The organism is Xanthomonas hydrangeae (assembly GCF_032697525.1).
Taxonomy (GTDB): domain Bacteria; phylum Pseudomonadota; class Gammaproteobacteria; order Xanthomonadales; family Xanthomonadaceae; genus Xanthomonas; species Xanthomonas hydrangeae.
Map to the genome: position 1 here is coordinate 3,107,413 of NZ_CP103836.1, position 114,677 is coordinate 3,222,089.

99 protein-coding genes, 1 other RNA gene, 3 pseudogenes and 1 riboswitch (2 of these 104 only partly in view) are annotated in these 114,677 nt (G+C 65.1%); of the genes and pseudogenes, 57 read left to right on the top strand and 46 right to left on the bottom strand.

Translation table 11 applies throughout. The annotated features are described in order from the left end of the window. The 4 genes in view from NYR97_RS13110 to NYR97_RS13125 are tightly spaced (at most 16 nt apart) and all read right to left on the bottom strand, a layout consistent with a single transcriptional unit that may run on beyond the window. Positions 1-590, bottom strand: partial view of an FAD-binding oxidoreductase gene (locus tag NYR97_RS13110; protein WP_316693697.1) — the beginning only. It extends 796 nt beyond the left edge of the window; the window shows 590 of its 1,386 coding nt (coding positions 1-590); the start codon lies at positions 588-590; its stop codon lies beyond the left edge, outside the window. Next, positions 587-1,126, bottom strand: a complete 540-nt coding sequence (locus tag NYR97_RS13115; protein ID WP_316693700.1) for a metal-dependent hydrolase — start codon at positions 1,124-1,126, stop codon at positions 587-589. The genes NYR97_RS13110 and NYR97_RS13115 overlap by 4 nt, the downstream gene beginning before the upstream one ends. Positions 1,127-1,142: 16 nt before the next feature. Further along, positions 1,143-1,511, bottom strand: a complete 369-nt coding sequence (locus NYR97_RS13120) for a YraN family protein (protein ID WP_006451851.1) — start codon at positions 1,509-1,511, stop codon at positions 1,143-1,145. 4 nt (positions 1,512-1,515) lie between these two features. Then, a complete protein-coding gene (locus NYR97_RS13125; protein ID WP_316693703.1) occupies positions 1,516-3,246 on the bottom strand; it encodes a penicillin-binding protein activator in 1,731 nt (576 codons plus the stop codon). 82 nt (positions 3,247-3,328) lie between these two features. Between NYR97_RS13125 and rsmI the strand changes: the two genes are divergently transcribed. Together rsmI and rnpB are read left to right on the top strand one after the other, a co-directional pair. Further along, positions 3,329-4,150, top strand: a complete 822-nt coding sequence (gene rsmI, locus NYR97_RS13130; RefSeq protein WP_176339640.1) for a 16S rRNA (cytidine(1402)-2'-O)-methyltransferase — start codon at positions 3,329-3,331, stop codon at positions 4,148-4,150. A gap of 501 nt (positions 4,151-4,651) precedes the next feature. Beyond that, positions 4,652-5,001: RNase P RNA component class A (gene rnpB / locus NYR97_RS13135), an RNA gene on the top strand. Positions 5,002-5,269: 268 nt separating this feature from the next. Here rnpB and NYR97_RS13140 read toward each other — a convergent pair. From NYR97_RS13140 to NYR97_RS13150, 3 genes are read right to left on the bottom strand one after another with little or no spacing between them, the layout of a single operon-like run. Then, complete coding sequence (locus NYR97_RS13140; protein WP_316693705.1) at positions 5,270-5,587, bottom strand: CcdB family protein; 318 nt, start codon at positions 5,585-5,587, stop codon at positions 5,270-5,272. Beyond that, positions 5,584-5,835 carry a type II toxin-antitoxin system CcdA family antitoxin gene (locus NYR97_RS13145; protein WP_205392414.1) on the bottom strand — a complete coding sequence of 84 codons (252 nt, stop codon included), beginning with the start codon at positions 5,833-5,835 and terminating at the stop codon, positions 5,584-5,586. The genes NYR97_RS13140 and NYR97_RS13145 overlap by 4 nt, the downstream gene beginning before the upstream one ends. A 50-nt stretch (positions 5,836-5,885) precedes the next feature. Then, positions 5,886-6,653 carry an NRDE family protein gene (locus tag NYR97_RS13150; RefSeq protein WP_316693707.1) on the bottom strand — a complete coding sequence of 256 codons (768 nt, stop codon included), beginning with the start codon at positions 6,651-6,653 and terminating at the stop codon, positions 5,886-5,888. Positions 6,654-6,967: 314 nt separating this feature from the next. Between NYR97_RS13150 and mraZ the strand changes: the two genes are divergently transcribed. From mraZ to lpxC, 15 genes are all read left to right on the top strand, one after another. Further along, complete coding sequence (gene mraZ / locus NYR97_RS13155) at positions 6,968-7,423, top strand: division/cell wall cluster transcriptional repressor MraZ (RefSeq protein WP_316693709.1); 456 nt, start codon at positions 6,968-6,970, stop codon at positions 7,421-7,423. A gap of 14 nt (positions 7,424-7,437) precedes the next feature. Further along, the gene (rsmH, locus tag NYR97_RS13160; RefSeq protein ID WP_316698218.1) at positions 7,438-8,496 is read left to right on the top strand and encodes a 16S rRNA (cytosine(1402)-N(4))-methyltransferase RsmH; all 1,059 of its coding nucleotides are present in this window, start codon (positions 7,438-7,440) and stop codon (positions 8,494-8,496) included. Next, positions 8,493-8,756 (top strand): cell division protein FtsL, encoded by a 264-nt coding sequence (gene ftsL / locus NYR97_RS13165; protein ID WP_005991913.1) that lies wholly within the window; start codon positions 8,493-8,495, stop codon positions 8,754-8,756. The genes rsmH and ftsL overlap by 4 nt, the downstream gene beginning before the upstream one ends. Before the next feature lie 136 nt (positions 8,757-8,892). Continuing rightward, the gene (locus NYR97_RS13170; RefSeq protein WP_316693712.1) at positions 8,893-10,761 is read left to right on the top strand and encodes a peptidoglycan D,D-transpeptidase FtsI family protein; all 1,869 of its coding nucleotides are present in this window, start codon (positions 8,893-8,895) and stop codon (positions 10,759-10,761) included. Between the two features lie 8 nt (positions 10,762-10,769). Continuing rightward, the gene (locus tag NYR97_RS13175; protein WP_316698220.1) at positions 10,770-12,245 is read left to right on the top strand and encodes a UDP-N-acetylmuramoyl-L-alanyl-D-glutamate--2,6-diaminopimelate ligase; all 1,476 of its coding nucleotides are present in this window, start codon (positions 10,770-10,772) and stop codon (positions 12,243-12,245) included. Beyond that, positions 12,242-13,735 (top strand): UDP-N-acetylmuramoyl-tripeptide--D-alanyl-D-alanine ligase, encoded by a 1,494-nt coding sequence (locus tag NYR97_RS13180; protein ID WP_316693714.1) that lies wholly within the window; start codon positions 12,242-12,244, stop codon positions 13,733-13,735. The genes NYR97_RS13175 and NYR97_RS13180 overlap by 4 nt, the downstream gene beginning before the upstream one ends. After that, the gene (gene mraY / locus NYR97_RS13185) at positions 13,725-14,810 is read left to right on the top strand and encodes a phospho-N-acetylmuramoyl-pentapeptide-transferase (RefSeq protein ID WP_316693716.1); all 1,086 of its coding nucleotides are present in this window, start codon (positions 13,725-13,727) and stop codon (positions 14,808-14,810) included. The genes NYR97_RS13180 and mraY overlap by 11 nt, the downstream gene beginning before the upstream one ends. Beyond that, the gene (gene ftsW / locus NYR97_RS13190) at positions 14,810-16,201 is read left to right on the top strand and encodes a putative lipid II flippase FtsW (protein ID WP_316693718.1); all 1,392 of its coding nucleotides are present in this window, start codon (positions 14,810-14,812) and stop codon (positions 16,199-16,201) included. Before mraY ends, ftsW begins: the two co-directional genes overlap by 1 nt. A gap of 59 nt (positions 16,202-16,260) precedes the next feature. Next, on the top strand, positions 16,261-17,478 hold the full coding sequence (gene murG, locus NYR97_RS13195; RefSeq protein WP_425613076.1) for an undecaprenyldiphospho-muramoylpentapeptide beta-N-acetylglucosaminyltransferase: 1,218 nt from the start codon (positions 16,261-16,263) through the stop codon (positions 17,476-17,478). Beyond that, complete coding sequence (murC, locus tag NYR97_RS13200) at positions 17,475-18,908, top strand: UDP-N-acetylmuramate--L-alanine ligase (RefSeq protein WP_023902728.1); 1,434 nt, start codon at positions 17,475-17,477, stop codon at positions 18,906-18,908. Before murG ends, murC begins: the two co-directional genes overlap by 4 nt. Next, positions 18,905-19,861, top strand: coding sequence for a D-alanine--D-alanine ligase (locus NYR97_RS13205; RefSeq protein WP_316693722.1), 957 nt, complete (start codon positions 18,905-18,907; stop codon positions 19,859-19,861). Before murC ends, NYR97_RS13205 begins: the two co-directional genes overlap by 4 nt. Before the next feature lie 112 nt (positions 19,862-19,973). Continuing rightward, positions 19,974-20,810, top strand: coding sequence for a cell division protein FtsQ/DivIB (locus NYR97_RS13210; protein ID WP_316693723.1), 837 nt, complete (start codon positions 19,974-19,976; stop codon positions 20,808-20,810). Further along, positions 20,807-22,042 (top strand): cell division protein FtsA, encoded by a 1,236-nt coding sequence (ftsA, locus tag NYR97_RS13215; protein ID WP_003485272.1) that lies wholly within the window; start codon positions 20,807-20,809, stop codon positions 22,040-22,042. The genes NYR97_RS13210 and ftsA overlap by 4 nt, the downstream gene beginning before the upstream one ends. A 290-nt stretch (positions 22,043-22,332) precedes the next feature. Then, complete coding sequence (gene ftsZ / locus NYR97_RS13220; RefSeq protein ID WP_316693726.1) at positions 22,333-23,568, top strand: cell division protein FtsZ; 1,236 nt, start codon at positions 22,333-22,335, stop codon at positions 23,566-23,568. A 235-nt stretch (positions 23,569-23,803) separates the two neighbouring features. Further along, entirely contained in the window at positions 23,804-24,715 is a 912-nt protein-coding gene (gene lpxC / locus NYR97_RS13225) for a UDP-3-O-acyl-N-acetylglucosamine deacetylase (RefSeq protein ID WP_006448956.1), read from the top strand. Positions 24,716-24,901: 186 nt separating this feature from the next. On the opposite strand, the gene NYR97_RS13230 is transcribed toward lpxC, so the two are convergent. Further along, positions 24,902-25,348 (bottom strand): DciA family protein, encoded by a 447-nt coding sequence (locus tag NYR97_RS13230; RefSeq protein ID WP_316693729.1) that lies wholly within the window; start codon positions 25,346-25,348, stop codon positions 24,902-24,904. Between NYR97_RS13230 and NYR97_RS13235 the strand changes: the two genes are divergently transcribed. The 5 genes from NYR97_RS13235 to NYR97_RS13255 all read left to right on the top strand — a co-directional run bounded on the left by NYR97_RS13235 (position 25,349) and on the right by NYR97_RS13255 (position 31,654). Continuing rightward, positions 25,349-26,293 carry a M23 family metallopeptidase gene (locus NYR97_RS13235; RefSeq protein ID WP_006448958.1) on the top strand — a complete coding sequence of 315 codons (945 nt, stop codon included), beginning with the start codon at positions 25,349-25,351 and terminating at the stop codon, positions 26,291-26,293. Between the two features lie 155 nt (positions 26,294-26,448). After that, positions 26,449-29,187 (top strand): preprotein translocase subunit SecA, encoded by a 2,739-nt coding sequence (gene secA / locus NYR97_RS13240; RefSeq protein WP_205392402.1) that lies wholly within the window; start codon positions 26,449-26,451, stop codon positions 29,185-29,187. Between the two features lie 498 nt (positions 29,188-29,685). Further along, positions 29,686-30,054, top strand: coding sequence for a VOC family protein (locus NYR97_RS13245; protein WP_205392401.1), 369 nt, complete (start codon positions 29,686-29,688; stop codon positions 30,052-30,054). Positions 30,055-30,191: 137 nt separating this feature from the next. Further along, positions 30,192-31,139, top strand: coding sequence for a Nudix family hydrolase (locus NYR97_RS13250; protein ID WP_316693730.1), 948 nt, complete (start codon positions 30,192-30,194; stop codon positions 31,137-31,139). 2 nt (positions 31,140-31,141) lie between these two features. Next, complete coding sequence (locus NYR97_RS13255; protein WP_316693731.1) at positions 31,142-31,654, top strand: P-loop nucleotide/nucleoside kinase family protein; 513 nt, start codon at positions 31,142-31,144, stop codon at positions 31,652-31,654. 231 nt (positions 31,655-31,885) lie between these two features. Here NYR97_RS13255 and NYR97_RS13260 read toward each other — a convergent pair whose 3' ends face one another. Further along, on the bottom strand, positions 31,886-32,485 hold the full coding sequence (locus NYR97_RS13260; protein ID WP_316693733.1) for a hypothetical protein: 600 nt from the start codon (positions 32,483-32,485) through the stop codon (positions 31,886-31,888). A 201-nt stretch (positions 32,486-32,686) separates the two neighbouring features. Continuing rightward, positions 32,687-33,514 (bottom strand): methylenetetrahydrofolate reductase [NAD(P)H], encoded by an 828-nt coding sequence (gene metF / locus NYR97_RS13265; protein ID WP_023903044.1) that lies wholly within the window; start codon positions 33,512-33,514, stop codon positions 32,687-32,689. Positions 33,515-33,728: 214 nt separating this feature from the next. Between metF and NYR97_RS13270 the strand changes: the two genes are divergently transcribed. From NYR97_RS13270 to NYR97_RS13280, 3 genes and pseudogenes are all read left to right on the top strand, one after another. Next, entirely contained in the window at positions 33,729-33,965 is a 237-nt protein-coding gene (locus NYR97_RS13270) for a hypothetical protein (protein ID WP_023903043.1), read from the top strand. A 141-nt stretch (positions 33,966-34,106) separates the two neighbouring features. Next, positions 34,107-35,084, top strand: coding sequence for an NAD(P)H-quinone oxidoreductase (locus tag NYR97_RS13275; RefSeq protein ID WP_316693736.1), 978 nt, complete (start codon positions 34,107-34,109; stop codon positions 35,082-35,084). A 159-nt stretch (positions 35,085-35,243) separates the two neighbouring features. After that, positions 35,244-37,013, top strand: a pseudogene (locus tag NYR97_RS13280) (S53 family peptidase). 68 nt (positions 37,014-37,081) lie between these two features. Here NYR97_RS13280 and NYR97_RS13285 read toward each other — a convergent pair. Next, positions 37,082-37,480 carry a VOC family protein gene (locus NYR97_RS13285; protein ID WP_316693738.1) on the bottom strand — a complete coding sequence of 133 codons (399 nt, stop codon included), beginning with the start codon at positions 37,478-37,480 and terminating at the stop codon, positions 37,082-37,084. A 415-nt stretch (positions 37,481-37,895) separates the two neighbouring features. Here NYR97_RS13285 and NYR97_RS13290 point away from each other — a divergent pair, with 415 nt between their 5' ends. Further along, positions 37,896-38,831, top strand: a complete 936-nt coding sequence (locus tag NYR97_RS13290) for a Gfo/Idh/MocA family protein (RefSeq protein ID WP_205392396.1) — start codon at positions 37,896-37,898, stop codon at positions 38,829-38,831. A 148-nt stretch (positions 38,832-38,979) separates the two neighbouring features. On the opposite strand, the gene NYR97_RS13295 is transcribed toward NYR97_RS13290, so the two are convergent. After that, on the bottom strand, positions 38,980-40,650 hold the full coding sequence (locus tag NYR97_RS13295) for a histidine phosphatase family protein (protein ID WP_316693743.1): 1,671 nt from the start codon (positions 40,648-40,650) through the stop codon (positions 38,980-38,982). A 630-nt stretch (positions 40,651-41,280) separates the two neighbouring features. On the opposite strand from NYR97_RS13295, the gene NYR97_RS13300 reads away from it, so the two are divergent. After that, on the top strand, positions 41,281-41,826 hold the full coding sequence (locus tag NYR97_RS13300) for a DUF2058 domain-containing protein (RefSeq protein ID WP_316693744.1): 546 nt from the start codon (positions 41,281-41,283) through the stop codon (positions 41,824-41,826). 58 nt (positions 41,827-41,884) lie between these two features. Continuing rightward, a complete protein-coding gene (locus NYR97_RS13305; protein WP_316693745.1) occupies positions 41,885-42,442 on the top strand; it encodes a DUF3228 family protein in 558 nt (185 codons plus the stop codon). Positions 42,443-42,653: 211 nt separating this feature from the next. Here the strand turns inward: NYR97_RS13305 and NYR97_RS13310 are convergent, their stop codons facing one another. From NYR97_RS13310 to ahcY, 4 genes are all read right to left on the bottom strand, one after another. After that, positions 42,654-43,247 (bottom strand): porin family protein, encoded by a 594-nt coding sequence (locus NYR97_RS13310; protein ID WP_316693747.1) that lies wholly within the window; start codon positions 43,245-43,247, stop codon positions 42,654-42,656. Positions 43,248-43,452: 205 nt separating this feature from the next. After that, positions 43,453-43,758, bottom strand: a complete 306-nt coding sequence (locus NYR97_RS13315) for a hypothetical protein (RefSeq protein WP_316693749.1) — start codon at positions 43,756-43,758, stop codon at positions 43,453-43,455. Between the two features lie 16 nt (positions 43,759-43,774). Continuing rightward, complete coding sequence (locus NYR97_RS13320) at positions 43,775-44,023, bottom strand: hypothetical protein (protein WP_316693750.1); 249 nt, start codon at positions 44,021-44,023, stop codon at positions 43,775-43,777. A gap of 334 nt (positions 44,024-44,357) precedes the next feature. Next, positions 44,358-45,800 (bottom strand): adenosylhomocysteinase, encoded by a 1,443-nt coding sequence (gene ahcY / locus NYR97_RS13325; RefSeq protein ID WP_316693752.1) that lies wholly within the window; start codon positions 45,798-45,800, stop codon positions 44,358-44,360. A gap of 31 nt (positions 45,801-45,831) precedes the next feature. Next, positions 45,832-45,944, bottom strand: a riboswitch (S-adenosyl-L-homocysteine riboswitch). 138 nt (positions 45,945-46,082) lie between these two features. On the opposite strand from ahcY, the gene NYR97_RS13330 reads away from it, so the two are divergent. The 5 genes from NYR97_RS13330 (at position 46,083) to NYR97_RS13350 (ending at position 55,528) form a co-directional block, all read left to right on the top strand. Further along, positions 46,083-48,617, top strand: coding sequence for a S9 family peptidase (locus NYR97_RS13330; RefSeq protein WP_316693754.1), 2,535 nt, complete (start codon positions 46,083-46,085; stop codon positions 48,615-48,617). Positions 48,618-49,008: 391 nt separating this feature from the next. Continuing rightward, entirely contained in the window at positions 49,009-51,723 is a 2,715-nt protein-coding gene (ppc, locus tag NYR97_RS13335) for a phosphoenolpyruvate carboxylase (RefSeq protein ID WP_316693756.1), read from the top strand. Positions 51,724-51,891: 168 nt separating this feature from the next. Continuing rightward, entirely contained in the window at positions 51,892-52,464 is a 573-nt protein-coding gene (locus NYR97_RS13340; RefSeq protein WP_316693758.1) for a TetR/AcrR family transcriptional regulator, read from the top strand. After that, positions 52,461-53,498 (top strand): DUF4105 domain-containing protein, encoded by a 1,038-nt coding sequence (locus NYR97_RS13345; RefSeq protein ID WP_316693760.1) that lies wholly within the window; start codon positions 52,461-52,463, stop codon positions 53,496-53,498. Before NYR97_RS13340 ends, NYR97_RS13345 begins: the two co-directional genes overlap by 4 nt. A 77-nt stretch (positions 53,499-53,575) precedes the next feature. Next, positions 53,576-55,528: an esterase/lipase family protein gene (locus NYR97_RS13350; protein WP_316698223.1), complete on the top strand. Its 1,953-nt coding sequence runs from the start codon at positions 53,576-53,578 to the stop codon at positions 55,526-55,528. A 468-nt stretch (positions 55,529-55,996) separates the two neighbouring features. Here NYR97_RS13350 and NYR97_RS13355 read toward each other — a convergent pair. Beyond that, positions 55,997-57,336, bottom strand: a protein-coding gene (locus NYR97_RS13355; RefSeq protein WP_205394725.1) for an IS3 family transposase whose coding sequence is annotated in 2 segments (ribosomal slippage) — positions 55,997-56,901 and positions 56,901-57,336 — 1,341 coding nt in all. Because the reading frame shifts where the segments join, the coding sequence is not laid out codon by codon here. Between the two features lie 619 nt (positions 57,337-57,955). On the opposite strand from NYR97_RS13355, the gene NYR97_RS13360 reads away from it, so the two are divergent. Further along, entirely contained in the window at positions 57,956-59,158 is a 1,203-nt protein-coding gene (locus tag NYR97_RS13360; RefSeq protein ID WP_316693762.1) for an OmpA family protein, read from the top strand. A gap of 467 nt (positions 59,159-59,625) precedes the next feature. Further along, the gene (locus NYR97_RS13365) at positions 59,626-60,945 is read left to right on the top strand and encodes a histidine-type phosphatase (RefSeq protein ID WP_425613077.1); all 1,320 of its coding nucleotides are present in this window, start codon (positions 59,626-59,628) and stop codon (positions 60,943-60,945) included. A 641-nt stretch (positions 60,946-61,586) separates the two neighbouring features. On the opposite strand, the gene metK is transcribed toward NYR97_RS13365, so the two are convergent. Further along, positions 61,587-62,798: a methionine adenosyltransferase gene (gene metK, locus NYR97_RS13370; RefSeq protein ID WP_316693764.1), complete on the bottom strand. Its 1,212-nt coding sequence runs from the start codon at positions 62,796-62,798 to the stop codon at positions 61,587-61,589. Between the two features lie 234 nt (positions 62,799-63,032). On the opposite strand from metK, the gene NYR97_RS13375 reads away from it, so the two are divergent. Beyond that, entirely contained in the window at positions 63,033-64,124 is a 1,092-nt protein-coding gene (locus tag NYR97_RS13375; RefSeq protein WP_316693766.1) for a metal-dependent hydrolase, read from the top strand. Between the two features lie 71 nt (positions 64,125-64,195). Here the strand turns inward: NYR97_RS13375 and NYR97_RS13380 are convergent. The 4 genes and pseudogenes from NYR97_RS13380 to NYR97_RS13395 form a co-directional block, all read right to left on the bottom strand. Then, positions 64,196-65,023, bottom strand: a pseudogene (locus NYR97_RS13380) (methyltransferase domain-containing protein). A 42-nt stretch (positions 65,024-65,065) separates the two neighbouring features. Further along, complete coding sequence (dusB, locus tag NYR97_RS13385) at positions 65,066-66,064, bottom strand: tRNA dihydrouridine synthase DusB (protein WP_316693767.1); 999 nt, start codon at positions 66,062-66,064, stop codon at positions 65,066-65,068. 609 nt (positions 66,065-66,673) lie between these two features. Next, positions 66,674-67,630 (bottom strand): ribokinase, encoded by a 957-nt coding sequence (locus NYR97_RS13390; protein ID WP_316693769.1) that lies wholly within the window; start codon positions 67,628-67,630, stop codon positions 66,674-66,676. Between the two features lie 78 nt (positions 67,631-67,708). Next, positions 67,709-69,007, bottom strand: coding sequence for a NupC/NupG family nucleoside CNT transporter (locus tag NYR97_RS13395; RefSeq protein ID WP_316693771.1), 1,299 nt, complete (start codon positions 69,005-69,007; stop codon positions 67,709-67,711). Between the two features lie 696 nt (positions 69,008-69,703). Here NYR97_RS13395 and NYR97_RS13400 point away from each other — a divergent pair. The 5 genes from NYR97_RS13400 to NYR97_RS13420 all read left to right on the top strand — a co-directional run bounded on the left by NYR97_RS13400 (position 69,704) and on the right by NYR97_RS13420 (position 75,204). Continuing rightward, positions 69,704-70,672 (top strand): potassium channel beta subunit family protein, encoded by a 969-nt coding sequence (locus NYR97_RS13400; RefSeq protein ID WP_316693773.1) that lies wholly within the window; start codon positions 69,704-69,706, stop codon positions 70,670-70,672. Between the two features lie 192 nt (positions 70,673-70,864). Beyond that, positions 70,865-71,104, top strand: a complete 240-nt coding sequence (gene hemP / locus NYR97_RS13405) for a hemin uptake protein HemP (RefSeq protein WP_023902748.1) — start codon at positions 70,865-70,867, stop codon at positions 71,102-71,104. Between the two features lie 277 nt (positions 71,105-71,381). Continuing rightward, positions 71,382-73,613, top strand: coding sequence for a TonB-dependent hemoglobin/transferrin/lactoferrin family receptor (locus tag NYR97_RS13410; protein WP_316693775.1), 2,232 nt, complete (start codon positions 71,382-71,384; stop codon positions 73,611-73,613). Between the two features lie 5 nt (positions 73,614-73,618). Further along, a complete protein-coding gene (locus tag NYR97_RS13415) occupies positions 73,619-74,251 on the top strand; it encodes a Hemin transport protein (protein ID WP_316693777.1) in 633 nt (210 codons plus the stop codon). A gap of 29 nt (positions 74,252-74,280) precedes the next feature. Continuing rightward, positions 74,281-75,204, top strand: coding sequence for a DUF6607 family protein (locus NYR97_RS13420; RefSeq protein WP_316693779.1), 924 nt, complete (start codon positions 74,281-74,283; stop codon positions 75,202-75,204). A gap of 94 nt (positions 75,205-75,298) precedes the next feature. On the opposite strand, the gene NYR97_RS13425 is transcribed toward NYR97_RS13420, so the two are convergent. The 7 genes and pseudogenes from NYR97_RS13425 to NYR97_RS13455 all read right to left on the bottom strand — a co-directional run bounded on the left by NYR97_RS13425 (position 75,299) and on the right by NYR97_RS13455 (position 82,936). Continuing rightward, a complete protein-coding gene (locus tag NYR97_RS13425) occupies positions 75,299-75,652 on the bottom strand; it encodes a DMT family protein (RefSeq protein WP_064630977.1) in 354 nt (117 codons plus the stop codon). A 177-nt stretch (positions 75,653-75,829) separates the two neighbouring features. Then, positions 75,830-76,710, bottom strand: a pseudogene (locus tag NYR97_RS13430) (ABC transporter permease). Then, positions 76,707-77,546, bottom strand: a complete 840-nt coding sequence (locus tag NYR97_RS13435) for an ABC transporter ATP-binding protein (RefSeq protein ID WP_316693782.1) — start codon at positions 77,544-77,546, stop codon at positions 76,707-76,709. The pseudogene NYR97_RS13430 and the gene NYR97_RS13435 overlap by 4 nt, the downstream one beginning before the upstream one ends. A 3-nt stretch (positions 77,547-77,549) precedes the next feature. Beyond that, complete coding sequence (locus NYR97_RS13440; RefSeq protein WP_316693784.1) at positions 77,550-78,596, bottom strand: ABC transporter substrate-binding protein; 1,047 nt, start codon at positions 78,594-78,596, stop codon at positions 77,550-77,552. Positions 78,597-78,681: 85 nt separating this feature from the next. Next, complete coding sequence (locus NYR97_RS13445; protein WP_316693787.1) at positions 78,682-79,599, bottom strand: TauD/TfdA dioxygenase family protein; 918 nt, start codon at positions 79,597-79,599, stop codon at positions 78,682-78,684. Positions 79,600-79,850: 251 nt separating this feature from the next. Continuing rightward, positions 79,851-82,334, bottom strand: coding sequence for an ABC transporter permease (locus NYR97_RS13450; RefSeq protein ID WP_316693789.1), 2,484 nt, complete (start codon positions 82,332-82,334; stop codon positions 79,851-79,853). Then, positions 82,331-82,936, bottom strand: coding sequence for an ABC transporter ATP-binding protein (locus NYR97_RS13455; RefSeq protein ID WP_023902758.1), 606 nt, complete (start codon positions 82,934-82,936; stop codon positions 82,331-82,333). The genes NYR97_RS13450 and NYR97_RS13455 overlap by 4 nt, the downstream gene beginning before the upstream one ends. 103 nt (positions 82,937-83,039) lie before the next feature. Here NYR97_RS13455 and NYR97_RS13460 point away from each other — a divergent pair, with 103 nt between their 5' ends. The 3 genes from NYR97_RS13460 (at position 83,040) to NYR97_RS13470 (ending at position 85,926) form a co-directional block, all read left to right on the top strand. Then, on the top strand, positions 83,040-83,708 hold the full coding sequence (locus NYR97_RS13460) for an arylesterase (protein WP_316698230.1): 669 nt from the start codon (positions 83,040-83,042) through the stop codon (positions 83,706-83,708). A 91-nt stretch (positions 83,709-83,799) separates the two neighbouring features. Beyond that, entirely contained in the window at positions 83,800-84,513 is a 714-nt protein-coding gene (locus NYR97_RS13465) for a response regulator transcription factor (protein ID WP_002811889.1), read from the top strand. Between the two features lie 141 nt (positions 84,514-84,654). After that, a complete protein-coding gene (locus NYR97_RS13470; protein ID WP_205392370.1) occupies positions 84,655-85,926 on the top strand; it encodes a sensor histidine kinase in 1,272 nt (423 codons plus the stop codon). Positions 85,927-85,957: 31 nt separating this feature from the next. On the opposite strand, the gene NYR97_RS13475 is transcribed toward NYR97_RS13470, so the two are convergent. Beyond that, positions 85,958-86,659, bottom strand: a complete 702-nt coding sequence (locus NYR97_RS13475) for an SGNH/GDSL hydrolase family protein (protein WP_316693796.1) — start codon at positions 86,657-86,659, stop codon at positions 85,958-85,960. A 319-nt stretch (positions 86,660-86,978) separates the two neighbouring features. On the opposite strand from NYR97_RS13475, the gene NYR97_RS13480 reads away from it, so the two are divergent. The 7 genes from NYR97_RS13480 (at position 86,979) to NYR97_RS13510 (ending at position 92,312) form a co-directional block, all read left to right on the top strand. After that, entirely contained in the window at positions 86,979-87,359 is a 381-nt protein-coding gene (locus NYR97_RS13480; RefSeq protein WP_316693799.1) for a diacylglycerol kinase, read from the top strand. A gap of 344 nt (positions 87,360-87,703) precedes the next feature. Beyond that, positions 87,704-88,342: a LemA family protein gene (locus tag NYR97_RS13485; RefSeq protein ID WP_316693801.1), complete on the top strand. Its 639-nt coding sequence runs from the start codon at positions 87,704-87,706 to the stop codon at positions 88,340-88,342. Positions 88,343-88,652: 310 nt separating this feature from the next. Beyond that, positions 88,653-89,546, top strand: a complete 894-nt coding sequence (locus NYR97_RS13490) for a TPM domain-containing protein (protein WP_316693802.1) — start codon at positions 88,653-88,655, stop codon at positions 89,544-89,546. Beyond that, positions 89,546-90,037, top strand: coding sequence for a TPM domain-containing protein (locus NYR97_RS13495; protein WP_316693804.1), 492 nt, complete (start codon positions 89,546-89,548; stop codon positions 90,035-90,037). Before NYR97_RS13490 ends, NYR97_RS13495 begins: the two co-directional genes overlap by 1 nt. Positions 90,038-90,091: 54 nt before the next feature. After that, on the top strand, positions 90,092-90,982 hold the full coding sequence (gene lgt, locus NYR97_RS13500; protein ID WP_205392366.1) for a prolipoprotein diacylglyceryl transferase: 891 nt from the start codon (positions 90,092-90,094) through the stop codon (positions 90,980-90,982). After that, complete coding sequence (locus NYR97_RS13505) at positions 90,979-91,773, top strand: thymidylate synthase (protein ID WP_316693808.1); 795 nt, start codon at positions 90,979-90,981, stop codon at positions 91,771-91,773. The genes lgt and NYR97_RS13505 overlap by 4 nt, the downstream gene beginning before the upstream one ends. Positions 91,774-91,817: 44 nt before the next feature. Beyond that, positions 91,818-92,312, top strand: a complete 495-nt coding sequence (locus tag NYR97_RS13510) for a dihydrofolate reductase (protein WP_316693809.1) — start codon at positions 91,818-91,820, stop codon at positions 92,310-92,312. 154 nt (positions 92,313-92,466) lie between these two features. On the opposite strand, the gene NYR97_RS13515 is transcribed toward NYR97_RS13510, so the two are convergent. From NYR97_RS13515 to NYR97_RS13585, 15 genes are all read right to left on the bottom strand, one after another. Beyond that, positions 92,467-93,654, bottom strand: coding sequence for an acyl-CoA dehydrogenase family protein (locus NYR97_RS13515; protein ID WP_316693811.1), 1,188 nt, complete (start codon positions 93,652-93,654; stop codon positions 92,467-92,469). A gap of 269 nt (positions 93,655-93,923) precedes the next feature. Next, positions 93,924-94,682 carry an ABC transporter ATP-binding protein gene (locus NYR97_RS13520; RefSeq protein ID WP_316693813.1) on the bottom strand — a complete coding sequence of 253 codons (759 nt, stop codon included), beginning with the start codon at positions 94,680-94,682 and terminating at the stop codon, positions 93,924-93,926. After that, entirely contained in the window at positions 94,679-95,533 is an 855-nt protein-coding gene (locus NYR97_RS13525; protein ID WP_316693815.1) for an ABC transporter permease, read from the bottom strand. Before NYR97_RS13525 ends, NYR97_RS13520 begins: the two co-directional genes overlap by 4 nt. Before the next feature lie 8 nt (positions 95,534-95,541). Continuing rightward, positions 95,542-96,546 (bottom strand): aliphatic sulfonate ABC transporter substrate-binding protein, encoded by a 1,005-nt coding sequence (locus NYR97_RS13530; protein ID WP_316693817.1) that lies wholly within the window; start codon positions 96,544-96,546, stop codon positions 95,542-95,544. Positions 96,547-96,557: 11 nt separating this feature from the next. Further along, on the bottom strand, positions 96,558-97,721 hold the full coding sequence (ssuD, locus tag NYR97_RS13535; protein ID WP_316693818.1) for an FMNH2-dependent alkanesulfonate monooxygenase: 1,164 nt from the start codon (positions 97,719-97,721) through the stop codon (positions 96,558-96,560). 311 nt (positions 97,722-98,032) lie between these two features. Further along, positions 98,033-98,596, bottom strand: coding sequence for an FMN reductase (msuE, locus tag NYR97_RS13540; RefSeq protein WP_316693821.1), 564 nt, complete (start codon positions 98,594-98,596; stop codon positions 98,033-98,035). A gap of 596 nt (positions 98,597-99,192) precedes the next feature. Next, positions 99,193-100,149, bottom strand: a complete 957-nt coding sequence (locus NYR97_RS13545) for a symmetrical bis(5'-nucleosyl)-tetraphosphatase (RefSeq protein WP_316693823.1) — start codon at positions 100,147-100,149, stop codon at positions 99,193-99,195. Positions 100,150-100,177: 28 nt separating this feature from the next. Next, positions 100,178-100,561 carry a Co2+/Mg2+ efflux protein ApaG gene (gene apaG / locus NYR97_RS13550; protein ID WP_104550670.1) on the bottom strand — a complete coding sequence of 128 codons (384 nt, stop codon included), beginning with the start codon at positions 100,559-100,561 and terminating at the stop codon, positions 100,178-100,180. A gap of 36 nt (positions 100,562-100,597) precedes the next feature. Beyond that, on the bottom strand, positions 100,598-101,386 hold the full coding sequence (rsmA, locus tag NYR97_RS13555; RefSeq protein ID WP_316693827.1) for a 16S rRNA (adenine(1518)-N(6)/adenine(1519)-N(6))-dimethyltransferase RsmA: 789 nt from the start codon (positions 101,384-101,386) through the stop codon (positions 100,598-100,600). A 105-nt stretch (positions 101,387-101,491) separates the two neighbouring features. Next, positions 101,492-102,460 carry a 4-hydroxythreonine-4-phosphate dehydrogenase PdxA gene (gene pdxA / locus NYR97_RS13560; RefSeq protein WP_316693829.1) on the bottom strand — a complete coding sequence of 323 codons (969 nt, stop codon included), beginning with the start codon at positions 102,458-102,460 and terminating at the stop codon, positions 101,492-101,494. Positions 102,461-102,464: 4 nt separating this feature from the next. Beyond that, positions 102,465-103,865: a peptidylprolyl isomerase gene (locus NYR97_RS13565; protein ID WP_316693831.1), complete on the bottom strand. Its 1,401-nt coding sequence runs from the start codon at positions 103,863-103,865 to the stop codon at positions 102,465-102,467. Next, positions 103,862-106,282 (bottom strand): LPS-assembly protein LptD, encoded by a 2,421-nt coding sequence (gene lptD / locus NYR97_RS13570; RefSeq protein ID WP_425612993.1) that lies wholly within the window; start codon positions 106,280-106,282, stop codon positions 103,862-103,864. Before lptD ends, NYR97_RS13565 begins: the two co-directional genes overlap by 4 nt. 127 nt (positions 106,283-106,409) lie before the next feature. Then, positions 106,410-107,318: a histone deacetylase family protein gene (locus NYR97_RS13575; RefSeq protein ID WP_316693835.1), complete on the bottom strand. Its 909-nt coding sequence runs from the start codon at positions 107,316-107,318 to the stop codon at positions 106,410-106,412. 38 nt (positions 107,319-107,356) lie between these two features. Then, positions 107,357-107,914: a cob(I)yrinic acid a,c-diamide adenosyltransferase gene (locus tag NYR97_RS13580; RefSeq protein WP_316693837.1), complete on the bottom strand. Its 558-nt coding sequence runs from the start codon at positions 107,912-107,914 to the stop codon at positions 107,357-107,359. 1 nt (position 107,915) lies between these two features. Beyond that, positions 107,916-108,494, bottom strand: coding sequence for a hypothetical protein (locus NYR97_RS13585; RefSeq protein ID WP_316693838.1), 579 nt, complete (start codon positions 108,492-108,494; stop codon positions 107,916-107,918). A 129-nt stretch (positions 108,495-108,623) separates the two neighbouring features. Between NYR97_RS13585 and ubiH the strand changes: the two genes are divergently transcribed. From ubiH to NYR97_RS13610, 5 genes are all read left to right on the top strand, one after another. After that, entirely contained in the window at positions 108,624-109,832 is a 1,209-nt protein-coding gene (gene ubiH, locus NYR97_RS13590; protein ID WP_316693841.1) for a 2-octaprenyl-6-methoxyphenyl hydroxylase, read from the top strand. Beyond that, positions 109,829-111,010, top strand: a complete 1,182-nt coding sequence (locus tag NYR97_RS13595; RefSeq protein ID WP_316693842.1) for a UbiH/UbiF family hydroxylase — start codon at positions 109,829-109,831, stop codon at positions 111,008-111,010. Before ubiH ends, NYR97_RS13595 begins: the two co-directional genes overlap by 4 nt. A gap of 102 nt (positions 111,011-111,112) precedes the next feature. Further along, entirely contained in the window at positions 111,113-111,832 is a 720-nt protein-coding gene (locus NYR97_RS13600) for an alpha/beta fold hydrolase (RefSeq protein WP_205392346.1), read from the top strand. 114 nt (positions 111,833-111,946) lie between these two features. Beyond that, the gene (locus NYR97_RS13605; RefSeq protein ID WP_205392345.1) at positions 111,947-112,378 is read left to right on the top strand and encodes a nuclear transport factor 2 family protein; all 432 of its coding nucleotides are present in this window, start codon (positions 111,947-111,949) and stop codon (positions 112,376-112,378) included. A gap of 114 nt (positions 112,379-112,492) precedes the next feature. After that, positions 112,493-113,521 (top strand): SphA family protein, encoded by a 1,029-nt coding sequence (locus NYR97_RS13610; protein ID WP_425612994.1) that lies wholly within the window; start codon positions 112,493-112,495, stop codon positions 113,519-113,521. 175 nt (positions 113,522-113,696) lie between these two features. Here NYR97_RS13610 and NYR97_RS13615 read toward each other — a convergent pair whose 3' ends face one another. Next, positions 113,697-114,371 (bottom strand): FCD domain-containing protein, encoded by a 675-nt coding sequence (locus NYR97_RS13615; RefSeq protein WP_205392344.1) that lies wholly within the window; start codon positions 114,369-114,371, stop codon positions 113,697-113,699. A gap of 235 nt (positions 114,372-114,606) precedes the next feature. On the opposite strand from NYR97_RS13615, the gene NYR97_RS13620 reads away from it, so the two are divergent. Further along, positions 114,607-114,677: the 5' end (the start) of a gallate dioxygenase gene (locus NYR97_RS13620; protein WP_316693850.1), read on the top strand. It continues 826 nt past the right edge of the window; the window shows 71 of its 897 coding nt (coding positions 1-71); the start codon lies at positions 114,607-114,609; its stop codon lies off the right edge, out of view.

Below are 114,677 nucleotides of genomic sequence, written 5' to 3' on the forward strand. Positions count from 1 at the left end.
AGATGCGTCAGGTCGTAGCCGGTGGAATTTTTGGTATACGCGCCGCCGCAACGGATCACCTCGCCGGTGCCGGTCACTGCGACCAGGCCGAGCACGTTGTCGCGGGTGGCGCCGTATTTCACTGCGCGCGGGCCGCCGGCATTGGTGGCGAGATTACCGCCAACGCTGCAGATCTCTGCGCTGGACGGATCCGGCGGCCAGAACAATCCATGCGGCTGCAAGGCCTGCTGCAATTCGCCGTTGAGCACGCCGGGTTGCACCACCGCGCAGCGATCCGCCGGACGCAGCGCAAGGATGCGGTTCATGCGCGCCATCGACACCACCACGCCGCCGGCAAACGGCACTGCCGCACCGGTGGTGCCGGTGCCCGCGCCACGCGCCACGATCGGCACGCCATGCGCGCGACACGCCTGCACGATTGCCACCACATCCTCGGTATCGCCCGGCAAGGCGACGGCGGCGGGCAATGCCCAGCGGCGCGAATCGTCCTCGCCGTAGCGGCGCCGTGCGTCGTCGCCGGTCAACCAGCCATCGGGGCCAAGCCGCGCGGCCAGCAAGTCGGCCAGGGCAGTGGGAAGCACATCGGTCATGAAAGGTGATCCTGTGGTGCCGCGCGCTGGATGCATCTCCATCCCAGCACTGCGACGGTGAGTGGCAACCAGACCCAGCGCAGCTCGGAGAGCAGGACGCTGAGGCCGCGCGCATTGAAGAAACCGTTGGCGAAGGGCGACACGCGGATCGGCCGCCACGGCGCGAACCAGCGCGCATCGCTCCATGGCCAGGTCAACGCAACGCCGAGGCCGCCGGACGTCATCGCATCCAGTACCGGATGCGATGCGGTGCAGACAAACAAAAAAACTGCGGCCTTCAACGCTTCAGCACGCAAGACGCGATGCGCAACGCCACCGAGCAATGCGATCAACCCGGCGAACAGCAACGAGTGGCTGGCGCCGCGATGGCCGAATGCATCGGCGTACGGAACATGCAGCGCGAACGCCAGTACATCGGCATCGGGCAACATCCCTGCAAAGATGCCGGCACCGAGCAAACGTGGCGAGAGGCGGCCGCGTTCGCTGGCGCACCAGAGCGCCAACGGCACCGCGGCGTGGGTGAGGATGGTGGGCATCGCGCGTGGGTCGTTGTCAGCAATCGTCGGCGCGGAACGCGTCGCGGATCCAGTTCAGCACCGGCGGCTCGCCGCTGGCTTCGACCACATCGAAGCGGCAGGGCAAGCTCGCCAGTGCCGGGTGATAGGCGAGGAACACTTGCGCGGCCAGCACAAGTTTGCGGCGCTTGCGCCGGTCCACCGATGCAGCGCCGCCGCCGAAGCGGTTGTCGCGCCGATAACGCACTTCCACGAACACCAGCGCTTGCCCGTCGCGCATCACCAGATCGAGTTCGCCGCCGCGGTAGTTGGCATTGGCCACGACCAGCCGCAGGCCGGCCTGCTCCAGCAGCGCGCGTGCCAACGCTTCCACCGCCGCACCACGCTGCTGACGCGCTGCCGGCATGGCGTCAGCGTCCGTCGGCGATCGGCACCGGGCGTCCACCGTTGAAGGTGGACCACGCCGGTGTACGCAACACGTTGCCGAAGCCATCCAGATGCAGGGTGCCGGTGGCGCCGCGCAGGCCGCCGTCGGCGCCGGTGGCCAGCTTTTCCAGATACGCGCTGATCTTCCAGGCGTCGTAGCCGAACGCGAACAGGCGTGCGCCCGGCCCGCGTGCGCTGGGCAGCGTGCTGGCGACCTGGGTGGAGGCCGGTAGGCCGGACACGCCCAGGGCGGTCCAGGTTTCGCTCGGGTAGACGATGCCGTCCAGCGCCAAATCGTCTTCGACCTTGCCGGTGCCGGCCACCAGCTGCGAGGTGCCCACACGCGATTTGCCGGCGAATCCGCTCAACGCCAACTGCGGCGCCAGCGCCCGCGCCGTATTGCCGCGCATCGCCAGGAACACCGCATCGGCAGTGCCGTAATTGCGCAGCTGCGCGCCGATATCGCCCGGCACTTCGGCCACGCTGATGCTGCCGGCCACGCTGCCGCCACGTTCGGTGAAGCGGTCGCGGAAGGCCTTGATGGTGCGCTTGCCGTTGTCGTCGCTGGTGCCGACGATCAGCACGTTGCGGCGCTCGCGCGAAAGCAGGTATTCGGCGGCCATGATGCCGTCGTCTTCCGGCGCCAGCGAGAACCCGGCACTGCCGCTGGGCGGTGCCTTGTTGTCGGTGGGGCGGTTGAGCGCCAGCACCGGCACCGCCAGTTGGCCGCGTGCGAACACCGCGCTGACTTCGTCGCGCCCCAACGGGCCGACCACGTAGTCTACACCGGCGCTCACGGCCTTGTCATAGGCGGCATTGGCGCCGGCGGCGGTGCCGGCGGTATCGAAGAAGCGCAGTTCCGGGCGGCGGCGGGTTTCGGCGTAGTAACCGGCCAGCAGGCCGTCGCGCACCGGCGCCGAGGCGGTCGCCAGATTGCCGCTGAGCGGCAACAGCACGCCCAGCTTGATTGGCGGACGGTAGCCATCGCGCTCGGCCGGCGGGCGCTTGCTGGTGTCAAAGCCCCATTGCGCGTCGCGATCGAACGCACGCGGCAGCGCCAGGCCGCGGCTGATCAGGGCGCGGCCAGCGAAGTTGTACAGCGGGTCGCCGGCCGGTAGTGCGGCGGTGCGGCCTTTGAGCGTGGCGTCGTCGAGCGCGGCGAGCAGGCGCACGATCGCGCGCTGGTTTTCGCTGCGCGCAGTGCCGGTCAGGCTGGCATCGGCGCGTGCACGGTCGGCGGCGCCGCCGAACAGGTCGCCGGTGCCTTCCAGGGCGGCGGCGCGTGCCAGCAGCCAGCGGGTCTGCAACGGCTGCGGCAGGCCTTGCGGACTGTCGCCCAGCGCCTGCAGCGCTTGCGCGGCCTGCTTGTCGATCACCGCCAGCTCGCCGGTCAACAGCGCGAAGCGGGCGCGGTCTTCGCCAGTGAGATGGCGTGGGGTCACCTGCGCCAGCAACGTGCGCGCACGTGCGTCATCGCCGGCGTCGTGCCAGCCGAACGCCGAGGCGGCCAGCAAGCGGCTGCGCTGCGCACCGCTGGCGCTGGCCGCTTCGGCTTCCAACTGCTGCGCGGCTTCGCGCGGCTTGCCCTGGTCCAGCAACGCCAGCGCCGCGCTCTGCGTGGGCGAAGCGGTCTGGGTGACGCTGCTGGTGGCGCAACCGGCGGCCAGCATGACCAGCAGCGACAGGGCGGAGATCCTTGCAACACGCTTGTTCATTTCAGATCCATTGGACGGGGCCCGCCGGGGCGGACCGTTAAAAACGCTACGATTCTACCCTTTGCCCCCGGAAATACCGCTGATGACGTCCCCCGGAACCCTGCATGTGGTCGCCACGCCGATCGGCAACCTGGCCGACCTGTCGCCGCGTGCGCAGGAGGTGCTGCGTGGCGTGGCCGCGATCTGCGCCGAAGACACCCGCCACACCCGCCAGTTGCTCGGCCATTTCGGCATCGACCGCCCGCTGCTGGCCCTGCACGACCACAACGAAGAAGCCATGTCCGAGCGCATCGTCGCGCGCCTGCGCGAGGGCGAGTCGCTGGCCATCGTCAGCGACGCCGGCACCCCGCTGGTCAGCGACCCCGGTTTCAAGCTGGTGCGCGCCGCGCGCGCGGCCGGGATTCGGGTCAGTCCGGTGCCGGGCGCCTGCGCCGCCATCGCTGCGCTCAGCGTGGCCGGCCTGCCCAGCGACCGCTTCAGCTTCGAAGGATTTCTGCCCGCCAAAAGCGCTGCCCGCCGCGAGCGCCTGGCGCACCTGGCCGGCGAAACCCGCACCCTGGTGTTCTACGAATCCTCGCACCGCATCGTCGACTCGCTGGCCGACCTGCGCGGCGCCTTCGGCGACGAGCGCGCGGCGGTGATCGCCCGCGAGCTGACCAAGCTGTTCGAAACCGTGCTCGACGGCACCCTGGCCGAGCTGCAGGCCAAGGTCGAAGCCGACGACAACCAGCGCAAGGGTGAGTTCGTGGTGATGGTGCAGGGCGCCGCCGACGCCGCCGAAGGGCAACTGGCCGAAGGCCGCCGCGTCTACGCCAAGCTTGCCGAGCACCTGTCCCCGTCCACCGCCGCCAAGCTGGCCGCCGAGCTGACCGGTGCGCCGCGCAAGGCGTTGTATGGCGGGTAGTGCATCAGAGCGGCCAACCAAACTTCTCGCACGCGATAGCGCTGGTGGCAACGTGTTGGCCGCTCGGCTTGGTGGACGAATGGAGTGATCTCGGGAATGGCAGCGACATTGATCGGACCGAAGGGAGCTGATCAGACCGCTGCGCTGCATGCACTGCTAGCAACCATGCACACCGACCATCTTGATTGGTCCTTGCCCGCCCACCGTCGCGGGACCTTACGCGGCATGGATGCCGCGTAAGAGCCTACACGGACGTACTTGCGGCGTGTCCTGCGATGGTGGGCGGGCAAGGACCCTGCAGCCAAGCCGCAGATCATCCGCTCCACAACCGACGCATTCGCACCGTTCGATCAACCTCTCAAAGCGACCGATCAGGGCAACCGAGCGCTGGGGCCTCAGCGTTGGCCGGATGTTCCCAAGCAGAGTGGGTCGAGGGCGCGATGCCCTCATCGCCCGCGGACCGGCGGGATGGTCTTGCGATAGCGTATAGTGCGCCCCGGCGGAGTCGGCCAGACAGTCGCGTCACTCGCAAGAGTGCCGAGGAAAGTCCGGGCTCCATAGGGCAAGGTGCCAGGTAACGCCTGGGCGGCGCAAGCCGACGGAAAGTGCAACAGAAAGATACCGCCTACGTCCCTTTCGAGGGGCCGGTAAGGGTGAAATGGTGCGGTAAGAGCGCACCGCGAGTCCGGTAACGGACCGGCACGGCAAACCCCACCTGGAGCAAGACCAAATAGGGATCCATTGGCGTGGCCCGCGCTGGATCCGGGTAGGTTGCTTGAGCGCTGCGGTGACGTAGCGCCTAGACGAATGACTGTCCACGACAGAACCCGGCTTATCGGCCGGCTCCGCCGCCTTTTTGGGCGTAGGCCCAAAAAGGCGCCCACGCTTCGTACCGCCGGTGGCGGTACAAAACGCGGGTCCCGCTCCGGGCATTCCAAATCCCTGCGGCTGTCGCCGCGCCCCCTTGACTCAAGGGGGCTTGCACTCGGTGAGTCATCCGGTGCGTTCAGCTGTTTGCGATTAATGCGATTAATGCGATTGGGCGCTTCGATCTTTGTTGCTTGGCTTGGGCTTTGCCCTCGCGGCTGACATTCGCTTCGCCTGCGTTGACGTTGGCGCTTAACCGAATGAGCGGGTGAGCAGTTCGTCCAGGGCGTCGATGATGGTTTGGCCCTGGTCTTTCAGGGAGCCTGCAGGTTTGCTGAGCACTGCCAGCGGCACCGAGGTCATTTCCAGGGGTTGCAGGATGACGCTGTGGCCGGCCACCGTGAGTTCCGGGGTGAAGCGGGACGGGGTCGGGGAGTGGGTGGACTTTCGGACCAGGGGTACGACGACGCGGCGGGGGGAGGCGTCGAAGATCTTCGACTGGACGACGACGACATAAGGGATGTTCTTGTTCTGGCCGACGTTTGCGTAGACAGCGAACTGCTCGGTCATAGCGTGGAGAACTCGTCGGCGAATGAGCCGTGCGCGTCGGTGAAGGTCTTCCATTCGCTTGCGGCGCGCTGTAGCTCCATCGCTCTGGCGCTGTGGCTGTCGCGCTCTTTGGTGACGTAGTCGGCCAGCAGTTCTTCGACCTTTGCCGACAGGTTGCCGGTCATCGCTCGTGCCTGCGCGGCCAAGTCCGAGTTGATGGTCAGGTTCAGCGGTTTCTTTTGCGCGGAAGTGTCGTAGTAGCGGCGCATGATTGGCCTCCCGTCGTTCATGCGCACGCTATGCGCATGATTGCGCATTGTCAATGCGTGCCGGCGACGTCCAGCCGTGTTTCGCCCTGGAAGATCCCGTCTGGTCCAAAGCGGCGTTCGTGGATGAAGCCGCAGCCTTGCTGGTCCACCGCCACGATGGTGCTGGCGCGCGTGCCGTAGCTGGCGCCGGTGATGAAGGCGGCAGAGAGCAGGCGTTCGGTGGCCAAGTCCACCCCGGTGTGGGGAAGCGCGGCGTCGGGTGCGATGGCAGGGTTGCCCAGGGCGGTCCACAAGGGTTGCAGGTCGTCGCTGTCGGTGGCGCACCAGTGGTGCAAAGCATCAGTCAGTGCCGCGGTCTTGGGCCACTGCGCGTCCAGCGGGCCGTTGGACATGCCATGGATGCCGGGCGCCAGCGTGCGGGCCAATGGCGGGTGGTTGCTGAGGTGCTCGCAACGCCCGGCATCGCACAGCAATAAGTTGAAGGGCGGGAACTCGTGCGCGGCCGCTGCCAGATCGCTGGCGTAGGCGGCTGCATCCAGGCTGCCGGCCAGGTAATCGGCAATCAGATGACCGCGCGAGCGTCCCGATGCGGTGGCGAGCGGGTCGCGCACGTTGGTCACCACCGCAACGCGACCGTGATCGCCCAGCCCTACCCAACTGCCGCCCGAGCGCAGGTCGCGGCCCGCCAGCACGCCGTCGGCCGGCGCTGTCCAACGTGCCAGCGGCGCGGTTGGGCGCTCGTGGAATTCATCGCGGTTGCCCGCCAGCAGCAAACGCCAGCGGGGGTGGGCTTTCCAGGCGAGAGCGACCAGACACATGGCGCCGATTGTCGCCGGTTTGCGCAGTCGCGATGTGTAGTCGGCTCAGTGTGAAGTGAGACCACGGTCGAGTTTACATGGCCTTCACACCCCTGAACTTTTGTTCAATCTCAAAATCTGAGACGAAACAGCAACTTGTGGATAACCTTTGAACAAGTCTCTAAAGAGTGCTGCAACTCATTGATGCGACTGGCGATTTGCGGTCTCCAAAGTTGTTGACAACCTTCGGCGCACTGCTAAGGTGGGCAACGGAGGGAAAACCAGGTGTTTTGTGGTTTTTCGTGGTTCAATGATCCCCCAGCGGGTATTCGAGGTTGTATTCGGTGTTTCAGGGCGAGACTGCCATCACGGTGGACGACAAGGGGCGTATGGCGGTGCCAACCGCGTACCGCGACCTGGTTGCGCGCGTGAGCGGCAATCGCCTGGTGCTCACCTACAACCCGTTCGAAGCCGGATGCCTGTGGCTGTATGCGGAAAAGGAGTGGGAGCGGGTGCGCGACGATGTGATGTCCAAGCCCAACACCCAGCGCGTGGTCCGCACGCTGCAGCAGAAACTGGTGGGTTCTTCGGCAATGCTGGAGCTGGACGCCAACGGCCGTCTGAGCATCCCGGCCAGCCACCGCAATGCGGTCGGCATCGAGAAAAAGGCCGTGCTGCTGGGCATGGGCGACAAATTCGAACTCTGGAGCGAGCAGGCACATCGCGCACTGATCCAGCAGACATTGTCTGACGGGGATCTGGGCGATGAATTGCTCGATCTCAGGTTGTGAGCCGGGGTGCCCGGATGCGCGGTGAAGCGCAGCCCGGTCACCCGGTGTCGCAGCCGCCGGCGGCCCATGTGCCGGTGCTGTACACGCAGGTTCTGGACGGCCTGCAGGTGATCGAAAACGGAACCTATCTCGATGGCACGTTCGGACGTGGCGGACACGCCCGTGGCGTGCTGCAACATCTTGGCCCGGGAGGTCGATTGCTGGTGATGGACAAGGACCCCGACGCGATTGCCGTGGCCGAACAGGCGTTCGGTGACGATGCGCGCGTGTCCATCCATCGCGGCAGCTTCGCCGGGCTGGGCCAGGTGGTGGCTGCGGCAACCGTCGACGGCATCCTGCTGGATCTGGGCGTGTCCTCGCCGCAGCTGGACGTGGCCGGGCGAGGTTTCAGTTTCGGCAAGGACGGCCCACTGGACATGCGCATGGACCCCGATGCCGGTCAGAGCGCGGCCGAGTGGCTGGCGCAGGCCAGCGACCGCGACATCGCCGACGTGCTGTGGACCTATGGCGAAGAGCGCCAAAGCCGTCGCATCGCGCGCGCCATCGTGGCCCGCCGCGCCGAACAGCCGCTGCTGCGCACCGCGCAGCTGGCGGACCTGATTGCCTCGGTGATGCCGCGTGGCGACAGCAAGACCCATCCGGCCACGCGCAGCTTCCAGGCGATCCGCATCTACATCAACCGCGAGCTGGACGATCTGGAAGCCGGCCTGGATGCCGCCCTGGGCGCGCTCAAGCCCGGCGGCCGTCTGGCGGTGATCAGCTTCCACTCGCTGGAAGACCGCATCGTCAAACAATTCATGGCGCGCTACGCAAAGGCCCCGCCGAGCAATCGCCGCCTGCCAGAAGCGCAGCCGTTCGTTCCGACGTTGCAACTGGTGACCGGCGCAGTCAAAGCCGACTTCGACGAGTTGAGCGTCAACCCGCGCGCGCGTAGTGCGGTGTTGCGGGTGGCCGAGAAGCTGGGAATGGGGAATGGGGAATCGGGAATGGGCAAAGGCAACAGCGCCGCTGCTTCCCGATTCCCGAATCCCGAATCCCGATTCCCGGCGTCTCCGAACGGAGACGCTGCATGAGCCGCCTGCTGCTCATCGTGCTGCTCGCCTGCAGCATCGCCTCGGCGATCGGTGTGGTGTACATGCGCCACATGCATCGCAAGCTGTTCGTGCAGTTGTCCAAGCTTGAGCACACGCGCGATGAATTGAATATCGAATTCGGCCGGCTGCAGCTGGAGCAGGCCACCTGGGCGGAAAGCAACCGGGTCGATCAGGTCGCGCGCGCGCGCATCGGGATGAAGTTCCCGGAGACCAACGACATTGTGGTGGTGCGCCCATGACAGAACGGCAGGACAGCCGTTTTGCACGGCGCAGCCGCCCGCAGGGTGGCGCACACGGAGTGTCCATGACAAAACGGCAGGACAGCCGTTTTGCACGGCGCAGCCGCCCGCAGGGTGGCGCACACGGAGGTGCGCCATGAAAGCCGGCCGCAACCGCGCGCGCAGCAACTTCAACCTGCGTGGCCGCCTGACGCTGGTCGGCATCGCGCTGGGCCTGTGCTCGGTGACGTTGATCGGCCGCGCGGCGTTCGTGCAGCTGGTCAACCGCGACTTCTATCAGCGCCAGGGCGAAGCGCGTTACCTGCGTGAGCTGCCGATCGCCACCTCGCGCGGCATGATCACCGACCGCAACGGCGAGCCGCTGGCCGTGTCCACGCCGGTGGAATCGATCTGGGTCAATCCGCAGGAACTGTTGCGCAACCCGGACCGCATCCCGGAGCTGGCCAAGGCGCTCGGCCAGCCGCTGGACGAGTTGAACGCCAAGCTGGCGCAGAAGGCCGGCAAGGAATTCATGTACCTGCAGCGCCGGATCAACCCGGACAAGGCGCATGCCATTGTCGATCTGAAGATTCCCGGCGTGTTCTCGCAGCGCGAGTTCCGGCGCTTCTATCCGCAAGGCGAGGCGATGGCCCACGTGCTGGGCTTCACCAATATCGACGACCGCGGCCAGGAAGGCCTGGAGCTGGCCTTCGACGAATGGCTGCGCGGCAAGCCGGGCTCCAAGAAAGTGGTGCGCGATGCGCGCGGCGCGATCGTGGAGAGTGTGGATCTGGTGCGTCCGGCGCAGCCGGGCAAGGACCTGACGCTGAGCATCGACCGCCGCATCCAGTTCCTGGCCTACAAGGAGTTGCGCAACGCGTTGGTCGAAAACAATGCTGCCGGCGGTTCGATGGTGGTGATGGACGTGGCCACCGGCGAAGTGTTGGCGATGGTCAACCTGCCCACCTACAACCCCAATTCGGTGACCGGCATCAATCCGTCGGCGCGCCGCAACCGCGCGGTCACCGATCTGGTCGAGCCGGGTTCGACGATGAAGCCGCTCACCGTGGCCACCGCATTGACTGCCGGCGTGGTGACCAAGGACACCATCATCGACACCAACCCCGGCTACATGGCCGTGGGGCGCTTCACCATCCGCGATGTGCCGCGCAACAACGGCGTGCTCAACGTCACCGGCGTGATCACCCGCAGCTCCAACATCGGCGCGGCCAAGATTGCCGCCAAGGTGCCGGATCAGACGTTCTATCAGTCGATCCGCAACTTCGGTTACGGCAGCGCGCCGCATAGCGGTTTTCCCGGCGAATCGTCGGGCGTGGTGCTGCAGCCGGCGCGCTGGAGCGGCCCGTCCAAGACCACGATGTCGTACGGCTATGGCCTGTCGGTGACGCCGCTGCAGATCGCGCAGGCCTACGCCACGCTGGGCAACGGCGGCAAGCTGACCCCGCCGACTTTCGTACGCGGCCAGCACAACGAAACCCGCCAGGTGGTCACGCCGGAAGTGGCGCGCCAGGTCATCGACATGATGGAAACCGTGGTCACCCAGGGCGGCGCCAAGGGCGCGGCCATCCTGGGCTATCACGTGGCCGGCAAGACCGGTACCGCGCGCAAGAACGGCGCCAACGGTTACGAGCGCGGGCATTACAACGCGTTGTTCGCCGGCCTGGTGCCGGCCACGCGCCCGCGCTTTGCCACCGTCATCGTGATCAACGATCCGCAGGGCAAGGTGTATTACGGCGGCCTGGTGTCGGCACCGGTGTTCCACAAGGTGATGGAAGGCGCGCTGCGTCTGATGGACGTGCCGCCGGACGACATCCAGTCTTGGCTGGCCGCGCAGGCGGCCGGCAAGACCGGGCAGCCGATCGCCAAGCCGCAGCCGCCCGAGCTGGACCCGGCGTTGATGCCGGATCCGGTGGATGAAGTGTCTGCCGGCATTCCCACCGCACTTGCACCTGCCGCACTACCCACGCCGGCCCAGCCCGCACCGTTGCAGGAGAGCCGCCAGTGAGCCGCTCCATGACGCTGTCGCAGCTGTTGCCGGATGTGCCGCTTGCGCACGACGTGCAGGTCTCCGGCCTGGTGATGGACAGCCGTGCGGTGCGTGCGGGCGATGCCTTCGTGGCGATCGCCGGTTTCGGTGCGCATGGACTGGGCTTTGTCGAACAGGCGCGTGCCAATGGTGCGGCGGCGGTGCTGTTCGAGCCGCCGGCGCCGGCCGAGCTGCCGGTGCCGGCCGATGCGATCGCCGTGCCTGGTTTGCGCGCGCGTCTGGGCGCGATGGCCGATCGGTTCCACGGCCAGCCCTCGCAGGCGCTGCGCATGGTCGGCGTCACCGGCACCAACGGCAAGACCTCCACCGTGCAGTTGCTGGCGCAAGCGCTGACGTTGCTCGGCATGCCCACCGGCACCCTCGGCACCCTGGGCGTTGGCCTGTACGGCAGCGCCGTGCCGACCGGTTTCACCACCCCGCTGGTATTGCCCACGCACGCGTTGCTGGCGCAGTTGCGCGATGAAGGCGCGCAGGCCGTGGCGATGGAGGTGAGCTCGCACGCGCTCGATCAGGGCCGCGTGGATGCAGTGCATTTCGATGTGGCGGTGTTCACCAATCTCACGCGCGACCATCTCGATTACCACGGCGACATGGCGCAGTACGGCGCGGCCAAGGCCAAGCTGTTCACGCGCGCTGGATTGAAAGCGGCTGTGGTGAATCTGGACGATGACTTCGGCCGCACGCTGCTGGCCGCGCTCGACCCGGCGCTGCGCGCGATCGGTGTGAGCTCGCGCGCGCAAGCCCAGGCAGTGGTGCGGGCGCAGGCGCTGCAGCTGGACCACAATGGCATCAATTTCGCGCTCAACATCCATGGCGAAGTGCATCCGGTGCACTCGCCGCTGCTGGGCCGCTTCAACGTCGATAACCTGCTCGCGGTCGCCGGCGCGTTGTATGCGTTGGATATCGCGCCGGCACAGATTGCTGAAGTGCTTGGTCAGCTGCAGCCGATCCACGGCCGCATGAATCGTCTCGGCGGCGCGCATGGCGCCCCGCTGGTGGTGGTGGACTATGCACACACGCCCGACGCGCTGGAACAGGCATTGGCCAGCCTGCGCTCGCATGCGCAGGACCGGCTGATCTGCGTGTTCGGTTGTGGCGGCGAGCGCGATACCGGCAAGCGCCCGCAGATGGCGGCCATTGCCGAGATCAACGCCGACGTGGCGATCGTCACCGACGACAACCCACGTGGCGAAGATGGCGATGCGATCGTGGCCGACATCCTGCGTGGCTTTGCGCGCCCGGATGCGGCGATCGTGCAGCGCGACCGCGCCGCGGCGATCCATCAGGCCATCGGCATGGCCGGTGCCTCCGACATCGTGCTGATCGCCGGCAAGGGCCACGAGCCGTATCAGGAAGTCGCCGGCGTGCGGCATGCCTTCGACGACGCCATCGTGGCGGCGCAGGCCTTGCTGCCGCGCACCGTGCTGGGAGTGCGCGCATGAAGCTCACTCCGTTGTCGTTGATCGCCCACTGGGCCGGCGGCGAGTTGCACGGCGACGACGCCATGATCGATGCGGTCGGCAACGACACCCGCACGCTCGCCAACGGCAGCCTGTATGTGGCGCTGCGCGGCGAGCGTTTCGACGGACACGACTTTGCCGCAGACGCAGTGGCGCAGGGCGCCAGCGGGTTGCTGGTGGATCGCCTGCTGCCTGCGCTGAGCGTGCCGCAGGTGCTGGTGGAAAATACCGAACTCGCGCTGGCGCGTATCGCCGCCGGCATGCAGCGCGACCGCGCCACGCGCGTGATCGCGTTGACCGGCTCCAACGGCAAGACCAGCGTCAAGGCCTTGCTGCTGTCGATCCTGGAAGAGGCTGGGCGTGTCGATGGCACCACCGTCTACGCCAATCCGGGCAACCGCAATAACGAGATCGGCCTGCCGCTGGCGGTGATCGCCGCGCCGGACGATGCGGACTTTGCGATCTACGAAATGGGCGCCGGCAAGCCGGGCGATATCGCCTATCTCACCGATATCGCGCAGCCGCACGTGGCCCTGGTCAACAACATCGCACCCGCCCATCTGGAACGTCTGGGCAGCCTGCTCGGCGTCGCGCGCACCAAGGGTGCCATCTACGCGGCATTGCCGGCCGATGGTGTGGCGGTGATCAATGCCGACGACGCCTTCGGCGCCTGGTTCGAGCAGCAATTGCATGCGCAGCCGGTGCACGGGCGCCGCGTGTTGCGTTATGGCTTGCAGGCCAGCGCCGACATCACTGCACGTGGGCTACGGCTGCAGGAAGGTGGTGCGCAGTTCACGCTGGTGACGCCGCAAGGCGAGGCGCAGATCGCACTGCCGTTGCCGGGCCGCCACAACGTGTTCAACACGCTGGCTGCGGCCGGGCTGGCGTTGGGCGCGGGTATCGCATTGCCGATCATCGCCGCCGGCCTGGCGCAGGCGCGCCCGGTGGCCGGTCGTCAGATCGCACACACGCTGCCCAGCGGCGCGGTGCTGATCGACGACAGCTACAACGCCAATCCAGGTTCGCTGGATGCGGCCATCGACACGCTGGCTGCAGCGCCGGGCGCTGGTTGGCTGGTGCTCGGCGACATGCGCGAACTCGGCCCGGAAGGCAAGGCATTGCATGCCGCTGCCGGGCGTCGCGCACGCGCGGCCAAACTGCAGCGCCTGTACGCGTTGGGCGAGCTCAGTGCCGCCGCCGCGCAGGCGTTCGGCGATGGCGGCCGCGTGTTCGCCACTCATGCCGCGCTGGTCGCGGCGTTGCAGGCGGATCTGGCGCAGGTCGCCGTTTCGCCGACTCAAACGCAGGAATCTTCTTCGATGCACGAACACACCGGTGCGGCGGCGCAGACTGCCGCCACCACGGCGCAGGTCCCGCCCACGTTATTGGTGAAAGGCTCGCGTGGCAGTGCGATGGACCGCATCGTCGCCGCGTTGCTCGCAGCGGCGGAGGACACCTCCCATGCTGCTTGAGTTGGCCCGTTGGCTACAGCAACTGGAGAGCCTGTTCGGGCTGTTCAACTATCTGACCTTCCGCGGCATCCTGGCGGCGCTGACCGCGTTGTTCCTGTCGTTGTGGATGGGCCCGGCGGTGATCCGCAAGCTGGGCCAGTTCAAGGGTGGCCAGCCGATCCGTCAGGATGGCCCGCAGACGCATTTTTCCAAGGCCGGTACGCCCACCATGGGCGGCTCGCTGATCCTGCTGACGGTGACTTTGTCGGTGCTGTTGTGGGGCGACCTGCGCAACCGTTATGTGTGGTTGGTGCTGGCAGTGATGCTCTGTTTTGGCGCGATCGGCTGGTACGACGACTGGATCAAGATCGTGCGCCGCGACCCCAACGGCCTGAAGTCGCGCTGGAAGTATCTGCTGCAGTCGATCTTCGGTCTGGCTACCGGTCTGTTCCTGTACTACACCGCCGATGTGCCGGCCGCGATCACCTTCTACATTCCGATGTTCAAGGCGGTGGCGCTGCCGTTGGCCGGCGTGAGCTTTGTGGTCATTGCCTACTTCTGGATCGTCGGCTTCTCCAACGCGGTGAACCTGACCGACGGCCTGGATGGTCTGGCGATCATGCCGACCGTGCTGGTGGCCTGCGCGCTGGGTGTGTTCGCGTATGCCTCGGGCAACGTGGTGTTTGCCGAATACCTGAAAATCCCGCTGATTCCCGGGGCCGGCGAGCTGATCATCATCTGCTCGGCAATTGCCGGGGCAGGGTTAGGGTTTCTGTGGTTCAACACCTATCCGGCCATGGTGTTCATGGGCGATATCGGCGCGCTGTCGCTGGGCGCGGTGCTCGGCACCATCGCGGTGATCGTGCGTCAGGAACTGGTGCTGGTGATCATGGGCGGCGTGTTCGTGGTCGAAACGCTGTCGGTGATCATCCAGGTGGCCAGTTTCAAGCTGACCGGCAAGCGCGTGTTCCGCATGGCGCCGATCCATCACCATTTCGAACTCAAGGGCTGGCCGGAGCCGCGCGTGATCGTGCGCTTCTGGATCATCTCGGTGGTGCTGGTGCTGATCGGCCTTGCCACGTTGAAGGTGCGCTGATGAACGACACCGCGCGTCAAGCCACTCGACTCGAGGCCATCGGCGGCCGCTACGACCCGTGGCTGCTCGGCGCCGCGGCCACGCTCGCCTCGTTGGGCGTGGTGATGGTGGCGTCCAGCTCGATCGAACTGTCCGACAACCCGTTCTATTACCTCACTCGCCATCTGCTGTTTCTGGGCATCGGCGTTGGCCTGGCGTTCTGGGCGATGCGGACCGAGCTCAAGACCATCGAGCAGTACAACCAGGTGCTGCTGCTGGCCTGCTTCGGCCTGCTGATGGTGGTGTTCGTGCCCGGCCTGGGCAGCAGCGTCAACGGCGCCAAGCGCTGGATCAATCTGGGCGTGTCGAAGTTCCAGACGGTCGAAGCGGTCAAGGTGCTCTACATCGTGTGGCTGTCCAGCTACCTGGTGCGCTTCCGCGATGAGGTCAATGCGACCTGGCCGGCGATGCTCAAGCCCTTGGGCGTGGCGATCGCATTGGTGGGGCTGTTGCTGATGCAGCCGGACTTCGGCTCGTCCACGCTGTTGCTGGCGATCACCGCCGGCATGCTGGTGCTGGGCGGGGTGAACCTGCCGCGCATGTCGATGCCGATCGTGTTCGGCCTGCCGGTGTTCGCCTTCATCGCGATCCTGGAGCCGTACCGCCTGCGCCGCATCACCTCGTTCCTGGATCCGTGGGCAGATCAGCTCGGCTCCGGGTATCAGCTGTCGAACGCCTTGATGGCGGTCGGCCGCGGTCAGTGGACCGGCGTTGGTCTGGGCGCCTCGGTGCAAAAGCTCAACTACCTGCCCGAAGCGCATACCGATTTCATCTTTTCGGTGATTGCCGAAGAGCTCGGGTTTGTCGGCGTGTGCGGGGTGATCTCGCTGTACGCGCTACTGGTCGGCCGTGCGTTCTGGCTGGGCATGCGCTGCGTGGAAATGAAGCGTCATTTCTCCGGCTACATCGCCTTCGGCATCGGTCTGTGGATCAGCCTGCAGAGCTTCGTCTCGGTGGGCGTGAATCTGGGCATCCTGCCGACCAAGGGCCTGACCTTGCCGCTGATTTCCTCCGGTGGCTCGTCGGTGCTGATGACCTGCGTGGCGATGGGCCTGCTGCTGCGCGTGTCCTACGAAATGGATCGCGCCGAGCGCCTGCGCAGCAAGTTGTCGCCGCAGGGTGCAGGCGCGCCGTCGGCCGAGCCTGCCGAGCCTGCCGAGCCGGTGGTGGACTCGGTGCCGCCGGCGTATGCGCCAGCGCGCAAACCGCAGCGCGATACCGTGGCTGCCGCTGCACCCGCACCCGCACCCGCACCGGTTGCTGCAGCATCGGTGGCGCCGGCATCGGCCATCCTGCGCGGCACCAGTCGCATGCAGCCGCGTGTGGAACCGACGTTCGGGAGGATCGCATGAATGCTCATGCGAATCCCTTGCAAAAGCCCGCACATCCATGTGCGGAGATTCGACCGGTGATGATTCTTGCTGGCGGCACCGGTGGACATATCTTCCCTGGCCTGGCCGTGGCCAAGGTGCTGCGCGCGCGTGGCGTGCCGGTGACCTGGCTCGGTGCCGATGGCGCGATGGAAACCCGCCTGGTGCCGCAGCACGATATCCAGCTCGACACGCTGGCCATTACCGGCCTGCGCGGAAAGGGCATCGTGAAACTTCTCGGCGCGCCGGTGCGGGTGATGCGCGCGGTGCGCGCCGCCGGCTTCGTGCTGCGCAAGCGCCAGCCGCGCGCGGTGATCAGCTTCGGCGGATTTGCGGCCGGCCCGGGCGGCCTGGCTGCTCGTCTGCTCGGCGTGCCGTTGCTGGTGCACGAACAAAATCGCGCACCCGGCATGACCAACAAGGTGTTGTCGCGTTTCGCGCGTCGCGTGTTGACCGGCTTTCCTGGCAGCTTCGCTGACGAAGAAGCGGTGGGCAATCCGGTGCGTGCGGAAATCGCCGCGCTTCCTGCGCCCGCTTTGCGCCTGGTCGGTCGTGGTGGCCCCGTGCGTGTGCTGGTGCTCGGCGGCAGCCAGGGTGCGCGCGCATTGAATCAAGCCGTGCCGGCGGCGCTGGCGGCACTCGGTCACCCGGATGTCGATGTGCGCCACCAATGCGGCGAAAAGCTGCGCGCCGAAGCCGAAGCGGCGTACGCGCAGGCCGGCGTCAACGCCAGTGTCGAGCCCTTTATCGCCGACATGGCCGCTGCCTACGCCTGGGCCGATCTGGTCGTGTGCCGCGCCGGTGCCTCCACGCTGGCCGAACTGTGCGCCGCCGGTATCGGCAGCGTGCTGGTGCCCTTCGCCGCCGCCGTCGACGATCACCAGACCCGCAATGCCGAATACCTGGTCGGCGCCGACGCCGCCGTGCTGCTCAAGCAGGACGACACCCTGGCAGTGCGTCTGCAGCAGGTCTTGCAGACCCTGCTCGCCGACCCCGCACGCCGCCTGTCGATGGCACAGGCCGCCCGCACCCTGGCCAAACCAGATGCCGCCGAACGCATCGCCGACATCATTCTGCAGGAAGCAGGTAGTGGTGAATCGGGAATGGGGAATGGGCAGAGCTCAGAACAATTGCAGGAACAGACAGTGATGCAAGAAAACAAGCGCACCGGTCAGGCGCTCAACGCCGCCGGTGCCTCGCTTTACACGATTCCCGATTCCCAATTCCCGATTCGCACCTCCGCCGGAGGTGCCGCGTGATCCGCCGCCTGCAGGACAGCGGCGATCTGGTGCGTGCGTTTCCGCGCGTGCATTTCGTCGGGATCGGCGGCACCGGCATGAGCGGCATTGCCGAAGTGATGCTGACGCTGGGCTATGAAGTCTCCGGCTCCGACAACTCCGATAACGCGGCCACACGTCGGCTGGCCAAGCTGGGTGCGCGGGTGATGCGCGGGCATTCGGCGGCCAATGTGCTCGGCACCGATTGCGTGGTGGTGTCCAGCGCGATCCGCGAAGACAACCCCGAGCTGATGGAAGCGCGCAGCCAGCGCATTCCGATCATGCCGCGTGCGGCGATGCTGGCCGAGCTGATGCGCTTCCGTCGCGGCATCGCGGTGGCCGGCACGCACGGCAAGACCACCACCACCAGCCTGGCGGCGGCCGTGCTGAGCGAAGGCGGTTTGGATCCGACCTTCGTCATCGGCGGGCAGTTGCTGGCTGCCGGTGCCAACGCCAAACTCGGTGGCGGCCAGTGGCTGGTGGCCGAAGCCGACGAGAGCGATGGCAGCTTTCTGCGTCTGAACCCGTTGATGGCGGTGATCACCAATATCGATTCGGATCACCTGGAAAACTACGGCAACGATTTCTCGCGCATCCAGGCGGCATTCGCCGAATTCCTGCAGCGCCTGCCGTTCTACGGTCTGGCGCTGCTGTGCATCGACGACCCGGAAGTGGCTGCACTGGCCAGCAAGACGCCGCGCCACGTGATGAGCTACGGCATGAGCGAAAACGCCGACGTGCGCGCCGAAGACGTGGTGCAGGACGGCCCGCGCATGCGCTTCACGCTGCGCCTGCCCGAAGGCACTACCACACCGGTGACGCTGGCACTGCCGGGCCGTCACAACGTGCTCAATGCACTGGCAGCAGCGGCGATCGGTTGGCAATTGGGCGTGGCGCCGGAAACCATTGCGCGTGCGCTGGAAAACTTCGCTGGCATCGGCCGTCGCTTCAACGATCTGGGTGAAGTCACCACCAGCACCGGTGCACGCGTGCGCGTGGTCGACGATTACGGCCACCATCCGCGCGAGCTGGAAGCGGTGTTCGCCGCAGCCCGCGGTGGCTGGCCGGACAAGCGTCTGGTGGTTGCCTTCCAGCCGCATCGTTACAGCCGTACCCGCGATCAGTTCGACGCCTTCGCTGCGGTGTTGAGCACCGTCGATGCGCTGGTGTTGAGCGAGGTCTACCCGGCCGGCGAAGCGCCGATTCCCGGCGCCGATTCGCGTGCGTTGGCGCGTGCCATCCGTGCGCGTGGCCGCAGCGAGCCGGTGGTGGTCGGCCAGATTTCGGGCCTGGCCGAAGTGTTGCCGGACGTGCTGCAGGACGGCGATCTGTTGCTGATGATGGGTGCCGGCGATATCGGTTACGTGGCCCAGCACATCATCAACAACGGCTTCACCGGAGCGGCTGCATGAGCGCGACGGTCGCCAACGTGCGCGGCACCGATCCGGCTGCGTTCGGCCGTGTCGCCGTGCTGCTCGGCGGTACCTCGTCCGAGCGCGAGGTGTCGCTGAACTCCGGCAGCAACGTGCTCGATGCATTGCGCGCGCGCGGCGTCGATGCACAGCCGGTCGATGGCATTCCGGCACTGGCGCAGGCACTGGTCGAAAAACGTTTCGACCGCGTCTTCAACGTGCTGCACGGCCATAACGGCGGCGGCGAAGACGGCATCGTGCAAGGCCTGATGGAAGCCTTCAAGGTGCCGTACACCGGCTCCAACGTGCTCGGCTCGGCGCTGAGCATGGACAAGATCCGCACCAAGCAGGTGTGGCTGTCGCTGGGCCTGTCCACACCGCGCTATGCGCGCTTGGCCGCCGGCGCCAGCGCCGATCAAATTCAGGCTGCCGCACAGCAGATCGGCCTGCCCGTCATCGTCAAGCCGGCCAACGAAGGCTCCAGCGTCGGCATCAGCCGCGTGTTCGACCAGGCCCAGCTCGAAGAAGCCGTGGTGCTGGCGGCGCGTTACGACGGCGCGCTGCTGATGGAGCAGCTGATCGAAGGCGACGAACTCACCGTGGCCGTGCTCGGCGAGGTCGCGCTGCCGTCGATCCGCATCGTGCCCAATGGCCAGTGGTACGACTACAACGCCAAGTACGTGGCCAACGACACCCAGTACCTGTGCCCGGGCCTGGAAGGCGATGCCGAAACGCAGATCCGCCAGCTCGCACTCGACGCCTTCCGCGCTGCTGGCGCGCGTGGCTGGGGCCGCGTGGACGTGATGCGCGACCGCGTCAGCGGCCAGCTGTATCTGCTTGAAGTGAACACCGCTCCGGGGATGACCAGCCACTCGCTGGTGCCCAAGGCCGCGCGCCAGCTCGGTATCGATTTCGAAGAACTGGTCTGGCGCGTGCTGGAGCAGACGCTATGACGCGGGGAATGGGGAATCGGGAATCGGGAATCGCAAAAGCGACAGCCGGCAGTGCGCCGCTGTTGACGATTCCCTATTCCCGATTCCCCATTCCCGCGCGCGGAGCGCGCGCATGAACGCCACCCTGCGCATCCTGGCGTGGTTGATCGCGGTGGCGCTGGTCGCGTTGCCGGTGGTGGCAGTGCTCAATGGCTGGGTCGGTGCCGAGCGTTGGCCGTTGGCGCGGTTGCGGGTGTCCGGCGACTTCAAGCGGGTGCCGGCCGAAGAGCTGCGTGCGGTGGTGCTGCCGTATGCGCGCTCGGGTTTTTTCGCAGTGAAGTTGCAGAACGCGCAGGACGCCATCGCACGTTTGCCGTGGGTGGAAAGTGCGCAGGTGCGCAAGCGTTGGCCGGACGTGCTGGAAGTGCGCGTGACCGAGCACAAGCCGTTCGCGCGCTGGGGCACCGACCGCATGTTGTCCGAGCAGGGCCGGTTGTTCCGCACCCCGCCGTTGTTGAAGGACTTCAAGCTGCCGCAACTCGGTGGCCCGGACAGCAAAACGCAGGACGTGGTGGCGCTGTACAACGAATCGCGCGCGCTGTTCGCACCGACCGGGCTGGATGTGGAGCGTCTGGAAATGGACGCGCGCGGCAGCTGGTCGCTGGGCCTGAGCAACGGCGTGCAGATCGTGATCGGCCGCGACGATGCGCGCGCACGCCTGCAGCGCTTCGCCCGCGTGTTGCCGCAGCTGGCCGACCCGCAACGCCCGATCGCCCGCGCCGACCTGCGCTACACCAACGGCTTCACGGTCGAACGGCGAATGGAGAATGGGGAGTCGGGAATGGATAAAAAGCCAAAGCCAGTGTCGCCCGCTGCGCCGCACACGCTTGTCCTGAACTCTCCCCGCATCCGTGCACCGCTGTTGACCATTCCCCATTCGCTATTCCCTATTCCCGGCTTTAAGACATGAACCGCAAAGGCGACAAATCCCTCATCGTTGGACTGGACATCGGCACCTCCAAGGTCGTCGCGCTGGTCGGCGAGTACTCGCCCGGCAATCCGATCGAAGTGATCGGTATCGGTTCGCATGAATCGCGCGGTCTCAAGCGCGGCGTGGTGGTGGACATCGAATCCACCGTGCAGTCGATCCAGCGCGCAGTGGAAGAAGCCGAGCTGATGGCCGGCTGCGAAATCCGCTCGGTGTACGCATCGATTTCCGGCAACCACGTGCAGTGCAAGAACTCGCCCGGCATCGTGCCGATCCGCGATGGCGAAGTGACCTGGAGTGATCTGGAGCGCGTGCTGGATGCGGCCAAGGCCGTGGCCATTCCTGCCGACCAGCGCATCCTGCATGCGATCCCGCGCGAATACGTGCTGGACGATTCGCAGGAAGGCATCCGCAATCCGGTCGGCATGACCGGCGTGCGCCTGGAGGTGCATGCGCATCTGGTGGTATGCGCGCAGTCGGCGGCGGCCAACATCACCAAGTGCGTGCAGAAGTGCGGCTTGCAGGTCGACGATCTGGTGCTGTCCTCGCTCGCATCGTCGGTGGCGGTATTGACCGCCGACGAGCGTGAACTGGGCGTGGTGCTGGTGGATATCGGCGCCGGCACCACCGACCTGGCCGTCTACGTGCAGGGAGCGATCTGCCACACCGCCTCGCTGCCGATCGCTGGCGACCACGTCACCAACGATATCGCGCACATGCTGCGCACGCCGACCCCGGAAGCCGAGCAGATCAAGGTGCGCTACGCCTGCGCGCTGGCGCAGCTGGCCACCGCCGAAGAAAGCATTCAGGTGCCGTCGGTCGGCGATCGCCCGCCGCGTCGCATGCCGCGGCATGCGCTCGCGCAGGCCGTGCAGGGTCGTTACGAAGAAATTTTCGAAATGGTGCAGGCCGAATTGCGCCGCTCCGGTTTCGAAGAGATGGTGCGCGCCGGCATGGTGCTCACCGGTGGCGCGTCGAAGATGGAAGGCGTGGTCGAGCTGGCCGAAGAGATGCTGCAGATGCCGGTGCGCGTGGGCATTCCCCAGCACGTCACCGGCCTGGGCGAAGTCGTCGGCAACCCGGTGCACGCTTCCGGCGTGGGCCTGTTGCTGATGGGTAGCCAGATCGAACACCCGCGCCGCCCGTCGATCCCGACCGGACGTGCCGGGAGTTTGTTCAAGAAATTGAAGAACTGGTATCGCGGCGAATTCTGACGAATCGGGAATCGGGATTCGGGAATCGGTTGAAGCAGAGGCAAAGCGGTTGCGGCAGGTTTGAGTGGAGAGCGGTGAGAGCGGGCAGGGCGTAAATACTTTTGTGGTTCCGCTGAGAAAGTGAAGTTGGTGTGGAGATCGCTCGCAGTTGCGATTCCCCATTCCCAACTCCCTATTCCCGGCATTCAAACAACAACATTCGCCGACATGCGGGTGTTGGGCTGGCGAACGGAGTAATCCGATTCCCCATTCCCGATTCCCCATTCACGGCATCTAAAGAGGACACTGACATGGCACATTTCGAACTGATTGAAAAAATGGCTCCCAACGCGGTCATCAAGGTCGTTGGCGTGGGCGGCGGCGGCGGTAACGCGGTTGCACACATGGTCAACACCAATGTCGATGGCGTGGAATTCATCACCGCCAACACCGACTCGCAGGCCATCAAGAATTGCGGCGCCAAGTTGCAGCTGCAGCTTGGCACCAACGTGACCAAGGGCCTGGGCGCCGGCGCCAATCCGGAAGTCGGCCGTCAGGCCGCGCTGGAAGATCGCGAGCGCATCATGGACGCACTGCAGGGTGCGGACATGGTGTTCATCACCGCCGGCATGGGCGGCGGCACCGGCACCGGCGCGGCGCCGGTGGTGGCGCAGCTGGCCAAGGAAATGGGCATCCTGACCGTGGCCGTGGTCACCAAACCGTTCCCGTTCGAAGGCCGTCGCCGCATGCAGGTCGCGCTGAAGGGCATCGAGGAACTGAGCCAGCATTGCGACTCGCTGATCACCATTCCCAACGAAAAGCTGATCACCGTGCTCGGCCGCAACGCCACCATGATTCAGGCCTTCCGCGCTGCCAACGACGTGCTGCAGGGCGCCGTGCAGGGCATCGCCGATCTGATCGTGCGTCCGGGCCTGATCAACGTCGACTTCGCCGACGTGCGCACCGTGATGTCGGAAATGGGCCTGGCCATGATGGGCACCGGTTCGGCACGCGGCGACGACCGCGCGCAGGCCGCCGCCGAAGCCGCCATCCAGAACCCGCTGCTGGACGACGTCAACCTGGCCGGCGCCAACGGCATCCTGGTCAACATCACCGCCGGCCCGGACTTCACCATGGCCGAGTTCGACGAGATCGGCCGCACCATCGAAGCGTTCGCGTCGGAAGATGCCACCGTGGTCGTCGGTACCGTACTCGACCCAGACATGCAGGACGAAGTGCGCGTCACTGTGGTCGCCACTGGCCTGAACCGTGCGGTTGCACGTCAGACCCAGCGTCCGGACCAGCGCGCGCCGATCAAGCTGGTGCGTAACGCCACCACCGGTCAGCCGGAATTCGGCGATTTCGACACCAGTGGTGGCGATGCGGTGTCCAAGGCCGTTGGCGGCAGCATGGGCCTTGGCCTGCGTCGTCCCAGCAGCGACTCGGTCGGCAGCAGCAACAGCGGCGGCGGTTCGGCTGCGCCGGCGGCAGACCTGCCCAACGACTACCTGGATATCCCGGCGTTCCTGCGCCGCCAGGCAGACTGACGCTTCACTGCGATGCCACCTTGGTGGCGCCGCTCGCAACGCCCCGAGGTTCGCTTCGGGGTTGCAATGCCATGTCCTCTTTCTGCCGGATCGACTCGTTGATCCGGCAGCTTTTGCAGTGGCGTGACCGGTCGATTACAGTTGCCGTCACGCGCGACTTGTTAAAATTCGGATAATCTCAACGATTGGACAGCCGGTTCAGCGCCTGTCTGCATTGTTCATCCAGACTTCGCATATGACCCAGCAACGCACTCTCAAAAACACCATTCGTGCCACCGGCGTCGGCCTGCATAGCGGCGACAAGGTGTATATGACGCTACGACCGGCTCCTGTCGATCATGGCGTGGTGTTCCGGCGTGTGGACCTGGAACCTGTCGTCGAAGTCCCCGCCGATGCCGAACTGGTCACCGAGACCACGCTGTGCACCGGTCTGACCTGCAATGGCGCCAAGATCCAGACCGTGGAGCATCTGATGTCGGCACTGGCCGGCCTGGGTGTGGACAACGTCATCGTCGAACTGTCCTCGGCCGAGTTGCCGATCATGGACGGCTCGTCCGGCCCGTTCGTGTTCCTGCTGCAGTCGGCAGGCATCGTCGAGCAGAACAAGGCCAAGCGCTTCATCCGCATCAAGCACACCGTGGAAGTACGCGAGGGCGACAAGGTCGCGCGCTTCGAGCCGTATGAGGGCTACAAGCTCGGTTTCACCATCGAATTCAATCACCCGATGATCCCGGCCAAGCAGTCGCGCCAGGAAATCGAGTTCTCCACCTCGGCTTACGTCAAGGAAATCTCGCGCGCCCGCACCTTCGGCTTCATGCGCGACCTTGAGTACATGCGCGAGCGCAATCTGGGCCTGGGCGGTTCGATGGACAACGCCATCGTGCTGGACGAGTTCCGCGTGCTCAACGAGGACGGCCTGCGGTACACGAACGAATTCGTGCGGCACAAGATTCTGGACGCCATCGGCGATCTGTATCTTGCCGGCGGTGCCATCCTGGGCGCCTACGAAGGCTTCAAGTCCGGCCACGCGCTCAACAACAAGCTGGTGCGTGCGCTGCTGGCCGATCAAGCCGCCTGGGAATGGGTCAGCTTCCCCGAAGGCAGCGTGCAGCCGCCGGTCACTTACGCCAGTCCTGTCTACGCCTGATGTCAGGGAATGCCTTAGTTGGCGTTCGAAGTGTGAACTCCGTCAGATTTCCGGTCCGTTCTTAACGTTTATTTAAGACTTCTCTAACTCCTGCGTGGCCCATGCCCGCTAGGATGCGTCGGGTCGTGTGCGGTCTTCGCAATTCTTTCACGCACCGGCGGCCGTTTCGAAAAGGCGGCACGGACATCACCGCTTGGTCGGTGGAACGTCCTGCAAGGAGGCCAAGGCATCGCGCAGTCCTTTGTGCGTCGCCTCGGAGACAGGGCGTGGACGTTCACGGTTCTGCGGCGTTGGGGAATGCAGCGGGGTCGCGATGGTCTTGATGGTCACTGCGGTGACCTTCAGTCCGATGGATCGGGCGGCATCCAATAATTGGGTCTCGGCAAGCCGCAACTTGGCATGCCAGACAGGTGAATCAACCAGAAAAACGAGCTGTTCGCCTCGGACATTGGCCAACCGGCAACGGGTGGCCAGATGAGGCGGTAACAGGGGGCGCAACTGCCGGTCCAGCGCATCGAGCCACAAGGCGCGACGCAAGGGGTCGCCAGCCTTTTCACCCAACGCGGCCTCGATGGCCGGTTGTGGAGCGGAAGGGTTGCGTGCGTTGGACTTGGGCTTGGACATGACACTCATATGGCGTTGAAGAAAGTTGTAATCAAATCTCGGCAAACCCGGACCCAGCGTGTGGTCCGACAGTTCCAGGGCTTCGCCGCAGATCGACCGATGGTAGTCCTCGGCGCGGTGTTGGGCTTGGGGATGTTGATCGGCGTCGGTGCCAGCACCGCCACCGGCATGGTGACCAATTCCGCGCTGCAGGCCAAGGTCGCGCAGCAGCAGGTCGAGCTGGCCCAGGCGCAGCGCGCTTCGCAGGCGCAGGTCAATGCACTGGCCGCGCGCATGGGTGAGCTGCAGGCGCAGGCCACCCGCCTCAATGCGTTGGGCGAGCGGCTGACCGAAATGGGCAAGTTGAAGGACGGCGAGTTCGACTTCGACGCGCCGGTCGGCGTCGGTGGCGGCGATGAGCCGGTCAGCGACATGCCGGTCGAATCGCTCAAGGAGACGCTAGGGCAAGTGGAACAGCAGTTCTCCGCCTCCGGCCAGCAATTGAACGTGCTTGCCTCGTTGATGTTCGATCATCAGCTCGAGCAGAACTCGGTGCCCTCGCGGATGCCGATCCGCAACACCTACATCACCTCGGGCTTCGGCGGCCGCGCCGATCCGTTCGACGGTGGTTCGGCCTTCCACAAGGGTGTGGATTTTCACGCCAACGTGGGCGACCCGGTGATGTCGGTCGCCGATGGCGTGGTCAGCTACGCCGGCGTGCGCGGCGGCTATGGCAACGTGGTCGAAGTGGACCACGGCAATGGCTACGTGACCCGCTACGCGCATAACTCGCGGCTGGTGGTGAAGGTGGGCGATCTGGTGCGCGCCGGCCAGCAGGTGGCCAGGGCCGGTTCCAGCGGCCGTTCCACCGGCGCACACGTGCATTTCGAAGTGTGGGCGGACGGGCGGGTGGTCAATCCGCGCAAGTTCCTGGGCGATACCAACACGCCGGTAGGACGTCGAGGGCGCGGTTGACGAAGGCGCGCTCGGCGCTTGATTCGTGAAGGCCCGCCCCAAGCTACAATAGGGTGTTGCCATCGACAGGGCGCAGTGCGCCCTGTTTCGTTTACGGCGGCCGGGTCTTGGGGACCGGCGTCGGTCAAACCGTTCCTTTTCAACCGGTTTCTTCAATGATCAACAGTCTGCTTACCCGTGTCTTTGGCAGTCGTAACGAACGCCAGCTGCGCCAGCTCACCCGCCTCGTCACCCAGATCAATGCGCTGGAGCCGACGATCGAGAAGCTCTCCGACGCCGAGCTGCAAGCCAAGACCCCGGAGTTCAAGCAGCGACTTGCCGCCGGCGAGTCCCTGGACAAGATTCTTCCCGAAGCCTTTGCGGTCTGCCGCGAGGCCAGCCGCCGCGTGCTCGGCATGCGCCATTACGACGTGCAGCTGATCGGCGGCATGGTGTTGCACCTGGGCAAGATCGCCGAGATGCGCACCGGCGAAGGCAAGACCCTGGTGGCCACGCTGCCGGTGTACCTCAACGCGCTGCAGGGCGAGGGCGTGCACGTGGTCACGGTCAACGACTACCTGGCGCGTCGCGATGCGGCGCAGATGGGCAAGTTGTACAACTGGCTGGGCCTGAGCGTGGGCGTGGTGTATCCGGGTATGCCGCACAGCGACAAGCGCGAGGCCTATGGCAGCGACATCACCTACGGCACCAACAACGAATTCGGTTTCGACTACCTGCGCGACAATATGGCGCTGTCGCGCGCCGATCGTTACCAGCGCAATCTGCATTACGCGATCGTCGACGAAGTCGACTCGATCCTGATCGACGAAGCGCGCACCCCGCTGATCATCTCCGGCCCGGCCGACGAGTCGCCGGAGCTGTACATCCGCGTCAACCGCATCGTGCCGCAGCTGACCAAGCAGGAAAGCGAAGAGGGCGAGGGCGATTACTGGATCGACGAGAAGGGCAAGCAGGTACATCTGTCGGAAGCTGGCATGGGCCACGCCGAAGAACTGTTGATGCAGGCCGGCATTCTCGAGAATGCCGAAGACGGCCTGTATGCCGCGCAGAACCTGAGCGTGGTGCATCACCTCAATGCCGCACTGCGTGCGCATGCGATCTACCAGCGCGACGTGGATTACATCGTGCGCGATGGCGAAGTGGTGATCGTCGACGAATTCACCGGCCGCACGCTGTCCGGGCGTCGCTGGTCCGACGGCCTGCATCAGGCGGTCGAGGCCAAGGAAGGCGTGCCGGTGCAGCGCGAGAACCAGACGCTGGCCAGCATCACTTTCCAGAACCTGTTCCGCATGTACAAGAAGCTGTCCGGCATGACCGGTACGGCCGACACCGAAGCCTACGAATTCCAGAGCATCTACGGCCTGGAAGTGGTGGTGATCCCGACCAACCGCCCGACCGTGCGCAAGGACCATCCGGACCAGGTGTTCCTCAACCGCAAGGGCAAGTTCAACGCGGTGCTGGCCGATATCGAAGACTGCGCCAAGCGCGGTCAGCCGGTGCTGGTGGGGACCACCTCGATCGAAACATCGGAGATGCTGTCCGAGCATCTGCGCAATGCAGGTGTGAAGCACGAAGTGCTCAACGCCAAGCAACACGAGCGCGAAGCCACCATCGTGGCCAACGCCGGCCAGCCGGGTGCGGTGACCATCGCCACCAACATGGCCGGTCGCGGTACCGACATCGTGCTGGGCGGTTCGCTGGAAACCGAGCTGCACGGCATGGGCGACGACATCAGCGACGAGCAGCGGCTGCAGGCCAAGACCGAATGGCAGCGTCGGCATGACGCGGTCAAGGCGGCCGGCGGCCTGCACATCATCGGGACCGAGCGGCACGAGTCGCGCCGTATCGACAACCAGCTGCGCGGCCGTGCCGGTCGTCAGGGCGACCCGGGTTCCTCGCGCTTCTATCTGTCGCTGGAAGACAACCTGATGCGCATCTTCGCCTCGGACTGGGTCCAGAAGGCGATGCGCATGATGGGCATGAAGGAAGACGACGTCATCGAAGATCGCCTGGTCAGCCGGCAGATCGAAAAGGCGCAGCGCAAGGTGGAAGCGCACAACTTCGACATCCGCAAGAACCTGCTGGACTTCGACGACGTCAACAACGATCAGCGCAAGGTGATCTACGCCCAGCGCGACGAATTGCTGGATGCCGAATCGGTCAAGGACAACGTCGACGGTATCCGTGGCGATGTGATCTACGACCTGGTCGCCCGCTTCGTGCCGCCCAATTCGGTCGACGAGCAATGGGACCTGAAGGGTCTGGAGGCTACGCTGGAATCGGAGCTGGGCATGCCGCTGGCACTGAGCGAGATGGCACGCACGCAGGAAGAACTGGACGCCGAGCAGATTGCGGCCAAGGTGCAGGCGGCGGTGGATGCGCACTTTGCCGAGAAGGAAGCGGCGGTGGGCAACGACACCATGCGCGCCTTGGAGAAACACGTGATGCTGACCGTGCTCGACCAGGGCTGGAAGGAACATCTGGCCAAGATGGATTACCTGCGCCAGGGCATCTATCTGCGCGGTTACGCGCAGAAGCAGCCCAAGCAGGAATACAAGAAGGAAGCCTTCGAGCTGTTCTCAGAGATGCTGGAGAACGTCAAGCGCGAAGTGATCAACCTGCTGGCGCGCGTGCGCATCCGCAGCGAAGAAGAAGTGGCCGAGCTGGAAGAGCAGGAGCGTCTGCAGGCGCAAGCGCGCTTGATGGCCTCGCAGTTCCAGCATCAGGACGTGGGCGGTTACGGTGCCGACGAGGAAGTGGAACAGATGCAGGCCGGCAACGCACCGGTGCCGGTGTCGCAGGTGACCCGCGACGAGCCCAAGGTGGGCCGTAACGATCCGTGTCCGTGCGGTAGCGGCAAGAAGTACAAGCACTGCCACGGTCAACTCAGCTGAGCTGAGTTGACCGTGGTGCAGCCCGCTTTGCGGGCTGCACACCCAGTGTCCGCGTAGCGGACGCTGGGTGCACGGTATTCCTCCGATCCCCGCGCCTTTGGCGCGCCCCCTTACCAAGGGGGCTCTACTGACGAGGGGATTCGTGGGGCTTGTTGAGAAGCGGGAATTGTTTGGACAGCGGGATTGAATGTCGGAGGCTGGGTGCAAGGCCCTGTCCCCCCGATTCCCTTTGCGTTTGGCGAACTAGCCATCAAGAGCGTTGCTTGCAGAGTCGGTGGCGTTTGTTTGGAAAGCACGGCTGAGGGGCGAGGAGGGCACGCTTGGCGGGCTCTACCCCGTGAGCGTCAGCGCGGCAAGTCCGCTTTACGCCCATACATCGCACGCTTTTACATCTTTTGTGGCGCCGACTGTGCCGTCCGCATAGAAACATGCTCCGCCTTGCGTGACTGTATGACTGCGGGGCGTATGCTCATTGCACGTCCTGCGGGGAGTGCGGTTATGGCGCAGCTGTCGAGCCAGCAACTGAAGGTGTTCGTGCCTGCGCGCGACTACGCGTTGTCGCAGCGCTTCTATCGCGCACTGGGCTTTGTGCAGGAAGACGAGGTGGGCAACGTGACCTGCTTCCGGCATGGCACGCATTGCGCGTTTTTGTTGCAGGATTTCTATCTGCGCGAGCTGGCCGAGAACCTGATGCTGCACCTGTGGGTGGACGACGCCGACAGCTGGTGGCAGCACGTGCACGACACCGGGCTGGGCGAGCAGTTCGGGGTGACCTGCAGCGCGCCGGAAGATCGGCCATGGGGCGCACGCGATTTCACCTTGCACGATCCCAGCGGAGTGCTGTGGCGCATAGGACATCCGCTGTAGGGCCGGGATTGGAGATTGGGGATTCGGGATTGGCAGAAGCACATATGCTGCGCTTTGACCAATCCCTAATCCCTAATCCCTAATCCCCGCGCTCAAGCGATTGCACTGAACCGCTCACTCGCGGCACTCTTGTGTCTATGCCCGATTCTCTGAGATCCATCCACGTCGTTGCAGGCGTGATCACCGACCCCCGCGGCCGCATCCTGCTGACCCGCCGTACCGAAACCCGTGACATGCCCGGCCTGTGGGAGTTTCCCGGCGGCAAGCGCGAACCCGGCGAAACCTCCGAACAGGCACTGGTGCGCGAACTCAACGAAGAGCTCGGTATCGAAGCGCAGGTGGGCAAGTGGCTGATGGATGTGCCGCAGTTGTACCCGGACAAGCGGCTACGCCTGGAAGTGCGCCACATCACTGCATGGAAAGGCAGCCCGCGCGGGCGCGAAGGCCAGGCGATGACCTGGGTGGCCGCAGACAAGCTGACCCGCTATTCGATGCCGCCGGCCGACGTGCCGGTAGTGGGTGTGCTGCGCCAGCCCGACCGCTATCTGATCACGCCCGAACCCGATGACGAGATGCTGTGGCTGGAAGGTCTGGAGCGTGCGCTGCAAGAGGGCGTTACGCGGATCCAGTTGCGTGCGCGCCAGGCCGAGCCCGCGCGCTGGCAGGCATTGCTGCAACAGGTGATGCGCCTGCGTGGTCGTGCGCGCGCGCAGCTGCTGCTCAATCGCGACATCGCGCTGGCCGGCGAACTCGGCATCGGTGTGCATCTGGGATCGGAGCAATTGGCCGCACTGCAACAGCGCCCGCTGCCGGCCGAACAGCTGGTTGCCGCCTCGTGCCACGGATTGGAAGATCTGCGTCACGCACAACGGCTCGGCTGCGATTTTGCGGTACTGGGTCCGGTGCAGACGACGACCTCGCATCCGGGTGCGACACCGTTGGGATGGGACGGTTTCGAAACCTTGCGCGAGCAGGTCTCGCTACCGATCTACGCACTCGGCGGCATGCAGATCGACGACCTGCGCGAAGCACGCTCGCATGGTGCGCAAGGCATTGCGGCGATTCGCTCGCTCTGGCCGCAGTGACGGTGCAGTCAGCGACCCTGGTGGTGTTCGGCGGATTGCCAGGCGTCGGCAAGAGTTCCATTGCGCAGCTGCTGCTCACGCACTGCAATGCGATGTATCTACGCATCGACAGCATCGAGCAAGCGCTGCGCGACAGCGGTGCACTCGCCCACGACGTCGGGCCAGCCGGCTATCTGATTGCCTACGCCATTGCAGAGGCGAATCTGCGCCAACGCCAGGTGGTGGTTGCCGATAGCGTCAATCCCTTGCCGGTCACCCGCGAGGCGTGGCGCGATGTGGCGCGTCGCACACAAAGCCGGCTGCTGGAGATCGAAGTGGTGTGCCGCGATCGCGACGTTCATCGGCAGCGCGTGGAATCGCGGCACAGCGAAATCCCCGGACTTCGCGCGCCTGAGTGGTCGTCCGTACTCACGCATGACTATGTGGCCTGGACCGAGCCGCATTGGGTGATCGACAGCGCGGTGCTGAGTCCGGAGCAAGCGGTTGCAGAGATCATGCGTCGGTTTGCTGCTTAGTCTGAAAGCGTTTGGCGAGCTGTGTGCCTACGTGCGGGCAACGTCATTTGAGAGGGCTGCTCGAAGCAGAGACGGTCATGGCAGCCCACGCGTGCGATAGACCGATGCAATCCCGCTGCCATTTGCGAGCAGTCGTCAGGCAGGTGTGGAGGGCATCGCAGCGCGGTAGATGCCGATTCCGAGCGCTGGCGGCGACTGCCCGGCGATGAGTACAGTCGTTTGTGAGCGGCTTTAGAACGTCACCCAGAAGCAGTTGTACTGCCGGCGCAGGCGCAGCACGCTGCGTGCGGGCGTGCCGCTGGGGAGGTTCTGTTCCAGGCGCAGGCCCCACGGTCGTGGGCGGCTTGGAGTTGCGGGAAGCGGGGCGTCGATGGCGCTGCCGTCCAACGATGGAGCGGCTGTGGCTGTGCTGCCGGCCTCGGCTTCCCAGGTTGGTGTCTCGCTTTGCGGATACATCGGGACGATATCCAGCAACGGGCGTTGCACGATCGCTTCCAGACGGCTCAAGACCTGGTTGGCAGCGGCATCGGATTGCCCGCTCCACAGGTAGAGGCTGGAGAGCCGGTTGACGTCGCGGCTGTCCACCGCCAGTTGCAGCAATGACACCAGTTCGCTCAGCCGACGCGGGCAGCCGTAGCGATACAGGCCGGTGTTGCCCTGCGTGCGAGTGGCCGGTGGCGGACGCGAAGCGGCGCCGACGTCTTCGCAGCGGCGGTCGGTGAACATGGTCTGCCCATCCGGCGTGACGCAGCGGCGGATCTCCTGCGCCTGCACACGCGTGGCGGAGCCGAGGCAGAACAACAGCAACAAAGGCAGCAGGAGGCGAGGCATCGGCGCAGCGTAGCGGGGGGCGTGTGAGCTGGCGAGATGCGTGCGCGCGCAGGTGTGCGTGCGATACCGGCCGGTCACGCGTTCAACCTCGGCAGCACGCGTGCGCATCAGGACCTGCGCGTCGGTGTGCGACGTGTTGTGGTTGTGATACGAGGCCGGCCAAACGCGCGCCGGCAGCGCATGCGCGCGCAAAGCCCGCACTCAGCGCCCGAGCAGTTGCAACACCTGCGTGGTCGGCTTGGCCAGGTTGAGCGTGTAGAAGTGCAGGGCCGGCGCGCCGCCGGCGATCAGGCGTTCGCACACCGTGGCCACCACTTCCGCACCGAAGGCGCGCACCGCATCGGCATCGTCGCCGTAGGACTGCATCTTCTTGCCGATCCAGCGCGGAATCTCCGCGCCGCATTGCTCGGAAAAACGCCGCAGCTGCGAGAAATTGGAGATCGGCATGATGCCGGGGATGATCGGGATCTCCACGCCCATGCGCTGCACCGTGTCGCGGAAATGAAAGTACGCATCAGCGTTGTAGAAGTACTGGGTGATCGCCGCATCGGCGCCGGCATCCACCTTGGCCTTGAAGTAACGTAGATCGCTCAGCGCATCGGTCGCCTGCGGATGGGTTTCCGGATACGCGCCGACTTCGATGCGGAATGCATCGCCATGTTCGGCGCGGATGAAGGCAATCAGGTCGGAGGCATAGCGCAGGTCGCCCGGATGGCCCATGCCCGAAGGCAGATCGCCGCGCAGCGCGACGATGCGGGTGCAGCCGATCGCGCGATAGAGTTTGAGCAGTTCGCGGATTTCCTCGCGGCTGCCGCCGACGCAGGACAGATGCGGGGCGGCTTCGAAGCCATGCTTCTGCTTGAGGTGACGCACCGTCTCGGAGGTGTAGCTGAGCGTGGAGCCGCCGGCACCGAAGGTGCACGACACGTACTCCGGCGCGTAGCCCTTCAACCTGGCCGCGGTGCGGTCCAGCTGCGCGCGCTGGTCGTCGGTCTTGGGCGGGTAGAACTCGAAACTGAGATGCGTCATCGCGGCGGGTCCGGCAGAGCGTGCGGGCATAATATCGCTTCATCGCGATGAATGCATATTTGGTTGCGGGCGTCCCGATTTTCGCGTTCGCCATTATGTGGGCATCGGGGTGCAGGCGTGATATCCGCATGGTTGCGGCTGCTTGCGCGAGGGCATCACTAGCTAGCGCACGCGGTAAGCTTCCAGACCCCACGCCACTTGATCGGAGCGCAACATGCAAGAAGAGGAAATGGATGTCATCGCCGAATCGTTGGGCCGCATCTGGGTCGCGTTGGCGCGCAGCGTCGGCGACCTGGCGCTCGCCCTGGCCGAGCAACCCGGTGTGGATGGCGACAAGTTGCTGAGCGACTTCGCTGCGCGCCTGCCGTCCGGGCAGGACGACGGCACATCGAAGGTGTTCGAGGCGATTCGCCAGTACATCGACCAGGGCGTCGCTCCCAGCGAGGAGTGATACGTGCCATGCGCGTCTGCGTCAGTGCAGGCGCGCGTGGCGATTGGTGGGGTCTTGCGCTGCGCAGCATCGCTGCCCACCTGCGCCAGACGTTGACGCCTGCATGCCTACACTGGACGCACTTTCAACGGAGCGCCTTGCATGAGCGACACCACGATGACCGCCATCGCCATCCGCGATGGCAAGGGCGATGCGGATGCGCTGTATGTCAGCGAGCAACCGCGCCCGCGTCCCGCGCCGGGGCACGTGCTGATCCGCGTGCACGCCGCCGGCATCAATCGTCCCGATCTGCTGCAGCGTGCCGGTCACTATCCGCCGCCGCCCGGCGCGCCGGAGACGCTTGGGCTGGAAATCGCAGGTGAAATCGTGGAGCCGGCCGGTCGCTGGAAAGTGGGCGATCGCGTGTGTGCATTGCTGGGCGGCGGCGGTTACGCGCAGTACGCAGCGGTCGACGCGCGCCATGTGCTGCCGATTCCGGCCGGAATGGATCTGGTGCACGCCGCCGCATTACCGGAAACCATCTTTACCGCCTACGCCAACCTGTTCGAGCACGGCCGGCTCGCGGCCGGCGAGTGGCTGTTGCTGCATGGCGCCACCTCCGGGATCGGCGTCACCGCGATCCAGATGGCCAAGGCCGCCGGCGCGCATGTATTGGCTACCGCACGCTCGGCGGGCAAGGCGGCACAGGCGCGCGAACTGGGCGCCGATGTGGCGATCGACTCCACTGCCGCGTCATTTGTCGCCGTGGCCAAGGCGCACGGCGGTGTGGATGTGTCGCTCGACATGGTGGGCGCGGCGGTGTTCGCCGATACCCTGGAGGCGCTCAATCCGCGCGGGCGCATCGTCTACATCGCCTCGCAGGCCGGTTCGACCATCGAGGTACCGATTCCGCTGCTGATGCGCAAGCAGGCGATCCTCACCGGCTCGACGCTGCGCCCGCGCAGTGCCGACGAAAAGGCGCGTCTTGCGGCGGAAGTGGAGCGCGTGGTGTGGCCGTGGATCGCGCAGGGCAAGCTGCGCGTGCTGCTGGACAAGCGCTTCCCGCTGAGCGAGGCCGCTGCGGCGCACCGCTATCTGGAGCAGGGCAGCCACCTGGGCAAGGTGGTGCTGGAGATGTGACTACGCGCGGTCGCCTGCCGGCATGCGCGTGCGTGTCAGGGAGATGCGCTCCGCGTCCTCGCTAAACGCCGAGCAACTTCGCATTGTGCAGAGTGAATGGTCATACCTGGTCGTAACAATCGGCGGAAGGTGTACTCACTCTCGACAGCGAAGGAATCAATGATGCGGACCTCTTTGGGCGTGGCAGTGCTGGCATCCACCGTGATGGTGTGCAGTACGGGTACTGCGCATGCGGCGACATCTGAACTGCCTGCATCTGGTCAGCTGCCAGCGGTCAGCGCCAGTGCGCCGATGGCGCCGGAGCGCGTTCTGCAGATCAGTCTCGTGCTCAAGCCGCGCACGGATGCGGCCACGCAGCACGCGGCGATCGATCAATGGCTGATGCGCGATGCGGCCGACCCGCTGCTGCGTGGCACGCTGAACAAGAGCGCCGCGTCTGCTACCGGTGACATCGCCCAGGTCAAGGACTACCTGCGCAGGTATGGCATCACCGATGTGCAGGTCGTATCCGACGGCCACGTGTTGCAGGCCAGCGGCACAGCGGCGGCGCTGCAGTCGGCATTCGCGACGACGCTGCGTACGGCCAGCGTCGATGGGCGTGCGGTGTACTTCAATCAGGATGCGATCGCGCTTCCTGCCGCATTGCGGCCCATCGTGCAGGGTGTGGTGGGGTTGGATAACCGCAGTGCTGCCAGATTGACCCACCGCTCGATGGTGCCCGCCGATACGCGTGTCGCTGTCGATCAGGCACCGCATACAAGCACCCAGCACAAGCGCCTCGGAAGTGGTGCGGCATAACGTGGAAGAGCTCGGTAGCGCCTATGGCGCGAATGCGCTTGCACCTGCCAGCAGCGTCGTCGGTGCCATTATCGCGTCCGGCAATCTGGAAAACACGCTGCTACGTCTGCAGCACTTCCAAACGCTGCACGGCCTGCATACGCCGGTCAAGGTAGTGACCGTGGGCGACCCGTCAGCGCCGGGCTTCCGCTCCAGTGCAGATAGCAAGACCAACGAAAGCGAATGGGACATGGACACGCAGCTGCTGGTCGGCAGTGCCGGCGGACTGAAGCAGTTGATCATCTACAACATCCCGGACCTTTCCTGGAAAAGCATGACCGATGGCCTGGCGCGTGCCGCCGACGACAACCTAGCGCGTGTGGTCAGTATGTCGATCTATGCGTCCGAAACCGAAGTGAACGACACCATCTTCCAGGCAATCGATGCCAGCGTGTCCAAGGCGGTCAAACAGGGACAGAACATCCTGATCTGCAGCGGCGACGATGGGATCTATCAACCATTGAGCGCGCGTGCGCGTGCGCCTTACTACGACAGCCTGCTAGGTCATCAGGACCAGCGCCAGGTCGCGTTTCCTGCCTCAGACTCATATGCAATCGCGGTCGGCGCCACGGAACTGCAGACCAAGACCGGTAGCGCAGGCACCTATGCAGCGGAGCGCGTGTGGAATGCCGGAGTGGGCCGCCAGATCAGCCAAGGCGGCCTGAGCAGGGGCGCCGACGCGCCGCAGTGGCAGAAGACCGCGATCGCAGCATAGGTGAGTTCCGGACGCCGCGCGGTGCCGGACGTCAGTTTCAATGGGGCTTTTTCCAGCAGCGCGGAGATCTTGTTGACCGATGCGCAAGGACGGGAGTTTCTTGGATACGTCTGGGGCACCAGCGCTGCCACGCCGACCTTCGCCGGCTATGTCGCGCGGCTGCTGCAATCGCATCCGAACCTGGCTTCATCGGCCCGCAGATCTATCGCTATGCGAGCCAGCGCAGCGATGCGCAACGCAAACATGATGTGCTGGCCGGAACCAATGGCCTGTATGGCGATGGGTATGTGGCCGCAAACGGCTGGGACTTTGCGTCGGGTTGGGGCAGCCTGGATATCGCCGATTTCGACCGTTTCCTGGCGCATGCCTCACCCTGATCCTGCGCAGCTGCCGTGCAGTGCGGCGCCGAGGCGATCGGTGCCGCACTGCATGCAGACACCAGCAGTCATAGCATCGTGTCGACCACCGCTTCAATGTGGTGCCCGTCGGGGTCGATGACGAACGCGGCGTAGTAATCGTCGCCGTAATCCGGCCGCAAGCCGGGCGCGCCGTTGCAGCTGCCGCCATGCTGTAGCGCGGCCAGATGAAAGGCGTTTACCGCGTCGGCGTTTGCTGCGGCAAATGCCAGATGGAAGCCTGCCCCCGGCGCACATTGCGCTGCCGGGCGCTGCTTCAACGCCAGGCTATCGCCGCCTCCGGGCCGGCCGTAGCCGACCGCTTGATCGAGCGTACCCGGCTCCAGATCGGACCACACCCGCACGTAGCCGAGCGCGCCGAGCACCGCGTCGTAGAAGGCCGCCGATGTCTCGATCGTACCAGCGCCCAGCGAAACGTGATGCAACATCGATGTCATCCTTTAATAGTGGCGGCACATCCGCGTGCCGGCGGCGATCGTGGTCTCTGCTGGTGTTTGCGTCAACCGACCCGTTAGAAAGGTCGCCTCGCCGGATGTGCTTTCTGATCCAAACATATGCAGCCGCCCGGTAAAGGCCGCGACCAGCGATGCGTGCTGCAAATGCGCAATGATGCCGCCGCAACGATGCAGCAATGGCCTTTCCCGCGACGGCCACCCGCCACGCAGGTATAGCAAAACAAGCAGGAGCGATGTCTCGCGGCGAGCCGCACCCTGACTTTACACTGCGTCCTCGCGTGCAGAGCTGCGGATCTGCATTGCACCATTGCCGCGTTGGCCCCGCGCAATCGCTTGCCTCCTGCGATCGACGCGGCGCTGTCACTTCCACATCAGCACGAAGGTTTCGATGAAGCATCCAGACGCATTGCGCATTGCCCTTGTCGGTATCGGCAAGATCGCCCGCGACCAGCATGTGCCCACCATCGCCGCGCGCGAGGATGTGCAGCTGGTCGCCACCGTCAGCCGGCACGGCACGGTCGATGGCGTGCCGGCCTATCACACCTTGGAAGAGGCGTTTGCTGCGCATCCGCAGATCGAGGCAGTGGCGTTGTGCACGCCACCGGTCGGGCGGCATGCGCTTGCCCAGGCCGCACTGAGCGCTGGCCGCCATGTGTTCCTGGAAAAACCCCCCGCCGCCACGCTCGCAGAAATCGATGATCTACGTGCGGTGGCGCAGCGTGCGCAACGCAGCCTGTTCACCAGCTGGCATTCGCGGTGTGCCGCCGCTGTGGAGCCTGCGCGGGCGTGGCTGGCCGACAAGCAGATCCTGCGCGCACACATCACCTGGAAAGAAGACATTCGCCATTGGCATCCGGGGCAGGACTGGATTCTGGAGCCGGGCGGCATGGGCGTGTTCGATCCCGGCATCAATGCGTTGTCCATCGTCACGCATCTCTTGCCACGCCCCTTCGCGCTGCGCGAGGCCGAGTTGCATACGCCGGAAAACCGCCAGGCACCGCTATACGCCAAGCTCGCCTTTGTCGATACCGCGGGTGTGCCGGTGACGGCCGAATTCGACTTCCTGCAAACCGGTCATCAGCGCTGGGATATCGAGGTGGAAACCACCGCAGGCCTGCTCATGCTCAGCGAGGGCGGTGCCAGGCTCAGCATCGATGGCCAGGCGCAGGCAGTGGATGCGGCCGGCGAGTACGACGGCTTGTATCGGCGCTTTGTGCAGCTGGTGCGCAGCGGCGAGTCGGAAGTGGATGTCGCGCCATTCGTGCACGTTGCCGACGCGTTTCTGCTGGCTGCACGCAAGGTTACCGCGCCGTTTGCCTGGTAGTCGGTCGCGCTTTCCAGGGTGCTGCAGCATTGCAAACACCGGCCATTGGCCGGTGTTTTTTTGCGTCAGAGACCGCGCGTTTCCACGAGCGTATTCCAGCGAATCGGCAGCAAACGGCTCGGGTCGACACTTCTGCTGCCGGCATGTCTCAGCGACTGTCCAGCACCGCCTCGTCCTGCCCGACCGTGGCGGTCGTGGTCACGCCATTGGCTGAAGTGGAGCGACGCGCAAGCTTGCGCATCGCAGGTGCGATCTGCGCGCGGAAGCGCCTGACCACCCATGCCTCGTCCAGCAGCGCAAACGCAAAGAAGCCCAGCAAGGTACCGGCGACCAGCGTGGGCGCGTGCGCAAACGTGCCGGGCAGCAACAGGCTCAGCCACAAAAAGATATTGGGCGAGGTCTGCAGCAGATGGATGTCCGAGGCGATGGCGGCACTGATGCGCTTGCCGGTCATCGCCTGGTGCGCGTGCAGATAGAGCGCGCTGCCCACGCGGCATGCCATCAGTAGCGTAAACGGCAGCAGCAGTGCGGCCCACGCCGGCCAGCCACCGTGCAGCAGTGCATCGGCCAGCGCCGCTCCGTCGGCGCGCAGCGAGACCAGCAAGGCCATCGGCACCATCGTCAATGAGCCAACCCAGCCCCAGTTGGTTGCGAGCTTGCCGGCCGCGATCGGGCGCGCACGCCGCCAGCGCTGTGCGAGCAAGCAGGGCAACGCCAAGGCAAGCAGCAGCACCACGAAGAAGCGCTCCAGCGCATGCGCGTTGCCCAGCACTTCGCGATGGTCCACATACAACACCAATAACAGCACAGGCAGCAGGATCGACAGCACCAGCGTGTAGCGTGCCGCAAAAAAATAATCGCCACCGCGCGCCAGCGAAAAGGTCGGTACCGACAAGGCCGGCGGTACGATCAGCAACAAGCCGATCACATGGATCCATTCGTTCTGGAAGTGTGTGAGCAGGAACATGGCACACAGCGCACGTGCCACGCTGATGACGCTGAGCGCGATGTTTTCCTGACCTTGGGTCAGGCGCAGTGCGCCCGGTTCGATACGCAGCGACAGGAAGAAGGCATTCGCTGCCAGCAGCGCGACGATGGCGGTGGTGGTGACGACATGCGGAAGACTGACGCCCAGGCAAGACAGTGCGAAGCCGCTGATTGCCGCGAGCAACATCCATTGCAACAGGTGGATCTCGGTCTGCTCGCCCAGATAATTCATGCGCGAGGAGCTGCGCGCGGTCATTTGCTTTAGTTCGTCCCACGACAGCGGGCGCGAATTGGGCAGGCGGAAGTCGATGTACTCGGCAGGCGGCAGGCCAGAGGCAATCAGCGCGAACACTTCGACGATGTACTTGTGCGCCACCACCAGGACCTGCTTACCTTGTCGATCCAGCGGTGCCAGCACGGTGTCGTAGTAGTGCTTGCAACGCGCGTACATGTCCATCCAGTGTTCGCCATCGGGTGGCGCTCCATCAGCGTCGTGAAAGCAGGCGTCGTAGAGACGGTGGCCGATCGACTTCTTGATCAAGGTCTTGTTCTTGCCGGCAAAAATGCCGAAATCGCGCTCCACCAAGGCGGCGCTCGAGCGCACCTGCGGGTTGCCTTGCGCACCCTCCAAGATGATGGCCGCCGTGGCCTGTGCACGCTCCAATGTGGACACATGCACTTCGTCGAAACGTAATGCGCGTTGGCACACGTAGCGTGCTGCCTGCTGTGCCTGGCGACGGCCGAGCGGCGTGAGCGGTGAGTTCTGCGCACCGGCAAAATAGTTCTGTTCGTTGGCGAGCGACTCACCATGGCGCACGAAATAGAGAGGCATCGCATTGCTCCGGTCTACTGCACGGTTCATCGAGACTGAGGCGTCGCTGCCTGAAGCAAGGCGGCGTCGCCTCATCGGGGGATAGCTGCGACGCATGCGGTGTGCTGATCACACTGCATGCGTGGAGTTGCCCACGTAGGTCCGGCGAACAAGCGGCTTCGTTGCAGTCGCGAGATTTCTTTTTTCAATCAATGCGAGTTGAACGCGAGCGCGCATTGATGGTGCTGCGATATTTCGCTCCCTCTGCGTTGCCGCATCACGAGTGCGAGCGTTGCTGAAAACATAAGAAAATTGCGCAAATTATTCGGGAGATAAAATCCTCCGCACGCGATGACGCGGCAGAGGCACTGTGTGGATCGCACCATGACGGCGTATTTTCAAGTTCACAGGTGCGCTACAGGTCACCTTGTCGTGCGATGAGAACAGTGGCGTATGGCGTATTCGCCTGGATTGCCTGGTAACTCAACGACGCCAGAGACGTGCCCCGCACGCCGGCAGGGGGATGGGGATGACGCGTGCTGTCCAGGCATGGCCGGCGGATGAAGCAGATGCGCCCGGTAAGCGCGCCGAGCACCAGGACCACGCGCAGGCCGCTAAACTATGCCCATACCCACCTGCCGATCCATTCCCATGCGCAATCCACTGCAAGAACAACTGCTCAAGGCTGGCCTGGTCAAGAAGGCCCAGGTGGACAAGGTCGCACGCGAGCAGCTCAAGCAGCGTCACGCCAAGGGCGCAGCGGTGGCGCCGGCAGACGTGGACAAGGTGGATACCGCGCGTCTGCAGGCCGAGCGCGCCGAACGCGATCGTGCGCTGGCCGAGGAGCGCAAGGTGCAACTTCGGCGGCAGGAGGTGCTGGCCCAGGTCCGGCAGATCGTGGAGACCAGCAAGGTCAAGCGCGAGGGCGAGATCGACTACCGTTTCAACGACGGCAGCGTCATCCGTAGCGTGCTGGTCAATCCCACGCTGCGCAGCCAGTTGGCAAGTGGCGCACTGGTGATCGCACGCCACGGCGACGGCTTCGAGCTGATTCCACGCGCAGCCGCCGACAAGATTTATAGCCGCGATGCGGACACCGTGGTGCTGGACCATGGCCGCGGCAGCGCCCCGGCAGCGACAGACAGCGACGATGACTACTACAGCCAGTTCAAGGTGCCGGACGATCTGATCTGGTGAGTGGCCGCGTGCAGGGCTGCACGCTACCCTGGCGGTCTTTGTCACCTCCAACACTGCCATGTCGATCGTTCTAACGCCGTTCGCCCGTACCCGCCTGTTCCCGCGCGGTGGTCGCGGCAACGCCATCCAGGACTGCACACCCGAGCAGTTCATCCAGCGGCTCAATGACGACGTGCCGGTGCGCGTGATCGAAGGCTATGCACCGTTCTGCCGGCTGCATGTGCACCGCAACTGGACCTCGACCCGCTGCCTTACCGCGCCGATCACCGGCGACAATCGTCACTTGCTGTGTTCCGGCTACGAGGCGCGCAGTACGCAGGAATTGCCGGTGCTGGTGCGTTGGTTCGAAGGTGTCGAACCGCCGGTGGCCACGTATCTCTTGCCGATTTTGTATAGCCGCGATCAGCTGGCGAAAGAAGGCTCGCCGATCGACGCTGACTGGGGCGTGGTCGGTTGCCTCTGCACCACCGAACCGGAAGAAATCCCGATGGCGCCGATCACGATGTTGCGCAACGCACTGGGCGTGGAAGAAGGCGGCTCCGGCACACCGCTTGATCGTGACGCGTATCGGCGCAGCGTTGCGTTCTGGGAACGCAATGCGAATTGGCGGCCGTAGCAGGCAGATCGCTCGTGTCGTATCGTGCGATTTTCGCGCGGCAGACAAAGGAGCGCTGCTCTTGAACTCAGGTCTGTGGGCGGCGCGGTGCTGCTTCGCCGCCGCGCGCGTATCCTTTCCCTGAGCGTGAGATGTGGTTGCACTTACGACTGCAGAGCCGGGCTGCGTTTGCTGTTTTCTGACTCGCCGCAGCTCGACATTCTGATGACTGTCAGAACCGATATTCGGCATTCACCGACGCCATGTCGGTGCTCAAGTCCACTTCGAATTTCTTGGCGTTGTAATGGTCGTAGTTGGCGCCGATGCTGAAGTGTTCGCCCAGGTTGTAGCCCACGCCGGCGCCTGCATACCAAGACAGCTTGTCCAGGTCGGCGCGGTCCGACACGGTGTCATTGCGCAGGCCTTGACCCTTCCAGCCATACAGCCCACCACGCATGCTGGCATACCACTTGTCGCCGAGTGCGAAGCGCTGATTCACGCCCACCGTCCATCCACGCAGCTGGCTCTGGTCTTCGACGATCGCGTCACCGTTGAAGAGATTTTTCGCCTGGATGTTGCCAAGATCGTTGTAGCCAGCTTCCAGACCAATCGATAGCCATGGGAACAGCACGTTCCAGCGATACCCGGCGGAGACGTTGTAGCCGGTATCGCTCCCATCGTATGGCCCGCTCTTGAGCGAGGTGCGGCCGACGCCGCCGTTGACGAACCACCCTGATCCGTCGCCGGATGCACTCTGTGCAAAAACATCGGGTGCGGCTGTCAGGACCAGCGTCGAAAGCGCCAACGTGAGCATGCTTTTTTTCATGACAAGTTCTCTTGAGAATACGAATGCGGCAGGGAATCACCAACGTAGGCCATGAATCGGCGCAAGCGTTGCAGCGCGACCTTAATCAGCGGAGTTTGGAAAGTCGTTAGCCGCAGGCGTGTGTGTGCAGCAGCCGACATTCTCAAGTGCACCGTTGCGTTGATTGCGCCTGGCGAGCCGCCGGTCACCCTCGCGTAGATGTGCGCTAGCCGACGCCGAGCACGGGCATGTCGGGGGCGACCCATGCAACGGTAGTGATCGCGCCTTGCACCAGTCCCTGATCTCTGAGCCACGCGAACACGGCAGCGGGCGGCCAACCTGCAGGTGCGTCGGCAAATGGAATCTGCAGTGATTGCAGCAGGCTGAGGATTTCGGAAAGTTCTTGAGGGGTCTTGAAGCTCAGACTCATGCCGTCTTGTATCGAAGTACCGCGCGCTAGTAATTTCTGGCGCATGGCAACTTGGCAAATGACATGGACATGTTGATCCAGCACAGCGGAAACATGGTTCATGCGCTGCAGCTGATGCTCAGATTTCGCTCAGGATGTGGGTGCGGCGCTGGTGGTATTTCGCATCCGTGATCAGCTGCTGCGACCTCAGAGTGTCCAGTTCCAACAGTCTGGATTGAGCGGTCTTTGGTGCCGCTGACCCTGTCGTCGCGATTGGTGATTTGCGCGACGCCCGCTTTGCGACCCAGACGATCAGGCTGATGGCAGCAGCGATGCTGCAAAAAAAGAAGAGAACGATGATCCAGTGCCAGATGCTAAAGCCGCCCATGTTGTTTCCTTTCGACCATGGGTGTTACGTAGTGATCGGTCAGTCTTGCCGCCACGCCGGGTAATTTGCAAGCCTTGAGTGAGTATCGCATACAGGAATAGCTGGCACGCCCACGGCAAAGCTGTCGCGGGAGCTCTTGAGTTTCCATGGCGTATTGCTCAAAACGTTGCACTTGCGACGCGTGTTGATGTCGCCGCATGTTGCGAGCGTAGTTTGATTGCCATGTGGGTCCGCTTCCACGCATGACCATCCAGCATTCTGCAACGAAAACGGGCGCCTTTCGGCGCCCGTTCTGCTCAACCTGTGACATCCGGGCAATCATCAGCCCAGGTGATCAGTAGCGATAATGATCCGGCTTGTAAGGGCCAGCCACGTCCACGCCCAGATACTCGGCCTGGTCCTTGGTCAAAGTGGTCAGCTTGACGCCGATCTTTTCCAGATGCAGACGCGCAACTTCTTCATCCAGGTGCTTGGGCAGGATGTAGACCTTCTTCTCGTAGCTGTCGCGCTTTTCCCACAGGTCGATCTGCGCCAGGGTCTGGTTGGCGAACGAGTTGGACATCACGAAGCTCGGGTGACCGGTGGCGCAGCCCAGGTTGACCAGGCGACCGTCGGCCAGCAGGAAGATCGCGTTGCCGTTGCCGAACACGTACTTGTCGACCTGCGGCTTGATGTTGATCTTCTCAACGCCCTTGAGTGCATTCAGCGCATCGACCTGGATCTCGTTGTCGAAGTGACCGATGTTGCACACGATGGCCTGGTCCTTCATCGCCTGCAGGTGCTCGACGGTGATGATGTCCTTGTTGCCGGTGGTGGTGACATAGATGTCGCCGCGGCCCAGGGTGGATTCGATGGTGTTGACCTCGAAGCCTTCCATCGACGCCTGCAGCGCACAGATCGGGTCGATCTCGGTGACGATCACGCGGGCACCGTAGGCACGCAGCGAGGCGGCACTGCCCTTGCCGACGTCGCCGTAACCGCAGACCACGGCAACCTTGCCGGCCAGCATCACGTCCATCGCGCGCTTGAGGCCGTCGGCCAGCGACTCGCGGCAGCCGTAGAGGTTGTCGAACTTGCTCTTGGTGACCGAGTCGTTGACGTTGATGGCCGGGATCAGCAGCTTGCCGGCCTCGGCGATCTGATACAGGCGGTGCACGCCGGTGGTGGTCTCTTCGGAGACGCCCTTCCAGTCCTTGACCACGCGGGTCCAGTACCCCGGGCGCTCGACGGCCACGCGCTTGAGCAGCGCCTTGATCACGCCTTCTTCGTGCGAAGCAGCCGGCTCGTCGACCCAGGTCGAACCATTTTCGAGCTCATAGCCCTTGTGAATCAGCAGGGTGACGTCGCCACCGTCGTCCACCACCAGTTCCGGACCGGTCTGGGTGCCGTCGGGCAGGGTGAAGGTCAGCGCGTCCAGGGTGCAGTCCCAATACTCTTCCAGCGTCTCGCCCTTCCAGGCGAACACGGGGGTGCCGGTGACCGCGATCGCAGCAGCGGCATGGTCCTGGGTGGAGAAGATGTTGCACGACGCCCAGCGCACGTTGGCACCGATGTCCTTGAGCGTTTCGATCAGCACGGCGGTCTGGATGGTCATGTGCAGCGAGCCGGTGATGCGCACGTCCTTGAGCGGCTTGCTGGTGGCGTGCTTGCGACGGATCGACATCAGGCCCGGCATCTCGTGCTCGGCGATGTCCAGCTCCTTGCGGCCCCAATCGGCCAGGGAGAGGTCGGCGACCTTGTAGTCGTTGTGTGGGGCGATTTTCGTGACAGCGTTCATGCAATAGCTCCGGTAGGCAGATCGATGTCTGCAATTCCGGGCGCCGTTGAACGGTGAATGCTTGTCGAGCCTGGCCGTGTGCCTGCACGGTTTGTGCAGTTGGCGGATCAGTCCGCCATACCGGTCGCAGCGCCCCTCGACGAGAGCGGTGATTATATCGGCAGCACCCCCCTCCGGCATGAATTGGCCGGCATGAATTGGCATGACCCCCAACCAACGGCAGGGGAGTCGCCGACGAGTGGCTGCTATGGTCCAGGGTCGATCGAGACCGGGAGTGGGACAATGCAGGCGAAACGGAATGCGCACGGCTGGCGGCAGCACACATGGGCATTGGCGTGGGCGGGCGCAGGAGCGCTGGGGTTGAGCGCGCCATTGCTGGCAGCTGCGGTCAGCACACCGGTCGCCCAGTCCGCTGCCGCAGCAAGCAGCGGGTATCAGCTGCCCTCCAAGGCGCTGCAGGCGGTGGTCGACGCACCGCGCGCGCCGCTGCTGCACCTCTCGCCCAAACGCGATCTGGCTGCGATGCTGCAGTTGCCGGCATTGCCGGATATCGCCGAGGTGGCCCAGCCCGAGCTCAAGCTGGCCGGCCTGCGCATCCATCCCAAGACGTTCGCCAGCAGCCGGTTTGCCTTTGCCGGCAAGCTGTGGCTGCTGTCGGTGGCCGATGGCAGCGAGCGGCAGATCGCCGGGCTGCCGACGCCGTTGTCGCTGGCCACGTTGAGCTGGTCGCCGGACCAGCGCTACCTGGCATTCCGCCGCGAGGACGCGACCAGCGGCGCCAACGAACTGTGGCTGGTGGACGTGGCGGCCGGGCAGGCCAGGCGTCTGGTCACTGGCTTGAACACCAGCGTCGACGACGAGTTGCACTGGTTGCCCGACGGCAGCGGACTGCTGTTGCAACAGCAAGTGGCAGGGCAGGGCGCGCCGCCTGCCCGCGACGCAGTGCCAAACGGCCCGGCGACCCAGCAGACCAGTGCCGCCGCCGGGGTGCGCTCGCTGCCGACCTACCAGGACCTGCTGCGCAACGAGGCCGATGCGCGCGTGTTCGAGTACTACGCCACCGGCCAGCCGATTATCGTCACGGTGAGCGGGCAGGTGCGCCCGATCGCCGCGCCCGGCATCTACCTCAACCTGTCGGTGTCGCCGGATGGCCGTTACCTCCTGAGCGAACGTAGCGAGCGGCCGTTCTCGTATGTGGTGCCGGTGGACAATTTCGCGCGTCGCATCGAAGTGATGGACCTGCAGGGCAAGCTGGTGCGGCAGATCGCCCAGCTGCCGCTGGTGGAAGGCCTGCCGACCGGCAACGACGCGGTGCCCACCGGCGTGCGCGACATCAGCTGGCGGCATGATGCGCCGGCCACGTTGGTCTGGGCCGAGGCGCAGGACGGCGGCGACCCGGCACGCGCCAGCACGATCCGCGATGCGGTGCTGATGCAGGCAGCGCCGTTTGCGCGTGCACCGGTGACGCTGGCGCGGTTGGGCAGCCGCTTCGATGGCATCCAATGGGGCCGGGGCGATCTGGCCATCCTCACCGAGAGCTGGTGGAAGACCCGCCGCACCAAACAATGGCGCATCGCCCCGGACCAACCGCAGCGTGCGCCCGAACTACTGTGGGACCGCTCCTCGCAAGACCGCTATAACGATCCCGGCACGCCGGCGACGGTGGCCGGTGGCAAGGGCCGCGCGCTGCTGCAGACCGGTGCCGATGGCAACAGCCTGTTCCTGCTCGGCAAGGGCGCCTCGCCGGAAGGCGACCGCCCGTTCGTGGACCGCTTCGATCTGCAGAGCAAACGCGCCACGCGCCTGTTCCATTCGCAGGCACCGACCTATTCCGCGCCGCTGGCATTGCTGGATGCGCAAGGCACGCAGTTGCTGCTCAGCCGCGAATCGCCCGAGGAGCCTGCCAATTACTTCGTGCAGGCGCTGGGCGATGCAGCGCCTGCGCCGCGCGCACTGACGCAGTTCGCGCATCCCTTGCCGCAGTTGCGCGGCGTGCAGAAGGAGCAGATCCGCTACAAGCGCGCCGATGGCGTGGACCTTACCGCCACGCTGCTGCTGCCGCCCGGTTACGACCCCAAGCGCGACGGCCCGCGGCCGCTGCTGATGTGGGCCTACCCGGGTGAGTTCAAGAGTGCCGACACCGCCAGCCAGGTCACCGACTCGCCGTACCGCTTCAACGCGATCAGCTACTGGGGCCCGCAGGCGTTTCTGGCGATCGGCTATGTGGTGCTCAACAACCCGACCATGCCCATCGTCGGCGAAGGCGATGCCGAACCCAACGATACCTATGTGCCGCAGCTGGTCGCCGACGCGCAGGCGGCCGTGGATGAAGTGGTGCGGCGCGGAGTCACCGACCGCGAACACATCGCCATCGGCGGGCATTCGTATGGCGCCTTCATGACCGCCAACCTGCTTGCGCATACGCGGTTGTTCAAGGCCGGCATCGCGCGCAGCGGTGCCTACAACCGCACGCTCACGCCATTCGGTTTTCAGGCCGAAGAACGCAATTACTGGCAGGCGCAATCGGTGTATCAGGCGATGTCGCCGTTCAACTACGCCGACAAGATCAAGGACCCGTTGCTGCTGATCCACGGCCAGGACGACAACAACACCGGCACCTTCCCGATTCAGAGCGAGCGCATGTTCGCTGCGATCAAGGGCCTGGGCGGTAACGCGCGGTTGGTACTGCTGCCCAACGAGTCGCATGCCTACCGTGCGCGGCAGTCGATCCTGCAGATGCTGGCCGAGAGCGAGCAGTGGTTGAAGACCAATCTCGGTGAGCCGGTGAAGGATGCGGGCGCTGCACGCGCGCGTTGATCGAGCGCGCGCTGGCACTGTAGGAGCGCGCTGGCGCGCGATGCGGCGTCACCGGTGAAGCGTCGTCGCGCCCGGGTGCGCTCCTACGGTGGATGCGGCCGCCGCGCGTGCCGGGAAGATGTGCTGCGGCATCCACACGATTGCCGCGATCACCCGTAGGAGCGCACCCGGGCGCGACGAGGCATGACCAGGACAACCCCACCCCGTAGGAGCGGGCTTGCCCGCGATGGGGCATTACCGGGAAAGCCACGTCGCGCGCCAGCGCGCTCCTACGGGGGCGTCGGTAGGGCACACGATGGTTGGTGTTGAAACTGTCGTGCCGGTCGCGATCATCTAATCCTTTTGGGTTAGTCTTCGACGACTTTGCGCTTGAAGAGGGTGTGCGTTTCCGATGAACGAGTACCGCAGCAGTCTTGTGTTCGCTACCCCCGATCTTGCCTTGCGCGACGATGTGCGTCGGCTTGGTGCACTGGTCGGTGACCTGCTCGCCGAGCAGGTCTCTGCGGAATTTCTCGATGAGATCGAACGTGTCCGCACCACCGCCATCGCGCGGCGCGAGAGCGATGCGCCACCGTCCACACTGAGCGCGCAACTGGCCGGACGCGAGCCGCGTGAAGCCGAGTCGTTGGTGCGCGCCTTCAGCACCTATTTCCAGGTGGTCAACATCGCCGAGCGCGTGCACCGCATCCGCCGCCGCCGTGAGTACCAGCGCAGCGGCACCGACACGCCGCAGCCCGATGGCCTGCACGATGCATTGCGCCGGCTCAAGGCGCAGGGCGTGACACTGGAAGAGCTCAGCGAGTGGCTGCCGCGCATCGACGTGGAGCCGGTGTTCACCGCGCACCCCACCGAAGCGGTGCGGCGCGCGCTGCTGGAAAAAGAACAGCTGATGGTCGCCAGCCTGGTCGACAACCTCGATGGCATGCGCACGCCCAACGAGCGCGCCACCGATGCGGCGCGCTTCCGCATGGCCCTGACCGCGTCCTGGCAGACCGCCGATTCCTCGCCGGTGCGTCCCACCGTGGAAGACGAGCGCGAGCATGTGGGGTTCTATCTCACCCAGGTGCTGTATCGCGTGGTGCCGGTGATGTACGAAACCCTCGAACACGCCATCGAAGAAACCTACGGCAGCGTGCCGACCCTGCCGCGGCTGTTGCGCTTCGGCACCTGGGTGGGCGGCGACATGGACGGCAATCCCAACGTCGATGCCGTCACCATCGCCGGCACGCTGGATGCGCAGCGACGCGCGGTGCTGGATCGCTATCGAAACGAGCTGTGGCAACTGGCCAGCCTGCTCAGCCAGTCGACTACGCTGGTGGCAGTCAGTTCGGAATTGAGCGAGCAACTGGAGCGCTACCGCGTATTGCTGCCGGAGGACGCCGCACGCTCGCGCCCGCGCCATGGCGACATGCCGTACCGGCTGCTCAACGATCTGATGCGCGCGCGCCTGCAGGCCACGCTGGACGATGCCCAGGGTGCCTACACCACCCCGTCCGAGCTGGAACACGATCTGCAATTGATCCTGGACAGCCTGCAGGCCAACAAGGGCCTGCACGCCGGTTGGTTCGCGGTGCGCCGTCTGTTGTGGCGCGTGCGCACCTTCGGCTTCCATCTGGCCCGTCTGGATGTGCGCCAGGAATCGAGCGTGCATGCGCGCGCGGTGGCCGACGCACTGGGCCAGGTGAATTGGGAGGAACAGGATGCAAAGCAGCGCGCTGCATTGCTCGGTCCGTATGCAGCCGGCGAACAGGCATTGCCGCGCGTGGATGACGAAGGCAACGCGCGGCTGGATGCGGTGTTCGCCGCGCTCGCCGATGCGCGCAGCCGCCACGGCGCCGATGCGTTGGGCAGCTACATCATTTCGATGGCGCATAACCGCGCCGACGTACTCACCGTGCTCGCGCTGGCGCGACGCGGCGGCCTGGCCGACGACGCCGGCGCCGTGCCGCTGGATATCGTGCCGCTGTTCGAAACCGTGGACGATCTGCGCGGCGGCACCGGCACCGTGCAGGATCTGCTCGCCGATCCGGTCTATCGCCAGCATCTGGCCGCGCGCGGCGATACCCAGATGGTGATGTTGGGCTATTCGGACAGCGGCAAGGACGGTGGCATCACCGCCTCGCGCTGGGGCCTGCAGCGCGCGCAGGTGGAGTTGCTCGAAGCCGCTGCCGAACTGGGGGTGCGGTTGACGTTTTTCCACGGCCGTGGCGGTTCGATTGCGCGTGGCGGCGGCAAGACCAGCCGCGCGCTGGATGCCGCACCGCGCGGCAGTGTCGACGGCCGCCTGCGCGTCACCGAGCAGGGCGAGGTGATCCATCGCAAATACGGCATTCGCGCGCTGGCATTGCGCTCGCTGGAACAGATGACCGGCGCGGTGCTGCTCTCCAGCCTGCGCCCGCGTGCGCCCGAGCCGCGCGAGGATCGCTGGCGGCCGGTGATGGATCTGGTCGCAGAACAAAGCACTGTCGCGTACCGCGCCTTCGTCGGCGCGCCGGATTTCATGCAGTATTTCCGCCGCGCCACGCCGATCGATGTGATCGAACGCATGACCCTGGGCTCGCGCCCGTCGCGCAGGCTCGGCCAGGACGCGGCGTTGTCCAATCTGCGCGCGATTCCGTGGGTGTTCGCGTGGAGCCAGGCGCGTGCGGTGATCCCGGGCTGGTACGGCGTGGGCAGCGGCCTGCAGGCGGCAGTGGATGCGGGACATGAAGAGACCTTGCGCGAGATGGCGCAGGACTGGCCGTTCTTCCGCACTTTTCTGGACGACGTGGCGATGGTGCTGTCGAAGGGCGATCTCAACATCGCCGAGCTGTTTTCGCGGCTGTCGGGTGACCTGCATGAGCGCTTTTTCCCGGGCATTCGCGACGAACTGGCGCTGACCAAGGGCTGGGTGAAGGCGTTGACGGGGCAGCAATCGCTGCTGCAGCACGACCCGCGGCTGGCGTTGTCGATCCGCCTGCGCAATCCCTACATCGACCCGATCAGCGTGTTGCAGGTGGATCTGTTGCAACGCTGGCGTGCCACCGATGGCGAAGACGACGAGCTGCTGCGCGCGCTGGTGGCCTGCGTCAACGGCGTCTCGCAAGGCGTGCAGAACACCGGCTGATCCGGTTCGCTGCTTCGACCGCATGAGACGGTCGAAGCGGATGGTCAAAGCGGACCGCCCGATCAGACCGCCTGATCCGATCACATGATCCGACCGTTGGTCGGAGAACGCGCGGGTTGGTCAAGCGGACTCTGGCGTTACCGGACAAATCTGTCCGATAATGCCGCGATGACGACTCCCCGCCCCGATGCCGCGCTACGCCGCCGGCAGATTCTCGATGCCGCCGACGAAGTGTTCAGCGAACACGGCGTCAATGCCCCGCTGGAACTGGTGGTCGAACGTGCCGGCCTTGGCCGCGCCACGCTGTACCGCAATTTCCCCGACCGGCTCGCGCTGATGACGGCGCTGATGACCCGTGGCCTGGATGGGCTGGAACGGCTTGCCGCCGATCTGGGCGAGCGCCCGGACGGGCTGGCCGTGCTGCTGCACGACGTGGCCGAGCACATCGCCCAATCCGCGCCGCTGGTGGATTTCTGGCGTTCGATCGAACGCGCGCACCCGGCCGTGGAAACCGCCGATCGGCGTGTGGTGCGCATCTTCCTGCCGTTCGTGCAACGCGCCCGCGACGCCGGCCTGTGCCGCGCCGATGTCGACGACGAGCAGTTGCTGCTGGTGATCGACATGCTGGGCAGCTGCCTGCGTGGCAATGACGAATCCGAACGCAAACGGCTTGCCCATCGCTCGGCCGATCTGCTGATGCACGCGCTGGGCATGCAGGTGCCGGAAGGCGGCACCCGATGACACCGGCCACGCGGTCCCGCCTCGGTCGCTGGGCGCTGCGCGTGGCGCTGGTGCTGGCCGCGCTATGGGGTGGACTTGCGATCTACTTCGCGATCACTGGCAATGCGTTCGTGCGCACGGCCTGGGTGGGCTCGTGGTGCGCGATGGCGCTGGCGGCGTTGTGGGGCCTGCGCCGTGGCCGCGAGAACTGGGCCTTGGTGGGCATCTTCAGTGCGGCGTTTGCGGTGCTGGCGGTGTCGTGGTGGATGATGCAGCCCAGCCAGGACCGCGACTGGGCCGACGATGTTGCCCAACGCCTGCAGCCCGACGTGCACGGCAACATCGTTACATTGCATAACGTGCGCAATTTCGATTGGCAGAGCGAAACCGACTACCAGCCGCGTTGGGAAACCCGCCAGTATGATCTGGACCGTCTGGTCAGCGCCGATCTGGCGCTTTCGTACTGGATGGGCCCTGCCATCGCGCACACGCTGGTGTCGTTCGGCTTCGACGACGGCTCGCACGTGGTGTTCTCGCTGGAAATCCGCAAGGAACGCGGCGAGTCGTTTTCTGCATTGGGCGGTTTTTTCCGCAGCTTCGAAGAAACCCTGGTGGCCGCCGACGAACGCGACATTCTGCGCGTGCGCACCAACGTGCGCGGAGAGGACATGTATCTGTATCGGCTGGCGATTCCCAAGGCCGGTCTGCGCCGCATGTTCATGGGCTATGTGCGCATGGCCAACGACTTGAATCGCGCCCCGGCGTTCTACAACACGCTCACCAGCAACTGCACCACGATCGTGTTTGCGCTGGCGCGGCAATTGCAGCCCACCTTGCCGCTGGATCATCGCCTGCTGCTGTCCGGCTACGTGGACGCATACGCCTACGATCATCAGGGCCTGCTGCCCGGCTACGATTTTGCCACCTTGAAGCAGCGCGGGCATTTCACCGCACGTGCGATCGCAGCCGATAAGGCGGCGGATTTCTCCGAGCGCATCCGTGTCGGCATGCCGCAGGCACCGGCGCCAGCCGCCACCACGAGCGCACCCCGGTGACGTCGCGCCTGCGTGGACGCCGCACCGCTGCAGTGTTGGCGGGTGTGCTTGGCAGCCTGTTGCTGAGCGGCTGTGCCATGGTCACGGTGCAATCGCACAGCAGCGGCGACTACATCGCGCGCACGCGCGGAGATGTGCTCAGCACCGGCGAGTTGAGCCAGGCCAGCAGCAAGACCCTGCAGGTGGCCGGGCTGCAACCCAAGGCCTGCCGCAGCGACCCACTGTCGTGCCTGCAGCAACTCACCAGCGTGGCGGGCATCGGCGAGGAGCGCCGTCTGGCAACGCAAGCCGAGCTATGGACCGCGCATGCGATTGCATTAGGCGGGCGCGACCCGACAACGATGAGCGACGCTGCAGTCGACGCCTGGCTGGAAGCAGCGCGGCATGCGTACGCGTACCTGTTTTTCAGCGCCCGCCCGCCCAGTGCACGTGCGTTCGAAAATCGCCAGACGCAGGTGCGCGACTACTACAACTACGCCGTGCAACAGGTGATCGAGCGCCTGTTCGCACGCGCGCAGCAAACCGGCCAGACCGAGCGCGAACCGACCACCGTGGGCCGCTGGCAGGTGGGTATCGACATGTCCGCCTATCGGCTGCCGGGTGGCGGCAACACGCCGCGCGCGATCTTCGCCGCCTCGGCGTTGCGCTTCAATGGGCTGCGCAGCACCTATCGGCGCGATGGTTTCGGTGCCGAGCTGGTGGCCGAGGTGGACCCGCAAGTGGTCGGCGATCCTGCCGGGCTGGCCTTGCAACAAGCCGCCACTGCAGTCGCATCGCCAGAGCGGCCGTTGCCTACTTTCAGCGAGATGCCGTACGCACCGGCCACGCTGCTGCTGCATTTCGAAGGCGAGACGCTGGATGCCGTGCTACGCGGCAACATCGCCACCGTGGTGCCGTACGACCCGTATCGCCAGAACGAGGTGGTGCTGCATGGGCAGCGCGTGCCGCTGGCGGCCAATTTCACTGCCGCCTATGGGCTATGGCTGGCCAAATCCGGTTTCGCCGCGCAGTCGTTGCGCTCGATGCTGGGCAGCGCGCGCGGCATCGATCGCCCGCATCTGTATCTGATGCAGCCCTACGACCCGGACCGACGCGTGCTGCTGATGCTGCACGGGCTGGCCAGCAGCCCGGAAGCCTGGGTCAATGTCGCCAACGAGGTGATGGGCGATGAAACGCTGCGCCAGCGCTATCAGATCTGGCAGGTGTACTACCCGACCAACGCGCCGGTGGCGGTCAACCGCGCGGAAATCCAGGCAATGGTGGAGCGCAGCCTGCAGCACTTCGATCCGGCCGGCACGGCCATCGCATCGCACGACATGGTGTTGATCGGCCACAGCATGGGCGGGGTGATCGGGCGCTTGCTGGTGTCGTCTTCCGGCGACACGTTGTGGAATTCATTGCTGGAAAACTACCGGCTGGAAGGCGAGCGCGGCGCACGCGTGCGCGCGAAGTTGTCGCCGCTGCTGCATTTTTCGCCACTGCCGCAGGTCGACCGCGCCATCTTCATCGCCGCGCCGCATCGCGGCACGCCATTGGCCGAAGGTGGGCTGGGGCGCTTCGTCGGGCGCCTGGTGCGTTTGCCGATCGCCTTGCTGGATCGCTTCGGTGATGTGCTGCAGGACCTGGCCAACAGCGAGCGTGACGGGCAGGGCGGCGACCCGCGACGCAAGCGGCGCTTGCTGCCGCCGACCAGCATCGACAACCTGCGCGACACCGATCCCTTCGTACGCGCCAGCATGGACCTGCCGATCTCCCCCCAGGTGCATTACCACACCATCGTCGGGCGCGAAAAACCGCAGGTGCCGCTGGCCGATTCCGATGATGGTCTGGTGCCTTATCGCAGTGCGCATCTGCAGGGTGCCGAGTCCGAATTGGTGGTGACCTCCTGGCATAGCGTGCAGGAAACCCCGCAGGCGATTCTGGAGATTCGCCGCATCCTGCATGCGCAGCTGCAGGCCGAGGAGGCGGGAAACACGAGTGCGCACGGCGCGCAAGGCGAGACACCGGCTGCATCCTCGGCAACGTTCTAAAGCAAGCAGAATCGAAATGCCGTTGTGGTCAGTGAATGGTCGGTGCGCATGGCGTTGCGTTCAATAAAACAGCCGGCCAACTTTCTGGTGAGGGCACCGCGCCCTTGACGCTGCGAGTTGGTTGCAGGGCCCTTGGCCCGCCCACCATCGCAGGACACGCCGCAAGTACGTCCATGTAGGCTCTTACGCGGCATCCATGCCGCGTAAGGTCCCGCGACGGTGGGCGGGCAAGGACCAGTCGAGAGTGTCGTTTTGCATGGTGCAAGCAATGCATGACGTGCGTCTTTTAGGTGACGGCGCGCCCGATCAGCTTCCAAGACAAGCAGAGAAATAGGCACGCTTTCAACAAGGCAACCTATAACTGTCTGGTGCGGTGTCCTCGCCGATTGCGAGACCGTGTGGCGGCATGGATGCCGCCACCGAGCCCCCAGGGATGAAGTGACCCCCAAAAGCTGGACAGTTGGGCGATCAGGCGACCAGCTTGCTCTGCTCCCGGTATTTTACCGGACTCAGGCCCTTCAATTTGAGCTTGATCCGGTCTTCGTTGTAGTACCTGATGTACTCCACCAGCCCGGCTTCCAGACTTTCGACGCTGTCAAAGCTGTTTAGATAAAAGAATTCGGACTTCAGCGTCCCGAAGAAGCTCTCCATGGCCGCATTGTCCAAGCAGTTGCCGCGTCGGGACATGCTTTGTTTCAGAGAGTGCTTTTCGAGTTGATGCCGGTAGTTCTCGTGCTGGTAGTGCCATCCCTGGTCAGAGTGGATCATCGGCCGAGCGTCGGGCGAAAGTTTTTTGATTGCCTGATCCAGCATCTGGCCCACCAGGTCGAATACCGGTCGGCGTTTCATCTGATAGGCCACGATTTCGCCGTTGTACAGATCCATGATCGGTGAAAGATAGAGCTTCATGCCCTGCACCTTGAACTCGGTGACATCGGTCACCCACTTCTGGTTGGGCATCTGAGCTTCAAACTGGCGGCTCAGTTCGTTGGCTACGATGACATTGGCTGCGCCCTTGAATGCGCGATAGCGCTTGATGCGCACCCGCGATCGCAGCCCCAGTCCGGCCATCAGGCGCTGCACCCGCTTGTGGTTGATCCTCTCACCCTGATTGGCCAGTTCCAGTGCGATGCGGCGGTAGCCATAGCGCCCTTGGTTTTCATCGTAAATCGCGCGGATGCGCTCACACAGGTCGATCTCACCTTCATCGGGACGGGCCAGGGCACGAATCTGGTAATAGAACGTGCTGCGCGATAGCTCGGCCGCCTTGAGCAAAAGCGGCAGTGCGTAGGTCTGCCTCAATCCGTGGACGGCTTGCGCTTTGCGCGCTGCGCCGCCTGCTCTTCCTGGATCAAGGCATCGAGTTTTTTTAAGTAGGCCGTCTCCGCACGCAGGTAGGCCACTTCCTTAAGCAGCTCATCGCGGCTCATGTCCTCGGCGGGCTTGGACGAGCGTTTTTTTTTCATCGGCTTCTGGGGCGGCGATAACGCTTGGGCGGCGCCGTCAGCATACAGCCGTTGCCAATGCGCTACCGCACCGGCGCTGCCTATCTGGAAGTAGGTCGTGGCCTCGCGCGCAGACATCCCCTCTTGGCGCATCTTTTCAAGAACTTCCAGCTTGAACGCAAGATCATAGGAGCGGGCCTTGCGGTGAAACCCGCGCCAACCGTGCAACTGATAGGTCGCTGCCCAACGCCTGACCGTGGAGAACTCCAGACCATGACGGCGAGCCACCGCCTTGACCGAGATGGAGGTCTTGCAGGCCTCCTTGGCGACCTGAAGTTTGAAGCGAGCGTCATATCTGTGCATGAAATCCTCGGAGTTGGACGGAGTGTCCAACTTCCGGGGGTCACTTCAGGATGGGTTCACGGCGTGTCCCGCGAGCGGTGAGGGCACCGTGCCCTCGACGCACTCGACTTCTTTGCGTTTGCTGCAGGGCCCTTGCCCGCCCACCATCGCAGGACACGCCGCAAGTACGTCCATGTAGGCTCTTACGCGGCATCCATGCCGCGTAAGGTCCCGCGATGGTGGGCGGGCAAGGGCCAGTCGAGATGGTCGATGTGCAGGGTTTTAAACAAGGCAACCAGCAGACTGGCTGACGCCGTGTCCTGTCCTCAATAAAGCAACCAGCAACCTGTCTGGTGCGGTGTCCTCGCCGCTTGCGGGACCGTGTGGCGGCATGGATGCCGCCACCGAGCCTCCAGGGATGGATTCACGGCGTGTCCCGCGAGCGGCGAGGGCACCGCGCCCTCGACCCACTCAGCGTTTGACCTGGACTTCTGACTGCATTCACCAAGAGTGGCTGACAAAATCACTGCACTCGACCTGGCGGACGCGCAGCGGTGTTGTTCGCCGTTCTTAGCGCATTGTTTACCAGCCTCATGCTATCAGGCGGTTCTCTCGAACACGCTCCAACAAGGAAGATGCGATGCGCAAGACGCTGTCGGCAGTGATCTGGGTGCCCTTGCTGCTGGCCGGTTGCGGCCGCGACGAAGGTCAGAAGAACGCGGCAGACGCTGCGGCTGCAACGCCGCCGGCAGCGCAGACTGCAGCGCGTCCATCCGATGCGCCGCCGGCCACCGATGAGGCGGTGCCCGAGTTCCCGGCCATCCCGTTGATCGTGGTGCCGGACATCGCCGGCGTGACCCCGGCGCAACGCGCGCTGGAAGCCTCGCTGCAGGACATTCTCGACCCGATCGAAGGCGTCAGCGTTGCGCCGGCACGTTGCGGCGATGGCGGCACCCTGATCAACGATGCCGGCATCACCAGCGTCGATGCAAACGGCAATCTGCTGCGCAACGGCGACGGTGGCCTGTTCGACCTCAAGGCCGACGGCAGCGGCAGCGCCAACTTCGACGGCGGCCTGATCCGCGTCAACGCCGACGGCAGCGGCACTATCAATGCCAGCGGCGCCGGCGGCGACGATGCGATCATCCAGGTGCAGGCCAACGGTGCCGGCTCCTACAACGGCCCGGCCGGTCTGATCAGCCTGGACGCCAAGGGCGCGGGTACCTGGAACAGCGACAAGAGCGGCTTGGTCAACAATCACGGCGATGGCAGCGGCACCTGGAACGGTCCACGCGGCCTGATCACCATCAACGCCGACGGCTCGGGGACCTGGAACGGCCCGGACGGGTTGGTGCAGAACCGCGGCGATGGCACCGGCACCGTCGGCACGCCGCCGCGCGAGGTACGCATGCCGCCGCTGTCGAAGGTGCCGCCTGCCGGGCGCTTTCCGCTGCTGCAGAAATTCGCACCTCCCGGTGCGCCGTGCGGCTATCTGATCACCTTGAACGAACGCATCCTGTTCGACTTCGACAAGGCCGAGATCCGCCCCGATGCCGCGCGCGTACTCGACGTGCTGGCCGCCGCACTCGGCAAGGTCAGCGCCAAGGACATGCAAGTGCGCGGGCATGCCGATGCCAAGGGCAGCGATGCCTATAACCAGGCGCTGTCCGAGCGCCGCGCCGATGCAGTGCTGGCCGCGTTACGCACACGCGGTGCCGCGCAGTCGGCCGGCGCAAAGGGCTACGGCGAATCGCAGCCGGTAGCGCCGAATACGCTCAATGGACAGGACAACCCCGGCGGGCGACAACTCAATCGACGCGTGGAAATCTTCCTGCGCACCTGAGTGCGAGCCAATCTGCGCGGCATCGCTCGCATGCAGACGCAGAACCATGCGATCCCGGAAAGGTGACGTACCACGCACGTGGTTCGGGCGTGTGTCGATGGGCTGATGCCGGCCCATCTGCATGTCATCGTGCCGCTGCCTTGTGCAGTGCGTCCTGACGACCGGTGTGTCGGGTTATCTACGCAAGGCAGCGCACCATGCGGCGAGTCGTCATTGGACAAGACTGATGCCGCTCTTGGTACCGCAACCGTGCGGCTGATTCCGGGGATCTATCGCCGCGTGGCGGCTGCCCGAATATTTGAGGAAGTTTCGCCAGGTGTCGTCTGCCTTGCATATTGGCACCGTACATTCCGCCATGACCAACGGGATGACCGCCAAGTATGTGTTCCAGGCAAGCGATGAAAACGGGGCAGGGTGGTGAACAGACGCCCGCAGGCGATGACGGCAGCGACGCGCTGGGGATTGCGTTGTTGCCGTCGGGCGGGATCACTGCGCCGTTGCACGCAGGTGTCAGGCAACGCCCGAAGACAGCGCCTCGGCCGCGCTGGCTGATGCCGGCACTCGCATTTGGCGTGCTGCTGCTGATCGCTTGCACGCCGCAGAGGCCTGCGCCTTCTGCAGTCGTGCCGGCCGCTCAGACCGAGCAACTGGAGCGCGTGGTTGTGGTGTTCCGGCATGGCGTGCGTGCGCCGCTGCAAGGCGAAGCCGCCGCAGCGCACTACGCAGACGCGCCGTGGCCGCAGTGGTCCACGCCGGCCAGCCTGCTCACTGCGCATGGGCGCATCGGCGTGCAGTTGAGCGGCGACTATCTGCGCCAATGGCTGTCGCAGCACAAGGTGTTGCCGAGCAGCGGTTGCCCGGCGCCAGGCAGCGTGTCGATCTGGGCCAATACCGATCAACGCACCATCGACAGCGGCGCCTTGCTTGCCGAGGCGCTGGCACCCGGTTGCGGCATCGTGGCCGGGCACCGCGAGGCCGGCAGCAACGACCCGTTGTTTCGACCGATCGAAGCCGGCGCGGTTGCATTCGATGCCGTTGCAGCGGTCGCCTCGATCGAAAAGCAGACCGGCGGTCCTGCCGCGTTGCTGCAAGGGCATGCGGCCGAACTGCAGGCGATGCAGCAGATTCTGGGCTGCACCCGCACGCCCTGCGACTTTGCGAAGATGCCATCCACGCTGACGCCGTCTGCCAATGGTCGCGGCCTGGCCTTGGGTGGGCCAATCGATCTGACCTCCGGTACCGGCGAGGTCCTGCTGCTGCAATACGCCGAAGGCTTGCCGCAGTCGCAGGTCGGCTGGGGCCGCGCCACGCCTGAGCGGCTGGTGCAGGTTTCGCGCCTGCACGCGCTGCTGTTCGACATCTACGCACGACCGCACTACATGGCCGCGCGCTCGGGCGCACCGCTGGCGCGCGAAGTGCTGCAACGCTTCGGTGACGCGCAGGCGGCGAAGGTCTCGCTGTTCGTCGGCAGCGACACGCATATCGCCGCGTTGAGCAGTTTGCTGGGCGTGCACTTTCACTTGCCCGGCTACGGCGCGGATGATCCGCCGCCGGGCGGTGCGTTGGTGCTGGGCCTATGGCGCGAGCCGAGTGGGAAGCAGGTGGTGCGTGCGCGGTATCTGGCGCAATCGCTGGATCAACTGCGCACGCTGGCGCCGCTCAATCTGGAGCATCCGCCGTTGCAGCAGGAGCTGGCGCTTGGCGTTTGCACAGCAGAGCAACGCATGGCGTGCCCGTTGCCGGAGTTTGTGCAGGCGCTTGAGAAACAACTGCAGCTCGATTTGTAACCGTGCAGCAGCAATCTTTATCTCGAAAAAGGTGATCAGCGGCTGTTCCTTCTCTCACCGGGAGAAGGTACCCCGCAGGGGCGGATGAGGGTACGTGCGAAGCCTCGTGTCATCCAATACGCAAAGAGGCTTCGCCCCGCACCCTCACCCTGACCCCTCTCCCGCAGGAGAGGGACTTTTCTTTCAGCCACCGACAATGATCGGTGGTGCTTGCGCGCGTGCCGGCGTGGGACCTTACGCGGCATGGATGCCGCGTAAGAGCCTACACGGGCGTACTTGCGGCGCGTCCCACGCCGGTACGCGCGCAAGCGCCCGCAGCAAACCGAAGCATTGGCATGAAAACGCCAGATGTCGTGCGCAAGACCGATCGGTGTGCGGAGTCGGTCGGCGGCGCGGCGCCACATCCGGTGTCGGGACACGCCGTGAATCCGTCCCTGGAGGCTCGGTGGCGGCATCCATGCCGCCACACGGTCCCGCCCCCGGACGCGACACCACGCTCCCAACATTGCCACTGCTGATCGGCAGGCGATGCTCCCCACGCAAGCCTTGATCACGATACGCGCTCGGCCAAAACGCAAATGGACCGCATCTGCGGCCCATTTGCACTTCTCGTCAGTTCCACTCCCGCAGGAGCAACTGACTTACTTCAGCTTGGCGTCGGCGCGCAGCGCGTCGGCACGGTCGGTCTTTTCCCACGAGAACGCGGTGGCGGTGTGCTGCGCACCGGTTGCGTCGGTGTAGGAGAAGTCCTTCGGCTTGCGGCCGAAGTGACCGTAGGAGGCGGTCTGCTGGTACATCGGGTGGATCAGGTCGAGCATCTGGATGATGCCGAACGGACGCAGGTCGAAATGCTTGCGGATCAGCTTTTCGATCTGCTCGTCGGCGATCTTGCCGGTGCCGAAGGTGGTGACCGAGATCGAGGTCGGCTCCGCCACGCCGATGGCGTAGGAGACCTGCACTTCGCACCGGTCGGCCAGGCCGGCCGCCACGACATTCTTGGCCACATAGCGTGCGGCATAGGCTGCCGAACGATCGACCTTGGACGGATCCTTGCCGGAGAACGCGCCGCCACCGTGACGCGCCCAGCCGCCGTAGGTGTCGACGATGATCTTGCGTCCGGTCAGGCCGCAGTCGCCCACCGGCCCGCCGATCACGAACTTGCCGGTCGGGTTGATGTGGAACTTGGTGCCCTTGTGCAGCCACTTGGCCGGCAGCACCGGCTTGAGGATTTCCTCGCGCACTGCTTCGATCAGCTCCTTCTGCTTGACGCCCGGATCGTGCTGGGTCGACAGCACCACCGCGTCGATCGCAGTCGCAACGCCGTCTTCGTAGCGCAGGGTGACCTGCGACTTGGCATCCGGACGCAGCCAGGACAGCGCCGAGTTCTTCTTCTTGCGGATCTTGGCCTGCTGCTCGACCAGGCGGTGTGCCAGGTGGATCGCCGCCGGCATGTGGCTGTCGGTCTCGTTGGTCGCATAGCCGAACATCAGGCCCTGGTCGCCGGCGCCCTGCTGTTCCGGGTTCTTGCGGTCAACGCCCTGGTTGATGTCCGGCGACTGCTTGCCGATCAGGTTGAGCACGCCACAGGTCTCGCCGTCGAAGCCGACGTCGGAGCTGTTGTAGCCGATGTCCAGGATCACCTTGCGGGTGAGCGCTTCCAGGTCGATCCAGGCGCTGGTGGTCACTTCGCCGGCAACGATCGCAACACCGGTCTTGACCATCGTCTCGCATGCCACGCGGGCACGCTTGTCCTGGGCCAGGATGGCATCCAGCACGGCGTCGGAGATCTGGTCGGCGATCTTGTCCGGATGGCCTTCGGAGACCGATTCGGAGGTGAACAGGTAGCTGGACATCTGGCTTATATCCCTTGATTCGGATGAAAAGATGGCTGCGGATGATACACGCCCCGCATGTAGGTTGCATTGTGCGCCTGAACAGGTGGCAATGGAGTTAAGCAGACGTCGGTGACAGCAAGGCGCTGCCGTCCGGGACGACCAGCCAAGCCTCGCCACTGATCGCCCTGCATTCGACTGAAAACGCGTACAAACATGCCTGCCAATGCATGTTGGGCCTGCTAGCATCGGGCGATGGATTCATTGACCCAGATCGTTCTCGGCGGCGCCGTCGCAGCCGCCATCGCCCCGGCCGGACAGCGCCGTGCCGCCTTGTTGGCCGGCGCGGCACTGGGCACCTTGCCCGATCTCGACGCACTGGCGCTGCTGCCCTTCACCAGTGACCCGGTCACGCAGATGACCGTGCATCGCAGCGCCAGCCATTCGTTGTTGGTGCTGCCATTCGTCGGTTGGCTGATCTGGTGGCTGTACCGCCGCTACGGCAACCGGCGCGTGGCCAGTGCGCCCAAACGCTGGTTCTGGGCGATCCAGCTGGCCTTGATCACGCACCCATTGCTGGATGCCTTCACTGTCTATGGCACCCAGCTGTGGTGGCCGTTGCAGCCGCATCCGGCGATGTGGTCGAGTGTGTTCATCATCGATCCGGGCTACACGCTATGGCTGTTGCTGGCCTGTGCGGTGGCATGGTTCGCACGTGCGCGGCCGCTGGCCCAGCACGCCTTGGTGATCGGGCTTGCGTTGAGTTCTGCGTATCTGGGTTGGTCGCTGCTGGCCAAGCACCTGGTCGACCGCGAAGCCGACCGCGCGCTGGCCGCACTCGGTTTGAAGGATGCCCCGCGCTTCTCGGTGCCGATGCCGCTCAACACGGTGTTGTGGCGGGTAGTGGCGATGACGCCCAACGGGTATGTGATCGGCGAGCGCTCGCTGGTGGCCGACAAGGGCCCGATGCATTTTCGCGGCTATTCCAGCAATACCCAGGCCCTGGGCGAAGTGGCAAAGTTCGATTCGGTGCGCAGGCTGAGCTGGTTCAATCGCGGCTTCATGCGTGCGCGGCTGGTCGATGACGAGTTGATGCTCAGCGATCTGCGCATGGGCCTGGAGCCGGATTACAACTTCAACTTCGTGGTCGCCCATCGCGAAGAGGGGCAATGGCAGCCGATTGCGCCGCGGCAGGTTCAGGCCGCTTACCGCGCGCCGGTGGCACGCGATCAGATCGGCGAAGTGCTGGCGCAGATGTGGCACCGTATCTGGCACGAGCCGACCGGCACGGTGCTGACCGGCGATCTGGAACATGCCGCCACGTCTCCTGTGCCGGTCTCTCAGTAGGTTTGCTTACCAGGTCGGCTAGCAGGTCTGGTCAGAAACGCGCACGCAAGTAGCCCAGGCAGCACGCGCGTTCAATACACCGTGGCGCGCGCCTGCACAAACGAATAGAAGAACACCGCATTCGGGTCGCTGTGCACCTGCGCCAGTTCGCGGCGCATGCCGTCCACGGTGTCTGCGTTGACCGCGCCGGCCTGCAGCAATTGCTCGGCCGCCGACAGCAGCACTTCTTCCCAGAACCCGATCATGGTCTTGCGCCGGCCCGGCTCGCGGTTGTCCAGGTGCAGCGTCTTGATCTCGGTCTGCACATCGCGAAAGCCGCCGGCCAGCAGCAGGTTGCCCAGCTTGGCGCCGACGAACGGATCGCCGCTCTAGTCGTGCTGAAAATCGTTGAACGCCATCCAGTAGCGCCACAGATTCGGCGAGTACGGATGCAGCAGGAACGAGGCATTCATGACCTCGGTGACGTACACCGGCGAACCCGGCAACAGCACGCGGCGCACTTCGTTGAGCACGCGTGCGGGCGAGGGCACATGTTCGAGTACCCAACACAGGAATGCCGCATCGAATTGACGCGCCTCGAACGGCAGGTCGGTCGCATCGGCCTGTTGCAAGGTGTAGCGCTCGCGGCACCACGCCAGCCGCTCGAGATTCGCGCGTGCCGCGCCCAATTGCGCTTCGCTCAAGTCCACGCCGGTCACGTGCAGATCGGGAAAACGGCGCAACAGGATCTCGGTTTGCGCGCCCACGCCGCTGCCTACTTCCAGCAGACGCCGCGCGCCGCTGTAGTCGATCTGATTGAACAAGGTGGCTTCGAGCAAGCGCGCCTGTTTGAGCAGGCGCGCCTGTTCGGTAGGCGAAAAACCATGCAGATAGGTGGGCGTGTCGTCAGGTGCGCTCATGCGTGCAGCTCTCACAAAAAGTTGAAGCTAGAAAAATCAGTTTCAGGCTGCGGCCGACAGCGCCGGCGGCACGCCGGCGATCAACGCATCGAAATAATCGCGGGTCAGCGCCAGCTGCGCCTCTGGTGTTTCGGCGCGATTGACCACCGCGCGGAAGTCGGCGCTTTGCGGGTGATCCTTGGCGTACCAGCCCAGATGCTTGCGCGCGATGCGCACGCCCTGCGGCTGCCCATAGAACGCATGCAGCGCTTCCAGATGGCCGAGCAAGGTATCGCGCACGAACGCCAACGGCGGCGGCGGCAACAGCTCGCCGGTGGCCAGATAATGCGCCACCTCGCCGAAGATCCACGGCCGCCCCTGCGCGGCGCGGCCGATCATCACCGCATCCACGCCGGTGTCGCGCAGCACCTGCGCAGCTTTCTGCGGCGAGTCGATATCGCCATTGGCGATCACCGGAATCTGCAACGCGGCCTTGATGTCGGCAATGGTCGCGTACTCGGCAGTGCCGGTGTAATGCTGATCGCGGGTGCGCCCGTGCACGGCTAGCGCGGCGATGCCGCAATCCTGCGCAATGCGCGCGATGGTGGGGCCGTTGCGATGATCGCAATCCCACCCGGTGCGGATTTTCAATGTGACCGGCACGTCCACCGCCTGCACCACTGCGCGCAGGATCCGCGCCACCAGGTCTTCGTCGCGCATCAGCGCCGAGCCGGCCCAGGCATTGCAGACTTTCTTGGCCGGGCAGCCCATATTGATGTCGATCAGCTGCGCGCCGTGGTCCACGTTGTAGCGCGCGGCCTCGGCCAGCTGCTGCGGCTCGGTGCCGGCAATCTGCACGCTGATCGGATCCGGCTCGCCGGCATGGTCCATGCGGTGCAGCGATTTACGCGTGCCCCAGAAACGCGGATCGGAGATGGTCATCTCCGAGACCGCCAGCCCGGCACCCAGCCGCTTGCACAACAGCCGGAACGGCTTGTCGGTGACGCCGGCCATCGGGGCCAGGATCACCTTGGGGTCGATGGAGTAGGGGCCGATGTGCATGGCGGCATTGTAGCTGGGAGGGGAATGGGGAGTCGGGAATCGGGAATGGGGATTGGGGAATCGGAAGAGCGCTTGCGTGCTTTGGTCCTGCGCCACTGCTATGCGAGTCAGTTGAGCAATGTCAGCGCTTTGGGAAAAGGACGGCTATGGCGGAGATGTTGGCGGGCCGAACTCTCATCCCCACCTCTTCGGTGAGTTGACTGTCTTCCGTCGTACCCTCACCCCAACCCCCGCTTCGCGCCCCTGCCCGCGCTCGCGGCGCGGGCGCTCCAAGGCACACGCGCTACTGGCGCGTAAGCAGCGCCTTCTCGGCCCGCGGGGAGAGGGGCTTCTCCATTCTTCTCCCCTCGGGAGAAGGTGGCGCGTCAGCGCCGGATGAGGGTACGGGCGCCCGACACTGCATCACGCCTCGCCTCCTTACCCGAACGACTGTCCGAGGAAGAAGACCGAGGTTCCGCTGAGCGCGCGGTTCGCAGCATCCGTCGGCAGACAGGTCTCATCAGGCCGTTCTCTAATCGAAAACAGTCTCTAGCGTGCATGCCAACGCCCTGAACGCAAAAGGCGACCGCATTGCTGCGGTCGCCTTCGTCGTCGCGTGAAGCGTGCGGATCACATGGCCGGTTCGGGCACCATTCGCGGCATCGAGGTAGCAGCGCCTTCCACTTCGGTGGAGCGTGCGGCATAGCGAGTGGCAAAGCGCACGTGGGTGTTGAAGCTGGCGCCGGGCGACTGCGCCAGCGAGGCCACCAGCGCGCCGTTGAAGGCATCGCCGGCGCCGGTGGTGTCCACCGTCTGCGCGCTTTCCGCACCCACGCGGTAATGCGCGGCGGTGTCGCCTCGCAGCTGTTCTTCGGCGTGCGAAATGAACGCGCCCACCGAACCCAAGGTCACCACCACGGTGCCGCCCGGCAGCAACTTGCGGCATAGCGAATGCAGCGTGTTGCCGTCCAGCGCGGCCACATCGTCGGCGTTGATGCGCTCGCCGACATGGCGGCCGAGCAGGGCGGCAAATTCGGTTTCGTTGGGCGTCAGCACATCCGACAGCTTGAGCAGACCGATCGAGGTCGGCGCATTGGCCGGCGCGGCGTTGAGCACGGTCAGTACGCCGCACTCACGCGCCAATGCCAACGCCGATTCGATGGTTTCCGCCGGCGATTCCAGCTGCGCCAGCAACACCCGGGACGAGGCGACCAGCGCGCGCTGGTTGTCGACGAACGCGGCGCTCAGCACCGAGTTGGCGCCGGCACCGATCACGATGGTGTTGCGGCCATGCGCATCGACATAGATACCGCCGGTGCCGGTCGGCTCATTGCTGGGCTCGGCGATCAGCGCAAAGCCATCGTGCGCCGCCAGCGAGCGCGCCAGCGCACCGCCGGCATCGTCCCCCAGCGCGCACAAAAAATGCGTCTTGGCGCCGGCACGTGCGGCCGCGACCGCCTGATTGAATCCCTTGCCCCCCGGGCCGGTGCTGTAGCGACCGGCGATGGTGGCACCCGGCGCGGGCAGGACATCACAGCGCCACACGTGATCGACATTGAAGGACCCGACAACGACGACCGAACTCATAAATACCCTTGACTTGAATGACTGAATGAAACGTGGCGTGCGGCGATTAGACCGGCACGCCGATGAACCCGCGCCACCTCAACCGAAATGCGAGAGCACGCCGGCAATGGTAGCGGTCATGAACGTTGCGATCGAACCGCCGAGCACGGCGCGCAGCCCGAACTTGGCCAGATCGTGACGGCGTTCCGGTGCCAGCCCGCCGATGCCGCCGATCTGGATCGCGATCGAGCTGAAGTTGGCAAAGCCGCACAGTGCATACGTGGCAATCAGCCGGCCTTCGGCGCTCAGGCCCACGCCCGGCACTTCGCCCTTCACGATCCGCGACAGTTCGCTGTAGGCGACGAACTCGTTGATCACCACTTTCTGGCCGATCAGCGAGCCGACCGTGGTCGCGTCCACCCACGGGGTACCGATCACCCAGGCGATCGGCGCCAGCACGTAGCCGAAGATCGTCGACAGGTTGGTCGGATGGCCTAGCGCCTTGGCGGCGCCGGTGACATCGCCCAGCCAGGTCAGCGGTGCGTTGATCAACGCGATCAGCGCGATGAAGGCCAGCAGCATCGCGCCGATATTCAGCGCCAGCCGCAAGCCATCGCTGGCGCCGGCCGCAGCCGCATCGATGACATTGCTGGTGGTCTTTTCCACTTCCATCTTGACCGTGCCGCGGGTCAGCGGGGTGCCGGTTTCCGGCACCAGCAACTTGGCCACCACCAGGGTGGCGGGCGCGGCCATGATGCTGGCGGCGAGCAGATGCTTGGCGTAGAACGCCTGCTGCGCAGGGTCGCTGCCGCCGAGCATGCCGACGTACGCTGCCAGCACGCCACCGGCGATATGCGCCATGCCGCCGATCATCATCGTCAGCAACTCGGACTGGGTCATCTTGGGAATGTACGGGCGCACCGTCAGCGGCGCTTCGGTCTGGCCTATGAATACGCTGGCGCACACGCTGGTGGTTTCCGCCCCCGACACGCGCATCACCTTTGTGATCGCCCAGGCCATCGCGCGGACCACCACCTGCATCACGCCCAGGTGGTAGAGCACGCCCATCAGCGCGGAGAAGAAGATGATGGTGGGCAGCACCTGAAACGCAAAAATGAAGCCGTTGCTGTTGATGTCCATCAGGCTGCCGAAAATGAAGCTGGAGCCCTCATTGACGAAGCTCAGCACCCTCACGAAGCCCTGGCCTAGCCAGTCGAACACGTCGCGCCCGCCCGGCACCAGCAGCACCAGTGCGGCGAACGAAATCTGCAGCGCCAGACCGGTGGCAACCAGCTTCCAGTCGATCGCGCGGCGGTTGTTCGAAAACAGCCAGGTGATGCCGATGAGCACCGCCAGACCGAACAGGCCAAAGCCGATCCTTCCCAAACCTTCGACCATTCCATTCCCCGGCGCAGACGGCAAACCGAGAAGCCTAGAGCAGGGGGTGACGGTGGGCAAGGCGAGCGGTGTTCAGACGCTCCCCGTCAGCCCGCAACCGAGATGCAGCGGGCGCGGGTAGGGTGGAGTTGGCAAGTGGGTGAGCCACGCTTGCGCAAAGTCGGGGATGTGCGGCGTCGACTCGGCGGCCGTATGCCGCCAGCGAAGGCCCGCTCCGAAACTCGATCGGGCAACCAAGCGCTGCTTTTCTATCAGTTGCCGACTGCAGCCGAAGGTGCTTGCGCGCGTACCGGCGTGGGACCTTCTGCGGCATGGATGCCGCAGAAGAGCCTACACGGCCGTACTTGCGGCGTGTCCCACGCCGGTACGCGCGCAAGCGCCCCTCAGTGACCGAGGCTTTCTCAAAAAGCCGTCAGATGTCGCGGGCGGGAGCGGGACACGCCGTGAATCCGTCCCTGAAGGCTCGGTGGCGGCATCCATGCCGCCACACGGTCCCGCCCCCGGACGCGACACCACGCTCCCACTTTTCGCAGCGGCTGATCCACAAGCACTGGCCGCATGCAGGCGGAATATCTGGAGATTCCGCGGTCGATCATGTGACCAACATGCCACGCCCTGTCGCCCCAGCAACCTCACGTCCTACACTGCGCACGCCGATCCGGGGCAGGGCGCCGCGGAGGTTGTTGGAGTCTGCCAATGCATTACCGTCGTCTGGGTTCCACCGGGCTGCAGCTGTCGGCCATGTCGTTCGGGGCCTGGGTCACCTTCGGCAAGCAGATCGGGCGCAGCGAAGCGCGCAACCTGATTGCTGCCGCCTGGGACAACGGCATCAATTTCTTCGACAACGCCGAGGTCTACGCACGCGGCCGCGCCGAAGAAGTGATGGGCGATGTCATCGCCGACCTGCGCCTGCCGCGCGATGGCTATTGCGTCTCGAGCAAGGTGTTCTTCGGCGCGGTGGACAGCCCGCGCCCGACCCAGCGCGGACTCTCGCGCAAGCACATCACCGATGCCTGCCATGCCGCACTCAAGCGCCTGCGCGTGGAGTATCTGGATCTGTACTTCTGCCACCGGCCCGATCCGGACACGCCGATCCAGGAAACCGTGCGCGCCATGGACGCACTGATCCGCCAGGGCAAGGTGCTGTACTGGGGCACCTCCGAATGGAGCGCCGAACAGTTGGGTGCCGCGATCGCCATCGCCGAGCAGGAGCATTTGCACGCCCCGTCGATGGAACAGCCGCAGTACAACCTGCTGCATCGCGACCGGCTGGAGCGCGAGTATGCCCCGCTATGCGAAGCCGGGCTGGGCACCACCATCTGGTCGCCGCTGGCCTCGGGCCTGCTGACCGGTAAGTACAACGCCGGCGTGGACGCCGACACCCGCCTGGGCCAGCCGGGCAATCACTGGTTGCAGGACGAAGTGCTGGGTGCACCGGAGGCCCGCCGCCTGGAACGTGCCCGCGCGTTCTGCGCGCTGGCCGCCGAGTTGGGCCAGTCGCCCGCACGCCTGGCCATCGCCTGGTGCCTGCGCAACCCGCATGTGTCCACGGTGATTCTCGGCGCCAGCCGGGTGGCGCAGCTGGAAGAAAATCTCGGCGCGTTGGAGACGCTGACCAAGGTCGATGCAGCTGACTGGGCGCGGGTGGAAGAGGTCACGCGTTGAGAGGTGGGTTCTTGATCCAGCTGGGCCAGGTCGGCTCCAGCTGAAATGTGAGAGGGCAGGCTTTTCACGACGCACGATGGAGCTGCGCCTACGACCGCTTTGCGTATCGATTGATAAATGCAATCGAATTAAGTGGATTGATCTAAAGATCCAGTCGCTCAAATGAGAATGGCTCTTGATCATTAAATGAGAATGGTTATTATTTGTCTGGCCAACCGACTGGAGATCCAGATCATGACCGCTCACCCCGTGCTGCTTCGCTCCGAACCGGTCAACCTGCGCGACCGCGCCGTCCCGCGTGCTGTCCCCGCAGAAGACGTCATCAGCAGCGAGGCGCTGCTCAAGGGCCGTCGCGAAGTGCTGATTCAGCATGGCGATCGCGTCTATCGCCTGCGCCATACCAGCAACGACAAGCTCATCCTGACCAAGTAACACCGCCGATAACCCGCTGCGCACCGCCAAGCGGGCGCGGTCGGTGTCGAGGTCGGCAGGTGCCCAGCATCAGCCGCACTCGTTCGCCACTCGCAGCCCTGATTGCCGCGCACGATGTTCTAAGTTGCTCCCCCGCCGATGCCCGCTAACGCAGGTATTGGAACTGTCTGCCGCGGGCGTTGCCGCCGCCGCCCGCCACTTCATTCTCTACCCTCGGCTGCCGCTCGCGGCGTCTGCCATAGCGCGCGCTGTCGGGGGTTCTTCTCGAAGGTTTCCGATGATCCGCCTGCATCCGCTGGTGGTCGCGCTGTCGCTGGCGCTGCCTGCTGTTCCGTTGTGTGCCCATGCTGCCGAACTCGACGGCAGCGGGGATACCGCGCGTGAGGTGCACGACTTCAACCGGCTGCAGGTCACTGCCACGCGTACCCAGCGCGCGCTGGTCGATGTGCCGAGCACGGTGGATGTGATCGACCGCGAACAACTCGACAACCAACTGGTGCGCGAGCTCAAGGATCTGTTCCGTTACACGCCCGGCGTGTCGGTGACCAGCACCAGCGGCCGCTTCACCGGCGCCAACGGCATCCGCATCCGCGGGCTGGACGGCAACCGTGTGGCGATCCTGGTCGACAACGTCCCGGTGTCGGACACCTTCAGCTTCGGCAGCTACCTCAACGCCAACCGCAACTTCGTCGATCTGGAAACGCTCAAACGCGTCGAAGTGGTGCGCGGGCCGGCCAGTTCCCTGTACGGCTCCGACGCGCTGGGTGGCGTGGTGGCCTTCGTTACCAAGGATCCATCCGATTATCTCAGCGCCGACAAGCACAGCTACGTCGGCCTGAAGTTCGGCTACGAAGGCGACTGGAACGGCCTGTTCGCCGGTGCCACCGGCGCATTCGGCGGCGAACGCTGGAGCGGCATGGTGGCGGTGAGTCATCGCCAGGGTCAGGAAGCGCAGAACCAGGGCGACAACCGTAGCCGCGATTTCACCCGCACCGCAGCCAATCCGCAGCGCATCGACGGCCGCAGCGTGCTCGCCAAACTCGTCTACGCGCCTAGCGCGCAGCAGCGCTTCAAGCTCACCGTGGAAGGCAACGAAGACTACGGCAGCATCGATGCCCTGACCGGTATCGACCCGCGCAACGCGATGGCCTCGCTGCGCATTCTGTCGCAGGAAGGGCGCGATCATCAGACCCGTGCGCGCGTCTCGCTGCGGCACGAGCTGGATGCACTGGATCGGGCGCTCGCCGACGATCTGCAGTGGCAGTTGTATCGCCAGGATAGCGAGAGCCTGCAGCGTACCGATGAGTTGCGCGGCAACAACACGCGCCGCCACAACGAACACAATTTCGATCAGCGCGTGTACGGGCTGCTGATCAACGCGCACAAGTCCATCGACACCGGCACGCTCAGCCACGACATCACTTACGGTCTGGATGGCACCTGGACCGACACCCGCGCCAAGCGCGACGGGTATTCGGTGAATCTGGCCAATGGCGTGGTGACCAACCGGGTCGGTCAGGACGTGTTCCCGGTGCGCGATTTCCCCAACAGCGAAACTACCAAGCTCGGGTTATACGCGCAGGACGAGATCCGCCTGTTCGACGGCAAGCTGTCGCTGACACCCGGCGTGCGCGTGGATTATTTCCGCCTCTCACCGCAGGTGGACGATATCTTCCGCGAAGACAATCCCGGCGTTGCCGCTGCGACCATCGACGAAACCCAGGTCTCGCCCAAGTTCGGTGCGGTGTGGCGTTTCTCGGATGCGTGGTCGGCGTATGCCAACTACGCGCACGGCTTCCGCGCCCCGCCGTACAACGACGTCAATATCGGCTTCACCAATCTGCAGGCGCGCTACACCGCCATCGCCAATCCGGACCTGAAATCGGAGACCAGCCGTGGTGGCGAATTGGGTCTGCGCTTCAACGACGCGATCGGGTATCTGGGCGTCGCCGTGTACTACACCGACTACCGCAACTTCATCGAATCGTATGCGCCGGCCGGCTTCAACGCCGATGGGCTGATGCTGTTCCAGTCGCGCAACGTGGACGATGTGGTGATCAAGGGCGCCGAAGCACGTGCCGGTGTCGATCTGGGCGCGCTGGCGGGTTGGCAGGGCTGGTCGCTCAACAGCGCCGTCGCCTATTCGGAAGGCGACAATCTCACCGATGACACGCCGCTCAATTCGGTCGACCCGCTGCGTGGCACCTTCGGGGTGGCCTTCGACAGCGACAGCTGGGGCGCAGAGTTGATCGGCACCTTGGTTGCACGCAAACGCCGCCCGCAGCTGGACAGCTATTACACGCCGGCCGGCTACGCCACGCTGGATCTGATGGGGCATTGGGAATTTGCACCCGGCGCCAAGGTCACCGCCGGCATCTTCAATCTGGCCGACCGCCGCTATGTGGACTGGAACGCGCTGCCCAACGGCACGCTGGCCAGCAGCACGGTGCTCGACCGCTTCACCGGCGCCGGGCGCACCGCCTCGGTCAGCCTGGCCGTGAGCTGGTAGCGGCCATGACCAGCGCCCGCCCACTGCCGCAGTTGTCGCATGCACGTGCCACCCGCGCCGCGCTGCCGCGTCCGCAGCAGCTGGCGGCCCTGGGCACGGTGCTATGTCTGTATCGGCCCGCGCTGGGCAACGAGCTGGATGGCTGGCAGCACGCGGTGGATGCGGCGGCATGCCGGCAGGTCGACAGCGACGGCGTGCGCGAAAGCATCTGGTTCTTCGATGCCGAGGGACACTGCTGCTGGCGGATCTGCCTTTTGCCGGACAGCGATTTTTTGATCTGGGATCGCCTGGTCTCGCGCCTGCCGCCGCTGCCGATGGACACCCATGAGCTGGGCGTCGGCGAGCGGCTGTGGCGTCGTCTGGCCGGCCGTATGCGCGGTGAGGCGTGGCGATTGAGCGCGCTGCGTCTGCAGACCGCCGCCACTCGCGAACAACCGTTTGTCGCCAGCCTGGCGACAGTCTCGGCACTGGGTGCGGAAGTGGCCGCACGCCTGGCGCGCGAGGAGGGCATCGACGGACGCGTGGCGGTGGATGATTGCTGCTGCGCACGCGCTGCGGCCTTGCGCGCTGACTCCACCTCATCAAGCAATACTGATCCATCCGACATGACGACGTCGCTGGTGCGCTTGCGCCGCTGACGTTCCTGAGACCACCAACGAGAGTTCCGATGAGCCCACTGTTTCCCCGCTGTATCGCACTGACGCTGAGCCTGTTGCCGTTGATTGCCGCCGCCGACGCCCAGCGCGATCGCCAGAGCATCCTGGCGATGCAGGGCGAATACGCCGTGGACTTCGCCTTCGACGAGACCGTGCTGCTCAAGCCCGGTTACGAACGTGCCTCGGCCATGCGCAGCGGCGCCAGCGAAGTGGTGATCGTGGTGGAGGATTCACCGCGCAAGCTGGTGCTGCAGCATCTGCTGGTGGACGAAAAGAGCAAGCATGTGACCAAGCACTGGCGCCAGGACTGGATCTACGAAGCGCCGCAACGTTTCGAATTCACCGCCGAGCAGACCTGGACGGTGCATGCGCTGCCGCCGGCAGTCACCACCGGCGCCTGGACGCAGTGCGTGTATGAAGTCAGCGACGCGCCGCGCTATTGCGGCACCGGCCGCTGGGACTACGCCGACGGCCATCCCACCTGGACCAGCGATCTGAGCTGGCGCCCGTTGCCGCGCCGCGAATACACCAAGCGCAGCGACTACAACGCGCTGTCGGTGATCAATCGCCACACGCTCACGCCCAACGGCTGGACCCACGAACAGTTCAACACCAAGGTGCTGCGCAAGCCCGATGGCAGCCAGGAGGCGATCGCGCGCGAGTTCGGCTTCAACGATTATCGCAAGACCACCGAGGTCGATTTCGCCCCGGCCTATGCGTACTGGAAGGGCACCCAGGGCTACTGGGCCAAGGTGCGCACGCGTTGGGCCAAGTTCCTCGACACGCCGCCCGGTCTGCATCTGAAGACCAAGCCGGACGGCATGGCGATGATCGTGCCGATGTTCCAGCAGGCCGAGACCGTGCAGAAGGGCAAGCGGGTCAAGGACGCGCAACTCGATGCGGTGTTCGCGCAATGGGTCGAACCGGCGAACTAGCCACCCGGATGTCGTAGGAGCGCGCTGGCGCGCGATTGAGGCTTCATCGGTAACGCCTCATCGCGCGCCAGCGCGCTCCTACGGAGCATTAGCCTTATTCCTTGAACATCAAGAATGCCGCGACCAGGATCAGGCCGAACGCGGCCCAGTGATTCCACTTCAACGACTGGCCCAGGTAGAACGTCGAGAAGCCGGCGAACACCAGCAGTGTGATCACTTCCTGCATGCCCTTGAGCTGCGGCGCCGAGTACACCGCGCTGCCCAGGCGGTTACCCGGCACCTGCAGGCAGTACTCGAAGAACGCGATGCCCCAGCTGACCAGGATCGCGATCATCAGCGGCGTGCTCTTGTACTTCAGGTGCCCGTACCAGGCGAAGGTCATGAACACATTGCTGGCGAGCAACAACAGCACCGGATACAGATAGGCAGTGAAGGGGGCAGTAGGCATGACGGCAGACGGCAGGTAAGGGGCCGGCAGCATAAGCCAGCCCCGTTAAGCGCACGCGACCGTGCCGATGAGCCCGGCACGTGGGTTCAGGCCATTGGTGGTCAGCACGAAACCCCTGCCTGCAGCACGGCCCGGCAAAACGCCTGGCCACGCCTAGCCGCGCCCACGGTCACCCCGCTAGCGCTGCATCCCCCAGCGGCGCACGGTCAGTCGCTCGATCGCCTGAAACACTACCCCTTCCACCAGCAAACCCAGCACGATCACCATTGCCAGGCCGGCGAACACGCGGTCGGTATACAGCTCGTTGCGGTTCTGGAAGATGTACCAGCCCAGACCGCCCTGGCCGGAGGTGGCGCCGAACACCAGCTCGGCGGCGATCAAGGTGCGCCAGGCGAACGCCCAGCCGATCTTCAGCCCGGACAGGATCGCCGGCAGCGCGGCGGGGATCAGCAGCTGCGCCACGTAGCGTGGCCCACGCAGCCCGTAATTGCGCCCGGCCATGCGCAGGGTTTCCGGTACTGCCTGGAAGCCGGCATAGGTGGTCAGCGCGAGCGGCCACAGCACCGAATGCACCAGCACGAACACCAGGCTGCCGGTGCCCAGGCCGAACCACAGCAGGGCCAGCGGCAGCAGCGCGATGGCCGGCAGGGGGTTGAACATGGCGGTCAAGGTGCCGAGCACATCGCGGCCCCAGCGCGTGGAGGCGGCCAGCGCGGTCAGCACGAAGGCCAGCACCACGCCGAGCGCGTAACCCTGCGCCAGCACGCGCAGCGAGGCGCCCACACGGCGCAGCAATTCGCCCGACAGCAGTCCATCGTAAAACGCGCGTGCTGTCTGCAGGGCGCTGGGCAGCATCAGATCATCGCCAACCACGCGCGCGGCGATCTCCCGGTGACCAGCACCACCAGCACCAGCGCATTGCGCAGCCACGGCGGCGCCTGCCAGCGCGCCGCTGCGGCGGTGGCGATCAATGCGGGGTCCAGCGGTTGTAGTGCACGTTCGTACTCGGGCCGCACCGGCGGGATCGGCGGCAGCGCGGTGGCGTCGCTATGGCTCATGGCAGCGCCTCGCGTTGACGCACGGCCGGGCGGCGCAGCGGTGCCACCTTGTCGTCGTCCAGCGTGTCGTCGGGCAGGTCGAACAGCAGCCGATGAATACGCTGCGCGGTCTGCTGAAACGCCACGCTGCCGGCACTCTGCGGGCCAAATGCATGCGCGTTGAGTTCGGCGCGCACCTGGCCCGGATGCGGCGACAACAGCAGCACGCGATTGCCGACCACAAGGGCTTCTTCGATCGAGTGGGTGACGAACAGCAAGGTGAAGCGCGATTGCTCCCACAGCTCCAGCACCTGCTCCTGCATGCGCGAACGCGTCAATGCATCGAGTGCGGCGAAGGGCTCGTCCATCAGCAACACGCGCGGGCGCATCGCCAATGCGCGCGCGATCGCTACGCGTTGCTTCATGCCGCCCGACAAGGTGTGCGGATAGGCATCGGCAAAGGCGCTCAGACCGACCTGCGCCAGACTGCCGTCAGCACGTTCGCGCGCTTCGGCACGCGAGAGCTTGCGTGCCGCGCGCAGGCCGAACACCACGTTCTCGCGTACGGTCTTCCATGGCGCCAGTTGATCGAATTCCTGGAACACCACCACCCGGTCCGGCCCCGGCCCGGTGACCGCATTGCCATCCAGACGGATCTGCCCCTCGCGCGGGGTGACGAAGCCGGCCACCGCCTTGAGCAAGGTGGATTTGCCGCAACCCGAGGGGCCCAGCAGCACGAAGCGATCGGCTTCATGCACATCGAAACGCACGCGGTGGGTGGCACGCACCACGCGCTGCGCGGAGGCGTATTCCAGGCTGACGTGGTCGACCTGCAGCAATGGCATCGGCGTGGGCATCGCTCAGCTCCCGCCCGCAATCAGCGGGTCGTCGAAGAAGTAGTCGCTCAGCTTGCTCGGCGTCTGCTTGATCGCGCCGCTGTGCTGCATGAACTTGCCCAGCCCCAGGGTGTTCTGCGGCACCACGGTGAATTGCACTTTCGGGTCCTTGAGGATCTGCAACACCAGCGCGCGGTCGATGCTCGAGCCATTGCGGCGCAGAAAGATATCCGCCGCCTGTTCCGGATGCGCAGTGACGAAACGTGCCGCCTGATCCAGCGCGGCGACGAAGGCGCGATAGGTCTTGGGATTGTCGCGGCGGAATTTTTCGGTGGCATACAGCACCGTCGCCGACGAGGGGCCGCCTTCGATCTCGTAGGAGCTGGTCACGATATGCGCGGCCGGGTTACGCGCCAGTTCCTGCTCCTGGAACGGCGGGCTGGCGAAGTGCGCGGTGATCTCGGTGCGACCACGGATGATCGCGGCGGCCGCATCCGGATGTGGCAATGCGACCTGCAGCGCATCCAGCTGATGCGTGCCCTTGTCGCCCCAACGTTGCTGCGAAGCGTGCTGTAGAAAACGCGACTGCACCGACACGCCGGTGGCCGGCACCGCAATCCGGTCCTGCGGGGTGAAATCGCCAATGGACTTGATGCGCGGATTGTTGCTGATCAGGTAATACGGAAAGTTGCCCAGCGATGCCACGCCGCGCACGTTCTGGCGGCCATGCGTGCGGTCCCAGATGGTGAACAACGGCCCGACGCCGGCACCAGCGATATCGATCGAACCGGTCAGCAAGGCATCGTTGACCGCCGCGCCACCGGACAACTGCAGGAACTGCACGTCGATGTCCACGCCAGCCGCCTTGCCCTGCTGTTCGATCAGCTTTTGATCCTGCGCCACGTCCAGCAGCAGATAGACGATGCCGAACTGTTTGGCGACGCGCAGTTTTCCTTCGGCCTGCGCGTGTGCGCTGAACAACAACGGCAACGCAGCCAGGAGCAGCAATGCAATACGCCGGGACAACAGTCGGCGCTGCGAAGGTGCGTGAGAGGTGACGGTCAAACGCATGCGGCGCTCCAGTCGAAAGGGGGAGGGAAGGGCGCATCTCAAAGCGCGTTACGAGCCATGAGACCCACGCGGCGGCGCACGATTTTTAGAACGGCGCATCGCCTTCGATGGTGGTGCGGTTGAGTCGGCGACGCAGGTGGTCCGGCGTGCCGGCGGCCAGATGCATCACCGAGCGGTTGTCCCAGAACACCATGTCGTGCGGCTGCCAACGATGCCGATACACCAATGCCTCGCGGGTGCTGTGTTCGAACAGAGCCTGCAGCAGCGCATCACTTTCGTCGTCGGGCAAGCCGACAATGCGAGTGGTGAAATGTTCGCTGACAAACAGCGCTTTCTGGCCTGTCTCCGGATGCGTGCGCACGATCGGATGCTGCACCGGTGTCACTTCGGCGATCTGTTCGGCCGTCAGCGCCGGACGCCACGGATTGCGCGCACGCAGCTCTTCGTACTTGGCCAGATAGCTGTGCTCGGCGCGCAGGTCCTGCACGGTGCGTTTGAGCGCATCGGGCAAGGTTTGCCAGGCCAGATGCTGATTGGCGAACAAGGTGTCGCCGCCCTCGCTGGGCAGCTCTTGCGCGTGCAGCAGTGAGCCCAGACTGGGCGTTTCCTTGTACGACAGGTCCGAGTGCCAGTAATGCCCGGCATCGCCCAGACCGATCGGTTCGCCGTTTTCCTTGATGTTGGACACCACCAGCACTTCCGGATGCCCTCGCAACTGGAAATTGCGCAGCACATGGATCTGCAGCGGGCCGAAGCGCCGGCTGAAATCGACCTGCTGCGCGGGGCTGATGCGTTGGTCGCGGAACACCAGCACATGGTGCTCCAGATGCGCTTGATGGATGCGCGCAAAGGTGTCCGCATCAAGCGGCTGCGACAGATCCAGGCCGATCACTTCGGCGCCCAGCGGGGCATCGAACGGCAGGATCTGCACGCCGGAAGCTTGCACTGTGGAAACCGCATCGCGCGGGGTCTGCGCACGCGCGGCGGAAGTGACGCTGGCCATGACGGTGGCACCTCGACGGCAACGAAAGGCCGCCTGGGCCGGCGACCGGACAGACCACTCTAGGCAGTCGTGCCGCCGCTGCGAACGTACGATTGGCAACGTGCTTATGCGCTGCAGGTATATGCGACCCGGCATGACGGGCGACGCAACTTGGCGCCACCCGATTCGAGCTCAACTGTCTTTACGTCGATGAGTGGGTATCGACGCAGCGAGCGCCGCCTGGGGCAGCGCAGTCGCTTTGTGGTGCATTCTTACTCCGCCCGCAACGCCAACGCCGGCGGCGTCGAAAGAATGCGCCGGGTGCCCGACCAACCGGCCAACAGACTCAGCGCCAGCCCGAAGGCGCCGCCGATCAGCAGACGCGGCCAATCCGGCGTCAACGCAATTTCGAACGCCTGGCGCCCGACCACCGCACCGATCACCGCCGCTGCGGTCACCGCCAGCGTCGCCGCCAGCAGGCCGAGCGCGCCGAACTCCACCAGCACCGCGCCACGCAACTGGCCGCGACGCGCGCCCAGCGTGCGCAGCACCGCGCTGTCATAGCGACGCTCGCCTGCGGTGGCCTGCAAGGCCCCCAGCAGCACCAGCACGCCTGCCAGCAGGCTGAAGCCCATGACCAGTTGCACCGCCTGCGCCACCTGGTCGATGACCTCGCGCACGCGGCCGAGGATGGCGTCGATATCCAGCACCGAAATGTTGGGGTAGTCGCGGCTCAGCGACGCCAGCTTGGGCGCGTTGCCGGGCGGCAGATGGAAGCTGGAAATCAGGTTGTACGGCGCATCGCCGACGGAACCTTGATTGAGCAGCAAAAAGAAATTGACCCGGAACGAATCCCAGTCGGCCTTGCGGATGCTGGTGACGGTGAAACTGCGCTGCTGTTCGCCCAGCAACAAGGTGATGCGGTCGCCGAGTTTGAGTTGATACCGCTGCGCCCAGCCTTCCTCCACCGAGGCCTCTGGTGCCGTGCTGTCGGCTGCCCAGAATTTGCCTTCCAGCAACGTATTTGCGGGGGGGAATGCATGCCGCCAGGAGAAATTGACCGGGCGGTTGTCGCCGTCGCCATCGTCGGCCGGATCACGGTCGCCGCGTGCCGGCGGCTTGTCGTTGATCGCCACCAGGCGCCCGGTCGAAAACGGCTCCACGGCCGCATCGTTCACGCCCAGTCCGCGCAGCGTCTGCAGCACCGGCGCGGTCTGCTCGGGCTGGATGTTCATCAGGAAATAGTTGGGCGTATCCACCGGCAGGCGATCGCGCCATTGCCCGAGCAGGCCGGGGCCGACCACGGCCAGCAGCAACAGCGCGCACAGCGACAGCGACAGCCCGACCAGTTGCACCACGCTCAGCCCGCGCCGCCGCGTCAGCGAGGCCAGACCGAGCTTCCAGGAGCCACGCAGGCGATGCTGGATCGGCCGCAACAACGTGAGCAGCCCCAGCCCCAGGGCCATCGCCACCAGCGCCAACGCAGCCAGCCCGCCGAGCACCCAGCCAGCGAGCACCAGATTGCCGGTGGCATAGACAGTCAGCGCCAGCGTGGCCGCCAACGCAGCGGCGTAGACCAGCAACGAGCTCGGCGGTACTGCGGCGAAGCTGCGGTTGAGCACGCGCATCGGCGGCACGTTGCGCAGCCGCAGCAGCGGCGGCAGGCCGAAGCCCAGCAACAGCACCAACCCGATACCTGCACCAGCCAGGGCAGGGGTCGCCTGCGGTAACGGCAGCCGGTTCGGAATCAGGCTGCCGAGCGCCTGCACCAGGCCTTCCTGCGCCAGCATGCCCAGCCCGATCCCGACCAGGCAGGCCGGAATCGCGGTGAGCAGCAATTGCAGCGACAGCATCGCCAGGATGTCGCGCTGGCGTGCGCCCAGGCAGCGCAACACGGCGACGGTGTCGATGCGGCGCATCGCAAACCGGTTGGCCGCCAATGCGGTGGCCACGCCCGACAACAGCACCGCCAGCAGCGCCGACAAGGCCAGGAAGCGGCCGGCGCGATCGAAGGCCGCGCGCATGCCGCGCTGGGTGTCTTCGATGCCGACAAGACGGTATTCGCTGGCGCGTGGCTTCAACCAGGCGCGCAAGTCGGCGATGGCTTCTGGCGCACCGGCAAACATCAGCCGGTACGAGGCGCGGCTGCCTGGGCCGAGCAGGCCGGCACCGTCGATATCGGCGCGATTGACCAACAACGGCGGCGACAGCTGCATCAGCTCGCCGGAGGCATCCGGTTCGGCACGCAGCACGCCGGTGATGGTGAGATGGCCGGCGCCGAATTCCAGCTGCTCGCCCACCCGCAGGCCCAGCGCCTCCAGCAGACGCGGGTCGGCATAGGCCTGACCCGGCGGCGGTGCGCTGGCGATGTTGCCTTCTGTGCCAGCGCTGTCCTTGGAGACCAGCAACTGACCCCGCAGCGGGTAGCCTGCGCCGACGCCGCGGATGTTGGCCATCTGGCTGGACTCGCCATGGAACAACACGCTAGGGAAGCTGACCATGCGCGTGCTCTGCAGCCCGCGTCGCTGCGCTTCAGCAGCGAAGTCGGATGGAATCTCCTGGCGGCCGGTCACGCCCAGATCGCCGCCGAGCACTTCGGCCGCGCTGGAGGTCAGCGCCAACGTCACCCGGTCGACCAGCGTGCCGACCGCCGTCATCACCGCCACGCCCAGCACCAGCGCGGCGAACACGGTCAGCAGATCGCCGGCTAGGAACTCGCGCCGCACCGCGCGCGCGGCCTGTCGCAGCACGTTCATGCGGCCGGACCGGTCTGAGCGTGCAGGCGGCCGCTGTCGATGCGGTAGATGTGGTGGCAGCGCTGCGCCAGCGTCATGTCGTGGGTGACCAGCACCAGGGTGGTGTCGCTGGTGGCATTGAGCGCGAACAGCAGGTCGCTGATCTGCGCGCCGGTGGTCTGATCGAGGCTGCCGGTGGGCTCATCGGCGAACAGGATGCGTGGCCTGGCCACGAATGCGCGTGCCAGCGCCACGCGTTGCTGCTCGCCGCCGGATAGCTGGCGCGGGTAGTGGCGCGCACGTGCGCTCAGGCCCACCGCCTCCAACACCTCGCGCACCCGCGCTGGATCTTCGCGCCCGGCCAGTTCCAGCGGCAGTGCGATGTTTTCTTCGGCGGTCAGTGCCGGCAGCAGATGGAAGCTCTGGAACACGAAGCCGACTTCGCGCGCGCGCAAGGCGGCACGGGCCTCTTCGTCGAGCTGGCCCAGGTCCTGGCCGGAGAGCGCGATGCTGCCGCGGCTGGGCAGGTCCAGCCCGGCAAGCAGGCCGAGCAGGGTGGTCTTGCCCGAGCCCGACGCGCCGACAATGGCGATACTGTCGCCTTCACTGACCGTCAAGCTCACGTTATCGAGGATGTGGAGTGTTCCCTCCGGTCCACTGACGGACTTGCCGACCTCGCGGACGTCGATGGCGGTGCGGGTGCTGGGGCGGGGGGCCAGACTGTCGATGAGGAATCTCCGAATGCGTGAAAGAACACTGCGATATGGCGCGCTGGTCCTGTGGCTGCTGACACTGTCCCTGCTTGCGCCGGGAATTGCCTCTGCCAAAAGTCCGGTGGCAACCGCACCGATCCTGGTCGTGGGCGACAGCTTGAGCGCTGCGCACAACATCCCAGTGCAGTCCGGCTGGGTCACTCTGCTGGACCAACGCCTGAAGCGTGACATGGCGACGCCACCGACGGTCGTCAATGCCAGCATCAGTGGCGAGACCACCTCCGGCGCATTGACGCGACTGCCCGGCCTGCTGGAAAAGCATCACCCCGGCGTCGTTGTGATCGAACTTGGCGGCAATGATGCGTTGCGTGGCCTGACCCCGGCCCAGCTCAAGGGCAATCTGGAAAAGATGATCCAGCTCAGCCAGCAGGCCGGCGCAAAGGTGCTGCTGCTCGGTATCGATGTGCCGCCGAACTACGGCCCTGCCTACCGCGAACGCCTGAAGGCGACCTATGCCGACCTGTCCAGACAGTACAAGACCGCGCTGGTGCCGTTCTTCCTGGAAAAGGTCGCGTTACAGCCGGGGCTGATGCAGGCTGACGGCTTGCATCCGACCGCCGCAGCTCAGCCGAAGGTGCTGGAAACGGTCTGGCCGGCGCTGCGTCCACTGCTCGGCCGCTAGGCGTCGCCTGTCACAGAACGTCGCCGGTCCTTCACGCCCTTTCCACCGTCGATCCGGCATGTTTCACAAAGCTGAAGACCGAGGAAAGTCCATGCGTCAGACCAAGGAAACGTCCGGCCTCGTGCTGGTCGTCGAAGACAATCGCAATATCTCTGAAATGATCGGCGAGTACCTGGAAGGCCGTGGCTTCGAGGTCGACTATGCGCAGGACGGACTGGACGGTTACCGTCTGGCCGCCGAGAACAGCTACGACGTGGTCGTGCTGGATCTCATGCTGCCGCGCCTGGACGGCATCGAAGTGTGCCGCCGCCTGCGCAACGACGCACGCAAGTCCACCCCGGTGCTGATGCTGACTGCCCGCGACACGCTGGACGACAAGCTCACCGGCTTGGGCTTCGGCGCCGACGACTACCTGACCAAGCCGTTCGCGATTCAGGAACTGGAAGCACGCTTGCGTGCCCTGATCCGCCGCGAGCGTCGCCAGGTGGGTTCGGAAGTGCTCAAGGTCGCCGACCTGGTGCTCGACCCGGTGAGCATGCGCGCCACCCGTGCCGGCACCGAGCTGCAGCTCTCGCCGATCGGCCTGCGGTTGCTCACCATCCTGATGCGCGAATCGCCGCGTGTGGTCACCCGCCAGGAAATCGAGCGCGAGATATGGGGCAACGGGTTGCCGGATTCGGACACCTTGCGCAGCCATCTGTACAACCTGCGCAAGATCATCGACAAGCCGTTCGATCGCCCCCTGCTGCACACCGTGCAGAGCGCCGGCTATCGCATCGCCGACATCGCCCAGCCGATGGCCTGATGTCACTGGCCGGTCGCCTTCTGGCGGCCGGCTTTTCCTGTAGGCGCTCACGCGCCGCTCGCTTCCGCGTGCTGCCGGCTGGTTGCACGACGGGCTCACGGAAGCGTTGCCTCTAATCCGGCGCTCTCCCTGGATGCCGCAATGCCGCACGGGCTCCCACGAAAAATACGTCTCGCCTTCCTGTTGCAGGTCGCACTGGCGAGTCTGGCGATCGTCCTTGGCGGCTATCTGATCTCCTTCGTGATCAAGTACAGCCTGGTGCGCACCGTACTGGCCGACGAGGCGGTGCATTTCTGGCGCCTGCACAAGAGTGCGCCGAACAACCCGCCGCCGAATACGCGCAATATCCAGGGCTATTTCTCGCCTGCCGGCAAGCTCGGCGACAGCGCACCGCCGGTGTTGCAACGGTTGCCGCGAGGCTTCAGCGAAGTGGCCGCTGCCGACGCGCTGGTGTATGTCGATCAACGTCCGGAAGGGCGCCTGTATCTGGTGTTTTCGCGCTCGCGCGCCGCCCATCTGACCTTGTGGTACGGCGTGGTGCCGGCGATCGTGGTGTTGCTGTCGATCTATGGCGTGTCGTGGTTTACCTATCGCATCTCCAAACGCCTGGTGTCGCCGATCAGCTGGCTCGCACGGCGCGTTTCGCAGTGGGACCCGCGCAATCCGGATGTGGATGAGTTGGCGCCGGAACGATTGCCCGCCGAACTGCAGGGCGAAACGCGGCAGTTGGCCGCAGCGTTACATGCGCTGGGGCAACGGGTCAGCGAACACGTTGCGCGCGAACGCAATTTCACCCGCGATGCCAGTCATGAATTGCGCACGCCGCTGACGGTGATCCGCGTGGCCAGCGACATGGCCCTGGCCGACGACGAATTGTCGCCGCGCACGCAACGCAGCCTGCGCCGTATCCAGCGGGCCGGCCACGATATGGAAGCGGTGATCGATGCGTTTCTGATCCTGGCGCGCGAGGCCGAAATCGACCCGCAAAGCGAAACCTTCGACGCCGCCGAACTGGCCAGCGAAGAAGTCGACAGCGCGCGTGAACTGCTCGGCGACAAGCCGGTGTCGTTGCAGATGGTCGGCGATCGCAGCCTGCAGATGTTCGCCCCGCCGCGGGTGATGCGCGTGGTGCTCAGCAACCTGCTGCGCAATGCCTGTGCCTACACCGACACCGGCAGCATCGAAGTTGAAGTGACCCAGGACCGCATCATCGTGCGCGATACCGGCATCGGCATGAGCGAAGAAGCACGTGCACGTGCATTCGAGCCATTCTTTCGCGCCGATCCCACACGCCCGCAGGGCACCGGCCTGGGGCTGTCGATCGTACGCCGGCTGTGCGACCGCTTCGGTTGGCGGATCGAATTGCATAGCGAGGCCGATGTGGGGACGTCGGTGGCGGTGGTGGTGGCCTGAGGGCGTCTTTTGTTGGCCGATCTGCCTGGTCTTACTTCTGCTCCAACACCGGTGCCACCGCTTTGCGCCAGATCGCGTAACCGTCGGCAGTCATGTGCAGCATGTCCTCGCGAAACAACTCCGGGCGCGGCTTGCCGCTGGCATCCAGCATTGGCGTGTAAACGTCCACGTAGTCCACGCGCGGCAGCGGCGCGAGTGCGTCCTTGATCAGGCGATTGGCAGTCACGATTGCCGGCAGCAAATGCGCGCGCGACGGGCTGGGCTTGATCGACAGATAGCTGATGCGCGCCTTCGGTAGATCGCGCCGAAGGCGCGTTACGAACGCCAGCACATCGTCGCGCACCTGCTCCGGTGTACGGCCGCTGTTGAGATCGTTGTCGCCGGCATACAGCACCACCTGGCGCGGCGCGTACGGGATGACGATGCGGTCCGCATACCAGGTGCTGTCGCGCACTTCCGAGCCGCCGAAGCCGCGATTGATCACCGGCTTGCCGGGAAAATCCTGCGCCAGGCTGTCCCAGAAGCGGATCGACGAGCTGCCGACGAACACGATGCCGTGCTTGGGTGGCGGCTGCAGCGCATCGCTGTCGGCAAAGCGCTGCATGTCGTTTTCCCACGCGGCATTGGAGACCTGCGCCGGGACTTGCGGCGCGGTGTGTGTGGTGTCGGCGTGGACGTGGCCGGACAACAACGCAAGGGCGCACAGCAGTGTGCGCAAGGGATACTTGATCATGCGAGAGAGCCTGCGGCAGTGAAGCGGACCGCCATGGTGCGACAGGCTGGAAGCGGAGGGCAAACCCGTTGGCTTTCAGGGTGTGGCACCGCACTGCGCGCAGATCGCTTCGCCGGGCCAGGCCCGACCATGCGGCAGATGGTGCGCCTTGCGGCAGGATCCGACTGCCTTGTAGGCCCAACGGCAGCTGTTCGGACGGGTGGCCACGCCCTGGCGGTGCGCAGCGCCACGGTGCAGAATTCGGCCTTTCCTGAGTAGCGACCACACCATGCGTTCGATCCGTCCCCTGATACGCCCTTGCGGCCGGAAGCGCTGACGCGTGGCCGATCAACTGGGACACGTGCCGCGCGGCCCGCGCCGCATGCTCAAGGCGGCGATCTGGTCGTGGCAGGGATTGCGCGCGGCATGGCTGCATGAATCTTCGTTTCGGCTCGAGGTCTGCCTGGCCGTGGTGCTGGTGCCGCTGGGGCTGTGGCTCGGTCAGTCCGGTCTGGAGCGCATCGCGCTGATTGCGCCATTGCTGATCGTGCTGGCCGCCGAATTGTTGAATTCGGCGATCGAGGCGGTGATCGAGCGCTACGGCCCGGAACACCATGTGCTGGCTGGCCGCGCAAAGGATATGGGCTCGGCGGCGGTGTTCTTGCTGCTGATCAATGTGCTGCTGTGTTGGGGGCTGATTCTGTTGCCGCGGGTGTTCTGAAAGCGGCTGCTCATGCCCGCGCCGTGGCAGCCAGGCCCTTGTAGGCGATTGCTTAGCGAAAGCGTGGAGACGTACATGGCGATGCGACGCATCAGAGTGCGAGTGCGAGTGCGAGTGCGTCAGCGGAAGAGCCCGGCGTTCGTGTGGCGCGTAGTGACTCTCTTTAACAATTACCAGCCTCTGCCGCGCCTAGCGACCGCGCGCGCACCGATGCGTTCGAACTGAGGTTGTTCTTAATCCAAGAACTGATCGCCCAGTGGAACAACCCGCCAGGCGGGCGCATGTGCATGCCGGCTTGACTTGCCACATGGCATGCTGCGGCTCTCTTCTACGGAGTCGCCTGCATGCCTGTCCTGATTCGCGCCCTGGTGTTGCTGATGCTGACCGTCTCGCTGTCCGGTTGCGGTTACAACGCGATCCAGCAGAAGGAGGAAGGCGTCAAGGCAGGTTGGTCGGAAGTGCTGAATCAATATCAGCGCCGCGCCGATCTGATTCCCAATCTGGTGCGCACGGTGCAGGGCTACGCCCAGCAGGAGCGCCAGGTGCTGACCGAAGTGACCAATGCGCGCTCGCGTGTCGGGCAGATTCAGGTCAACGCCGACGACGCAGCGTCGCTGAAGAATTTCCAGCAAGCGCAGGGCGAACTCGGCAGCGCGCTGTCGCGCCTGCTGGTGGTCAGCGAGAACTATCCGCAGCTCAAATCCGATCAGTCGTTCCGCGATCTGCAGGTACAGCTGGAAGGCACCGAAAATCGCATCACCGTGGCGCGCGGCCGTTATATCCAGACGGTGCAGGAATACAACACCTATATCCGTTCCTTCCCGCAGGTGATCACCGCCAAGATCTTCGGGTATCAGCCCAAGCCGAATTTCACTGTGGAAAACGAAGCGCAGATCTCACGTGCGCCGCAGGTTGATTTCGGTAACCAACAGGCGCCGCAGCAGCAGCCTGTGCAGCAACCGCAGCCGCAGCCTGCGCAGTAAGCATGCCTGCGTGTTGTGCTCTAAGGCATGCTGCGGCACGCGCATGGGTTAGCCAAGCGCATGGGTTAGCCATGTCAATCTACGCGCTTGCTGGATTAGTACTAACTTCAGAAGCGGGATATCAAGCCCCTCTCCAGCGGGAGAGGGGTTGGGGTGAGGGTACGGAGCGAAGCCTCTGTGCCGTTCAAACTGCACGAGGCTTCGCTCCGTACCCTCATCCGCCCCTGCGGGGCACCTTCTCCCGCAGGGAGAAGGGAAGCTAAGTGTCAGTGCTGATTAACTGTCAGTGCTCATCAGGTAGGAGTTAGTAATGCGGCAGACGTACATGTGGGTGTTGTGGATGATGGCGCTACTGCTGCTGCCGGTATCGCTGCTGGCGCAGGACCTTGCGCCCATTCCGCCGCTACGCTCGCCAGTGGTCGATGTCACCGGCACATTGGATGCCGCCCAGGTCCAGCAGCTGGAGCAGCAGGCGCTGGCTTTGCAGCAGCGCAAGGGGGCGCAGTTGCAGATCCTGATCGTGCCGACCACCCAGCCGGAGGCGATCGAGCAATACACCCAGCGCGTGTTTGACCAGTGGAAGATCGGGCGCAAGGGCGTGGACGACGGCGTGTTGCTGCTGGTGGCCAAGGACGACCGCCGTGTGCGGATCCAGCCCGGTTACGGCCTGGAAGGCGCGATCCCCGACATCACCGCCAACCGCATCATCCAGGAGTACCTCGCGCCCCGCTTCCGTGAGGGCGACTACGCGGGCGGCATCAGCGCTGCGACTGCGACGCTGGCCGGTTTGATCGAGGGCGAGGCCTTGCCCGCTCCGGTCAGCGGGCATGCCGATGGCGGCTTGGGCAATGGCTCGGTCGGTGGCGGCGGGTGGATCATGGCGTTGGTCATCGGTTTCGTTGTTGCGATGGTGGCGCGCGGCATTCTCGGCGCGTTGCCGCGGCCGCTGCGCGCATTGCTGACCGGCGTCGCAGCCGGCGGTGCCGCACTGCTCTTCACTTCATTGTTGTTCGCCAGCGTTGGCGCGGCGGTCATCGGGCTGCTGGCGGGGCTAGCATCCGGATCGCCGGGGCGCTTCGTCGGCGGTGGTGGCTGGGGCGGCGGCGGGTTCGGCGGATTTGGGGGCGGCCGTGGCGGGTTCGGCGGCGGTTGGGGTGGCGGTGGCGGATCATCGGGAGGCGGTGGCGCCTCGGGGAGCTGGTAATGCGTTGGCTCAGGCATGTCTTTGCGCCCTCGGCGCAGCGTAGTTTCCCGGCCAGTTGCATGGACGCGATTGCCGCAGCGGTCGCCGCCAGCGAGCGCACCCACACCGGTCAGATCATGGTCGCGGTGGAAGCCGACCTGCCGCTGAGCGCGCTATGGCGTGGGCACACCGCGCGCCAACGTGCCGAGCAGGCCTTTGCGCAATTGCGCACCTGGGACACCGACGCCAATAACGGGGTGCTGCTCTATCTGCTGCTGGCCGACCACGCTATCGAAGTGGTGGCCGACCGCGGCCTGCGCAGCCAGGTGCCGGGCGCGCAGTGGGCGGAGGTGTGTCGGCGCATGCAGGAATTCCTGCGCGATGGCGAGCACGAGGCGGCGGTGCTGGCCGGGATCGAGGCGGTGACCGAGCTGTTGAGCGAGCATTTCCCGGCCGCTGCGAACGCGCAGCATGAAGACGAGCTGCCCGATCGTCCCCAGCTCTTAGGCTGAGCGCGTGCGAGATGTCAGAATAGACGCCTCGCTTTTTTGTGATCCGCGGTCCGCATGATCTATCTGCACGCCATCGACCCCATCGCCTTCTCGCTTGGCCCGGTGCAGGTGCACTGGTACGGGTTGATGTACCTGGCCGCGTTCTTCTCCGCCTGGGCGTTGGGCCGCTCGCGCATCCTGCGCGGTCGCCTGCCGGGTGTGGACATGGACGGATTTTCCGACCTGTTGTTCTACGGCATGCTCGGTGTGGTGCTGGGCGGGCGCATCGGCTACATGCTGTTCTATGCGTTCGACAGCTTGCTGGCCAACCCGCTGATTTTGTTCAAGGTGTGGCAAGGCGGCATGAGCTTCCACGGCGGCCTGCTGGGCGTGTTGATCGCCTGCGGGCTATGGGCGCGCAAGCACCGGCTGCATTTCTTCGATGTGATGGATTTCGTGGCGCCGCTGGTGCCGTTGGGTCTGGGCTTCGGGAGGCTCGGCAATTTCGTCGGCGGCGAATTGTGGGGCAAGTTCACCCAGGCCGGCTGGGGCGTGATCTTCCCGCTGGCGCCGGAATTGGCCGGCCAGTTGCCGGCGCAGATCCAGGCGCAGTACGCCACCGGCGCGTTGAATCAGTTCGCACGCCATCCCTCGCAGCTCTACGAAGCCGCGCTGGAAGGCGTGGTGATGTTCGTGGTGTTGTGGGCGTTCTCGTTGAAGCCGCGTGCGCGTTATGCGGTGTCCGGCATGTTTGCGCTGCTGTATGGCGTGTTCCGTTTCATCGTGGAATTCGTACGCGTGCCCGACGCGCCGATCGGCTACCTGGCTTTCAATTGGCTGACGATGGGGCAGATCCTGAGCTTGCCGTTGATCATTGGCGGGCTGGTGTTGTTGGCGATGTCGCGCCGCGCGCCGGTGTTGCAGCCGGTGGTGATGGACACCGCCGTGGCGGGAGCTGCCAAGTGAAGCCGTATCTGGATCTGCTGCAGCATGTGCTGGAACACGGCGCTGACAAGTCCGATCGCACCGGCACCGGCACGCGCAGCGTGTTCGGTTGGCAGATGCGCTTTGACCTCAACGACGGCTTTCCGCTGGTCACCACCAAGAAGCTGCACCTGCGCTCGATCATCCACGAGCTGTTGTGGTTTCTGCAGGGCGACACCAATATCGGTTATCTCAAGGACAATCAGGTCCGCATCTGGGACGAATGGGCCGACGCCGATGGCAATCTCGGCCCGGTTTACGGCAAGCAGTGGCGGCGCTGGACCGGCCCGGACGGCGTGGAAATCGACCAGATGCAATGGCTGGTGGACGAGATCAAGCGCAACCCGGATTCGCGCCGGCTGGTGATCAGCGCCTGGAACGTGGGCGAGCTGGCGCAGATGGCGCTGATGCCGTGCCATAGCCTGTTCCAGTTCTATGTGGTGAACGACAAGCTCAGCTGCCAGCTGTATCAGCGCAGCGGCGACATCTTCCTCGGCGTGCCGTTCAATATCGCCAGCTATGCATTGCTGACGCATATGGTGGCGCAGGCCACCGGCCTGGGCGTGGGCGATTTCGTGCATACCTTAGGCGATGCGCACCTGTATTCGAATCACTTCGAGCAGGCGCGCGAGCAGCTGACGCGCACACCGCGCGCGCTGCCCACGTTGCGCTTGAATCCGGAGGTGACCGATCTGTTCGCGTTCCGCTTCGACGACATCGCCATCGACGGTTACGACCCGCATCCGGCGATCAAGGCGCCGGTTGCGGTGTGAGTGGCGGTCGCATGATGCAGCCTGCCTGCACGGTATGCTGAGGCATGAAAATCACCTTGATCGTCGCCTTCGACCGCAACAATGCCATTGGCCGCGATAACGAATTGCCGTGGAAGTTGCCGGATGATCTCAAGCGCTTCAAGGCGCTGACGTTAGGCAAGCCGATCCTGATGGGGCGCATGACCGCGCAGTCGTTGGGGCGTGCGTTGCCGGGGCGCTTGAATCTGGTGCTGACGCGTTCGGCGCAGGTGCCGTTCGAGGGCATGCAGGCGGTGAGTTCGATCGATGAGGCGATCGTGCAGGCCGATGCGTCCGGCGCGCAGGAGTTGTGCGTCATCGGTGGCGGCGAGGTGTATCGGCTGACGATGGAGCTGGCGGATGTTCTGGCCGTCACCGAGGTCGCCACGATCGTGGAGCAGGCCGACACCCACTTTCCGCCGATCGACCCGGCCGTGTGGGAACCGGTACAGCGCGAGCGACACACAGCCGATGCCCGCCATGCGTTCGCGTTCGATTATGTGGACTATCGCCGGCGCTGAGGCATGCGCGTTGCTGAAAGACCGATCGCTGCAGTGCGCAGTAGCGCGTGCGTTGAATGAGCGGATCGCCGCATCACGTTCAAGCAACCAGGCGCGGCTGACACAACGAGTGCGTGGATGCAGGCGAACATCAGCGCACTCAGGAATAGAACACTCAGGAATAGAAACTGGGCGTCGGCGGTCGCTGTCGCAGTGCCCATTCGCCGAGTTCGCGCAGCTTGTAATCGACCGGATCGTGCAGCGTCTGGGTACGCAGGTTGCGCCAGTAGCGGTCCAGCCGCAGCGCGGCGTGGGTGGCGCGTGCGCCGGTGACTTCGAACAGCTTGCTGCAGACCTCCAGCCCGACACGGGTGGTGGCGACCTTGGCGGCAGCCACCGCCAACGCGACCTGCGCGCGGTCGTCGCTGCTCAGTGCGTGTTCCTTGCGCCAGGCGGCATCGAGCAGTTCGGCGGCACTGCCGGTGAGTAGCCGGGCACTTTCCAGGCCCAGCCAGAACTCGCCGTAATGGGCCAGGATGTAGGGGTCCTCGCTGGCCTGTTCGACACCGGAGCGATGCCAGGCGCGCGCTTGGGTCAGGGTGTAGGTGCGCGCTTCTTCGAACGCACCCTCGGCAATCCCCAGGAATAGATGCGCGAACAGCAACTGCGCGATCAATGGGCGTAGACAGGCGAATGGTGTGCTCAATGGGCCGGGATCGAGCAATAGCTCGCTTTCTTCCACGCGCACGCGTTCGAAGGTGGCGCTGCCGCTGTCGGTCTGGCGTTGGCCGATGTTGTCCCAGTCGTGGCCTAGCGAGATGCCGCTGCGCGCAGTGGGAATGGCGCCGATCAACAGGTTGCCGCTGCGTTCGTCCAATGCAGAGGCGATCAGCATCTGCGAGTCGATGGCGCCGGAACAGAAACTCTTTTTGCCGGAGAACTCGCGCCAGCCGTCGTAGTGCACGGCGACGGTGCGGGTATCCAGCGGATTGAGTGCGTTGCCCCAGAACCAGTGCGCGCGCGCGGTCTGTTCCAGCCATGGCTGCCACTGCGCTGGCTGGCCGAACAGGCGCACGGTGGCCAGCATCAAATGATGAAAGCCGAAGACATGCGCGAGGGAACTGTCGACCTTGGCGAATGCGCGCACGATCTGTAGCACCTCGCTCCAGCTGGCGCCGAGCCCGCCGTACTGCACGGGAATGCTCAGCGCGAGCAGTCCGCTGGCTCGCAATGCATCGCGTTCGGCCTTGGGCGTGCCGCCGCGTGCGTCGCGTTCGATCGCGGTCTCGGCGAATTCGGCCGCCAGGCGCTGGGCGGTCTGCAGCGGAGTGAGCAGGGGTGGTTGTGGTGGGAGGCTCGTCATGCACGATGGCCTTGTCGGATGGGAAACAGTGCGGTCAGTGCGGGTTGACCAGTAGCAAGTGCTGGGTGCTGATGATCGTGGCGGCAGCCAAGCAGCGTCTTGCGCCTGCATTCCAGTTCGGCAGACACGTCAGGCGTGGCGAGCAAACGACTGTGCGCTCATCAGATCGGCATGCACGGTACTTGGAATCCCATGTGTCACGCTTGCATGACGTTGTCTGCGACTTGTCCACGCCCGGCCGACGGCCGCTCTCGCGCCTGATCATCACTTCAAAACACATGAATGTCGTGCAGCGCCGCGAGCAGGGTCTGGCGGGCCTGACGCAGTGCCGGTTCGTCGGTTTGACGATCGCGCGGACGCGGCGTGTCCAGCTGCAGTGCATGCGCAATCGACCCTGGCTGGCCGCCGATGACAATCGCACGGTCGCTCAGGTAGACCGCCTCTTCGATGTCATGGGTGACCAGCAACACGCTGAAAGCATGCTCGCCGGCCAGGCGCAGCAACAGGTCCTGCAGCTTGATGCGGGTGAACGCATCCACCGCGCTGAAGGGCTCGTCGAGCAGCAGCACACGCGGTTGTCGATACAGCCCGCGGGCCAGCGCCACGCGTTGCGCCTGGCCGCCGGACAGTTGCTTGGGCAGAGCGGTTGCATAGTCCAGCAAGCCGACTTCGCCCAGCAACTGCTGGACGCGTGGAGATTGCCGCGCCGCAGCTGGCGATGGATCCGAATCGTCGGCAAAGGCGACATTGGCGGCCACGTCCAGCCACGGCAGCAGTCGCGGTTCCTGGAAGATGAAACCGATGCGCCGGTCGACCCCGCGCACGCGCGCGCCATCCAGCAGCACCTCGCCGGCGTAATTGCGTTCCAGACCGGCCACGATGCGCAGCAGGGTGCTTTTGCCGCAACCGCTGGCACCGATCAGGCTGACGATCTCGCCCGGTGCCAACTGCAGCTCGATGTCGCGCAGTACAGGGCGCGCGCCGAATTGTTTGCTGGCGATGCGCAGCTGCAGGCCGGTGCTGCTCACGGGTGGTTTCCTGCATGGCCAGGCACGCTGCGGTTCTGCAGGTTGTCGCGCCAGCGCAAGCTGCGCGATTCGATCGCCTTGAGCACGCTGTCGCTGAGCTTGCCGAGCAGGGCCAGCAGCACGATCGCGCCGATCACGATGTCCGGCCGCGAGGTTTCGCGCCCGTCGCTGAGCAGATAGCCCAGCCCGCGCGTGGCAGCGATCAGTTCGGCGGCCACCAGAAACATCCAGGCCAGACTCAGGCTGGTGCGCAGCCCGGTAAAGATGGACGGCAGCGCCGCCGGCAGCAGGATCCGCCGCACCAGGCGCGGTTTGGACAGGCCGTAGCTTTCGCCCAGTTCCACCAGCGTGCGGTCGACCTGGCGCAGGCCGCTGACCACGCCCAGATACACCGGGAAGAAGGCACCGATGGCGATCAGGGCGATCTTCGGTGCCTCGTCGATGCCCATCCACAGCAACAGCAACGGTACCCAGGCCAGGCTGGGCACCGCGCGCAGCGCCTGGAAGCTGGGGTCGATCAGCTGTTCCAGCCAGCGGCTCAGTCCAACCCCGACGCCGATCAGCAAGCCCAGGCCGGCGCCGATGGCGAAGCCGGCCAGCACCCGCAACACGCTGGCGCCGATATGGCTGGCCAGCCCGCGGCCGGCCTCGTCTGCCAGCGTGGCCAGGATCTGGCTTGGCGGCGGCAGCAGGTAGCGTGGTGTCCAGCCGAGCGCCGAGGCGATTTCGAGCACTCCGAAGAAGCTCAATGGCAACAGCCAGCCAAGGCTGCTGGCCGGCAATCTGAGTCGCAGTCGCGACGGCGCCGTGGTCGGTAAGCTGCGCGCAACGCGCAAGGAGGTGTCGTTCATCGTCGCGCTCAGCCCTGCGCCACGCGTGCGCGTGTGGCGTAACTGGGATCGATCAGTGCGGCCAGCACCTTGCTCAGATCGGTGCCGGGCCGGACCAGGCCTTCTTCCAGCAGGATGGGCGCCGCGTTCTGCAGCGCCGCCCGCTCTTCGGGGCCAATCACCGGATTGCGCAGGTCGGTGCGCTGCAGCTGTAGCCTGGCGACCTGGAGCGACAACCGGGCCTCGGTGGCGATCAGCGCGGCAAGTTCGTCGGGGTGGGCGATCGCCCATTTGCGTGCTTTTTCGTAGGCCTGGATCACCAGCGGAATCTGATCGGGGTAAGCGGCCGCGAAGGTCTCGCTGACATTCAAGAAACCACGGGAATTGAAGGCGACGTTGCGGTAGATCAATCGCGTGCCGGCCTCGATCTGGCTCGCGGCCAGGTGCGGGTCCAGGCCGGACCACGCGTCCACATCGCCGCGTTCGAGCGCGGTGCGCCCGTCGGGATGCTGCAGATGGACGATCTCCACCGCGTTCTTGCTCAACCCGGCCTGCCGCAGCGCGCGCAGCAGGAACAGGTAGGCGTCGGTGCCCTTGGTGGCGGCGATGCGTTTGCCCTTGAGTTCGCTCAGCTGCCGGATGGACGAGTCCTTGCCCACCGCCAGCGCGATCCATTCCGGGCGCGAATAGATGTACACGGCCTTGATCGGATTGCCGTTGGCGCGCGCCAGCAGCGAGGCCAGGCCGGCGGTGCTGCCGAAGTCGATGCTGTTGCCGCCCAGGTATTCCAGCGCGCGATTGCTGCCGGCCGACAGCACCCATTTGACTTGCGTGCCCTGCGCCTTGAGCGCTTCTTCCAGCCAGCCGAAGTGCTTGAGCACCAGCGAGGTCGGCGAGTAGTAGGCATAGTCCAGGCGCAGTTGTTTGGGAACCGCACCGTTGGCTTGCGCAAGGGCGGTGCTCGACAACAGCGGTGAGGCGCCGAGCGCGACGCCGGCGAGGGTTCCGAATTTGAGCAGGTTGCGGCGTTTCATAAGTGCTCCAGTCAGCGTGCCACAGCGCGCGGCACGATGGTGTTGGCGATGACCTCGCCGAAGGGGCCGCTCAGGGCCTGCCCGGGCAGCTTCTGCTTGAGCGCGCGCGGCAGCAGCGGGAACACCAGCTCGGCGAAGCGGTAGGCCTCCTCCAGATGCGGATAGCCGGAGAAGATGAAGGTGTCGATGCCGAGCGCGGCGTATTCCTCGATGCGTTTGGCCACGGTCTGCGGGTCGCCGACCAGCGCGGTGCCGGCGCCACCACGCACCAGGCCGACGCCGGCCCACAGATTCGGGCTGACTTCCAGATCGGCGCGGGTGCGGCGCTGACCGCTGCTGTGCAGCGCGGCCATGCGCCGCTGGCCCACCGAGTCCATGCGTGCGAAGGCACTCTGGGCGCGCTCTACGGTGTCATCATCGAGGTGACTGATCAGCGACTCCGCTGCCGCCCACGCCTGTTTATCGGTCTCACGTACGATCACATGCAGGCGGATGCCGAAAGTGAGCGAGCGCCCAAGTGCGGCAGCTTTGCTGCGCACCGAGGCGATCTTTTCCGCCACCGCTTCCGGCGGCTCGCCCCAGGTGAGATAGGTATCGACCTGTTCGGCGGCCAAGTCATGCGCAGCATCGGAAGAACCGCCGAACCACACCGGCGGATACGGCTGCTGCACGGTGGGATACAGCAGCTTGGCCGCCTTCACCTGCAGATGTTTGCCGTCGAAGTCGTAGCTGTCGCCGGCGTGGCTGTGGGCGATGATCTCGCGCCAGATGCGGATGAATTCTGCCGAGGCTTCATAGCGCTCGGCGTGGTCGAGAAACACGCCATCGCCTTCCAGTTCGCCGCGGTCGCCGCCGGTGACCAGGTTCACCAGCAGACGCCCGCCGGACAGCCGGTCGAAACTGGCGGCCATGCGTGCGGCCAGTGCTGGCGCCATCAGGCCGGGACGCAGCGCGACCAGAAACTTCAGCCGGCGTGTGGCGTTGATCAGACTGGACGCGACCACCCACGGGTCTTCGCAGGAGCGCCCGGTGGGAATCAGCACACCGTCGTAGCCCAGAGTGTCGGCCGCAACCGCCACCTGGGTGACGTACTCGGCGCTGACCTGGCGAGCGCCGGCGCTGGTGCCCAGATAGCGGCTGTCGCCGTGAGTGGGAATGAACCAGAACATGTCCATGGTTGGTCTCGGTAATGCGAGTAATTGGTGCGAGTCCCTCGCAGGAGCCCGCACATCCATGTGCGGGGATTAGATCGGGCGAGTCCGTCGCAGGAGCCGCACATCCGTGTGGGGAGTAGATCGGGCGAGTCCATCGCAGGAGCCGCACATCCGTGTGGGGAGTAGAACGGGCCAATTCGTTGCGGGAGCCATCGCATCTATGCGTACGTGTTCTAGGCGAGTTCTTTGCAGAAATAGTCCGTCATTGCGCGCGCGGGGACTTAGTAAGCGGCTGACCTATCAGAGCTCGCAGTTGCGCATGCAGGATTTGCTCAGGCAATACGCCGCAGCGCGTCGGGGCGGGCGCCGAGTACGCCTGCGGCGCGTTCGGCGGCCAGTTCGATGCGTTGACGCAGGGCCGGATTGACCACGCGGTACTCCTGGAAATCGGTCTCGGTGGCGTAGATGCCGATCGGCAAGGTCAATGCCTGGAAGAAGGCGAACAGCGGGCGCAGTTGATGGTCGATCACCAGTGCATGCCGCTCGCTGCCGCCGGTGGCAGCGAGCAGGATCGGTGTGTCGATCAGCGCGTTGATGTCGATCAGATCGAACAGATGCTTGAGCAGGCCGGGATAGGAGCCGCGATACACCGGCGCGACCACCAGCAGCAGGTCGGCCGATTCGATCTGGCGTAACGCCTGTTCGGTCGTCTCATCCAAGTCGCTGCGCCACAGCGCCGCGCCCAGTGGCCGGGCGATATCGCCGAGTTGGAGAATGCTGGGTTTGATCGGCAGTCGTCGCGCAAGTTCTGCAAGCGTTGCCTCAGCCAACGCAAGGCTGCGCGAAGGGCGCGAGGTACCGCCGGAAACGGCAACGACATTCAACGGAGTGCGCATGCAAGAGTCCTGTGGTGGCGGTATCGGGCGGTCACGTAAATCCGTGCATCCGGATAACAACAGTGGTGCTGCAAGGTAAAGAGCAGTGCGTCGACACTGTTTTCTGTATCGACAACATGGCATCCCATCTGACTGCACACTGGCAGACATGGCAATGCACGCTACCTTTCAAATGCGCTGATGGCTTATCAGATTTGAGAATGACTTTATGAAAAACGCATCATTCGCCGTGTTTTATCGATCTTTCCGTCGCCGCTCATGACGCCGATGGCATGACGAAACTGCCTGCGGAGATAAGTGCAGACCGAATGTGGGTGGAGAACGATTAACTCAGCAGGTTGCGCTGCGAACCTGATCGAAACTCCGCCGCAGTTCGCCGAGCGTGGCGTCGTTGGCAGGACATCGGCTTTGCGAAGTCCTGCATGTCATCGAAGCGGCCGGCTACTTCCAGTCGCAACGTATCTCGGCATGCACGCGTGCTGGAAGCCGAGAGCGCAGGCATTCCAGTCACGTGGCAGCGCCACGATAATGCCGGCACGCTGCCGCCAAGCAAACGCTCGGCATGCTGCAACCAGCACGCCGACCAATCCCGCTTTTCAGTCTGCGGCGGGCGGAGCCGTGTTGGGTGCCGTGGTGGAACTTGCGTTCGCGTTCGCGGTGTCGCCACCGCCACCACGCTGGCGTTGCCGACGACGCGGTGGTCGTGCGCGCTGCGCTGCCTGCGGTGGGTGCGTGATCGGGATTCCCGGTACCTGCACCACGCGCAGGTCGTCGGTGTCGAGCTGCAGGGCGGTGAGCTTGCCGCCCCACACCGCACCGGTATCGATGGCATGCACGCCCTGGGTGATGGTCAGCCCAAGCGCGGACCAATGTCCGCAGACGATCTTCAGATCGCGCTCCACCCGGCCCGGCACTTCGAACCACGGATACAGACCCTGCGCCTGCGTGCCCGGCGTGCCCTTGTCGTCGGTTGCGATGCGTCCGCGCGGGGTGCAGTAGCGCATGCGCGTGAACAGGTTGATGATCGCGCGGCTGCGGTCGTAACCGCTCAAGCCCGGCGACCAGCCCGGCTGATCGCCGTACATGTTGCGCAGCAGTTTGCGATAGCCGCCGCCCTGCAATTGCTGCTCGACTTCGCGCGCATGCTTCTCGGCCAGTTGCGTGGTCCACTTCGGCGCCAGCCCGGCATGGATCATCATCCAGCCCAACGCGCGGTCTACATGCGCCAGTTTCTGCATGCGCAGCCAGTCGAGCAGCAGGTCGCGATCTTCGGCCAGCACGATGCGCAGCAGATCCGGATTGACCTTGCGCTGTTCTTCTTCCGAACGCGCGCCGATCGCCAGCAGCGAGAGATCGTGGTTACCCAGCACCACCACACTGTGCGCGCGCAGCGAATGCACCAGCCGCAGCGTTTCCAGCGATTGACCGCCGCGGTTGACCAGATCGCCGCAGAACCACAGCGTGTCCTGCGCGGGATCGAAATTGATTTTTTCCAGCAAGCGCTGGGTGATGTCGTAGCAACCCTGCAGGTCGCCAATTGCCCAGACGCTCATCGCGTGCGCTCCATCATTGCAACATCCATCAGTGCAGCGTCCTGGGTACGCTCAGCACGAAGGCGGCGATCGGGGCGGTGAATTCGGTGCCATCGTCGGCCACCATGTCGTAGTGACCTTGCATCTGTCCCTGCTCGGTCTCCAGCAGCACGCCGGAGGTGTAGTTGAAGGCCTCGCCCGGACGCAGCCATGGCTGCTCGCCGACCACGCCTTCGCCATCCACCTGCTCGGTACGTCCGTTGGCATCGGTGATCTGCCAATGGCGCGCGATCAGGCGCGCGGGCAGCGCGCCCGCGTTCTGGATGCGGATGCTGTAGGCGAAGGCGTAGCGGCCTTCTTCCGGGGTCGATTGATGAGCGAGGAAGCGGGGCGATACCTCGACCTCGACCCGATAGCGCGGATCATCTTGCATGGGGAAAGTCTAAGGAAAACGATGTGGGAGGGGCGCTCAAGCCAGCTCGACATTGGCCAGACGGATGAAATCCGCGACCTCGAGTTGTTCGGCGCGTGCATCCGGGCGCACCTGCGCAGCCTCGAAATGCGCCGGCTCGCAGACCTCGGACAGGGCATTGCGCAAGGTCTTGCGACGCTGCCCGAAGCCGGCGCGCACCACGTCGGCAAAGCGCCGGCGGTCCTTGATCAGCACCGTGGCAGGGTCGCGCGGTACCAGCCGCACCACCGCCGAGTCCACCTTGGGCGGCGGCCGGAACGCCCCGGGCGGCACTACGAACAGTGCAGTGACCTCGCAGTACGCCTGCAGCATCACGCTCAGCCGGCCATAGACCTTGCTGCCGGGGCCGGCGGCCATGCGGTCGACCACTTCCTTTTGCAGCATGAAGTGCATGTCGGCCACCGCGCCTGCATGGTCCAGCGCATGGAACAGGATCGGCGAGGAGATGTTGTAGGGCAGGTTGCCGACCAGCCGGATCGGCGTGCCATTGGCCAGTGCGGTGAAATCCACGCTCAACACATCGCGGTGGATGATGCTCAACGCGCCGATCGGTGCGGCGGCGTCGGTCAGTGGCGCGATCAGGTCGCGGTCGAACTCGATCACGGTCAACGCGCCGTGCTTGCGCAGCAGCGGGAAGGTGATCGCACCCTGGCCAGGGCCGATTTCGACCAGATGCTGGCTGGGGCGCGGAGCCACTGCCTGCACGATGCGGTCGATGTAATACCGGTCGGCAAGAAAGTGCTGGCCAAGCGACTTCTTGGCCGGAGCGCTGAAGGAATGATTCATGTGCGCAGTTTAACGGAGCCAGTGCATGCAAGCGGTGTCGTTTCTGACTGCCTGACGAATCTAACGGACGATCGGCGCGCAAATGCGCATGCGATCAGGCATCGCTCAGCCGCGTGCGGCCAATCGCGCGCACAGGGCGGTCGCGGCCATCAGGCTGGACGGATCGGCAACCCCGCGCCCGGCCAGCTCCAGTGCGGTACCGTGATCGACCGCCACGCGCGGGTAGGGCAGGCCGAGCGTGATATTCACCGCCTGCTCGAAGCCGCTGTACTTGAGCACCGGCAGGCCCTGGTCGTGATACATCGCCACCACCGCATCGAAACCGGTGAGCTTCTGCGGCAAAAATGCGGTGTCGGCTGGCAGCGGGCCGATCAGCTGCAGGCCTTCGCCGCGCAGTTGCTCCAGCACCGGGATGATGATGTCCAGTTCCTCGTGGCCCAGATGCCCATCTTCGCCAGCATGCGGATTGAGGCCGAGCACGGCGATACGCGGGCATTCCAGGCCGAAGTCGCGCTGTAATGCCGCCGCAGTGATACGCAAGCAGCGTGCAACGGTATCGGTAGTGATCGCGTCGGCCACTGCGCGCAGCGGCAGATGCGTGGTCACCAGCGCAACCCGCACGATCGCGTTGGCCAGCATCATCACCACTGGGCAGCCGGCCTGTTCGGCCAGTAATTCGGTGGTGCCGGAATAAGGGATGCCGCCGGCATTGATCACCGCCTTGTGCACCGGGCCGGTGACGATTCCCTGCAACTTGCCGGACAGACAGTCGGCGGCCGCGCCACGCAGGGCGGCAATGACCGCCGCCGCGTTGGCAGGGTCGGGTGTGCCGAAGCGGGTTGCCACGGCCTGGCGGATCGGATGCAACGGCAGATCGCCGGGTGCACGCGCAGGTTGATCCGGATCGAGCAGGCGCACAGACAAGCACAGCGCCTTTGCGGCGCTGTGCAGGGTATCGGGATCGGCGTAGGCGATCAGGTGCGCATCGGAGCGCGGCCGCTGGGCAAGCCGGACACACAGTTCCGGCCCGATCCCGGCCGGCTCGCCTGGCACCAGCGCGAGCGACGGGAGCATCGAATCAGCGCGTCGGCTGTGCCGGCGGCGGCGTCGGTGCGGCAGGCGCCGCAGGGTCTGCCGGCTTGGCCGGAGCGGCAGTGGCGTCGCCATCGGCACGGTCGCCGGTGCGGAAGCTCACATACGCTTCGCCGCGCAATTCCTGCAGGTAGCGGTTGTACTCTTCTTCCAGCTTGCGACGGCCAATCGTTTCACGGATCTGCGCACGCTGACTCTCGGCACTGACATCGGTCTGGCGGCTACCGACGCGCTGCACGATATGCCAGCCCGCCTGGGTGCGGAACGGCTCGGACACCGCGCCGTCTGCCAGGCCTTCGACCTGCTTGCCGAAATCCGGGCCGAACGCGTCGGCCGGGAACCAGCCCAGATCGCCACCCTGACCGCGGCTATTGGTGTCTTCGGAAGACTCCTTCGCCGTGGCCTGGAAGTCGGCGCCACCGGTAATACGCGCACGCAGCGTGTCGATCTTGGCCTTGGCCTGCGCCTCGGTCTGGTTGTCGCCGATGCGCACCAGGATGTGGCGTGCGTTGTATTCGGTGACCAGCTTCTTTTCGCCAGCTGCATTGGCGTCGCGCATTTCCACCAGCTTGAGCAGCTGAAAGCCGCTCGGGCCGCGCAGCGGTCCGGCCACCTGGCCAGGCTGCATGTCGCGAATCAGCTGAGCGAACGCGTTCGGAATTTCGTCCAGGCTGCGCCAGCCCAGGTCGCCGCCTTCCAGTGCATTGGGGCTGTCCGAGTAACGCACCGCAGCCGCCGAGAAATCCAGCTCGCCCTTGTCGATCAGGGCCTTCACGCCATCGACTTTTTTCTGGCCGGTGGCGATCTGTTCGGCGTTGGCGCCTTCCGGCAGGCCGACCAGGATGTGTGCCAGGTGATATTGGCTGCCGGTGGTGGCCTGTTGCGCCAACGCGGTATCCACTTCACCTTCGCTCACGCTGATGCGGCTCTGCGCAAAGCTCTGACGCAGGCGCTGCACGATGATTTCGTCGCGCACCGAGGCACGGAAGTCGCCATAGCCCATGCCATCGGCGGCCAGCTTCTGGCGCAAGCCATCCACCGTGGTGCCGTTCTGCTGCGCAATGCTGGCGATCGCCCGGTTGAGCTCCTCGTCGCTGACGCGAATGCCGGTGCTGTCGGCGCGGCCGACCTGCAACTTGACCAGCACCAGACGCTCGAGCACCTGACGCTGCAGGACATCGTCCGGCGGCAGCTGATTATCGCGACCGGCGTATTGCGACTTGACGTTGCGCACAGCGCGATCGAGCTCGCTCTGCAGCACCACGTCTTCGTCCACGATGGCAGCGATGCGATCCAGTGGCTGGGATTGCTGTGCCGAGGCCAACGGCGAAACCGTGCTGGTGATCACCAGCAGCGAGGCAAGTAACACAGAGAAAGGCTTGGTCATGGAATCAAGTTCGGATCGTAATCGTCCGGATTAGTCGTGGTGTTGCTGGGCGGGACCAAGTACAGGTCGTCGCGGTAATAGCCGAGAATAGCACGGCGCAAAGTGCGGTCCGTGTTCTGCCCGAACGAGCTCAAGCCCTTCAGCACGAACTCCACCTGGATGGAGTTGTCCATCTCGCCATTGCGGTTGCGCACGAACCGGCGCACCAGCCCGCGCACGGCCAGACAGCAGCTGTCCCACTGCACGCCACCGATGATTTCCAGCGGCTTGCGGTCCAGCAGCGAGTAGTAATAACGACCGACCGCGCTCCAGGTGGGGTTGATCGGATACAGGAAAGAGAAATCGGCCTGCTTGAGCTGATCGCTTTCGTCGATCAGGTTGCGCCGGTAGCGATACGCCAGGTTGATGATGCCGTCGTTGTTGAGCAAATAACGCGTGCGCAGGCTGGCCAGATCTTCCTTGCGCGAGTTGGGATTCCACTGATAGGTGGCGCCCATCGACCAGCGGTCGTTGATCATGTAGTTGGCATCGGCCACCCAGGCGGACTTGCCCTGCTCGATGGTTCGCTCGCTACCGGCCGCCGCACTGTTGATGGTGACCTGGGAGTCGTTGAAGTACAGGATCTGGCCTGCACTCAGCGACAACTTCTCGCGACCATCATCCTGGCGCAGCCAGCGCGAGGTCACCGCCAGGGTGAGCTGGTTGGCATCGTTCTGACGGTCGGCACCGGTGTAGCGCGAATCGCGGAACAACTGGCCATAGCTGAAGGTAAACGGACGCGTATCGAAGACCGGCAGATCGTCCTGGTCGCGGTAGGGCACGTACAGGTAGTACATGCGCGGTTCCAACGTATTGAGATAGTTGGTGCCAAACAGCGAGGTCTCGCGGTCGAAATACAGACCGGCATCCACCGAGGCGATCGGCAGGCTGCGCGTCGGCGAGCGATCACCGGTCAGCGGCGCGCTGTTGGCCAACGTCGAATCTAGCTGGTACGCGGTGTAGCGCCACGCCAAGGTCGGCGTCAAAAACCACGCTGCGCCGGACAACGGCATCGAAATATACGGTTTGAGGTCCAGGCGCGAACCGCTGCCGTATTCCCTGTTGCGGATGTTGGTGCGGACGTACTCGTCGCCGTTGTTATCGTTGTTGCCGCTGTTGGGCGTGAAGATCACCTGATACGAATCGTCGTGGGTGAAGCGCACTGCCTCGGCGTACACGCCCGCCTCGAAGATGCCGAACGGCTTTTCCCAGTTGAAATACGCACGCGGTTGCCGGTTGTAGGGCAACGCCTGCTCGTCAAGGGTGTAATCGGTCAGCTGCCAGCGGTCGGCCATCAGGCCCGCGGTCCAGGTTTCGCCGGTGCCGTAGATGCCTACTGTGCTTTGCAGACTGGAGGCCGATCCCATGCCATTGATGCGGCTGGTGAAATCTTCCACATAGCGCGTGTCGCTGACCCAGGAGATGCTGCTGCGCGCTTGCCAATTGCTGTTGACGTTGTGATAGCCGCTGTAGAAGACGCTGCCACGGTCCTTGTCGCGCAACTTGTCGTTGGGCAGATAGTTGCCGGTGATCTCGCCACGGCCGCCGTCGTACAGGTAGCGAAATTCGGTACCGAACATGAAACCGCGCTTGCTCATATAGCGTGGCAGCAGCGTAGCGTCGTAATTCGGCGCCAGGTTGAGGTAGATCGGCTGCAGGTAATCGAAACCGTTGCGGCCGGACAGGCCGAACTGCGGGAACAGCAGGCCGGTCATGCGGCGGTCGTCGATCGGAAACTTGAACCACGGGAAGTACAGCACCGGCACCTTGCCGATCTGCAGCACGGCGTTGCGCGCGGTACCGAAGCCTTCTTCGTTGTCGACGTCGATCTCCGGCGCGCGTACGCGCCAGATCGGCTGCGAGGGATCGCAGGTGGTGTAGGTGGAGCGGTGCATCTGCCCGACCTGGCCCTGCAGGTCCACCGATTCCGCCGCGCCGTTACCGCGGCGATCCACCAACTGGTACTGGATGTTGCTGACCTTGTGGGCGTCGGTGTCCTGATTGCCTTCGGCGCGGTCGGCGACCATGCGGAAGGAGGTGTCCTGATAGCGCACGTTGCCTTCGGCGATGTAATTGCCGGTCTCGGTGTCCATGCGCAGGTTGTCCGCACCCAGGAACTGGTCGCCGCGCTTGAGCGCCACGTTGCCCTGGTATTGCGGGGTGGTGCTGGTGCCGGACAGCTGATCGCCTTCGATATCGGTGGGCAGCTGTTGGCGCATCTCGGCGGCCTTGGCATCGGCGGCCGGGGCGCCGTCGAAGCCGGGAAGCGGGTCCACGGCAGGGCACAATCCCCAGTTCAGCGGCTTGTCGGCAGCCATGGCCGGGAGGCAGATGGCAATGCTCAAAGGCAGGGGCAGCAGGCGAAGGACTCGGCGCACGCGTGGGTTCAACCAGTAAAATGGCGACTAGCTTGCCGTATACCCCGCATGGGGGCAATGAAAAGCCCCAGCATCGGGAGGGCGAGGTTCATCGCAATGGGTGGCGCGACCAACGCGCCGTTGGGGTTCAACGCAGTGCGGCCACGTGCGCCACGCTGCTCTCGCGCAAGGCTTGCAGGTCGTAGCCGCCCTCCAGCATGGAGACGACGCGGCCGCGCGCATGCCGTTCGGCCAGCGTGCGCAAGCCACGGGTCAGCCAGGCGAAATCGTCGGCGTCGAGCATCAGATCGGCAAGCGGATCGCGCAGATGCGCATCGAAGCCGGCTGAGATCAGGATCAGTTGCGGGCGGAAGGCGTCGATCAGCGGCAGCATCTCGTCTTCCCACACGTTGCGGAAGCGCAACCCGTCGCTGCCCGGTGGCAGCAGCAGGTTGTGGATGTTGCCGAGGCCACGTTCGTAGACGCTGCCCGAATGCGGATACAGCCCGGACTGGTGGGTGCTGAGGTATTGCACGGTCGGGTCGCGCTCGAAGATCGCCTGCGTGCCGTTGCCGTGGTGGACGTCGAAATCCACGATGGTGATGCGTTCCAGCCCGTGCCGGTCGCGCGCGTGGGCGGCGGCCAGGGCGATGTTGTTGAACAGGCAAAAACCCATCGACACCTGCCCGGTGGCGTGGTGGCCGGGCGGGCGGACCGCGCAGAACGCGGTGCGGGTGAGGTCGTGCATGACCGCGTCCACGGCTGCGATGCCGGCACCTGCCGCGCGCAAGGCGGCCGCGCGCGAGCCGGGCGACATCACGGTGTCCACATCGAGCCGGTGATGGCCTTCGAAGGCTGTTTCCAGTACCGCATCGACCTGTTCGCGCTCGTGCACCCGGCACAGGTCGCCGAGCTTGGCCAGCGGCGCCTCGCGCCAGTCCAGATCCGGGAAGGCGTCGCGCAGGGCATCGACCACCGCTTCCAGACGGGCGGGGCGCTCGGGATGCTCGGGGCCGGCGTCGTGGCCGAGGCAGGCGGGATGGGTAAAGACCAACATGGGGCAAATCTAGCCTGTCCGCCGTGCCATGTGCATGCTCAGCCGCGTCGGCGGTCGTGCCGCCACAGCACTTCCTGCCGGCCATCGGCACGCGCAAGCACGCGGGCGAGTACGAACAGCAGGTCGGACAGGCGGTTCAAATAGCCGATCGCCTCGCTGCGCACTTCCTCCTGACGCGACAGCGCAACGGTCTCGCGCTCGGCCCGGCGCACGATGGTACGGGCCAGATGGCAGCGCGCGGCCGCTTCGCCGCCTGCCGGCAGGATGAATTCCTGCAGCGGGGGAAGCGTGTCGTTGAAGTGGTCGAGCTGACGCTCCAGCGCCTCGATATCGGCCGCGTCGATCGCTGCATGCCCGGGGATGCACAGCTCGCCGCCCAGATCGAACATCTGGTGTTGGATGGTCGTCAGCAGCTCGGCGATCGGCTCCGGCACGCCCGGGGCGGCCAGCAATACGCCGATGGTCGAATTGGCTTCGTCCACGGTGCCGTAGGCAGTGACGCGCAGCGCGTCCTTGCCGGTGCGGCTGCCGTCGCCCAGGCCGGTGCTGCCGTCGTCGCCGGTGCGCGTATAGATGCGTGAGAGCCGGTTGCCCATCTCAGCCGGCCTGGGTCTGGCCGTGCGCGCTGGTCAGACGCTCGGCGGCAACCTGGATCACTGCGGCCGCCGCAACGTAGAGCGTGGCGCTGCGCAGGTAAGGACCCAGCCAGTCGGTGTAGTTCTTGAACCAGCCGGCGACGGTCGGCTCGGCCACGCTGGCGCTGATCCAGTAGAAGCTGCCCTGGGCGATCAGCTGGCATAGCGCCACGGCGATCAGCAGTGCAGGCACCAGTCTGGCCAGCGCGCTCCAGTCGGCGCCGTGGTAATGCCGGCGCAGCCAGACACCACCGGCCCACAGCGCGAAGTACGCCGGGATCAGGCACCAGTAAGCGGGCGACACGCAGTAGTGCTGCCAGAAGCTCAGGCCCTGGTTGGTGATCACCAGCCAGTCCACCGCCACCGCCAGCAGCATCAGCAGCGGGAATGCCAGTTTGCTGCGCGCAGCCAGATGGAATCCGCCAATGAAGAACACCGCCCATGAAGCGTCCGGGACCGGCGCGAAGTGATTGATCCGCGTGGCCGCCATCGCAATGGCGAGCAGGCTCAAAATCAGGGTGTCGTGCGAGCGAGGAGTCATGCGCGAAGGTAGCCGGATCACAGGCTCGGGAGTGTAGCGTGGAACCCGCCGCGCCACGCGCGCCTGGCGCGTCAAGCTGTCCCACCCGATCACGCCAACACGCCATGGGCGAAGGCTTATCATGTGGGGATGACACACCTACATGACGTTCTGATCGTCGGCGGCGGCCTGGTCGGCTCCAGCCTGGCGATCGCGCTGGACCGCATCGGCCTGGATGTCGGGCTGGTGGAAGCCACCCCGGCCGGCACCCCGCCAGCGGTGTTCGATCAACGTAACCTCAGTTTTGCCGCCGCCACCGTCAACGCGCTTGGTGTACTTGGGGTGATGACCAAGCTGCGCAGCCCGCCGGGGCCGATCCGGCGCATCCATGTCAGCCGCGCAGGCGACTTTGGCCGGGTGCAGCTGGACGCCGCCGACTACGGGCGCGACAGCTTCGGCCAGGTGGTGGTGGCGCGCGACTTCGGTGATGCTTTGCAGGCACGCCTGGACGAACTGACCCATTTACGCCGTTATCGCCCGGCGCGTTGCATCGGGGTCGAACCGGTGCAGGACGGCCTGCGCGCGCTGCGTCTGTCCACCGATGAAGGCGAGCAGCTTGTGCGGGCCAGGCTGGTGGTCGGCGCCGACGGCAGCCACAGCGCAGTGCGCGAGCTGCTGCATATCGGTAGCGAGGCATACGACTTTTTCCAGACCCTGTTCGTCGCGCGGGTGCGCGCATCCAAGCCGCCGGATGGCACCGCGTGGGAGCGCTTCGGCGAGCACGGGCCAACCGCATTACTGCCGCGCGGCGACCGACATTACGGTGCCATCCATTGCGTGGCGCGTGCCGACGCCGAGGCAGTGGCTGCGCTCGACGAGGCAGGCTGGCTGGCCCGCCTGCAGCGCGCAGCCGGCTGGCGCGCCGGGCGTTTTGTCGCCAGTGGCGAGCGCAGCGCGTATCCATTGGTGCAGGTGCTGGCCACCAATCTGGTGGCCGAACGTGTGGTGCTGATCGGCAATGCGGCGCAGACGCTGCATCCGATCGGCGCGCAAGGCTTCAACCTCGGCTTGCGCGATGCGCTGACGCTGGCCGAATTGATCGAACACGATCGCAGCGATGCCGGTGCCGGCGCGCTGTTGAACGAGTATCTGGCGCGTCGGCGCATGGACCGCGAACAGACCATCGGGTTTTCCAGCGGATTGGCACGGCTCACCGGCAATCCGGCGCCGTTGCTGCGGCCGTTGCGCAGTCTCGGGCTGCTGGCCACCTCGCAGGCAGCGCCGCTGCAATCGATGCTGGTCGGCGGGGCAATGGGATTCCGTGGCGATGTGCCGCAGCTGTGCCGGGGGATTGCATGAGCCGCCGCGGCACCCGCGATGCATTGATCGTCGGCGGTGGTGTGGTCGGTGTCGCCTGCGCGCTGGCCCTGGCCGATGCGGGCTTGAGCGTCGCTTTAGTCGAAGGCCGTGAGCCCGCGCGGTGGCGCGCAGAGCAACCCGATCTGCGCGTGTACGCCTTCGCCGCTGACAATGCCGCGCTGCTGGAGAGCCTGGGCGTGTGGAAGGCCGTGCGCGCCGCACGTGTGCAGCCGTACCGGCGCATGCGGGTCTGGGACGCAGGCGGTGGCGGCGAATTGAGTTTCGATGCCGACACGCTGGGCCGCGAACAACTTGGCTGGATCGTCGAACACGCGTTGCTGGTCGATCGCCTGTGGGCCGCCGTGCATGCCGCAGGCATCGCAGTGCATTGCCCGGCGCGCGTGACCGAGCTGGAGCAGGACGCAAGCAGCGTGCGCCTGCGCCTGGATGACGGCAGCCGGCTGGAGGCGGCGATTGCGATTGCTGCCGATGGCGCGGCATCCACGTTGCGCGAGTTGACCGGCCTGCCGGTGGCGCGGCATGCCTATGCACAGCGAGGCGTGGTGGCGTTCGTGGAGACCGATCAGCCGCATCAATCCACCGCCTGGCAGCGCTTTTTGACCACCGGCCCGCTGGCATTTCTGCCGTTCGCCAATGGCCGCAGTTCGATCGTGTGGACCTTGCCGGATGCCGAAGCCGAGCGCGTATTGGCGCTCGACGATGCCGACTTCGCGCGCGAGTTGACCCAGGCCTTTGCCGCGCGACTGGGCGACGTGCGCGTGATGTCTGCGCGCGCGGCATTTCCGCTGCAGCGGCAGTTGGTGGAGCAATACGTCAGCGGCCGCGTGTTGACCTTGGGCGACGCCGCACACGTGGTGCATCCGCTGGCCGGGCAGGGCGTCAACCTGGGCCTGCGCGATGTGGCGGCGTTGCGCGATGAGGTGCGCAACGCGCTTGCAAAGCGCGCCGACTGGGCCGCCCCACATCGTCTGCAGCGCTGGGCACGCACGCGGCGCAGCGAAAACACCGTTGCCGCGTACGGCTTCGACGCGATCAACACGGTGTTCTCCAACGACGAGATGCATCTGACCCTGCTGCGTGGGGCGGTGCTGGGGGCGGCGGGCAAGCTCCCGCCGTTGGTGGACCTGCTGTGGAAGCGCGCGTCCGGCAACGCGTGAGCGCACCGCGCTGACGGTCTGCTGGCCGATATGTTCCAGCGTTAATAGCGAAGGCCGTAGTTTCCATACGACGGACGCGCCCGGGCTGGCTACAGTCGGGCCATGACCTCCGCCGTTTCCGCACGACTCACCCCGCCGCTGCTCCTGCTGAGCGGGCTGCTGTGTGACGCCAGCATCTGGGACGCGCAACGTGCGGCGCTGGCGGACATCGCCGAGGTGCGCGTGCTCGATTTCCCGGGCATCGACAGCGTGCAGCAGATGGCTGCACAGGCATTGGCTGCGGCGCCTGACCAGTTTGCGCTGGCCGGTCATTCGATGGGCGGCCGGGTGGCGCTGGAGATCGTGCGGCAGGCGCCGGAGCGCGTGCAGCGTCTGGCGCTGCTGGACACCGGCGTGCATCCGGCGCACGCGCAGGAGCATGCGCAGCGCGGTGCGCTCGTGGAGCTTGCGCGCCGTGACGGCATGCAGGCGCTGGCCCGCCAGTGGTTGCCGCCGATGCTGCACCCCGACCGCCACGACGACGCCGAACTGATGCAGGCACTGGTCGCCATGGTCATGCGGCAGACCCCGCAGAGCTATGCCGCCCAGGTGACCGCGCTACTGCATCGGCCCGATGCCGCGCCCGTGCTGGCGCAGGTGCATTGCCCGACGCTGCTTGGCGTTGGGCGGCAAGACAGCTGGAGTCCGCTGGAACGTCATCAGGACATGGCGCGGCAGATCCCGCACGCGCAGTTGGTGGTGTTCGAGCACAGCGGGCATATGACGCCGGTGGAAGCGCCTGCTGCGGTCAGTGCCGCGCTGCGCGATTGGCTGGCTGCATGACCACGGTCTCCCCGTGCGGCGTCACACCCATCGGCTCGCGAATGCACGTTGGCTGACGTCAGCGTCGCCCGCCACTTTTTTTCTCGTATCACCCATTGCCAGTGAGGCCACCGCGTGTCCCCAGACGCTTCGATCATCGTTGCTTGCGAACAGCTGATCCGCCGGTTCGCCCTGCACAACGATCGCCATGAACATGACGCACTGGCTGCGTTGTTCACCGCAGATGGCGTCTTTGCAAGGCCTAGCGCACCAGATGCGCCCGTGCATGGGCGCGAGGCGATCCGCGAGGCATTCCGTGTACGGGCGCCGCGCAGTACCTGCCATCTCATGCTCAATACCCTGATCAGCGTGCACTCAGACGCATTGGCCCATGCACACAGCTACGTGGTGCTGTACAGCGCACCACAGGCCACCGCGCCGCCGCCGTGGACCGCACAGGCGCCGGCATTGATTGGCACGTTCGACGATGTGCTGGTGCGCCAGGACGACCACTGGCTGTTCAAACAACGCCTCGGCGCATTGCTGGTGCGCGTGGAAGCGCACTAGACACCCACCACCGCTGTTCAACGGTGCCCCCGGCGAACCCGGGTGGCCTTGCACCACTGCTCCTCCCCCCTGTCGCGTTGCCTCAATCGCCCATCCTTATCGGAGAATCGCCTAGTGGAACGCGCACGCTTGTCTGTTGGTCGTCGTCCTTCATCGTCCCGGTCACGCCGCCAGCATGCGGGCAGGCTGGCCCTCTTGCTTGGCACGCTGGCACCGGCGGTCGTCCTCGCGCAGGCAGCGCCCGACACAGTGGCCATGCCGCAGGGCATCAACCTGGGTGGCACCAGTTTCATGGATGGCTTCGGCTCCACCACGCCTGGCTGGACGGTGCTGGAATACCTGCGTTACTACGACTTGAACACGATCAAGAATGCGCGCGGGGATAACTCGCCTGCGTTTCGCGACCCGCAGGTCGGGGTCAGCGCCTTACTGACCCAGTTGATCTACGTGACGCCGTATTCGCTGGGACGCGGTTCGCTGAGTTTCAACACCATCATCCCGCTGGTGAACTACGACACCTCGTTCGCAGCCGACAGCCCGGTGCGATTGAGCAGCAATGGGTTTGGCATGGGCGATATCTCGTTCGGTCCGGCGCTGCAGATGCCGCCGGTCATGCGGGATGGGCGTGTGTTCTTCTTTCAGCGCTTTGCGCTGGATCTGTTCGCACCGGTCGGCAAGTTCGATCGCGACATTGCCATCAACCAGGGCACCGGCTTTTGGTCGATCGCACCGCACTGGGCATTCACGGTGCAGCCCACCGACAACTGGGAAATCAGTGCGCGCATCAACTATCTCTACAATTTCCGTACCGACCGTGCCGGTGGCGTGCCGCCGATCCCGGGCTTTCGGTTTCGCAATGGCCAGGCCGGCGACGCGGTCTGGGTCAACTTTGCCAGCTCGGTGAAAGTGAGCGAGCAACTGCGCGTGGGTGTGAACGGCTATTTCCTGCAGCAGCTCAAAGACAACCGGACCAATGGCGCGCGCGTGGCGGACAGCAAGCGCATGCAGCTGTATCTGGGGCCCGGGCTGTCATGGCGCGTGTATGCAAAGAACCTGTTCAACCTCAATCTTTACATCCCGCTGGACGTGGAGAATTCGGTCGCCGGCAACAGCGTGAACCTGATGTACGTGCATTCGTTGTAGTGCCGTCCAACGACGTGCATGCGGGCGCAAAGCCGGCATGCACGTGACGTGGAGCGCGGGGGTGACGTGACTCGCACTGCAAGCTTGCGCAACGAAAGGGAGCAGATGCGCGTGAGTGCTGACCTCGGCTGCCTTGGCGGTTTGGCCGCGCTGAAAACGCAACCGAGCCGCAGAGTTACATCCCCATGCTGTGCCGCTGCGTGTTGGCATGCTCGCGGAACAACAGTTCGGCGCGCGCGCCGTCGCGTTGCTCGATGGCCGACACGATCGCCCCATGTTGCCGATGCCCGTAATACAGATCGTCGTAGGCCAGCGTGGCCGAGCGTTGGCCGAACACCACGTTGACTGGACTGACAAACGGCACCACGGTGCAGCGGTCCACGGTTTCGGTGAGGATCGGCTTGTTGGCCGCCATCACGATCATGCGGTGGAACCGCGCGTTCATGTCGCCGTAGGCCAGCTCGTCGCTGGCATCCAGGGTGCGCTTGGCCAGGATGCGGTCACCCTCGTCCAGGCAGGCGTGCAAGGCGGCGAGCAAGGCGGCAGAGGCGCCTTGTTCGGCCACGGCGCGTGCGGCCATGCCCTCCATCAAGGCACGCACCGCCAGCGCGTCCAGGCTCTCCTGCTGGCTGAAACGCCGCACCGCATAACCGCGGTTGCCCGTCTGTACCAACAGGCCTTCCTGGCACAGCGCCGGCAATGCCTGCCGGATGGGGGTGCGGGAAATGGCCAGACGCTCGGCCAGGGCCGCTTCGGTGATGCGTTCGCCCGGGGCGAAGGTGCCGCACAGGATCAATTCGCGTAGTTGCTGGACCGCTTGCAATCGGTGGTTGTTCGCCATTGGCTCCATTCTCTCGCGCCGTACCGCAGCGCACGTTCCTTCGAGCGGGGAAACTTGCAATTACTTGTATAAAAACCTTGCGGATGAGAACGCTTGATGGCAATTTGGATCCCAAGGATACCGTTTTGGCGGTCCGGAGTCGTTGGCCTTCCTTCTTTGGGATCCATTGCGTCGCTGATCCCGACTCAACCAATGACGCGCGTTTGGCCCCAAAAGCGGCCGGCCCGCGTCGCAGGAGTGCAACATGGCAAGCATCATCGGCGGCATCGGGACCTCGCACGTTCCCACCATCGGGGTGGCCTACGACAAGGGCAA

Bases quoted from the DNA above. Each gene is read 5' to 3' on its own strand.
- NYR97_RS13115 (WP_316693700.1), bottom strand. From the start codon at position 1,126: ATGCCCACCATCCTCACCCACGCCGCGGTGCCGTTGGCGCTCTGGTGC.
- NYR97_RS13120 (WP_006451851.1), bottom strand. From the start codon at position 1,511: ATGCCGGCAGCGCGTCAGCAGCGTGGTGCGGCGGTGGAAGCGTTGGCA.
- NYR97_RS13125 (WP_316693703.1), bottom strand. From the start codon at position 3,246: ATGAACAAGCGTGTTGCAAGGATCTCCGCCCTGTCGCTGCTGGTCATG.
- rsmI (WP_176339640.1), top strand. From the start codon at position 3,329: ATGACGTCCCCCGGAACCCTGCATGTGGTCGCCACGCCGATCGGCAAC.
- NYR97_RS13140 (WP_316693705.1), bottom strand. From the start codon at position 5,587: ATGACCGAGCAGTTCGCTGTCTACGCAAACGTCGGCCAGAACAAGAAC.
- NYR97_RS13145 (WP_205392414.1), bottom strand. From the start codon at position 5,835: ATGCGCCGCTACTACGACACTTCCGCGCAAAAGAAACCGCTGAACCTG.
- NYR97_RS13150 (WP_316693707.1), bottom strand. From the start codon at position 6,653: ATGTGTCTGGTCGCTCTCGCCTGGAAAGCCCACCCCCGCTGGCGTTTG.
- rsmH (WP_316698218.1), top strand. From the start codon at position 7,438: ATGCGCGGTGAAGCGCAGCCCGGTCACCCGGTGTCGCAGCCGCCGGCG.
- ftsL (WP_005991913.1), top strand. From the start codon at position 8,493: ATGAGCCGCCTGCTGCTCATCGTGCTGCTCGCCTGCAGCATCGCCTCG.
- NYR97_RS13170 (WP_316693712.1), top strand. From the start codon at position 8,893: ATGAAAGCCGGCCGCAACCGCGCGCGCAGCAACTTCAACCTGCGTGGC.
- NYR97_RS13175 (WP_316698220.1), top strand. From the start codon at position 10,770: ATGACGCTGTCGCAGCTGTTGCCGGATGTGCCGCTTGCGCACGACGTG.
- NYR97_RS13180 (WP_316693714.1), top strand. From the start codon at position 12,242: ATGAAGCTCACTCCGTTGTCGTTGATCGCCCACTGGGCCGGCGGCGAG.
- mraY (WP_316693716.1), top strand. From the start codon at position 13,725: ATGCTGCTTGAGTTGGCCCGTTGGCTACAGCAACTGGAGAGCCTGTTC.
- ftsW (WP_316693718.1), top strand. From the start codon at position 14,810: ATGAACGACACCGCGCGTCAAGCCACTCGACTCGAGGCCATCGGCGGC.
- murG (WP_425613076.1), top strand. From the start codon at position 16,261: ATGATTCTTGCTGGCGGCACCGGTGGACATATCTTCCCTGGCCTGGCC.
- NYR97_RS13205 (WP_316693722.1), top strand. From the start codon at position 18,905: ATGAGCGCGACGGTCGCCAACGTGCGCGGCACCGATCCGGCTGCGTTC.
- NYR97_RS13210 (WP_316693723.1), top strand. From the start codon at position 19,974: ATGAACGCCACCCTGCGCATCCTGGCGTGGTTGATCGCGGTGGCGCTG.
- ftsA (WP_003485272.1), top strand. From the start codon at position 20,807: ATGAACCGCAAAGGCGACAAATCCCTCATCGTTGGACTGGACATCGGC.
- ftsZ (WP_316693726.1), top strand. From the start codon at position 22,333: ATGGCACATTTCGAACTGATTGAAAAAATGGCTCCCAACGCGGTCATC.
- lpxC (WP_006448956.1), top strand. From the start codon at position 23,804: ATGACCCAGCAACGCACTCTCAAAAACACCATTCGTGCCACCGGCGTC.
- NYR97_RS13230 (WP_316693729.1), bottom strand. From the start codon at position 25,348: ATGAGTGTCATGTCCAAGCCCAAGTCCAACGCACGCAACCCTTCCGCT.
- NYR97_RS13235 (WP_006448958.1), top strand. From the start codon at position 25,349: ATGGCGTTGAAGAAAGTTGTAATCAAATCTCGGCAAACCCGGACCCAG.
- secA (WP_205392402.1), top strand. From the start codon at position 26,449: ATGATCAACAGTCTGCTTACCCGTGTCTTTGGCAGTCGTAACGAACGC.
- NYR97_RS13245 (WP_205392401.1), top strand. From the start codon at position 29,686: ATGGCGCAGCTGTCGAGCCAGCAACTGAAGGTGTTCGTGCCTGCGCGC.
- NYR97_RS13250 (WP_316693730.1), top strand. From the start codon at position 30,192: ATGCCCGATTCTCTGAGATCCATCCACGTCGTTGCAGGCGTGATCACC.
- NYR97_RS13260 (WP_316693733.1), bottom strand. From the start codon at position 32,485: ATGCCTCGCCTCCTGCTGCCTTTGTTGCTGTTGTTCTGCCTCGGCTCC.
- metF (WP_023903044.1), bottom strand. From the start codon at position 33,514: ATGACGCATCTCAGTTTCGAGTTCTACCCGCCCAAGACCGACGACCAG.
- NYR97_RS13270 (WP_023903043.1), top strand. From the start codon at position 33,729: ATGCAAGAAGAGGAAATGGATGTCATCGCCGAATCGTTGGGCCGCATC.
- NYR97_RS13275 (WP_316693736.1), top strand. From the start codon at position 34,107: ATGAGCGACACCACGATGACCGCCATCGCCATCCGCGATGGCAAGGGC.
- NYR97_RS13285 (WP_316693738.1), bottom strand. From the start codon at position 37,480: ATGTTGCATCACGTTTCGCTGGGCGCTGGTACGATCGAGACATCGGCG.
- NYR97_RS13290 (WP_205392396.1), top strand. From the start codon at position 37,896: ATGAAGCATCCAGACGCATTGCGCATTGCCCTTGTCGGTATCGGCAAG.
- NYR97_RS13295 (WP_316693743.1), bottom strand. From the start codon at position 40,650: ATGCCTCTCTATTTCGTGCGCCATGGTGAGTCGCTCGCCAACGAACAG.
- NYR97_RS13300 (WP_316693744.1), top strand. From the start codon at position 41,281: ATGCGCAATCCACTGCAAGAACAACTGCTCAAGGCTGGCCTGGTCAAG.
- NYR97_RS13305 (WP_316693745.1), top strand. From the start codon at position 41,885: ATGTCGATCGTTCTAACGCCGTTCGCCCGTACCCGCCTGTTCCCGCGC.
- NYR97_RS13310 (WP_316693747.1), bottom strand. From the start codon at position 43,247: ATGAAAAAAAGCATGCTCACGTTGGCGCTTTCGACGCTGGTCCTGACA.
- NYR97_RS13315 (WP_316693749.1), bottom strand. From the start codon at position 43,758: ATGAACCATGTTTCCGCTGTGCTGGATCAACATGTCCATGTCATTTGC.
- NYR97_RS13320 (WP_316693750.1), bottom strand. From the start codon at position 44,023: ATGGGCGGCTTTAGCATCTGGCACTGGATCATCGTTCTCTTCTTTTTT.
- ahcY (WP_316693752.1), bottom strand. From the start codon at position 45,800: ATGAACGCTGTCACGAAAATCGCCCCACACAACGACTACAAGGTCGCC.
- NYR97_RS13330 (WP_316693754.1), top strand. From the start codon at position 46,083: ATGCAGGCGAAACGGAATGCGCACGGCTGGCGGCAGCACACATGGGCA.
- ppc (WP_316693756.1), top strand. From the start codon at position 49,009: ATGAACGAGTACCGCAGCAGTCTTGTGTTCGCTACCCCCGATCTTGCC.
- NYR97_RS13340 (WP_316693758.1), top strand. From the start codon at position 51,892: ATGACGACTCCCCGCCCCGATGCCGCGCTACGCCGCCGGCAGATTCTC.
- NYR97_RS13345 (WP_316693760.1), top strand. From the start codon at position 52,461: ATGACACCGGCCACGCGGTCCCGCCTCGGTCGCTGGGCGCTGCGCGTG.
- NYR97_RS13350 (WP_316698223.1), top strand. From the start codon at position 53,576: ATGGTCACGGTGCAATCGCACAGCAGCGGCGACTACATCGCGCGCACG.
- NYR97_RS13360 (WP_316693762.1), top strand. From the start codon at position 57,956: ATGCGCAAGACGCTGTCGGCAGTGATCTGGGTGCCCTTGCTGCTGGCC.
- metK (WP_316693764.1), bottom strand. From the start codon at position 62,798: ATGTCCAGCTACCTGTTCACCTCCGAATCGGTCTCCGAAGGCCATCCG.
- NYR97_RS13375 (WP_316693766.1), top strand. From the start codon at position 63,033: ATGGATTCATTGACCCAGATCGTTCTCGGCGGCGCCGTCGCAGCCGCC.
- dusB (WP_316693767.1), bottom strand. From the start codon at position 66,064: ATGCACATCGGCCCCTACTCCATCGACCCCAAGGTGATCCTGGCCCCG.
- NYR97_RS13390 (WP_316693769.1), bottom strand. From the start codon at position 67,630: ATGAGTTCGGTCGTCGTTGTCGGGTCCTTCAATGTCGATCACGTGTGG.
- NYR97_RS13395 (WP_316693771.1), bottom strand. From the start codon at position 69,007: ATGGTCGAAGGTTTGGGAAGGATCGGCTTTGGCCTGTTCGGTCTGGCG.
- NYR97_RS13400 (WP_316693773.1), top strand. From the start codon at position 69,704: ATGCATTACCGTCGTCTGGGTTCCACCGGGCTGCAGCTGTCGGCCATG.
- hemP (WP_023902748.1), top strand. From the start codon at position 70,865: ATGGTTATTATTTGTCTGGCCAACCGACTGGAGATCCAGATCATGACC.
- NYR97_RS13410 (WP_316693775.1), top strand. From the start codon at position 71,382: ATGATCCGCCTGCATCCGCTGGTGGTCGCGCTGTCGCTGGCGCTGCCT.
- NYR97_RS13415 (WP_316693777.1), top strand. From the start codon at position 73,619: ATGACCAGCGCCCGCCCACTGCCGCAGTTGTCGCATGCACGTGCCACC.
- NYR97_RS13420 (WP_316693779.1), top strand. From the start codon at position 74,281: ATGAGCCCACTGTTTCCCCGCTGTATCGCACTGACGCTGAGCCTGTTG.
- NYR97_RS13425 (WP_064630977.1), bottom strand. From the start codon at position 75,652: ATGCCTACTGCCCCCTTCACTGCCTATCTGTATCCGGTGCTGTTGTTG.
- NYR97_RS13435 (WP_316693782.1), bottom strand. From the start codon at position 77,546: ATGCCCACGCCGATGCCATTGCTGCAGGTCGACCACGTCAGCCTGGAA.
- NYR97_RS13440 (WP_316693784.1), bottom strand. From the start codon at position 78,596: ATGCGTTTGACCGTCACCTCTCACGCACCTTCGCAGCGCCGACTGTTG.
- NYR97_RS13445 (WP_316693787.1), bottom strand. From the start codon at position 79,599: ATGGCCAGCGTCACTTCCGCCGCGCGTGCGCAGACCCCGCGCGATGCG.
- NYR97_RS13450 (WP_316693789.1), bottom strand. From the start codon at position 82,334: ATGAACGTGCTGCGACAGGCCGCGCGCGCGGTGCGGCGCGAGTTCCTA.
- NYR97_RS13460 (WP_316698230.1), top strand. From the start codon at position 83,040: ATGAGGAATCTCCGAATGCGTGAAAGAACACTGCGATATGGCGCGCTG.
- NYR97_RS13465 (WP_002811889.1), top strand. From the start codon at position 83,800: ATGCGTCAGACCAAGGAAACGTCCGGCCTCGTGCTGGTCGTCGAAGAC.
- NYR97_RS13470 (WP_205392370.1), top strand. From the start codon at position 84,655: ATGCCGCACGGGCTCCCACGAAAAATACGTCTCGCCTTCCTGTTGCAG.
- NYR97_RS13475 (WP_316693796.1), bottom strand. From the start codon at position 86,659: ATGATCAAGTATCCCTTGCGCACACTGCTGTGCGCCCTTGCGTTGTTG.
- NYR97_RS13485 (WP_316693801.1), top strand. From the start codon at position 87,704: ATGCCTGTCCTGATTCGCGCCCTGGTGTTGCTGATGCTGACCGTCTCG.
- NYR97_RS13490 (WP_316693802.1), top strand. From the start codon at position 88,653: ATGCGGCAGACGTACATGTGGGTGTTGTGGATGATGGCGCTACTGCTG.
- NYR97_RS13495 (WP_316693804.1), top strand. From the start codon at position 89,546: ATGCGTTGGCTCAGGCATGTCTTTGCGCCCTCGGCGCAGCGTAGTTTC.
- lgt (WP_205392366.1), top strand. From the start codon at position 90,092: ATGATCTATCTGCACGCCATCGACCCCATCGCCTTCTCGCTTGGCCCG.
- NYR97_RS13510 (WP_316693809.1), top strand. From the start codon at position 91,818: ATGAAAATCACCTTGATCGTCGCCTTCGACCGCAACAATGCCATTGGC.
- NYR97_RS13515 (WP_316693811.1), bottom strand. From the start codon at position 93,654: ATGACGAGCCTCCCACCACAACCACCCCTGCTCACTCCGCTGCAGACC.
- NYR97_RS13525 (WP_316693815.1), bottom strand. From the start codon at position 95,533: ATGAACGACACCTCCTTGCGCGTTGCGCGCAGCTTACCGACCACGGCG.
- NYR97_RS13530 (WP_316693817.1), bottom strand. From the start codon at position 96,546: ATGAAACGCCGCAACCTGCTCAAATTCGGAACCCTCGCCGGCGTCGCG.
- ssuD (WP_316693818.1), bottom strand. From the start codon at position 97,721: ATGGACATGTTCTGGTTCATTCCCACTCACGGCGACAGCCGCTATCTG.
- msuE (WP_316693821.1), bottom strand. From the start codon at position 98,596: ATGCGCACTCCGTTGAATGTCGTTGCCGTTTCCGGCGGTACCTCGCGC.
- NYR97_RS13545 (WP_316693823.1), bottom strand. From the start codon at position 100,149: ATGAGCGTCTGGGCAATTGGCGACCTGCAGGGTTGCTACGACATCACC.
- apaG (WP_104550670.1), bottom strand. From the start codon at position 100,561: ATGCAAGATGATCCGCGCTATCGGGTCGAGGTCGAGGTATCGCCCCGC.
- rsmA (WP_316693827.1), bottom strand. From the start codon at position 101,386: ATGAATCATTCCTTCAGCGCTCCGGCCAAGAAGTCGCTTGGCCAGCAC.
- pdxA (WP_316693829.1), bottom strand. From the start codon at position 102,460: ATGCTCCCGTCGCTCGCGCTGGTGCCAGGCGAGCCGGCCGGGATCGGG.
- NYR97_RS13565 (WP_316693831.1), bottom strand. From the start codon at position 103,865: ATGACCAAGCCTTTCTCTGTGTTACTTGCCTCGCTGCTGGTGATCACC.
- NYR97_RS13575 (WP_316693835.1), bottom strand. From the start codon at position 107,318: ATGTTGGTCTTTACCCATCCCGCCTGCCTCGGCCACGACGCCGGCCCC.
- NYR97_RS13580 (WP_316693837.1), bottom strand. From the start codon at position 107,914: ATGGGCAACCGGCTCTCACGCATCTATACGCGCACCGGCGACGACGGC.
- NYR97_RS13585 (WP_316693838.1), bottom strand. From the start codon at position 108,494: ATGACTCCTCGCTCGCACGACACCCTGATTTTGAGCCTGCTCGCCATT.
- ubiH (WP_316693841.1), top strand. From the start codon at position 108,624: ATGACACACCTACATGACGTTCTGATCGTCGGCGGCGGCCTGGTCGGC.
- NYR97_RS13595 (WP_316693842.1), top strand. From the start codon at position 109,829: ATGAGCCGCCGCGGCACCCGCGATGCATTGATCGTCGGCGGTGGTGTG.
- NYR97_RS13600 (WP_205392346.1), top strand. From the start codon at position 111,113: ATGACCTCCGCCGTTTCCGCACGACTCACCCCGCCGCTGCTCCTGCTG.
- NYR97_RS13615 (WP_205392344.1), bottom strand. From the start codon at position 114,371: ATGGAGCCAATGGCGAACAACCACCGATTGCAAGCGGTCCAGCAACTA.